We start from the raw sequence: 115,343 nt of genomic DNA on the forward strand, positions 1-115,343 counted from the left end.
AATTGAGAATAATGCGCTGGCCTCCCGAAATCTGGGGGATTGCAGCACGATGTCACCGGAAGCGTGCGGCAAGGCCAAAGAACTGAGCCAGCGCATTCTGGATAAAGGTCTGCCGTCAGTGGAGGACATGCGCGATAAACTGGCCTCATGTCAGGATGACAGCTGCCGTAAAGGGGTCTGGACGGAATATCGGCAGGCCAGTGATGCGACTATCAATACCCTGAAACAGATGGCGCTGAATGGCGAGTTGAGCCGCGAAGAGCTGGCCTTTATCAACCATGAACTGGGTAAAGAACTGGCGGTCTCGGGCTATCGTGCCAATGACAAGCTAGGCCGTTCAGAGCAGAGCAGCTGGTTAAATGGCGGCGGCGGACCACTCTCCGGGTTCTTTAACACGGAACTGCGCCGAAAAGAGCTGGAAAACGCCGGGTTATCCAAAGCCGATGCGGCGCAGTACGTGAAGGAAGAGCAGCGGAACCTGACGTTGCTGGAGACAGCGACGGGAATTATTGGGGCAAAAGCTAATAGAACTTCTATAAATATAGTCGGAAAAGGCGCAACATTACCTACTGGTTATACTCCAAAAGGGAATTCAGTTATCGGGCCAAAAGGTAGTGTTTATGGCAATACAGGAAAAGCAGATGCCTCAGGAAACACGATTTATAGTAACAACGGTGGGTACTATACGTTTGAAAATGGCGTGAAAACAAAAGTTCAATCACCTAACTCTGATTCACAAATATGGCAGAATTATGAGAAAGGTAAGGAATTCGAACAATCTGTTTATGATAAGTTAAAACAAGACCCTAAATTAAAAACCCCGGTTAGGGAAGTTACCATAGAGACAAATAAAGGGACCAAAGTTAGGGTTGATATTATGGCTAAAGATAGAGATGGATCTATCAAGTGCATAGAATGTAAAAGTTCTCAAACTGCACCATTAACAAAGAATCAAAAGACAGGTTTTCCAGAACTGAAAGAGAGCGGAGGTACAGTTGTTGGGAAAGGTAGGCCGGGATTTGAAAGTGGAACTAAGATACCACCGACAGAAGTTGAAATAGTAAGGCCAAAAGCAAAGGATGATTAAGGAGGCTATATGTCTGTAGAAGATATAAATAAAATTGATTTAATTACAATGACCCAAGAGGATATAGTTTCCCAGCAGGTAATCTTGGTTATAACTGATCATTTGCAATGGTCATCTTGTATTAATGAACACCTCTTTAAATTGCAAGAAAAAATTAATAGATATATTGCATTTGTTGAAAGCGGAGAAATATACGAAAAACTCCCAGATGCTCAGGGTAGGAATATAACGTTTAAAGTGTTTTTCCAGTACAAGATTCCTCAGGAATGTATTGATTTTATGGAGAGAGTAAACGAAATATTATCTTCCATTAACATAGAATTAACTTATGAGGAAAGTGAGGTCATTTAGAAAATTAATTATGTGATCTCAATGACCAAATTAGCGCAGAAAGCTTGCTCACTGCGCTAATTTCGATCTTTTTTAACTTTCCAGCTGCAAACTCAATCCTCCGTAACAACTTGAATAATCAATTGTCCCCGTTCAACTCTCACCTGCACCGCCTGTCCGGTGGCAAAGCCTGCTTCTTGCAGCCAGTTGCCCTTGAGGTGCAAACTGGGATGCTGGCTGTAATAGCGAGTCATGCCAGTGTGGCGATCGGCGTGACATCGGCTGATATAGCCGACCTTATAGCGGCGCTGGACTTTCGAACTGTCTGAGTTTGCATTACAATCGCGTTCAGCCATAAATCAACTCCTACATAGTTGGTTGTGTGGTCAGCGGCCATCATGAGGTCCGAACTCATGGTAGCCGCGTCATCTCAGCGCTTGGCGCTCTTCATAACAACTTTTTCCATCATTGACTTGGTAACAAAACTGTCAATCACCATAATCAACGCCTTCTGCTCCTCATCGGATAACGAATCAGCCTGTTGCCAGAGTTCATGCAATATGTGGTTACGTATCTTCACATCTTTGCTGGTCTCGCGGCGGCCAACCAGTTCATCAAGAGAAACCTGTAAAACATCAGCTAGCTTAATCAAGGACTCCAGTTGAGGGACGATGTGTCCCCGCTCCCAGCGGTTATACACTCTGGGCAGTACCTCAATCATCTCGGCAAGCCGTGATTGGGTTAATCCCCGAGCTTCTCTGAGCATCTTAAGCCGTTCAGAAAATACGGACATATCAATACCTGTTTGCAAAACACAAATGTCCGCCATTGTACCCCTTCCTTTTTAGCTGGCTGTTGTAAAATCTCTTTTATGCGATTATTATATATCGCAAACATGTCTATTGACAAGGTTCAAAAGGAAAGACTTATGACCCGCATTCCCGATACCGATTTAGCCCGCTTAAAGCAAACCGTCTCGTTGCTGGGGCTGGCGCGTAAACAAGGCCGTCCGATGAAAAAACGCGGTGAGGATTATGTGCTGCGTTGTCCCTTCCATAACGAGAAAACCCCCTCAATGGTCATCTCACCGGCCAAGAACCTCTATCACTGCTTTGGCTGCGGGGCCGCCGGGTCGGTGCTGGACTGGGTGATACAAACGGAAGGGGTGACGCTGAAAATTGCTATCCGCCGGCTGCGGGAACTGGCCGGGTTACCGGACATGGACAATGCCGTGGTGGCCGCTTCTTCTTTAGCCGCCCAGCCGGAATCACAGGCGGCCCCCCTGCCGCGCCCGAAACTGGCCGATCTGGACGATGACGGGCAGGCGCTGTTGCGCCAGGTGATTGATTTTTATCATCAGAATTTACTGGCGTCACCGGAAGCGAAAGAATGGCTGGAACGACGCGGACTCAATCATCCTGAACTGGTCAGTCACTTTAAGCTGGGGTACGCGGGCCATCACGGGATCGGCGGTTCAGCGGGGTTATTGCCGTCCAAAAGCAGTCAGGAAGGCCAGCAACTGCGTGACAAGCTATCGGGTCTGGGCGTGTTGCGTACGACCACCCGGCAGGATCACTTCCGGGGCTGCGTCGTGGTGCCGGTGATCGGCTGGGCCGAATCGGCCAGTGTAGCCAGCCGCGGGCGGGTGCTGCAACTGTATGGCCGCCGAACCCAGCCGGATTACAAGGTGCTGAAAGACAGCCCGAAGCATCTGTACCTGCCGTCGCCACTGGCCGGGGTCTGGAACGAGGAAGCGATGAAAGCGGCTTCGGAAATCATCCTGTGCGAAGCACTGATCGATGCGATGACCTTCTGGTGCGCCGGGTTCCGCAACGTGATCGCCGCCTACGGCGTGAACGGTTTTAACCGCGATCACCTCGACGCCTTGCAGTATCACGGCGTGAAACGGGTGCTGATTGCCTTTGACCGGGACGAGGCCGGAGACCGTGGCGCGGCCAGTGTGGCGGCTGACTTACTGGAATCCGGCATTGAGGCGTGGCGGGTGCAGTTCCCGCCGGGCATGGATGTCAATGACTATGCCGTCAAAAGTGGCAACGCCGAACATGCGCTGGGGCTGGCCCTGCAACAGGCGGTCTGGTTGGGACAGGGAACGGCACCAGGTGCGGTGTTCAGTCATGAGCGGCCCGTCTCGTCAGATATGACGGAAAAGCCTCACAATGCAGATGTGGCTAAACCGGCTGCCTTAGCCGCCCCACCAGAGCTGACTGTTGCCCCCGTGCCTTGTGAGCGCACGGCCTGCGGTGAACTGCTGATGAAAAGCGGGCCCCGGGTCTGGCGGATACGGGGGATGAAAAAATCGCCGGTGCCCGATGTGATGAAAGTCAATGTGCAGGTGCGGGATGAAACGTCCGGCCTGTTCCATGTGGATACACTGGACATGTATCACGCGCGGCATCGTCAGAACTACATCAGCACGGCGGCGCAAGAGCTGGAATGCGAGCTGTCGGTCATCAAACGCGAAGCCGGGCGGGTCTTGCTGATGCTGGAGCAGCAACAGGACGCGCAACAGCAGGCCGACGCCGAAGCCTCAGGGACAACCGCAGTCACGGTCAGCGCAGAAGATGAAGCCGCCGCGCTGGCGTTGCTGACATCGCCAAACCTGACAGAACAGATTATCAACGACATGGCCGCCTGTGGCGTGGTCGGCGAATCGACCAATCTGCTGACCGGGTATCTGGCGGCAGTCTCGCGCAAACTGGATAAACCGCTGGCCGTGTTAATCCAGAGCAGCAGCGCGGCAGGCAAGAGCAGCCTGATGGAGGCGGTGCTGAACCTGATGCCGGAAGAGGAGCGTATCCAGTACTCGGCGATGACCGGGCAGAGCCTCTACTATCTGGGAGAAACCAGCCTGCAACACAAAATACTGGCGATAGCGGAAGAGGAAGGCGTGCGGCAGGCGGCCTATGCCCTGAAACTGTTACAGTCCGACGGCGAGCTGAAAATCGCCAGCACCGGCAAAAACGAACAGAGCGGCGAACTGGTGACGCGGGAATACAAGGTGCAGGGACCGGTCATGCTGATGTTAACGACGACGGCCATTGATGTGGATGAAGAGCTGCTGAACCGCTGTCTGGTGCTGACGGTCAACGAATCGCGCGAACAGACGCAAGCCATCCACGCGATGCAACGGCACCGTCAGACACTGGCAGGGTTGCTGGCTGACTCAGAGAAAGGTTATCTGACGCAGTTACACCAGAACGCCCAGCGCTTGTTAAGGCCGCTGAAAGTGGTGAATCCCTACGCCCATCAACTGACGTTCCTGTCAGACAAAACCCGGATGCGGCGCGACCATATGAAATACCTGACGCTGATACAGGCCATTGCCTTGCTGCACCAGTATCAACGTGAAGTGAAGAAAACGACCCACCGCGGACAGGTCATCGAATATATCGAAATCACCCAAGACGACATTACCCTCGCCAACCGGCTGGCGCATGAGGTGCTGGGGCGCACGCTGGATGAAATGCCGCCGCAGACGCGTAAGCTGTTACTGCTGATACAAGAGATGGTGAACGCACAAGCGCAAATCCAACACTGCCAGCCAAACGAAGTGCGCTTTACCCGGCGGGATATCCGCGCCTTTACCCACTGGAGCGACAGCCAGCTCAAGAACCACTGTCAACGGCTGACGGAAATGGAATACCTGTTGTTGCATGGCGGCAGCCGGGGACACCTGCTGCATTATGAACTGCTGTGGGACGGGGAAGACAACGGCGCAGCCCACCTGTGCGGCCTGCTGGATGTCGGAGAACCGGACTCAGAAACCGCCGGCAGTGAACGCAAGTCTGACCCGGAAGGTCGCAAGTCTTCCCCAAGTCCGGGGCAAGTTTGGCCTGAGTCTGGGGAAGAAAAACCCGCATCAGCCCGGACAGCACAAGAGTCAGCGGGGGCACAAGTCCGGGCAGATGAAAACGCTATTATTAAGGAAAATAATCACAGAGACGCATTGCCCGTGCCCGACAGGGATAAAACATCGGAAGCCATCCCGACAGGTCATGAGAGCAAGTCTGACTTAAATGAACGCAAGTCTGCCTCAAGTCTGGGTCAAGTTAGGGTCAAGTCTGGGGTGAAAAAATCCCCATCAGGGCAGACAGAACAAGGGTTCAGCGTGCCGCAAGTCGGGGTAACGGAAGACACAGTGATAAAAGGAAAAAAGAAAACGCGCCCCTTGTCTGCGCCCGCCACTCAATCTCAACCGGAGGTCAATCATGGCAAACCGTAAACCGCGCAAAGGAAGTCTCCTGACCGTCGATGACGTCTACCGTCAGCCGGTGGGTCCAGCGCATGACCCAAAAAGCCTGTATGCGCTGCTGCTGCGCTTTGTGGCGTGGCGGCAGGAGCGGAACTGGTCGGAGACGACATTGAAAGTGCAGACCCATCATACTTACCGCTTTATCCTGTGGGCCACCGAACGGGGCCTGTACTCTGCCGCTGATATCACGCGGCCAATACTGGAACGTTACCAGCGCTACCTGTACCAGTACCGCAAGACCAACGGGGAGCCGCTGAGTATCCGCACCCAGCGCACGCAGTTGCAGCCGTTGCAGGTGTGGTTCAAATGGCTGACGAAACAGAACCTGATACTGGCGAACCCGGCAGCGGACATTGAATTGCCGCGGGAAGAAAAACGGCTGCCAAAATATATCCTGAGCATTGATGAAATCGAGCATATCCTGTCGCTGCCTGACCCGCATACGTTGCAGGGCGCACGCGACCGGGCATTGATGGAACTGCTCTGGTCAACGGGGATACGGCGCAGTGAAGCGGCCCGGCTCGATATCTACAGCATTGACGGGGCACGCAAAACGGTGACCATCCGGCAGGGCAAGGGGAATAAAGACCGGGTATTGCCCCTCGGCGAACGGGCCTTAAGCTGGCTCCAGTTCTATCAGCAACAGGTTCGCCCGCAACTGCTGGTCACCCCGGACCTTCAATCGCTGTTCGTGGCGATGGACGGTCTGGACGGGTTGCAGCCGAACGGTATCACGAATGCCGTGAGCGGTTATATCCGGGCCGCCGGCATTGAGAAAAAGGGGAGCTGTCACCTGTTCCGGCACGCGATGGCAACCCAGATGCTGGAGAACGGCGCAGACCTGCGCTGGATACAGGCAATGCTGGGACATGCGAGCGTGGAATCCACCCAGGTGTATACGCAGGTCTCTATCCGGGCCTTGCAGGCGGTACATGCCAGCACCCACCCGGCGGAGCAAATGGCCGACGAAAAAGTCAGCGACGCCGATGAGGTGGGTTTACTGGCCGACCTGTACGCCGAAGCTGACGCCGAAGCTGACACGCCGCCGGACAGCCCGACGCCGACTTGACACCCCGATATCCGCTGACTGTCCGCCCGCCCCCGTTGAGTTGGGCGGGTGCGGAGTGGGGGCAGACCGTGGCCGGACTGCCCGTCAGCCCCGGCGCACGCGGGGGTAAATAGTCGTCAGGCGGCTTAACCGCTGGCGTCCCCGCTGAGGCGATACAGGCCGCCCAACGCCTATTCAACATAATGCAGGGGAATTATACGCACTGCGCCGGTGAGCAAGGGTAACAGCCTGAACATGAATGAGCGGCTTAATGCGTATAATTGGCATTATGTCTGGCGCCCCCGCGGGTTAGCATCGGAGGGTGCGGCGCACAAGGCTGACGCCTTCTGCTGTCAGCGTCTGAGCCGGCCATCGGCAACCCCGAGTTCTTCTTTAGCTGCCGCGTTATCTTCCAGTCACCCCCCCGAAGGCAGGTCGGCCTGGCGGCCTCCGCTAATTTATCGCCCCCCGCCCCAACCCTGCTTCACTGGCTGCGCGCGGCTCACACTGCGCTGCGCTTCGTTGCTCGTACCCGTGCTCGCCATCGCCGCCCCGTGCAGCCCCCCGGGGGGGCTTCCCTGAACAAAACCGCGAGGTCATGCAAGGCCCATGCGCAACCCGAAGCCCCGGTGCCTCAGAGCGTCGCAGGGGCGCCGCTTGCGGGCTCTGTGCCGCCCGCGCCCGCAGAACGTGCGCCCGCCGCCCAAACGAGTTGGGCGACGTTCGCCCGTTGCCGAAAAAGGCGCTCCCCTGACAAGGTCACGGCGGAAAAAACGGGCCTTCGTGGGCGAAAAGCGCGTCAGGGGGTTTTGGGGTCGGCAGTCAACAAGTACTGGGAAAATCTGGTGATAACTGACTGAGTAATTGGGAAAATCGCTGTCTGACTGAGTACATTGGGAGAATCGCTGTTCTCTGGCTCACTTCGCACTGGAATGGGTTGTTGTGGACAATAACCACCTCAGTGTGGAGAAGAATCAATCACGCAGTGAGGAACTGGTCAACTGTCAGGGTGATACCAATTGCCGTTCTGCCGTCAGGGATAAATACCGACAAGAATATGACCAGGTTCAAGAACGGATAACAACGTGTTCAGGCGCTGACCAGTGCGTTGCTGTTGCCAAAGAGCTGCGGGCATTGCAAGGTGATTACAGCACCCGGATGAGTGAAATTCAGGAAAAAGCCAGAATGCAAGGGCTGGATTCCCTCACACCGGCAGAAGTGCGGGAATGGGCTGATTTACGCGGTGCCATGTCGAATATTGACGCATCACGGAATTTAGTGCTCCATCGTGCCCAAATCACCGGAGGTTCAGACGAAACGACCCAAGAAAACGTGAAGATTATGGGGCAGACGGGAATTGCGGCGTCTGCGGGAGTGGCCGGTGGAATTAGTAAGATTGGTGCGAACGGAGTAAAAGGAAAAAGTGGAAATACCGATAAACTTCCTAATGGACAACAAGTCAATCACTTCGAAGAGAGTTTACACAATCTCCCTCCAGGAGAACGTGTAGCTCAAGTCAAGCAAATGGCAGCTCAAGTTATTTCATCAAACGGAATGATTAAAGATAATCGGTTAACTAAACTAAATAATCGGGATGTTTATAAGGGGAAAGATGGTTATCTCTATGCATTAGATACTCAACATGGCCGCTTCGAGCAAGTACATCCCAAGACAGGTAAACATCAAGGTGAAGTTGACATGGGGATGAGGCCCATAGATAACAGTATTGATAAGTCAGGTAGCCATGATTTAAAGGTTAAATAGTAATGAAAAATATAATGAAGTTAATAGATATTCAGGATCATGCTTTAAGACACGGAAACGTTTTTCGCTTACCCGCACAATGGCCTTATGAGGAATTTGTAGATTTTATGGTAGTTGATTTATCAAATACTGAACGCCCTTACGGATTGATTGTCACTTCTGGACATAAGGCTGGGTTGATATTGGTAAAACTACCAGCAGAATGTAGTTTAATTGAAACAAGGGGATTAAGCACTCAATGGATTATAGATAACTGGGCAAAATGGATTTACCCAGAATGTGATGTCAGTGAAGTCTATGTACTCGAACGATATATAGCAACTCCAGTCGCCTGAATATAAGCCTTGGTTTCGTAAACTACATTGTAAATGTTGGACAACCATCTGACCATTTAAGGTGTAGTTGATTACGCCGGAGCAAAATGGCTTATCAGGCTGAAAAGTCGTGTCAGGGCATTGTGGGCCGGGCATCGAATCGCACCGAGGAAAACCGGTTGTAACTAACTGATCGTATTATGAAAATCGGTGTCCGGCGGTCAACTTCGCAATGGAATGGGTTGTTGTGGACAATAATGCCCTTAGCATGGGAAGTTTGTTTGGTCCCGAAGGTGCTAAACATTTTGAAGGTGCGGGTTCGCTGGCTCAAAAAATGGCCCAATCCGGGGCAACACCGGAAGAAATAAACGCAGCCTTAACTCACTATCTAAAAGGACAAGTCCCTGATGGTCAGGACCCGGCAAAAGGCTTGATTATTGCGTGGGGTAACTTCTTTGGCGTTCCGTTGGATGTCGTGTTATCAAATGAGCAGATGACGCCACAGAAAGCGGCGGAAATTGTTGCCGGTGGGATACCAAACAGTGAAGCAAAGCTAATACAGTTTGCAGCAGCAAAGGTGTATCTGTCTTTGAGTAAATATCAGTCGACAGAAGTGGTTAATCGAAACGGAGATTTGCTAGCTGAACATGTCAAAGGGAATGTTATAGCAAGTCAAAAAGCAAACAAGTCTTCTAATTTTGGTAAATTTAGTAAAGCGGAAGGGACAGTTCAGGAATCGCTTGGAATTTGGCCGCCAAATCGAGGAGCTTATGGCCCTGTTGAGAAAGTGACGCTGCCAAACGGGGCAATTATTGATAGGTATGGTTCAACAAAAGGAACATTTACATCTCCAGTGGGGATACCATTTGAGAATAGGGCATTACCATCTTATTCTGCAAATGCACCTTATAATGTGTATAAAGTTCTAAAACCTATAGATGATGTTTCAAAAAGTAAGATATTGCCATGGTTTGGTCAAAAGGGGCAAGGAACTCAATATGAACTACCTAAGCCTGTTCAATGGTATTTAGATAATCATTACTTGGGAGAGAAGAAATGACAAGGCAAGAATTAGTATCCATCCTTGAACATAAAAATGTACCTAACGGTATTTACAGTTTAGATGGGTTGAAAGAAGGAGAGTGCCTATGTATTAACCCTCATGATGGAGTCTGGGATGTTATATACAACAGCAGAGGGAAAATTACATATAAGGAAGTTTTTACCAATGAAGAGTCAGCTTACGATAGATTTTATCAAATAATGAGAGATGACTATGGCTGGTGATTTTTTAGAACTGTTGTGGACAATAATGCCCTAGGTGCAGCAGCTGGTTCAGACCTTGGATTCTGGTTGGCTAAAACACCGGACTGCGACACGACCTGTAAGGCTAATATTGCTAAAGGTATAGCTGATGGCAATCTGATTGTCTCCGCAGGAGGAATCGCGTTAGCCGGTGGCACCCAGATTGTGGCCGCTACGCCTGAAATCGCTGTGATGGCACGAGCAGCTCTGGAAGGGTGTAAAGCCGCACCGACAATCTGTCTGAATAATGCAGGTATTCAGGTCGCTGAAGCATTAACTCCGGGTGGTGTAGGTGCAGCTGGTGTGATTGGTGTGGGTAAAACTGCGGCAGAAGCAGTGGCAGCAAAATCCGAAGCTGTAGCGGCTAATGTGGTGAAGAATGCCTCGAAAAACTTAGAACAAGGAGTATCAAAAACTATAAAATCTTATGGCCCACATGAAATTGGCCCATTAGGAAACCCTAATGATTTGCGTGCTCCTGCTTCAACATTCAGAAGCGGAAGTTATACTGAAAAAGTGGCAGAAACAGATATGTATTTTTTCAGAGATTATGGCGGCTCTGCTAAAGTTGATGGCCGTTTTTGGACTCCACGACCATCAAAAGGACCGCTACAGTCTCAAATGGATAGCGCTGTTTTACCTGAATGGGGTAATACTTTTAAAAACCAAGCCATTATAAAGATCCCCAAAGGTACTAAGTATTATGAAGGACCAGCAGCAGCACAAATTGGAACTAAAGGAACTCAACCAACGTTACATGGTGGTGGTACGCAAATATTTTTACCATCATTAGACAATAACTGGATAATTAAGAAATGAACACAAAAGAAATAGTTGAAAATTGGGTAAAAGAGAAAAAATCACTTTACTTTTTTCTCCCTGATGGTCCTTATGGCAGACCCTTTGATAATCAATATATTATTGAAAAAATTGAGGAAACTAGTGAGGGTTTTAACATAATATTTTCTGATGAAATAGCATTGCGTTTTCTGGGAGAAATTAATATCACAGATGAAGGATATAATTTAACAATAAGCGATTTTACTAAGTGTATATTTGAAATAAGAAGTAGGATTTTTAAAAGTTATACAGAAGGGCAAGTAGTATTAAGTGGCTTTTAAATAACAACCCAGCCTTCACAAAGCTGGGGTTGTCAGCTAAGTCCACTGGGATAATAGTTAATTCAGCTCCGTGTTGGAAGCGGGACTGGCAGGCGGCATTGTCGGTGACTCTACCGGGGCCCAGGCCGGGAAGAATGCGGTGGACAATAATCATTTAAGCGTTGACCAGAATCGTTCAAGGAGTGAGGAACTGGTCAATTGTCAGGGAGATAGCAGTTGTCGTGCGACTGTCAGGGATAAGTATCGCCAAGAATATGATAAGGTTCAGGCACGAATAACAAGCTGTACCGGTGCAGAGCAATGTGTTGCCATTGCCAAAGAGCTGCGGGCATTACAAGGTGATTACAGTGCCCGGATGAGTGAAATTCAGGAAAAAGCCAGAATGCAGGGGCTGGATTCCCTCACACCGGCAGAAGTGCGGGAATGGGCTGATCTACGGGGTGCGATGTCAAATATTGATGCATCCCGCAATTTAGTGCTTCATCGCGCCCAAGTCACTGGAGGCTCAGAAGAGACGACTCAGGAAATCGTGAAGATTATGGGGCAGACGGGGATTGCTGCGTCTGCGGGAGTTGCCGGGGAGATCAGTAAGGCTGGAGCAAAAGGCGGTATAGATGCTGGAAAAGACAAGTAATCGTATCAACCGAATCAGGGGGTTGTTGGGAATATGAAAGAATTTCTTACTCAACCCGGTTTTGGTGCTCAAATAAAAAATAGTACACAAAAAACCAGCCAAATATATCAGGGGCAGAGTGTTTACAAAGCCAATAACAATATTGGACAAGTGATTAAAAAAGGTGATCAGCTATATCTTGATGGTCAACATAAAAACCATCTTGAGGTTTTTGATAACAAAGGGAAATTTAAGGCTGTCTTAAACTTAGATGGTACGGTAAACCAGCCAAAAACTGATGCGGCTAAAGGAAGGAAATTATAAATGTCTACGCGCAGAATAGCGTTGAGCAATAAAAAACTGCGGGGTATACCACGTAGACTACGCTCATTGAAAATATGGTCCGAGTCATATAGAACCTATTTTCCTGTTATCACTGAAAATGATTATTCTTACGGTTACTGGAATGTAAAAATCCCAGTGCACTCAGCATTGGTACAAGGAAAACAGACTAATAAAAATATTCAATCTATCTGTGCACAAGATTTGATAGATGCAGCTTATAACATTTATAAGGCGAAGCCAGACAACGAAAATAATATAAGAATTACTTGTTGCATTGTATTGCCTGATATGTTTTCAAGTGAATTATGTATATTCACATCTGAGGAATATTTCAATGAACATACGCATAATGGATATAGTCGGTTTGGTAAAATAACTTTATTGAGTGAACGAAGTTTATGCAAAGAATGGAACTTACGATTACCTGATGGTTTTTCAGAGCTAGGTGTTCTTAGAATAAGTGAAGATGATGAAGGAAAGCCTTATTATTCTGAATACTGGTATATTGGTGAAGTTGACTAAATCTAAGAATTTATGTTTTAAATATAAATTTTGGCCAACAACGCCGAGATTTTACTTTATATACCAGCTAATTATCCTTCATTAGCCAGCCGGATAATCAACTGTCCGGCTTCCCTGTGGTAAATCCCAGCGTAGCCAGCCAGCGTCCCTTAATAGTGAGCTGCGGGTACTGATTGGGCTTGCCCCGGTTAGGTCGGTAGCCCATGGTGTAATGCCGTGGCTTTACAGCCTGCCCTTTAGTTGTAACTGGCCGACTAAATATACAGAAGTCAAAGGAGATTTTGTTTTTACTCAAGAAGACTTCTTGCTTTGTTTAAAAGTAGGACGATGGGAGTGACTATTGGGGGTATAGAATTTTGGTTTATATACTACCGCCAGTACAACTCACGTAAATGAAATTAATATCCGGCCTTTGGATTACTATTTGGAGAAATTTTATGAAATGTATTCAGTGTGAAAACCCGTCATTACATGAATCAGATTTTTGTGCCACATGTGAAGAGAAAGAGCTGAAAAAGAAAAAACACCTTTACTTTACATTATACTTTTAGTTTTTACTTTGTTATTTGTAATCACTGACTTAATGTTGGGTTATTACATATATGGTATAAATCTGGATTATAATAATCTTTCTCTACTTTTTAGAAATGTGTTTTGTGCATGTATATGGATACCTTACTTTATTGTATCTATTCGGGTTAAAATAATATTTATAAAATAGTTGTTGGGAATAGGTTGTTTTTTAAATAACTTACAACGAATATTTATTAAAAAAAGAAGTTATCTTTGTGGATAATAACGGATTGGCGAATTCAGAGCGAGATCTCATTTTGCGAAAAATGGAATCCTGTCCTGAGTTTTTTACCTGAATAAATCAGCCTCTTATATAAAAGCTTTAATCTCTGTGTATTCACGTTTTTAAATGGTCAGTAAAATAAGTAAAGGAGAGTATTGCCGATAAATGAATTAAACATAGCAGAGAATAGGCCGTTTTTAGCCACTCTGTACCTTTTTTAAATCTGACATTAATGGGGGATATTTTTTTAACCCTTAGCTGACGAATAGCTAAGTTAATCACTGATAAAAAGGCGCTTTCGAACGCTAAAAAAGGGAAATTAAAGTAAAAAGAGAAAGTAAATCATGTTAAAAAGGTGATCGCGAGTAAAACGATTCTCATTTAATAAATGGTTTTCACTGAGAATTTTTTTAAATCTAATGGTTTTTCCCATTTTTTAATCCATAGTTAACTTTACCATTTTAATTAAACTGACACTGAGTTTTTTCGTTTTCCCTTTTTCTGTGCTTAATTTTCTATATTTAAAACCAGAGAAGGTAACAGGTATGCGAATGATATTAAGATTAATACCTGTTTTTTTAATTATTTTTAACGCGACTAAATAAACTTTTTTATTCTCTTTTCGTTGCTAATCTATTTAACCAAAAGGTTTATCGGTTTTCTTTAATGATTGTCTCTGATTTTCCGTAAACTTCTTGTAGTCATACAAAATATTTTATTTGAATAAATTTGTTTAGTACGGTTAATCCTGTTAAATATTTTGATATAACCTCATACCTTATTATTGGATTAATACTGTTGTTCTGTCATTTAAAACCCGTTTTTACTGGTGTTTTCTCTTCCAATGTTAATAATCGCATCGAGTTTTTTACCCGCTTTAAAAGATCCTTAATCACTTATTTTTATCTTTATTGATTAAAGTTTTCACCTGTTTTTTCATGATACGCTTGCCCTTTTTCCCAGATTTTAAAACCATGCGGACAGATAAAAAACGGTTTTTCTTAACGGCTATTTAATCACTTTCAGATAAGGCATATTTAATCTTACGTGAATGAATGAAAGTTTCTATAATCCTTTGTTTTTAAATGGCACGAAAAAGGATAATCCATATGATTTAACCTGAGCGAGTTGAATTCTGTGGAGTCAATAAAAAGCAATAAACCGCAAGGTTAAAGAAAGTTAAAAACAGTGTTAAAATCCATCCGGTAATAATAAAATGCGATGAAAAGGCGTTTAATGCCCATGCAAACTGCCAGTATAAATTTTTTCGTTTTATTATTGATGAAAACCCGGCGCTAAAAACCAGCAATTTAAGGAGCGTTTAAACGCTCCTTAAAGATATGTTGATGTTATTAAACCAGTTTTAAGTTTCCTGTAATCCTAGTTTTTTCTCCAGATAGTGAATATTGGTGCCACCATTCTGGAAGTTTTCATCATTCATAATCGTCTGCTGAAGCTCGATATTCGTCTTGATGCCATCAATGATCAGTTCTGCCAAGGCATTTTTCATGCGGGCAATGGCGTTATCACGATTTTCACCGTAAGTAATCAGCTTACCAATCATGGAATCATAGTAAGGTGGTACGGTATAGCCGGCATAAATATGCGATTCCCAACGTACGCCAAATCCACCCGCTGAGTGGAAACGGGTAATTTTACCTGGGCTTGGCAGGAAAGTGCGTGGATCTTCGGCGTTGATACGACACTCAATGGCGTGACCACGAACAACAACGTCTTTCTGTTTGATTGAAAGTGGCATACCGGCGGCAATCCGCAATTGCTCTTTAATCAGGTCAACACCGGTAATCATTTCTGTCACTGGATGCTCGACCTGAATACGGGTGTTCATCTCAATGAAATAGAATTCGCCGTTTTCATACAGGAATTCGAAAGTACCGGCGCCGCGATAGCCAATTTCAATACATGCGTTGGAGCAGCGTTCACCAATGCTGCGACGCATTTCTGGCGTGATGCCTGGTGCAGGAGCTTCTTCAACCACTTTCTGGTGACGGCGTTGCATAGAGCAATCACGTTCAGCCAAATAAATGGCTTGACCCTGACCATCGGCCAGTACCTGGATTTCAATATGACGCGGGTTTTCAAGGAATTTTTCCATGTAAACCATATCGTTGTTGAAAGCAGCTTTTGCTTCCGCACGGGTCATATTGATTGATTGTTCCAGATCTTTATCACTGCGGACAACGCGCATACCGCGACCGCCACCGCCACCGGATGCTTTAATGATCACTGGATAGCCGATGCGTTTAGCAATGGCTTTGTTTTTATCTGTGTCATCAGATAACGGACCATCAGAGCCAGGTACACAAGGAACGCCGGCTTTTTTCATCGCACTGATAGCGGAAACCTTATCACCCATCAGGCGGATGGTTTCTGCTTTTGGGCCGATAAAAATAAAGCCGGAACGTTCAACTTGTTCAGCAAAATCTGCGTTTTCAGACAGAAAACCGTAACCGGGATGAACGGCTACTGCACCGGTGATTTCTGCCGCAGAAATAATCGCTGGGATATTCAGATAGCTTTTTGCAGAAGCTGCCGGGCCAATACAGATAGTTTCGTCTGCCAACAGCACGTGTTTTAAGTCACGATCCGCAGATGAATGTACCGCAACAGTTTTTATCCCTAGCTCTTTACAAGCTCGCAGGATACGCAGGGCGATTTCACCACGGTTAGCAATTACAATTTTATCAAGCATGGGAACGCCTCGTTATTCGATGACGACCAATGGCTCGTCAAATTCAACGGCTTGACCGTTTTCCATAAGAATTGCTTTAACTACACCCGCTTTGTCAGCTTCAATCTGGTTCATCATTTTCATGGCTTCAACGATGCAGAGGGTATCACCCACATTGACACGGTCGCCGATGTTGATAAATGGTTTCGCATCCGGGCTAGGCGTACGATAGAAGGTACCTACCATTGGGGAACGAACAACGTGACCATCGATTGCAGCCGATCTGTCGCTGATCGTTTCTGGCAGAGAGCGGGAAAGCGCAACAGCGTCGGCTAACGCAGGTTGTTGTGCTTGAACGGGAATATATTGTTGAGCTGCCGGAAAACTCTGGGGGGCTGCGCGGCTGATGCGCACTGACTCTTCCCCTTCAGAAATTTCCAGTTCAGAAATGCCAGATTCTTCAACCAGCTCGATCAGTTTTTTTATCTTACGAATATCCATGAGTGTGATTCCGTACTCTTCTGTTTCATTTAGTTGACTTTTGACAAGCGGTTTACCGCTGCCTGTAATGCAAAGCTATAGCCATCTACCCCTAAACCGCAGATTACACCAACAGCAAGATCTGAAAGATATGAGTGATGACGAAATGGCTCGCGCGCGTGAACATTGGAGAGGTGGATCTCAATAAATGGGATCTTTACCGTCAACAGTGCATCACGCAGTGCCACGCTGGTATGCGTGAATGCAGCAGGGTTAATTAAAATAAAATCAGTATTACCCTGTGCAGAGTGAATTCTATTTATCAGCTCAAACTCTGCGTTGGATTGCAGGTGACTGAATTTAACCCCTGATTGATGGGCTTCTTCAGACAATTTGCTGACGATATCGTCGAGCGTTAAGTTGCCATAGATATCAGGCTCCCTGGTTCCTAACATATTCAGGTTAGGGCCGTTAAGGAGCAAAATGTGAAATTTGTCTGCCATTGTGCTGGTATCTCCGGCAATTTGTCAACAATTGCCCAACATAATCCTATATTAACGATTTGTCATCTTTTTAAAACAGCCACAAGTTCATTTCGGCGATAAAGCCCGACATTATAATGATATCGTAGCATTTAGCAGCTAAATACTGGTCTTATCAGAGAAAATGTCAAGAATAAAGCCACCGTACTTTAGAGGTTAGTCACAATTCTTAACGAACTCTTACCAATGTACGTCCTGTAACCTGGTTAGCTATCAATTTATTTGCGTATTCCACGGCTTGGTCCAGTGTTATCTCAGTCGTTGCCTGTTGATAAAAAGAAGCAGGTAGCAGCTTTTGCAAGCGTTGCCACACATCAGATCGCTTGGTGGATGGAACTGTGACAGATTCTACGCCTTGCAAGCGTATGTTCCGTAAAATAAATGGCATGACTGTTGTTGGCAGATTTGCACTACCGGCGAGCCCACAGGCTGCAACGGTACCGTTATAGTGAGTTTGGGCCAGTATTGTAGCCAGTACATTACCGCCTACAGTATCAATTGCTCCAGCCCAAAGCTGCTTTTCCAATGGGCGGGGCGGTTGGCTAAATTCATTACGTGGCAGAACTTTTTTTGCCCCAAGGGATAACAAATATTCGTGATTTTCCTGTCTGCCGCTAACGGCAACAACAGAATAGCCAAGTTGTGAAAGAAGCGCTATCGCAGTACTTCCTACACCCCCGCTGGCACCGGTTACAATAACATCACCACTTTCTGGCTTAACGCCGCCTTGTTCCAGCGCGATAACACACAGCATCGCGGTAAAGCCGGCAGTACCAAGGATCATTGCCTGCCTGCCATTCAAACCGGTTGGTAAAGGTGTCAGCCATTCTCCTGAAACTCGGGCTTGTTCTGCCAGGCCACCCCAATGATTTTCTCCGACACCCCAGCCGGTTAACAGTACATGCTGACCGATATGAAAACGGGGATCTTCTGTACTGTGTACAATTCCAGAGAAATCAATACCCGGTATCATTGGGAATTGGCGGATAATTTTCCCTTTACCTGTGATGGCTAATGCGTCTTTATAATTTAGGGTTGACCAGTGAATATCGACGGTAACGTCTCCCACGGGAAGGTGAGCAGCATCAACTTCTTCTATGGACGTTGATAGTTGATTCTGTTGTTGCTTAAGTAGCAGAGCTTTCATTAGATGGTTCCGTTCTCTGTAAGTCATTTTGTTATTAAATAAGAATAGATAAAAATTGGCAGTTTACATAAAGAAGATAAGAAAAAATAAAGTGTTGATGGATTATAAAACAAAATCTGTTCGCATTTTTCCTGTGATATCAGTGTTAGGTTTCAGTATATGGCAAGCTATTTTAAAAAGTTCTGTTTTTTTATTATTTTTCAGCAGAATATACTGTATTTTGGTCGCAATTTATTACATCATTAACTTGTTCGCTATACAGACTGATACTTACAGTTAACTATCGGAAATAGTGAGCAGAAGAGTCGATCGTATGTGAACTTACATGGATAGCTACTGGTCAAAATAGAGATAAGTGGATCGGCTGTGACGGTAACGGTGGTGCTATAACGCTGAATTATGCAAAACGGGGTGGTTCCTGCACTTCGTTATGGAGCAATTGGTAAAATTAACCCATTTTTATGCAGTTTTTTTCTGCTCCGTTTGGAAAAAGTAACGTAGAATATTGCGTTGTTGATATGAATAACGTAGCCACTTTTTTATTGAAGCAGGTGCTTATGCGCCTTGTCCCTGCTTCATGTGGTTGGTAGAGTAGACGGGTTTTGTTCCGTCCCCAGCTTGCAGGATTATCCTTTCGCTATGTTTAAAAAATTTCGTGGCATGTTTTCCAACGACTTGTCTATTGACTTGGGTACCGCCAATACCCTTATTTATGTCAAAGGTCAGGGTATTGTATTGAATGAACCTTCTGTAGTCGCAATCCGTCAGGACCGTGCAGGCTCATCGAAAAGTGTTGCTGCCGTTGGGCAGGAAGCAAAGCAAATGCTGGGTCGTACACCGGGTAATATCGCGGCGATTCGTCCGATGAAAGATGGTGTGATTGCCGATTTTTATGTTACAGAGAAAATGCTGCAACACTTTATTAAACAAGTTCATAGCAACAGTTTTATGCGCCCAAGCCCGCGAGTTTTGGTTTGCGTGCCAGTCGGCGCAACTCAGGTTGAACGTCGGGCAATCCGTGAATCCGCGCTCAGTGCCGGAGCCCGCGAAGTGTTTTTGATTGAAGAGCCGATGGCGGCGGCTATCGGTGCTGGTCTGCCTGTTTCTGAAGCAACAGGTTCAATGGTTGTGGATATCGGCGGCGGTACTACAGAAGTCGCGGTTATCTCTCTGAATGGCGTTGTTTATTCATCATCTGTACGCATTGGTGGTGACCGTTTTGATGAGGCTATTATCAACTATGTCCGCCGTAATTATGGTTCGCTAATTGGTGAAGCGACTTCTGAACGAATTAAACATACTATCGGTTCAGCCTATCCTGGCGATGAAATGCTGGAGATTGAAGTTCGTGGTCGTAATTTGGCTGAAGGTGTACCGCGTGGTTTTACCCTTAACTCCAACGAAATTCTTGAAGCTTTGCAAGAGCCGTTAACGGGTATTGTCAGTGCTGTCATGGTCGCTCTTGAGCAGTGCCCGCCAGAATTGGCTTCCGATATTTCAGAACGTGGCATGATCCTGACCGGTGGTGGTGCACTACTGCGTAATCTGGATCGCTTACTGATAGAGGAAACCGGTATTCCGGTCATTGTTGCGGAAGATCCGTTGACATGTGTTGCCCGTGGTGGTGGAAAAGCGCTTGAAATGATCGACATGCATGGTGGTGAGCTCTTCAGCGAGGAGTGAGTATTAACTTGCAAGTGGGGGAGGAATGACGGGTAGATCAGACCTCCTTGCTATTGCTGTCTGGGAATTCCATTGTTTATGAAACAGCACAGTTTGGAATAGCGCAGCTTATGAAGCCAATTTTTAGCAGGGGGCCTTCCCTGCAATTACGACTTTTCTTTGCTGTTATTGTTGCCATTACTCTGGTTGTGGCAGACAGCCGCCTTGATGCTCTCAGTAAAGTCCGTAACTATATGGATACGGTGGTCAGCCCATTTTATTTTCTTGCTAATGGTCCGCGTCAAGTACTTGATGGTGTATCAGAAACGCTCGCCTCCCGTGAACAACTCCAATTGGAAAATCGCGCTTTACGCCAAGAATTATTGATTAAAAACAGTGAGATGTTGTTGTTAGGGCAACTTAAGCAGGAAAATTCCCGCTTGCGTGAACTGTTGGGATCACCTTTGCGTCAGGATGAACACATGATGGTGACACAGGTGATTTCCGGTAAGGCTAATCCTTATAGTGATCAGGTGGTTATTGATAAGGGATCAAGAGAAGGCGTTTATGAAGGGCAACCTGTTATCAGTGATAAAGGTATTGTTGGTCAGGTTGTTGCTGTTAGTCAGTTTACCAGCCGGGTATTACTGATTTGTGATACGACCCATGCTTTGCCAATCCAGGTTTTACGTAATGATATCAGGGCCATTGTTGCGGGTGCAGGCTGTGCTGATGATTTGCAATTTGAGTCATTACCAAGTAATACCGATATTCGGGTTGGGGATGTGCTGGTCACTTCTGGGTTAGGTGGCCGTTTCCCGGAGGGGTATCCGGTAGCTGTGGTATCGTCGGTTAAAGTCGATAATCAGCGGGCCTATACTGTGATTCAGGCTCGGCCAACCGCAGAATTACAGCGTTTGCGTTATTTGCTGTTATTGTGGGGGGCAGATAATAACCCATCCGAACCATTGCCTCCATCAGAAGTTTATCGTGTAGCTAATGAGCGTTTAATGCAGATGATGCCTCAGGTATTGCCACATGCAAATGAAATGGGGCCGCCAGCGCCGTCTTCTGTTTCTGATGAAATAACTCAAACGACAGGAAAAGTGAAAGTTTCTGAACCGGCAGTATCATCTGCTAAATTTATAAATGCGGGAAATCGTTAATGAATCAATACCGGAGTCATGGGCGTTGGATCATTTGGTTATCCTTCTTGATTGCGATGGTGCTGCAAATTATGCCGTGGCCGGAGCAAATTTATATGTACCGGCCTACCTGGTCAGCACTATTACTCATTTACTGGGTGATGGCATTACCTCACAGGGTCAGTGTTGGTACAGGCTTTGTTTTGGGGATGATCATAGACCTGATTCAGGGAGCAACACTGGGTGTTAATGCCTTAGCTTATAGTCTTGTTAGCTATTTGGTGTCATTTAAGTTTCAATTATTCCGTAATATGGCACTTTGGCAGCAGGCTTTGGTCGTCGTTGCTTTATCGGTGCTGATGGATCTCAGTGTTTTTTGGGCAGAGTTTTTGTTATCAAATGTTGCTTTTCATCCAGAAATATTCTGGAACAGTTTGGTCAACGGTATTCTTTGGCCGTGGTTATTCCTGTTAATGCGGAAAATCCGTCGTCAATTTAATGTACATTAGTGGTTGGATCGCGGTTTTTAATGTCCTGTTTATTACAAGAACGGTAAATAAAAAGCCCTAATGAGATAAGTAGTAAGGACAATATCATCATGAAAACCCTCTATCTGGCTTCCGGCTCACCAAGGCGGCGTGAGCTGGTTGAATTATTGGACTTTAAATTTGAAATTCTTTCTCCTCAGGTAAAGGAGCAATGGCAAGAGGGTGAAACTCCGCGTCAGTATGTCAGCCGATTAGCAAAAGATAAATCTCTGGCGGGGGTTGTTATTGCGCCAGAGGATTTTCCCGTGTTGGGAGCGGATACTATTGTTGTATTAAATGATAGGATTTTGGAAAAACCCCGCAGTGAACAACATGCTGTTGAAATGCTCAATGCACTTGCCGGGCAGTGTCATCAGGTACTTACCGCGATTGCTTTATCAGATAGTCAGAGTACTTTAAGTGATATAGTCGTTACAGACGTGACCTTTCGCCAATTATCCACGCAGGAAATTTTGGATTATGTAGCAACCGGTGAGCCAATGGATAAAGCGGGTGCTTATGGTATTCAGGGAAAAGCAGGTTGCTTTGTCAAAACGCTGAATGGGAGTTATCACTCAGTAGTTGGTCTGCCATTAGTGGAAACGTATGAATTAATCACAAAGTTTTTCGCGTTGGTTGATGGAAAGAGGAACACATGACAGCAGAGTTATTAGTCAATATAACACCATCAGAAACGCGCGTTGCCTATATTGATGGTGGGATTTTGCAGGAAATCCATGTCGAAAGGGAAGCCAAAAGGGGCATTGTCGGCAATATTTACAAAGGTCGTGTAAGCCGGGTGTTACCAGGGATGCAGGCGGCCTTTGTTGATATTGGGCTGGAAAAAGCGGCTTTTCTTCACGCCTCAGATATTGTGCCTCACACGGAGTGTATTGCCGGTGAAGAACAAAAGAACTTTCATGTCAGAGATATTGCTGAGTTGGTCCGCCAGGGGCAGGATTTGATGGTTCAGGTAGTGAAAGATCCGCTTGGCACTAAAGGTGCCCGGTTAACTACGGATATTACATTACCTTCCCGCTATCTGGTATTTATGCCCGGTGCTTCTCATGTTGGGGTTTCACAACGTATCGAAAGTGAAGAAGAGCGTAATCGCTTGAAAGATATTGTTGCTGAATATTGTGATGAGCATGGTGGTTTCATTATCAGGACGGCTGCCGAGGGAGTTGGCGACGAAGAGTTAGCTCAGGATGCAGCTTTCTTGAAACGATTGTGGAGTAAGGTGATAGAGCGTAAAAAGCGTAATATCACTAAAAATAAACTTTATGGTGAATTGGCTCTGGCTCATCGTATTTTGCGCGATTTCGCCGGAGCTGCTCTTGATCGTATTCGTGTGGATTCTCGTCTGATGTTTAACCAGTTACAGGAATTTATTAGTGAATATATTCCTAAAATGACAGCCAGATTGGAACTTTATAGTGGCAATCAACCTATTTTCGATCTGTTTGATGTAGAAAATGAGATCCAACGGGCGCTCGATCGTAAAGTCGAATTGAAATCAGGTGGTTATCTGATTATTGACCAAACAGAAGCGATGACCACAATTGATATTAATACTGGCGCATTTGTCGGGCATCGTAATTTGGAAGAGACTATCTTTAATACTAATATCGAAGCGACGCAGGCTATTGCCAGGCAATTAAGGCTGCGTAATTTGGGTGGTATTATCATTATTGATTTTATTGATATGAATAGTGAAGATCACCGCCGACGGGTATTGGCTTCTCTCGAACAGGCCTTGAGTAAAGATCGTGTTAAAACAACGATTAATGGTTTTTCACAACTCGGGCTGGTGGAAATGACGCGTAAGCGGACCCGTGAAAGTATTGAGCATATACTCTGCGACGATTGTCCTACCTGTAATGGAAGGGGAACCGTAAAATCTGTTGAAACGGTCTGTTATGAAATTATGCGTGAAATTGTGCGTGTTCACCGGGCAGTTGATGCAGATCGCTTCCTTATCTATGCCTCACCGGCGGTGGTTGAAGCGCTGAGAGGGGAAGAATCTCATGCGCTGGCAGAAGTGGAAATTTTTGTCGGTAAGCAGGTAAAAGTTCAGACAGAACAGCTCTACAGCCAGGAGCAGTTTGACGTAGTTATGATGTAATTGTCTGGTGTGCTGGTATAACAGCGCTGGCAACCAAGGAGATGCGTGTGAGGCGACTGCCGGGAGTATTATTAGCGACAGCCGCAATAGTCATTATTATTATGGCTTTGCTTGTCAGTGGGTTACGTTTTCTGCTGCCGCATATTAATGGCTATCGCCCGCAATTGCTCGCTACAGTTGAGTCAATTGCCGGTGTACCTGTTGATGTTGGATATATTGCTGGAAAATGGGAATCTTTTGGGCCTGTTCTTGAATTACGTGATATTAATGTGAAAACTGCCAGTGCAGATGTGAAGGCAAAAAAAATCACGGTGGCATTGGATATCTGGTTATCTTTGCTGAGAATGCGCTGGAATTTTCGCGATCTGACTTTTTATCAATTACAGGTGGATTACCATCAACCGTTGTTTGATGATCAACGCGGTAATATGTTTTCCCAATCAGATACGTTTTCTAATCTGTTTCTCGAACAATTTGATCATTTTAATCTACAAGATAGCCGCGTTACTTTTCTTACACCCTCCGGTGAACGGGCTGATCTGTTGTTACCACAATTAACCTGGCTGAATAAAAATAACTATCATCGTGCTCAAGGGGAAGTCAGCCTTTCTTCTATTAATAATCAGCATGGGAATGTACAGGTTAAATTTGATTTGCGTGACACTCATGGTGTATTGGATAACGGCACTATTTATTTGCAGGCAGATAATGTTGATATGCATCCGTGGTTGAGTCATTGGTTGCAGGATAATACTGGGCTGAAAGAGGCTGAATTTAGTTTGTCTAGCTGGATTACGCTCAAAGATGGGCGAATTGATGGTGGTCAACTGCAATTACGTCAGGGAGAAGCTAACTGGAAAGTTGCTGACAAATCCCACCGTCTTTCTGTCAGTGATCTGGTATTACGGATGCGCCGTCAGGATAATGGTTGGTTGTTTGATGCGCCTGAATTGGCAAGCCTGGCCACTGACGGTCAGCAATGGCCGTCAGGAAAGGCGTCTGTGCTCTATCTGCCGGAAGCTAAGAAGTATGATGGTAAAGATCACTGGCGTATCCGGGCGGAGAATATTCAACTTGAACGGTTGAGTAGCATTTTACCCACTTTCTCTTTTTTGACTCCTGATGTTGTCAGAGATTGGGAACGTCGCCAGCCGCAAGGATTAGTAAATCATCTCGCTCTCGATATAACACCAGAAATTGCAGATGATTTCCGAATGAGTATGCAATGGCAGGATGTGAGTTGGCAGCGCTGGCAGGGGTTACCTTCTATTGATAATTTCTCTGGTTCTCTCAACGGTAGCTTGCAGCAAGGCGAACTTAGCTTTGCATTGAAAGATAGCGTAGCTGATTATCGGGATGTGTTCCTGGCACCATTTGAGATATCTCAAAGTCATGGAGAAATATTCTGGCGGCAGGATAAGCGAGGTTTACAACTTTGGAGTCAGGGGTTGGATTTGCAGGCGAAATCATTGTGGGTCAGTGGTGATTTTCGTTATCAACAGCCAAAAGAGCAGCCTCCGGTGCTGAGTGTTCTGGCGGGAGTACGGGTTTATGATGCGGGTGATGCTTGGCGGTATTTTCCTGAGCCTTTGATGGGAACATCTCTGACTGATTATCTGACCGCTTCGATTATTAAAGGGCAAATAGAAAACGCAACTTTTGTTTTTCAAGGCAACCCAAAAGATTTCCCATTTGTAAAGAATGATGGTCAGTTTCAGGTTTTTGCCCCATTACGTCATGCCACTTTCCAGTATCAACCTGATTGGCCGGCGCTGCTGGATCTTAATATTGATCTCAATTTCCATAATAACGGTTTGTGGATGCTGGCTGCGCAAACTGCGCTTGGCAAAGTGAAAGCGAATAAGGTTTCAGCGGTAATTTCTGATTATAGTAGAAAGAAATTGTTAATCGACGCTAATATTCTGGGAGATGGTAAAGATATTCATGAATATTTTACCCGTAGCCCGTTAGCGGATTCTATTGGTGAAACGCTTAATACATTACAGATTGGTGGTCAGGTGGCGGGTAATTTGCATTTGCATATTCCACTCAGTGGCGGCAATGTGGATGCCAGTGGTGAGGTCACTTTAAAAGATAACCATTTGTTGATTAAGCCTCTGGGCAGTGAAATGAAAAATGTCAGTGGCCGGTTCCGCTTTGATAATGGTAATTTACAAAGTGACAAATTATCAGTGCAATGGTTTGGACAGCCTGTTACTGTTGATTTCGCTACCAAGAACTTATCAAAAAACTATCGGGTAGATGTTGGTCTGAATGCTCATTGGGCTGCTGCAAAATTACCTGAACTACCACCAGCAATTGCCAAAGCGCTTTCTGGTTCTGTTGACTGGGAAGGGAAAGTGGGTATTAGTTTACCGTTTCAGGGTAAGGCCCAATATGATGTGAAAATCGACGCTGACTTGTCACAAGTAGATAGCCATTTATCTGTCTTGAGAGCAGATGAACTGCGTAAACTGAAAGCGCTTCATATTCTGGCTGATGGTGATATGGATCAGTTGCGAGTAAAAGGGACGTTAGGTAAGCAGTATGCGTTTAATACTCAATGGCGTTTGGCAGAGAAAAATACTCAACTGTCACGGGGAATTTTACAAAGTAACAGTGATAAAATTCCTGACTTACCTGAAAAATCATTATTGGAATTGAATCTTCCGGCAATTGAGGGTGAAGAGTGGTTAGGGCTAATTGCGCCTCTGACTTCAAGTTCTTCATTTGCAGGAAGCGCAATGCTGTCACAGCATTTGCGTGTGTCACTTCCGTCACTGGATGTGGGGGGACAGCGTTGGAATCAGTTATCGTTAGATATAGAACAACAGCCCTGGGGAACGCAGATTAGTGCTAATAGTCAGGAAATTAACGGTAAGCTTAATATTCGTAATAGTGGTCCGTGGCAGCTGAATTTGAGCTATCTTTACTATAACCCTCTGCAATATAACCCTCAGCAACCTGAGTCAGATTTATCTAAGCAATCTCAAACAGGTACAACTCAGCGTTATTCGCTGAACCAATGGCCTTCATTAGATATTGTCTGTTCTGAGTGCTGGATTATGGGGGTGAAACTTGGGAAAGTGTCTGGTTCCCTGATACCAGAAGGTAATTCGCTGGTATTAAGAGATGGAATGGTGGACAACAGCGTCGGTAAACTCAATTTGGCTGGTCGTTGGCAAGAAAGTGCTGGGGAGAATAATACTCATATTATGGGGCAATTCTCCGGTGAAAAGTTTGATGAGATGGCATCTTACCTTGGTATTGTCGTGCCAATTGTGAAGTCACCGTTTAACTTCCGTTTTGATTTTAACTGGTTGGATACACCGTGGAAACCCGATTTACGGACACTGAATGGCAATTTTAAAAGCGATTTAGGTAGAGGTGCTATCGAGAAACTGGGAGGGGGAAGTGCCGGTCAGTTACTAAAATTGGTCAGTTTTGATGCTTTGTTGCGTAAATTGCAGCTCGATTTCAGTGATACTTTTAGCCAGGATTTTGAATTTGATTCAATCCGTGGTGATGTTTCAATAAAAAATGGGATACTCAAGACTAAAAATTTACGGATCGATGGACTGATTGCTGATGTGATAACGAAAGGAGAGATTGATCTTGTTCGCCAACAGATCAATATAGAAGCTATCGTCACGCCAGAAATTTCTGCTACTGTCGGTGTAGCAACGGCTTTTGTTATCAATCCGGTAGCAGGTGCCGCACTATTCGCGGCAACCAAGGTCTTGGGGCCGTTATGGAATAAAATATCGGTTATTCGTTACCGGATTACCGGTAATCTTGATCAACCAAAAATTGATGAAGTCCTGCGTCAACTTAAGGAGAATAGAGGAACATGAGAAACGTCAATGTTGCACTCTTGCAGTTATGTAGCGGTGAGAATATCAAACATAATTTGGCGCAAATTGAACAACAAATTAAACAGTTGCCGAATACTATCAAGCTTGTGATGACCCCGGAAAATGCCTTGTTGTTTGCTAATGCTGTCAGTTATCGTCATCATGCGGAACCGCAGGGAAAAGGGCCTTTACAGCAAGCCGTCAGTGAGATCGCACGTCGTTATGGTGTCTGGTTATTAATTGGTTCTATGCCGCTTATCAGCCGTGAAAATCCTGAACGGATCACCAGCAGCAGTCTGTTGTTTGATGATCAGGGTGAGATCCGCGCACGTTACGATAAAATCCATATGTTTGACGTCAATATTGATGATGAACATGGATCATATAATGAATCGTCTGTTTTCCAGCGTGGGGAACATATTACTGTCGTGGATACACCTGTTGGTCGTCTTGGTATGACCATATGCTATGATCTGCGTTTCCCTGGGTTGTTTCAGACATTGCGTGAGCAAGGCGCTGAGTTGATATCTGTTCCTGCGGCATTTACCCGTTTAACAGGAAAAGCACATTGGGAGCCATTGTTACGGGCCCGCGCTATTGAAAATCAGTGTATTCTGTTGGCACCCGCTCAGGTTGGTGTACATGGAACCCGTCAAACATGGGGCCACTCAATGGTCGTAGACGGCTGGGGGAAAGTGATTAAGAAAAATCCAGATGCAGTCAGTGCATTACAACTGAATGTCAGGGTGGATAGCCTGAAGATTATGCGTGAGCAGATGAAAGTGGTGAAACATAACCGCTTCCGGCCACAGTTGACTTCCCTGATTGAAAAGAATACAGCAAATTAAAGAGTATCAATTATGAGTTTAACTTCTGTCAGTGAACATTTACTGGCTGCAAATAAATTAAGCCATCAAGATCTGTTTTCAGTACTTGGTCAACTGGCTGAACGTCGGCTGGATTATGCCGATCTCTATTTTCAGTCCAGCTATCATGAATCTTGGGTGCTGGAAGATCGGATTATTAAGGATGGTTCCTATAATATTGATCAGGGCGTTGGTGTTAGGGCTATCAGTGGTGAAAAAACAGGTTTTGCTTATGCAGACCAGATCACATTGAATGCGTTGCAACAAAGCGCACAGGCTGCCCGCAGCATCGTCCATGAAGAAGGAAATGGTAAAATCCATACCTTTGGCGAAGTGGCCTACTCTCAACTTTATGCGGCAATCGATCCGCTGCGCAGTTTCTCCCGTGAAGAGAAGATTGCGTTATTGCATCGAGTGGATCAAGTCGCCCGTGCCGAAGATCCGAGAGTGCAGGAAGTGAATGCCAGTCTGACAGGGGTCTACGAACAGGTATTGGTTGCGGCAACCGATGGGACTTTAGCGGCTGATATTCGTCCCCTGGTTCGCTTATCTGTCACGGTGCTGGTGGAGGATAACGGTAAACGTGAACATGGTACCAGCGGCGGTGGCGGCCGTTATGGTTATGAATATTTTCTGGAAATGGTAAGTGGTCAGATCCGTGCAGAACAATTTGCGCATGAAGCTGTTCGTATGGCACTGGTAAATCTTTCCGCTGTTGCTGCACCGGCGGGTACTATGCCGGTTGTTCTGGGTGCGGGTTGGCCGGGTGTGTTGCTGCATGAAGCTGTTGGTCATGGGTTGGAAGGCGATTTTAACCGCCGTGGTACCTCCGTATTCTCAGGTCAGATTGGTGAGAAAGTCGCTTCGGAGCTTTGTACAGTGGTTGATGATGGCACGATACAAGGCCGTCGAGGATCATTGGCAATTGATGATGAAGGTGTGCCTGGGCAATACAATGTATTGATTGAGAATGGCATTCTCAAAGGTTACATGCAGGACAAAATGAATGCGCGCCTGATGGGGGTTGCGCCGACGGGCAATGGCCGCCGTGAATCGTATGCCCATTTGCCCATGCCTCGTATGACTAACACCTATTTGCTGGCAGGTCATTCCACACCGGAAGAGATCATCGGTAGTGTAGAAAATGGTTTATATGCGCCAAACTTTGGCGGTGGTCAAGTGGATATCACTTCCGGTAAATTCGTGTTCTCGACATCTGAAGCTTATCTGATTGAGAATGGCAAGATTACCAAGCCGGTGAAAGGGGCGACCCTTATCGGTTCTGGTATTGAGGCTATGCAGCAGATCTCTATGGTAGGAAACGATCTTGAACTGGATAACGGTGTTGGGGTTTGTGGCAAAGAGGGCCAGAGCGTACCTGTTGGTGTTGGTCAGCCTACTTTGAAACTGGACAACTTGACCGTTGGAGGAACAGCCTGATTTTTGGCTGGTGAGTCTTCTTGTTTGAAGAAGCGGAAAAGGCGCTGGAAGGGGAACTTGGTTTTAAAATTTTCCCCTAACAGAATTAGCGTCTTGTATGTTTTAGATAGTTAGGTTGATTCGGCCATATCTTTAAGATACTGAAAAATCTGACGATAAGATTTAGGTGGCTTATTAGCCGCCTTTTCTTTTTTCGCATTGCGGATCAGCGTGCGCAATTGCTGGCGATCGGTTTGTGGGAATAATTCCACAACGTTATCAATAACATCATCATTGCCATCAATCAATTTATCACGTAATTCTTCCAACTTATGGAACAAAATGATTTGCTGATTGTGACGATTTTTCAGTTTATCAATTGCTGTGGTAATAGGCTCGACATCCCGGGCACGCAGCATTTTACCAATTAATTGTAATTGGCGACGGCGCCCTTCCCTTTTTATCTTCTGTGCAAGTTCAATGGCTGCCAGCAGATCCTCATCCAACGGAATGCGTTCAAGCGCATTTTTGCTGAGATCAACCAATTCTGCCCCCAGCTTTTTCAATGCCTCGGCATCACGTTTAATTTCGCTTTTACTGACCCAAATTATCTCTTCTTCTTCCTCTTCAGCAGGATAATCATTGAGCCAATCTTCAGACTGCTTTGCCATGGTAGTTTTCCTTTTAAAAAGGCCGGATCTGGCAGGTTGATTTTTGGAGCATGACCTGTAGCCCGGTGGGTGTTAACATCCTAATATTGGGTATTGTAACTGGGAAAAACGCCTGATTACCACTCGGCATTACTTTTGTGGATAAAATGGTTCTATTTTCCTGACAGATTTTCCCTTTATTCATCAAATTACGGGTAATTAATGAAAATCACTGATCAAATTGCGGAACAACGCAAACAACTGGAAAATGCAGTTTCACAGGCATTAGAACTGGCAACCGCGGGTTGTGATGCTGCGGAAGTTGCTGTTAATAAAACAACGGGTATTGGTGTCAGTACCCGCTTTGGTGAAATAGAAAATGTAGAATTTAATAGTGATGGTGCGCTAGGGATCACCGTATACCATCAGCAACGTAAAGGGAGTGCATCATCAACAGATTTAAGTCCGGATGCTATTGCCCGTACTGTCCAGGCTGCTATCGATATTGCCCGTTATACTTCTCAGGATCCCTGTGCTGGTCCGGCGGATAAAGCGTTATTGGCGTTTGATGCGCCGGATCTTGATTTGTTCCACCCAACAGAATTGGATACTGATAAAGTAATTGAACTGGCTGCCCGCGCTGAACAAACGGCATTACAGGCAGATAAACGTATTACCAATACAGAGGGCGGTAGTTTTAACAGCCATTATGGTATCCGGGTGTTTGGCAATAGTCACGGTATGTTGCAAAGCTATTGCTCTAGCCGTCATTTGATGTCGAGCTGTGTGATTGCTGAATTTAATGGCGATATGGAACGGGATTATGCGTATACCATTAGTCGTCGTATTGAAGATTTAAAATCGCCGGAGTGGGTTGGGCATGAGTGTGCTCGCCGTGTGTTATCCCGTTTATCTCCGCGTAAATTACCGACCATGAGGGCGCCTGTGCTGTTTGCTGCGGAAGTTGCAACGGGTCTTTTCGGACATTTGGTGGGTGCTATTAGTGGTAGCAGTATTTACCGTAAATCTTCTTTCCTGCTTGATCATCTGGGTAAACAAATCCTGCCATCATGGCTGACGATTGAAGAGCGTCCACATTTGCTGGCAGGGCTGGCATCTTCTCCATTTGATAGCGAAGGTGTGTGCACCAGTAACAGGGATATCATTAAAGATGGCGTATTACAGACCTGGCTTCTGACAAATTATTCTGCTCGTAAATTGGGAATGGCAAGTACAGGCCATGCTGGTGGGATCCATAACTGGTGCATTGCAGGGCAAGGTGAGGATTTTGCTGGTTTACTACGTCAGATGGGAACAGGATTAGTAGTTACTGAACTGATGGGGCAGGGTGTTAGTGCAATAACCGGTGACTATTCCCGTGGTGCCGCCGGTTTCTGGGTAGAAAATGGTGAGATTCAGTATCCTGTCAGCGAGATTACTATTGCGGGTAATCTGAAAGAGATGTGGGCCAATATGGTCACTATTGGGAATGATATTGAAACTCGCAGTAATATCCAATGTGGTTCGGTATTACTGCCGGAAATGAGTATCGCTGGTCAATAAGGGATACTCAGATTAGGTTACAGTGGCCAGCCCTGTTCAAAGGGGCTGGCTAATTAACGGTGGAGATCACCGGCAGCTTCTGGTTGATAAAGTCATTCTAATCCTGTGAATATTTGCCCGTATTGAGGCACACACCGAAAGCACGGCTAGCGGTGATATTTCCGATCCATTCCGGCCACGCTATGCCGTTGATGTTCAATTGCTAGATAATGATGGTCAGGATGCCGCTGTTCCTGTTTACCACGCTGTCCCGCTGCCTTTACCGATGGCGGGCAGTGAATCCGGTATGTTCCAATATCCGCCAGTCGGTACGGTGGTTGAAATTGCATTTGAGGCAGGCCGGACAAGCCCTTTATCCGGCAGACATTAAGCCAGGGCAATACTTTACCGAATATCAAGCCAGGCGAGCAATTGCAGCAGCAGCGGGCGGAAGTCTTGCAGAGGGTAACTCAGGAAGGGCATTGGATTCGTCAGACTGACCAAACGATTAATGAATCGTCTATGCACCGTGCAGTCAGGGCAGACACGGAAACACGTAACGTAGTCGCACGGGAAACCACTTCAGGCCACGGATAAAACCACGGTTTTGGGCACGTCTACGCTATTGGCGGGTGCTGTTCAGCAAATTGCTGACGGCGATTATTGCATAGCAACGTCATCAAATTTTGTCGCCAGTGTAGGGAAAGAGGCCAATATCGAAATCGGACAAACGCTGATAGAGAAAATCGGCTTGCTTAAGCAGAGTATCGCCGGAGCCAGGCAAGAAATCGTCGCGCCAGTGGTTTGGGTGGGCAGCCAGCAAATCAATATCATGACATTGATGTTAGAAACGCTGGATATGTTAATCAACTGACAGCCGCCATACGCACTACAACACAGGTATGCCGGAGACGCCAGCACGATAAGGAACACGGCCTATAAATCGGATGGGCTGAAACAGAAGTATTCGTCTGCGATTGGTTGACTTTTAGTCTGGCAGTATTGTTTGTTTTATAGTCATGTTATAGGTTGATATTTCCGGTTCTAAGTATTAAAATTCTCACGTTAGTTGAAGTGGATCGCGCTAAGGCCGGGGTTACCAACCTGTTTAAGAGCGCAAACAAAAAAACCAACCTCACCAGTTGGTTTTTTCGTTTTTACCTATTTATTAATCCATTGAATNGTATCCAAATAAACTNNTAATCAACGGCTGTTAGNTGAGGAGCGTTNTGGCNNGTGNATCTCNTACNCNNGTTTTCGTAAGTCCTGGNTGNAGTNCANGTGGATGCTGANAANNNTNNNGGTTAGCCCCGGAAATATCAACCTATAACAAAAAAACCAACCTCACCAGTTGGTTTTTTTGTTTTTACCTATTTATTAATCCAAAGAATCGTATCCAAATAAACTTATAATCAACGGCTGTTAGCTGAGGAGCGTGGCGGCCCGTGACTCTAACGCAAGTTTTCGTAAGTCCTGGCTGAATACAGGTGGTGCTGATTCAGAGCCTCGGCCGGAGCGCGATCCACTTCAACTAACATTGATGAGAATCAGCCAGACAGGCAATGTAAAGGCAACGGCTGGGTAAATCGTGCTCCTCAACTGGAGCAAACGGATGAAAGCATTCAAAGCCTTTATTGATACTGCTATCATCGTTCTCAAAGCGTTAGTCGCGCTTTTAGAATTGATCCGTGCATTTCTGAAATAGATAACGGAAACGTAGCTAAGGCCATTGGGGTAACCTCCCGGTGGCCTTTAACATTTACCGCTTTTGATCAAACCACTGTGTTTTATAATCTTTATCCTTCACAAAAATACTGATTTAAAAGCTTAAATTTGGCAATCCCTACTGGATTTGAACCCGTACTCAGGCGATTATTGTTCCGGTAGTATGGGGTAGTCAACAGATTAGTGTAATAAAAAACTGATAATTCAGAGTGTTATATTAGTTTAGTGGTTTAAAAGTTGTCGTTACTTTTTCGGGTATAGAAATAACTGATGTGATATCAGAATTGTTTGGTAAATCATTTCGGACGGTTCGTTTGATAGGCTGCTTATTTTCGTCAAAATACCGACTGGGCCATATTTCAGCAGGGGTTACACCAATTTCCTGAGCAATCAACAATTCTCCTTTAGGTCAGGGCCGCGTTAAAGCATTTGCTAATGTTGAAGAGCTTAAACCGTGCTCTCTGGATAATGATGCCAGCGTTTTTATTCTTCTTACGTATCGCAGCGATAATATCGGCGGTATGCCAATCTTTTTTCATATTCCTGCTTACCATCTTTGATGGTGGCGGTTCAAACAGGGTTCGCAGTACCGGAGAACATCCAATCCGGCGAGGCATAGCCTCCCCTGTCTGAACCGCCATAGAAAGAGCGATAACAGGCACACTGGTAAGAAAATAACCTTACCAGTGGGATGTTCATTCAAGGCTGCGACCCCCTGACCATCGGATTTTGCCGATGGCGACACTGCTTTAACTGATTGTATTATCTGACTCAAGAATCAAATAAATACCTTAGTGACGGTTTGTCTCGCTGCGCTTATGACGAAAACGGCACTACACCGCACCCGCCCGCACGTTTTGGATCAAAAAATTTTTTCAATTTTAAAATACTACGAATCGAACAGCCAAACCGTGCCAGCACTGGCATTGTGAGAGAAGCAGCAAACTGAAATGATTGAAAAGATTTTCAAGGAATTTCAGTTTTCGGATCAAAAGCGGATCACGGGAAAAATATCAAAACAATGATATTAAGGGAAAAATTCTATTTTACGTGGGAGATAGGATCATGACCAGAAGCCGCGCTGATTTTAAGAATTCAAGTAGGACGCGGCCTTACTGAACACATAGAGCTGAAATTAGTTGTTAAGGAATGAAACCTAATACAACTGAGTGAATAGGATAGTTATCTGGACTTGTACCACTTGTAGCAGAAAGTATTATCCAACCTCCTTGAAGATATAAAATTCCTGTCGCCATTTGGCTATCAAAGACAAAAAACCACTTGTGAGATAGTGGTTTTTTGTATTGATTTAATAGGGTTTTATCTGTGATATTCACCGGCAGCTTCTGGTTGATAAAGTAATTCTAATACTTTGACTCGGGTTTCTTCGCCATTTGGCAATTTCCAACTGATTTCGTCGCCGATACGAAGGCCCAATAATGCAGCTCCCAAAGGAGCCATAACAGAAAGCTGGTCTGAACTGTCTTGCAGTGACGCAGGGTAAACCAGAGTGCGCACTCGCTCTTCACTGCTTGTCAGATCAAGAAAACGAACCCGGCTATTCATAGTCACAACATCGGATGGAATTTCTGCTGGAGGTACAATCTCTGCACGATCTAACTCCTCATTCAAAGCGTCAGCGATACTAGTATCTGCAAACGCTGGCTGTTCCAACAGGGAATCTAAACGTTCTGCGTCTAATTCGTTGATGATAATTGCTGGTTTAGTCATACCACACTCCAAATGGAATCCAACACAAAATAACACCCCGCACCGTGAGGAGGGGGTGTTATTTAAAATGATTAACCTGATAGTAGGCTGTTCTTACTGGAAAAGAAAGAGATCATGATCACGAACTGTTTTGTGTTGCTAATGAAAGCAGTTAAGAACATGATAAGCCGGAGGAGTGGGGGGCGTTATTCTTCGTCAAATCCTGAATCAAATAGATTAATGATAGCGGCAAGAGCCTGTTCTTCATCTGGGCCACTGGCTTCAACTTCAATATAGCTGCCTTTTTCTGAATCCAGCATCAGCATGGCAATCACGCTGCTGGCTTCAGCTTCAACATGGCTATCATTGCGCAAGACAACATGAGATTCAAAGAGCTGTACCAGATCATACAGCTTCATTGCTGGCCGGGCGTGCATTCCCAGCCGGTTTTTGATTTCAAGTTTCTGCTTGACAGTCATTATTTCCGCTTTTCGAGAGTACGGTGGCGCGACTGTACGTTTTTGCCGCGGGAGCGGAAATAGTCAGCCAACTGCTCTGCCACATAAACAGAACGGTGTTTACCGCCGGTGCAGCCAATTGCCACGGTCAGATAACTGCGGTTATTGGTTTCAAGCATGGGTAGCCAAAGTTCAAGATAACTGCGGGTCTGATAGATGAAGTTATGCACTTCCGTATGGCGGTCGAGAAAAGCGGCTACGGGACGATCAAGACCTGTCATTGGTCGCAGTTTTGGGTCCCAGTGTGGGTTTGGCAGGAAACGTACGTCAAAAACATAGTCGGCATCAATTGGAATGCCATGTTTGAAGCCGAAAGATTCAAAGACCATTGTCAGCTCGCGTTCCCGTTTGCCCAGCAGACGGGTCCTTAGCATCTCAGCCAGTTCGTGGACTGACATTTCGGAAGTGTCGATAATCAAATCTGCTCTTGAACGAAGTGGCTCCAGCAGATCGCTTTCTTGATCAATCGCGCTTTCCAGAGAAAGGTTTTTGCTTGATAGTGGATGCAGACGGCGGGTATCGCTGTAACGGCGGATTAGCGTATTACGGTCAGCATCAAGAAACAGTAATTGCGGTGAAAAACTGGCTGGTAGTTTAGTCAGGGCTTCTTCGAAAACTTCGGGGGATTCCGGCATGTTTCTTACATCAATACTGACAGCAGCAGAAATATCGCGGTCAGCCAGCGTATTGGCTAATTCCGGCAGCAACACTACCGGCAAGTTGTCTACACAATAAAAACCCATATCTTCCAGTGCGCGCAAGGCAACGGATTTACCCGAACCGGAACGGCCACTGACTATCATCAGCACCATGAGGCGACTCCCCTTAATTTCTCAGTGGTTATTATTATGAGCCACTGTTATCTGTTGCTCTCCATTCATTGCAACAGCTATTCAGTGATAATTGCGTAAAGTTCTTCATCACTTTGTGCCGATCTTAAACGACGACAGAGATTTTTATCTGCAAGGCGTTTGGCAATCAATGACAATGTGTGTAAGTGTGTTTGGCATTGATCGTTTGGAACCAGTAAAGCAAACAGCAAATCGACTGGTTGATTATCAATGGCATCGAAAGCGATGGGTTGTTCCAGATTGAGGAAAACGCCAACAGCTTGATCTGAGCTTTCTTCATCCAGCTTACCGTGAGGGATAGCAATACCACTGCCAATTCCAGTAGTGCCTACTTTTTCTCTGGTCAATATTGCTTCGAATACGATATTCTCGGGTAATTTAAGCCGCTTAGATGCCAGCTCACTGATAATCTCTAAAGCCCGTTTTTTGCTCGAACAATGTACATTGTTGCGCGTACATTCGAGGGAAAGTACAGAGCTTAGTAGTAAATCTGCTTGGTTATTCATTTTTCTATTCGCTTAGGTGCTTAATTGATACCGGATGCCATAGGTTATCTGTGGCATCCGGTATTTGTGCACTGTTTTACAGCAAGACTCCGCTGTTTTTACTACAGCTATTGTTAAATAACTGTTAATGTTGTCTCAGTTTATCTTTATGTTTGGTTAACTGACGAGCCAGTTTATCGACCAGTCCATCAATTGCTGCATACATATCTTCATGTTCTGAGGATGCGTGCAACTCGCCTCCGTTAATATGTATCGTGGCTTCGGCGATTTGTTGTACCTTTTCCACACGGAGGATTACCTGAATCAGGTTGATCCTGTCGAAATATTGATCCAGCTTGCTGCATTTTGCAGTGATAATGTCGCGTAATGCATCAGTAATTTCAATATGGTGACCAGTTATTTTGAGTTGCATATTGTCTTCCTTCTCTGTTCATTTCAAACCAAACGCTTACGTTGGTTTGATGGCGGAATGGATAACGACTCTCGATATTTTGCGACAGTCCGTCGGGCAACCATAATGCCTTGATCGGCTAGCATGCTCGTCAGTTTGCTGTCACTTAATGGTTTGGCGGAGTTCTCCGCTGCTACCAGTTTTTTCACCAAAGCCCGTATTGCAGTTGAAGAGGCTTCGCCTCCACTTTCTGTATTAACATGGCTGGAGAAAAAATACTTCAATTCGAAAATGCCACGTGGGCTGTGCAGGAATTTCTGGGTAGTCACCCTGGAAATGGTAGATTCATGCATATCAACCTGGAAGGCAATATCTGCCAAAACCATGGGCTTCATATGTTCTTCGCCATGTTCAAAAAATTCCTGTTGCTGTTCTACAATGCAGCGCGTCACTTTCAGCAGAGTATCATTTCGGCTTTCCAGGCTTTTGATAAGCCATTTAGCTTCCTGTAGGTTATTGCGGATAAACTGGCTGTCACTTTCATTGTGTGTATGTTGCCCAAGTTCCGCATATTGCTGATTAATGTGTAAACGGGGAATGCTATCTGTATTCAATTCTACTTGCCAGTGTTCACTTTCTTTTCGAACCAGCACATCAGGGATGACATACTCTGATTCACCTGTGTTTACTGCCAAACCAGGCCTTGGCTCAAGTGACTGAATGAAATCAATCACTTCTTTTAGTGTATCTTCTTTCAAGCGACTTAAACGGATTAAATTGCGGAAATCCCGATGACCCAGTAACTCCAGATGCTCGCAGACGATCAATTTCGCTTCTTTCAGATAAGGTGTTTCTGGTGGAAACATGGATAGCTGGATCAGTAGACAATCTTTCAGATCACGGGCAGCGACACCGATAGGATCAAAATGTTGTACCCGTTTGAGCACGGTTTCCACTTCTGCCAGAGTCAGTTGATCGTCGCCAATGCTGGCAAGGATATCCTCCAGTGGTACAGTAAGGTAGCCTGTATCGTCTACGGCATCAATAATTGATGTAGCAATTGCCGCGTCTGTTTCCGTGAAAGGGGTCAGTCCTGCCTGCCACATCAAATAGTCTTGCAGGGTTTGGACTGTTTCACCTTGGTAAAGTGGCAAGTCGTCATCGCTATAGTCATTACGTGTACCGGAAGGCGTCCCCGCGGTGTAAATTTCATCCCAGCTGGCATCCAGTGGCAACTCATCCGGCATATCTTTTTGTTGCAGGGCATCAAGCGTATCCATAACGTCAGTTTCGTTGTCAGGAGATTCCTGATGACTGATTTCTTGATGATCTTCATCCTGCTCAAGCAAAGGGTTCATTTCTAACGCTTGCTGTATTTCCTGTTGAAGTTCAAGCGTAGAAAGTTGCAACAAACGAATGGCTTGTTGGAGCTGTGGTGTCATAGCCAGTTGCTGACTGAGCCTAAGTTGCAAACTTTGCTTCATAGCGTTAAACCAATTCTCTTGGCTGAATTAGAGCCGGAAACCTTCGCCTAAATAGACGCGCTTCACCTGTTCATTATTAAGGATATCATTCGGTGTGCCGTGAGCAATCAGCTGCCCCTGGCTGACAATATAAGCGCGCTCACATACATCTAATGTTTCACGGACGTTATGATCTGTGATCAGGACGCCTAGCCCGTAATCTCTCAAATGCTGAATAATTTTTTTGATATCGATTACTGAGATTGGATCTACGCCGGCGAAAGGTTCATCCAGCAAAATAAATTTAGGGTTGGCGGCCAGTGCGCGGGCAATCTCTACGCGACGACGCTCACCACCGGAAAGTGATTGACCCAGATTGTCCCGTAGGTGGCTGATATGGAACTCCTCCATCAGCTCTTCGGCACGTTCCTTCCGTTGTTCCTGTGTCAGATCCTGACGGATCTCCAATACGGCCATCAGATTGTCGAATACATTCAGACGGCGGAAAATAGAAGCTTCCTGAGGCAAGTAGCCAATACCACGGCGCGCCCGTTCGTGAAGTGGCAGCAGGCTGATATCTTCGCCATCAATGGTAATTGTCCCGGCATCCCGTGCAACAATACCTACGACCATATAAAAAGTCGTGGTTTTCCCTGCGCCGTTAGGGCCAAGCAGGCCAACAATTTCACCGGAGTTCACATTTAAGCTGACATTTTCAACGACCTTACGGCCTTTGTAAGCTTTTGCCAGGTTTTCTGCGTTTAGTATTGCCATATCTCGTTATTTACTCTTGTTGTTAACCGCAGGGCTTTCTTCTTGTAACTGAGAAGGTAACAGAACAGTTGTCACTCGTTTACCTTTCTCACTGAACGCTTCCATTTGCTGGGTTGGGACCAGGTAAGTGATACGGTCGCCTTTTATATTGCTGTCTAACTGTTCCAGATAGGCGTTGCCAGTCAGTGTAACCAGCTCTTTATCCATTTCGTAACGCATTTTGGCACCGTGGCCCTTGATTGGTTTGCCGTTGTCCTGTAGCTGATAGAAAGTTACCGGATTACCAAATGCCTCAATAACCATTTTTTTAGAATCGCCATCCGGGCGGGTCACAACAACTTTGTCAGCGTGGATATCAATAGAGCCCTGTTTAACGATCACGTTTTCTGTAAATGTGGCAGTGTTCCCAGTCATGTCAAGGGATTGCTTAGCAGAATCAATAGAAATTGGTTTCTGGGTGTCATCTTTCAGTGCCAGAGCCGGAAGACTGACTGTAAAAATGGCACTGGCAATAAGAGCATTACGGATTCTGTTGTTCATGTTGGATTTCATAGTAGGTGTTAACCTTTTCAATCAGTTCAGCGGTTTTGTTCCGCAGATTGCCACGCATTTTCATACCGACGGATTTCAATCCTACGCCAATCAGTGTGACCTGATCGTCGGATGAAACATCCTGAGTGACCAGATTGACGATAGCATTCTCTGTGGTAATACGCTGTAATTGTGCCGTATCAGTCAGGCTGTCAACCTGCACATCTCCGTAAAGATAGAGCATTCTGTCGTTGGTCAGTTTGGCTTTGTTCGCACGAACTGTCCATGTAGCAATGGCGTTTGAGTCATATGTCGTTAATACCGGCTTGGTAAACCAGGTAATTTTTGACTCAGCATAATTCTGGACATCATCTGCGACCAGTTTATACGTCAGCTTACCCGTAGGATCATAAACAAAAGTTATGGTTTCCTGACTTTGATATGTTGGCTGATTGTTATCTGTAGCAGAAGATGAGTTAGTCTCGTCTGAATCAGATAAGCTCCAGCCAATTAACGCCAGGGTGATTAACGCCAGTATTATAGCCAGCCAGGATTTGATTTTATCCATTCTCGTTTCGCTTCAACCTACTATATTGATAATCCTTTGGCCTCTTCCAGCTTATTCTGAGCGAAAAGCACCAAATCACAAAGTTCTCTTACCGCGCCGCGTCCCCCTGCAATCTGGGTGACATAATGCGCTTTTGGTAGTAGCAATGGATGTGCATCTGCCACAGCGACAGATAAGCCCACTTGTTCCATGACCGGCCAGTCAATCAGGTCATCACCGATGTAAGCAACCTGTTCTGGTTTTAGCCCCAGTTTATCTAACAGTTCTCTATACGCCAAAACCTTATCACTTTGTCCTTGGTAAAGATGTGTAATGCCCAGGGTGTTTGCTCGATCTTCCAGCAATTTTGCCTTACGGCCGGTAATAATAGCGACTTCGATTCCTGAAGTAATTAGGCAGCGAATTCCGTAACCATCACGAACGTTAAACGTTTTCAATTCTTCACCGTTATTGCCCATATATATCAGGCCATCAGACATCACACCGTCAACATCGCAAATCAGCAGACGGATTCTACCGGCTTTTTCAATAATGTCTTTATTAACTGGACCATAACAGGTATCCAGATAAACTAATTGGCTCATTAAGACGTTCTCTCAGGTTAAACTACGCCAGCTTGTAGCAGGTCATGCATATGTAATACACCAAGTAATTTATTTTCCTCGGTAACCAGTAAGGAAGTGATATGGTGTGACTGCATTAAGTTCAATGCATCAACGGCAAGGGCATTTGGTTTGATACGGATACCGCCAGCTGTCATAACAGCTGAAATTTTGACATTGTACAAATCAAGTCCCATATCAAACACTCGCCGCAAATCACCATCAGTAAAAATACCATCAATATACATATTTTCGTCGCAAATGACGGTCATACCCAATTTTTGGCGGGTGATTTCGACGAGGGCTTCACGTAAAGAGGCATCACGATTCACTCTTGGGATATCATCGCCTGTATTCATTAAATCACTCACCAGCAGCAGAAGTTTGCGTCCAAGTGTGCCGCCTGGATGTGATAGTGCGAAGTCTTCAGCGGTAAAGCCGCGTGCCTGGAGCAATGCAACCGCTAAAGCATCACCCATAACCAATGTTGCAGTGGTGCTGGTTGTTGGCGCTAAACCTAATGGACAGGCTTCCAGCGGGACTTTGATACACAGGTGGATATCTGCGGCTTTTCCCATGTTGCTGTTGTAATTGTTAGTCATGCAAATAAGTGGAATTTTTTGGCGTTTCAATGCGGGGATCAGTGACAGAATTTCATTGGATTCACCCGAGTTTGAGATAGCTAAAACAATATCTTTAGGCGTAATCATACCGAGATCGCCGTGACTGGCTTCTCCCGGATGAACAAAAAAGGATGGCGTGCCGGTACTGGCGAAAGTTGCGGCAATTTTACACCCGATATGGCCGGATTTGCCCATCCCCATGACAATAACTTTACCTTCGCAGTTGAACATCAGTTCACAGGTGCGGGCAAAATCTTCATTGATATAGTGTTCAAGTTCTGCCAACCCATCACGTTCTATCTGTAATACTTTCTTACCCGCTTGCTGAAAATCAATCTTAGGCATTTCTTTTTCCTACTGATTTGTGTTTATTCAATACTGTAATTGAAAATAAACAGCACGATAAAATAAGCGATAAAGCAGCTTAATAACAGGACACCTTTAAATCGGTTTAACCGATGTTTACGACCCAGACAAAATGCAGCAAATATTGTGCTGGCTACCATCATGACCCAAAAATCACGGTGGAAAGATTGAGGTGAAATGGCTGCTGGTGAGAGTAATGCGGGAAGGCCCAAAACAATTGATATATTGAATATATTCGAACCTATAATATTCCCGAATGCAATATCATCTTCTCCTTTGAACGCGGCTGCAATAGCGGTTGCTAATTCTGGCAGGCTGGTACCGACCGCAAGCACAGTCAGTCCGATAACTAATTCACTAATACCATAAATGCGGGCAATAACCGTCGCATTATCAATAACCATGCGGGTTGCCATAGGTAAAATAATCAGCCCTAATAGTATCCAAAGCAGGGCAATGCGTTTATTGCCTTCCAACGGTAATTCAGAAACCTGCTCTTGTGTGTAAATATCAGCTTCGGCACGGCGTGGCAAAGCCGCCATTTTTATCATCAGTAATATATATACAATGGCAGAAACCAGTAATACTAACCCATCCATCCGGCTAAGATAGTTATCACTCATCAAATAACCACAGAAAGCGGTGATCAGCAGCATTAAAGGCAGTTCTTGCCGCAACATATCTGATTTTACTTCCAGAGGGCGAATAAATGCAGCAGCACCGGTGATCAGCAGCAGATTGGTAATGTTGGAACCAATAACATTACCAACAGCCATATCAGGTTGACTATCTAGCATGGTAGTAACTGAAACCATTAATTCGGGCAAAGAAGTTCCGATGCCGACAATGGTAATGCCAATAATAAAGGGAGGCAGCCCCAGAGTACGGGCAAAAATGGCAGCGCCATATACTAATCTATCGGAACCATATACCAGTAAAATCAACCCAGTAATTAAGAGTAAAAAGGTCAGAAGCATGAAGCATCCCTTGTAAGGTATATTCCGAATTTAATATTAACGTTGGTTGATTTCTTAAACAAAAATTGTTTGTTCAGTTAGATGAGGTATATTCTGACGGCGACGGGTGGAAAAGTAAAATTTGTCACAACTTTAGTGGCGAAAACTCGCCAGTTTTTTTGTAGTATATGTGATTAATATGTGAACCAAATATAAAGCCAATTTATAAACCGTTAAGGGTTATCAATAATGAGTCAACAAACAGCAAATCTCATCGAGATCCGTGGTATGTATTTTACCCGTGGTAACCGTCCGATTTTTGCTGATATTAATCTGGCGGTGCCCAAGGGAAAAGTCACGGCAATTATGGGGCCTTCTGGCATAGGGAAAACAACACTATTACGGTTGATTGGCGGTCAATTGCGTCCTGAACGAGGAGAAATCTGGTTTGATGGCGATAATATTCCTGCTTTATCTCGTTCTCGTTTATATGCTGCCCGTAAGAAGATGAGTATGTTGTTTCAGTCCGGGGCATTATTCACTGATCTGAATGTTTTTGAGAACGTCGCTTTTCCGCTGCGTGAACATACCAATCTGCCTGAAGAAATTATACAGACGACGGTCATGATGAAATTGGAGGCTGTTGGGTTACGTGGTGCCGCGAATTTGATGCCTTCTGAACTTTCCGGTGGTATGGCAAGGCGTGCTGCTTTGGCACGCGCCATTGCACTTGATCCTGATCTGATTATGTTTGATGAGCCTTTTGTTGGTCAGGACCCGATTACGATGGGGGTTTTGGTGAAACTCATTGATGAACTGAATAAGGCGCTTGGTGTGACCTGTGTGGTTGTTTCCCACGATGTGCCGGAAGTTCTGAGCATTGCAGATTATGCTTATATTATGGCTGAACAACAGATTATTGCAGCGGGTACCGCTCAACAGTTGCAGTCTAATTCTGATCGGCGGGTACGGCAATTTCTTGATGGTATTGCTGATGGGCCGGTACCTTTCCGTTTCCCGGCCGGGGATTATAAAACTGAGTTATTAGGATAGTGGAATGTTGATGTTAACACAGGCGCTAGCGGCACTTGGCAGGCGGGCTATTGAGGCGTTCGCCTCTTTTGGCCGTGCCGGTTTTATGCTTTTTAGCGCGATAATTGGCAAGCCAGAACCTGCCAGACAATGGCCATTACTCCGACAACAGCTTTACAGCGTGGGTGTTCGGTCATTGTTGATTATCATGGTTTCAGGGTTGTTTATTGGCATGGTGCTCGGTTTACAGGGGTATCTGATACTGACAACATACAGCGCAGAAGCCAGTCTTGGCATGATGGTGGCGCTGTCTCTGTTACGTGAACTGGGGCCGGTTGTCACTGCACTATTGTTTGCCGGCCGTGCAGGATCAGCGCTAACCGCCGAAATAGGTTTGATGAAAGCCACGGAACAAATTTCCAGTCTGGAGATGATGGCGGTAGATCCATTACGGCGTGTGATAGCACCCCGTTTCTGGGCTGGGTTTATCAGTATGCCGTTATTATCCTTGATTTTTGTGGCGGTAGGTATTTGGGGCGGTGCGGTGGTTGGTGTTGATTGGAAAGGGATCGACAGTGGTTTTTTCTGGTCTGCAATGCAGTCTGCTATAGAGTGGCAGAAAGATTTATTTAACTGTTTTATTAAAAGTGTCGTTTTCGCCATTACCGTGACTTGGATTGCTTTATTTAATGGTTATGATGCGATCCCCACCTCAGAAGGGATCAGCCGGGCAACGACCAGAACGGTAGTTCATGCGTCGTTAGCCGTTTTAGGTTTGGATTTTGTGCTGACAGCACTCATGTTTGGGAATTAAGTCAATGCAAAGCAAGAAAATTGAAGTTTGGGTTGGGTTTTTTGTCTTAATTGCACTGGCTGCAATCGTCTTTTTATGCTTGAAAGTGGCAGATATTAAATCGGTCGGTAACCAACCGACTTATCGTTTGTACGCAACTTTTGACAATATCGGCGGTCTTAAAGTGCGTTCACCGGTAAAAATTGGTGGAGTGGTGATTGGTCGTGTTGCAACTATCTCTCTGGATGAAAAAACTTATACACCGCAGGTGGCACTGGATATCGTGAAGCAATATGACCGCATCCCGGATACCAGCTCTCTTTCCATCCGTACTTCTGGTCTATTGGGTGAACAATATATTTCCCTGAATATGGGGTTTGAAGATCCAGATATGGGAACCAATATCCTGAAAGAGGGGGACCGTGTGCAGGATACTAAATCAGCAATGGTACTTGAGGATCTGATTGGTCAATTCTTGTATAAGGGGGGCGATAACTCCCAGAGTAGAGCAGAACATACTCCAGCACCAACCCGCAATTGAATATCATTGAGAGGAATCAATTATGTTGAAGAGATTATTAATGGTGGCGCTGTTGGTGGTTGCGCCATTAGCTAGCGCAGTTGATCAGACGAACCCTTACAAGTTGATGCAGGATGCGGCAGAAAAGACGTTTACCCGCTTGAAGAATAGTCAGTCACAGATTCGACAAAATCCAGATTATTTGCGCCAGGTGGTGAAAGAAGAATTACTGCCTTATGTACATATCAAATATGCTGGGGCATTAGTTTTGGGGAGCTACTATAAAGATTCGACGCCAGCACAACGCGAGGCTTATTTTACCGCATTTGAATCTTACCTTGAGCAGGTTTATGGGCAGGCTCTGGCAATGTATCACGATCAAACTTATCAGATTGATCCTGAAAAACCATTGGGAGACAACAATATCGTTGCGATTCGTGTCACTATCATTGATTCGAATGGTCGCCCGCCAGTTCGCCTTGATTTTCAGTGGCGTAAAAACAGTAAAACTGGCTACTGGCAGGCATACGATATGATTGCTGAAGGCGTCAGTATGATTACAACTAAGCAGAGTGAATGGGCTTCTATCTTACGTCAACAAGGTATTGATGGTTTGACTAAGCAACTTGAAATCAGCGCTCGTCAGCCAATTACGCTGGAAGAGAAAAAGTGAGATGAGTGAGTGTTTGAGTTGGGAAAAAGTAGAGCAAACATTGATCCTCAAAGGTATTTTGGATCGTGACACTTTGCTGTCTCTCTGGCAGCAAAAAGAAAAATTACTGGCCGGTATCAACGGCGTCAATGTGTCACAGCTTGAGCATGTGGATTCTACCGGGTTGGCTCTTTTAGTCCGTTTTAAACATCATATACAAAAGGAAGGGGTTAAATTGCTCTTTTCCGGCGTCAGTGAACGGCTTAGTACCTTGATTACACTTTACGATCTGCAAGAAATTATCATTGATAGCTAGCCGATAATCTTATAATTATCTGTATAATCAGCGCCCTTGTAAGCAGAAATGTTACAAGGGTGTTTTCATAGTTTAAGAATAAGTCGGATTCTATTAGGATGGACGACGGTCTATTATTTCTAACTACAGAATTGAGCAATTATGGATACTAATGAGATTAAACACGTGCTAATGGATAAATTAGCACTGGATGAAGTCATCGTTAACGGAGATGGCAGCCATTTCCAGGTTATTGTGGTTGGTGAAATGTTTGCCGGCATGAGCCGGGTAAAACAGCAGCAAGCCGTTTATGCGCCTTTGATGGAATACATTGCTGACAATCGTATTCATGCTCTGTCAATTAAAGCCTATACACCGGATGATTGGAAACGGGATCGTAAGCTCAACGGTTTTTAATGCTGTTTGCCTCGCCGCGAACAGCAAATTATATTAAGAGAGTCATCACAGATGGATAAATTTCGTGTGAAGGGACCAACTCGTCTGTCGGGTGAGGTTTCTATTTCCGGGGCAAAAAATGCTGCACTGCCAATCCTGTTCGCCGCGTTGTTGGCTGAAGAGCCTGTTGAATTGCAAAATGTTCCAGAACTGAAAGATATTGATACTACTATCAAATTATTGAATTGCCTTGGGACCAAAATTGAACGTAATGGTTCTGTCTTTGTGGATGCCCGCAGTGTGAATCAATATTGCGCGCCTTACGATCTGGTAAAAACGATGCGTGCCTCCATTTGGGCGTTAGGCCCTTTGGTCGCGCGTTTTGGTCAGGGGCAAGTTTCTTTGCCTGGTGGCTGTGCTATCGGCGCACGTCCGGTTGATCTGCATATCAGTGGCCTGGAACAGCTAGGTGCTGAAATTGTTCTGGAAGAGGGCTACGTTAAAGCTTCCGTTAATGGTCGTCTGAAAGGGGCTTGCATTGTGATGGATAAAATCAGTGTCGGGGCGACAGTCACGATTATGACGGCGGCAACATTGGCTGAAGGGACAACGGTTATTGAGAATGCGGCACGCGAACCTGAAATTGAAGATACCGCCAATTTTCTCAATACCTTGGGGGCAAAAATTACAGGGGCAGGTACTGATCATATCATCATTGAAGGCGTAGAACGTCTTGGTGGTGGTGTATACCGGGTATTACCTGATCGTATTGAGACAGGTACATTTCTAATTGCGGCTGCGATATCCGGTGGTAAGGTTGTTTGCCGTCATGTTCAGCCTGATACGTTGGATGCAGTATTGGCTAAATTGCGTGAGGCGGGTGCTGATATTGAAATTGGTAAAGACTGGATAAGCCTTGATATGCACGGTAAACGACCTAAGGCTGTGACATTACGTACTGCTCCACATCCCGGTTTCCCGACAGATATGCAAGCACAGTTCAGCTTGCTGAATTTGGTTGCGGAAGGGGTTGGTATGATCACCGAAACTATTTTCGAAAACCGGTTCATGCATATCCCTGAATTAATTCGTATGGGGGCTCATGCAGAAATTGAAAGCAATACCGTGCTTTGTCATGGTGTCAAAAAGTTGTCTGGTGCTCAGGTAATGGCGACTGATTTACGGGCATCTGCGAGTCTGGTTCTGGCAGGTTGTGTTGCGGAAGGGGTGACTGTTGTTGACCGTATCTATCATATTGACCGTGGTTATGAACATATCGAAGATAAACTGCGCGGGCTTGGTGCGGATATTGAACGAGTGAAATAAGCGGAAAAGTGATTTTGTTTCTTTATTTGGAAACAGGAAGCGGTGTAGCTTAAAAAACCAGGTTGATGATGGGTAGAGAAGTAAAGTGTATCCGTAGGGTGCATGGCTCAAGCCGATAAAAAACATTTATGTGCTATTACGATCTACCCATCATTAACGACCGTGATTGAAAATTTTACTGAGTAATTAATCTCAGCTCTGCTTAAGAACAGAGATTTCAGAAGCACGTAGATTCAGACTCCATCTTATCGCTTGGAATGTAAATGTGCCGCTTCTATGAGTTTCGTGCATTTACTCACGCATTTTTATGCCGATAACGTATCAACAGTAAGTTTGTCGGACATTTGTTCAAGTTCACTTTGGCTCAGCCCGGTAATTTTCATCACTGTTTCACGGTCGATACTCATACTTCGGTGACTGGTCTGACAGTCACCGTAAGATCCTCTCTTAACAGGCATCGTTGAATACGAATTAAGAACTTTCAGCACAAGTTAGTGGCGTATTTGCTCAAGTTCGTTCTCGCTCAGACCGGTGGGTGTCTCACGTTTCCGGTCGATTCCGCTATTTACAATGCATGAGCAATTTTTAAAGTTGCCTCTTGGCGCCCTTCCTGACGTCCCTCCTGACGTCCTTCCTGCACTCCTTCCTGGCCTGCTTTCTGACGTACCTCCTCATACTACTTGGGACTGTTCTGCCTCATACCGGATAAACTGTTCTGGATCGGCGGTATCTCCCGCCTGTGGAAGTAGTTTATCTCCCTTTGGACTGCTCATCCGTATAGTAATCATACGTCAGCAGGGTAACCAATTCTTGCATCCTACCGCCACAACACCACGCCGCAGAAGATGTTGCACCACCATTTCCAGTAGTGCAACCCGTTTGTGCGTCAGGATCTTATCATCCGGGATTACCGTCACATCTACCAGTGGGAATGCGCCGGAATAGATCTCCTTCGCCAGGGCCGGAGCATCGAAGCAGTCGAGCCAATGGGTGCTCCACGGATACGGCTGTATTTTTCCGTGATAGAACAACACCGGAATAACCAGCGGTAATTTTTTATGTCCCTGCTCCAGATGCCGTTGCATTGCTGAAATACTGTAGCGCATTAACCGGAATGCTATCATTTTGTCCGGGGAACTTTGGTGCTCGATCACGCAATACACGTAACCGTCACCCTGCGCCGTTTTCAATGAATACAAAATGTCGGAATAATGCGCCCGCAGATTGTCTTCAATAAACGACCCTGATTCCAGCCGCAATGTATCCAGATCACAAACTGCCCGTAATGTCGCAGGCAAATGAATCTCCAAAAAGTCTCTGGCGGTATCAATATGACTTAAAAACTGTTTAAAAACAGCGTCATGTGGCGTTGGTGTATTTTTTTTCTTCATCGGCGAATAGTAGCATACTTTCTTTTATATTGAAGGAATATTAAGCAAAAAACCAAGCGGACTGAGATGTCTTGGATTTTCTTTGACAAAAACTTTGATCGTATCTCAGATTCTTTAATTTCCTTCTTAAGCGAAGTTCAGGTTAATTAATATTCATCAAATTCTGCAATCGTCACTTGCAGTGACAGCATCTTCCCATTGCGTAATAAAGTTACAGGAACAACGCTGCCTGGGCGTATTTCAGCCACTTGATCCATTGTTTCAACCGCAGAAATAGCAGGTTTGTTATTTACATTGATAATGATATCACCAACCTTAATACCAGCTGTTTGGGCGGGTCCATTTGGGGTAACCTGGAATACCCGTAGCCCCTGAATCTGATTAATATTGCCGTTATAAGAACGAATATGTGGGAGTTCCTGTGACGTTATGCCGATAAAGCCCCGGATAACCCGTCCGTCACGAATCAGTTTCTGCATAATCTTTGTGGCGAGTTCAGTAGGAATAGCAAAACCCAACCCCTCTGGTGTTTCACCGTTTTCACTTTTATCAAATGATAATGTGTTGATACCCACCAGTTCACCAAGGGTATTAATCAACGCACCGCCGGAGTTACCTTGATTAATGGAAGCATCTGTCTGGAGAAAGTTTTGACGTCGGGTAGGGCTTAATCCAACGCGGCCGGTAGCACTAATAATCCCTTGGGTAATAGTTTGACCTAAATTGTAAGGGTTACCAATAGCCAGAACGATATCCCCCACATGGGCCACTCTATCTGGATTGATAGTAATGACAGGCAGATTCTCGGCATCAATTTTCAGGACTGCAAGATCCGTTAAACTGTCAGAACCTATGACCAGGGCTTCATAAAAATGACCATCTTGTAATGCAACAATAATTTGCCCTGCATTATTAATGACGTGTTTATTAGTGAGAATATAACCTTTATCACTCATGATGACGCCGGAACCGAGGGTATGGTTTTCTCTGCCTTCATGAGAAAAACTGCCCATATTGCTGCTATAAACATTAACTACTGCGGGTGCTGCCTTGCGGACACCTTGATTAAAGCTGAATGGAACTTCATCATTATGATTGCTGAACATTGCGGATACCAGCCCGGTAGGGCGCAGTGATGGAACGGTAATTAGCAAAATGACAGCGACAAGTAATCCCAAAAAAGCAGAACGCAGTAACTTGGCAAACATGGATATTATTCAGTGTGAGTTAATGAATAACTGTAGGATAACATACGAAATTAACAAACACAGCATTACGCTGTATCTCAGGTTGCTGACTTTTAGCACCCCGACTATCACTGCTGAGTTTTCATTAAGGTAAGATTAGATATGCTTTATCTTAAAGTGATAAAACTAGCAGTTGAGAAAAGCCATTATTTTGTCTGTCAGCTTGGTTTTAAAATCTGAAAAAGATGGTAAGCGTATCATGAAAAAATAGGTAAAAACTTTAATCAATAAAGGTAAAAATAATTGATTAAGGATTTTTTAAAGTGGATACAAAATCCGATGCGATACTGGCATTGGAAGAGAAAACATTAGGGAAAGTGGGTTTTAATTTTATTAATAAGGTGATAAAGTTAAACGAGAATATGAGATTAACTGCACAGGGCGGGATTCTATTCATTTTATTGTTTAAAGCACCGTTTTAAATAAAAATTTTTTAGCAATAGATTTACTGTACACTTGGAGGTTTTTTACCATTTTATGGTTTTTGTCTTGTTTTTAATAAAATGGCTATTTTAGAGTAATAAATGGCATGTGCATTTAGTGAATATCATTTTAAAAAGGTTTTTGTTGTCAAAATAAAATCGTTTATTTATTAAAATAGGATCTTCATATGATTTTCACTTAACGCCATCCTCCTATATCTGTTTAAATCGAACGGTAAATTAATTTAATAACGATTTATTACACTTACAATAGTGAAAATTATCGAGGATTAATCAGTCAGAAAGGTTATAATGATTAAATGGGTATTTAAGCGTTAAATCACATTAACGCCGAAAATAATCTAGTTCGTATTCAGTTAAATCATTTATTTGCGGATTATGTTATTCATGTTTTTCACAAGAGATTATTTATCTGTCTGAATGGATGGTATGAAATGTGATCAACGTCTGGTTGTTTAATCCTGATAATGGGGAATGAGATGTATTAAATGCCAGAAAATAGCGATAAGGTTGGAGGTACTTTCTTATTACATCCAACCCCAATTCTTTTAACTTCCGCGTTTAGGGGGAGAATTCCGCAGTTTCGTTAAATGAATTTTTAATTAAGAAAATAGGAAAGCCTTCGGAATGATAATCGTCTTACAGGCTTATCATATTTTTCACATTGTTCACTTTCATTTTTTTGACGATCGCAAACTCCTTTTGCATAAGACACTGCATTATGCAGTGTCTTATGCTGGAGCTAGATAGCGTTTTTCAACCTAAACGTATTAATTTCTCAGTAACAGATAGATACTCTCGTCACCGCGAAGAATATTCAGCGCTATTACCGGAGGTTTAGAATCAATAACTTTGCGCAGTTCGTTAATGTTCTGTACCCGTTCATTATTGATCCCAACAATCAGGTCACTTTTCTGTAAACCAGACATCGCCGCAGGTGAGTTTTGCATGACACTATCGATTTTCACACCGAGAGTCCCTTTCACTTCGCCATTACTGAGAGTTGCGCCTTGCAGGGCAAGTGTTAGGTTTCCAGCTTTGGTGGTTTGACCTTCACTGTTTTCCAGAATAACGGAAACTTCCATTGGTTTGCCTTTACGCAATAAGCCAATTTTAATTTCTTTACCTGGCACAGTTGTACCAATTTTGGCTTTCAGTTCAGCAAAGCTATTGATCTTCTTACCATCAACAGAAACCAGAATATCGCCGGATTTAATCCCTGCTTTCGCTGCCGCGGATTTTGGTAATACTTCACTGACAAATGCACCGCGCTGGGCATCAATATTGAATGCTTTGGCGATATCGGCGTTCATTTCAGTACCTTTGATACCGAGAATACCGCGTTTGACTTCACCATGAGCAATAAGCTGCTCACTCAGGGTTTTTACCATATTACTTGGGATGGCAAAGCCGATACCGATGTTACCGCCGCCTGGAGCCAGAATTGCGGTGTTGATACCAATCAACTCGCCATTCAAATTAACCAGTGCTCCACCGGAGTTACCACGGTTAATCGAGGCGTCGGTTTGGATAAAGTTTTCCAGCCCTTCGAGATTCAGACCGCTGCGTCCTAACGCCGAGATAATTCCTGAAGTCGCAGTTTGACCAAGACCGAACGGATTACCCACCGCCACAGCAAAATCACCAACCCGGAGCTTATCGGAATCGGCTATTGTGATTGCCGTTAAATTTTTGGCATCTTTCAGTTGCAGCAAGGCGATGTCAGTTTGAGCGTCGCGACCTAACAGTTTAGCTTCATATTCACGCCCATCGTTCAATTGCACACGGATTTTATCCGCATTCTCAATAACGTGATTGTTGGTCAATATATAACCTTTGGCAGCGTCAATGATGACACCTGAGCCAAGCCCCTGAAATGGGCGGGTACTTTCACGGCCCATTGGCAGATTCGGGCCAAAGAAGAACCTGAACTCTTCCGGTATACTCTGCTCCTGTTGTACCTGAGTACCGGAAACATGCACGCTGACAACTGCCGGCAATACTTTCTCAAGCATCGGAGCGAGGCTTGGCAGCTCCTGACCGGCAATAGCAGCAGGTAAAGCAGCGCTACTGATGGCAGGAACGGAAGCTACGGATAACCCGATACTGATTGCTAACGCACTAAGGAATAAGTTTTTTCTTTTCATCTAATTTCGTTCTCTTGTATACCTAAGCCAGAAGGCTAATAAGTTAATTCGGGCAAGTTGCCATGATTACTCTATGACTGTTAATTATTAAGTAAAGTTCATCTGGCAAACAGACTTGGCACGATTTTTTACAAGGATTTACATGATTGAAGAATAAAAAAACAAAACTTTTTGCGGATAGAGAAGAGATCTTGCCTTTGGAATTAATGCTGTGGCACAAAACATGCCACAGCAGAAATAGTTACTGGTTTTTTTCATTAACCGGGCGGAACAGGCCGGAAGCGCCATCAGAGTAATCTCTTGGAGGCATTTTAACCGGAGCCTGATCATTATCTGCTTCTGATTCAGTCAGTCGATAATTGAATGGATTTTCTTGTACTGGCATATTCGGCATCAGCTCGTGAGAGCTTTTGGCCATATGCTGATACAACTGGCGATAATCGCGGGCCATATTGTCGAGTAATTCTGCACTGTGGGCAAAATGGCCGACTAATTCTTTACGGTACACTTCCAGTTCTGATTTATTATTCTCCAGTTCAGTTTGTAAGGCTCCCTGCTGGCGCAGCTTAGTGTTACCAAAGCGCATGACTAGCGCTCCGATAACAAAACCCACCACTAATCCAATCAGTGCATACTCCCAAGTCATAGCTACTCCTTCATCAACATCGTTGTTCAGCAGAATGTTTCACTTAATTATCGTCACTATAACCGTTAATCTAGTTAGAGTGGAATATTGATCATGATTTACATATTGTTTGTAGACCTTATTTTGAACCTTATTGTAGACAATTGATCTGGTGATAAGGTCAATCTGAATCATAAAAACGATAAAAAACGGGCAATTATTTTTTAAGGATTGTTTTGTCATGCCATCATTGATTATCCCTTCATCATTCTATCAAAAAGCCCTTTCTAAGGGGGAATACCAGCCAGATGATGTCCAACGTCGTGTCGTTGCTCAATTGGATGTTATTCACTATGCCCTGATTAATACTTCTTCCGGCCATCCAGCGAAGCGAAAAAGCTTGAAAGGGCGACTGAGTAAATTATTAGGCAAACAGACTTCAACGACCTGTACACCTGTTCAAGGGCTTTATATGTGGGGTGGGGTTGGCAGAGGGAAAACGTGGTTAATGGATATGTTTTACCAGAGTTTGCCAGGTAAAAGAAAACTGCGTTTGCATTTTCATCGCTTTATGCTGCGGGTGCATGAAGAATTAAAGGTGTTGCAAGGGCATGAGGATCCGCTGGATATTGTCGCGGATGGTTTTAAAGCAGAAACCGATGTGCTCTGCTTTGATGAATTCTTCGTTTCTGATATTACTGATGCCATGATCCTTGGCACATTGTTGGAGGCTCTGTTTGTCAGGGGGATCACGTTGATTGCAACGTCTAATATTCTTCCCGATGAACTCTATCGTAATGGTTTACAGCGAGCTCGTTTTTTACCTGCGATTGAGCAGATTAAAAAATATTGTGACGTAATGAATGTGGATTCAGGTATTGATTATCGGCTGCGTACTTTGACACAGGCTCATCTCTATTTCACACCGCTGAATGAAGATAATGAACGGGCTATGGATCGAATATTTATCCGTTTGGCGGGTAAAAGCAGTGAGCAAGCCCCGATATTGGAAATTAATCATCGGCAGATGCCGGCAATTCGTAGTGCCGATGGTGTATTGGCAATTGGATTTAAAGTTTTGTGTGAAGATGCCCGTAGTCAGATGGACTACATTGTTTTATCAAAACTTTATCACACCGTTTTGTTATATCAGGTTCCGGTGATAATGTCTGGTAATGAAAATGCTGCTCGTCGTTTTCTGGCGCTGGTTGATGAATTCTACGAGCGTCGGGTAAAACTGATAATTAATGCCGCGGTACCGATGGAACAGATTTACCAAGGGGTTTTGCTGACTTTCGAATACCAGCGTTGCTTGTCCCGCTTGCAGGAAATGCAAAGCGAAGAATATCTGAAATTACCTCATTTGCCTTAATCTTGTGCTTATCCTGTATATTTCGGACTAAAGTTGATTTTAAATAATTCAAATTGGGGTCGATTTTTATTTGTGACTTCTCTATAATCTTGCGACCCCACGTTACAGCAATGTTTTTTTTCCCAAAAAACTTGCATAGTGCCGGCATAGGCTATTCGAAGGGGTAGGTTTGCTGGACAAGAGTCGTGTGAACCTCAGCAGTTTCTGAACCTTGAGTGTTCACCAACGTGTAACTTATTATTGGGTAAGCTTTAATGAAAACTTTTACAGCTAAACCAGAAACCGTAAAACGCGACTGGTATGTTGTTGACGCAGATGGCAAAACTTTAGGCCGTCTTGCAACTGAAGTGGCTCGTCGTCTACGCGGCAAGCATAAAGCGGAATACACTCCGCACGTTGATACCGGTGATTACATCATCATTGTTAACGCAGAAAAAGTTGCTGTAACCGGTAACAAACGTTCTGATAAAATTTACTATCACCACACTGGTCACATCGGTGGTATCAAGCAAGCGACCTTTGAAGAGATGATTGCCCGCCGTCCTGAGCGTGTAATTGAAATCGCGGTTAAAGGCATGCTGCCAAAAGGGCCACTGGGTCGTGCAATGTACCGTAAACTGAAAGTTTACGCAGGTAGCGAGCACAACCACGCGGCACAGCAACCGCAAGTTCTGGACATTTAATCGGGATTATAGGCAATGGCTGAAAATCAATACTACGGCACTGGTCGCCGCAAAAGCTCTTCCGCACGTGTCTTTATTAAGCCAGGTAGCGGTAACATCGTCATCAATCAACGTAGCCTCGAAGTTTACTTTGGCCGCGAAACAGCACGCATGGTTGTTCGTCAGCCACTCGAGCTGGTTGATATGTTGGGTAAACTGGATCTGTACATCACCGTTAAAGGTGGTGGTATTTCTGGTCAGGCAGGCGCAATCCGTCACGGTATCACCCGTGCACTGATGGCATACGACGAAACTCTGCGTTCTAATCTTCGTAAAGCTGGCTTCGTTACCCGCGATGCTCGTGAAGTTGAACGTAAGAAAGTCGGTCTGCGTAAAGCACGTCGCCGTCCACAGTTCTCCAAACGTTAATTTTTTGTCTTTATGGCAATTACTTAATGTTAAAACCCGTCTTTATGGCGGGTTTTTTACTTAATTATCCATACACTTCCCCCAAAATGTACAAAATCTGGTAAACTAGTGCCAATTTTTGCCTCATCCATTTATCTGCTTACTATCTGAACGATAGCCATTGTGTCGAGTAGCGCATTCCGTATTCACCGTTGCGGCGCAGAAACATAAGGGGTGAGAATGAGTGAGTAGGAATAGTCGTTATAGCGTGGGACTATTCATTCCTTTTTTAGATAAACTTGGAGGTTTTCATGGCTGTCGCTGCCAACAAACGTTCGGTAATGACTCTGTTTTCAGGCCCGGCCGACATTTTTAGCCATCAAGTGCGAATTGTACTGGCGGAAAAAGGTGTCAGTGTTGAAGTTGAACAGGTTGAGGCCGGTAATTTGCCACAGGACCTTATCGATCTGAACCCTTATCAGACAGTTCCGACTTTGGTTGACCGTGAGCTGACGCTGTATGACTCCCGCATCATTATGGAATATCTCGATGAGCGTTTTCCTCATCCGCCATTAATGCCAGTGTATCCGGTTGCCCGTGGTTCCAGCCGTTTGATGATGCACCGCATTGAGAAAGACTGGTATTCCCTGATGCACACTATTGAGAAAGGTAATTCTCAGGAAGCCAATGCTGCCCGTAAACGATTAGCAGAAGAATTGCTGGCAGTAGCGCCAATATTTAAAGAGATGCCATTCTTTATGAGTGAAGAATTCAGTTTGGTTGATTGCTATCTTGCCCCTTTACTATGGCGTTTACCTGAACTGGGTATAGAGTTACCGAGTTCTGGCACCAAAGATTTACAAATTTACATGCAGCGTGTCTTTGAACGTGATGCATTCCTGGCTTCATTAACAGAAGCTGAACGTGAAATGCGCTTGCAATCCAGGAACTGATTTATGGAGTTGTCTCAAATGTCTCCTCGTCGTCCTTATTTGTTGCGTGCTCACTACGAGTGGTTACTGGATAATGATATGACTCCATATCTGGTTGTAGACGTGACTTTACGTGGAGTAAATGTACCAATGGAATATGCCCGTGATGGGCAAATTGTGCTGAATATAGCGCCGAGAGCTGTTGGTAATCTTGAGTTAACCAATGATGAAGTACGCTTCAATGCCCGTTTTGGCGGTATGCCCCGTCAGATTAATGTACCAATGGTGGCGGTTCTCTCTATTTATAGCCGTGAAAATGGGGCAGGAATGATGTTTGAGCCTGAAGCAGCTTATAAAGATGAATATCTTTTTGAGTCCACTTCAGGGAATGATAAAGCTGGCGCTTCTGCGACAGATAACCTGGTATTAGTTACGGATACCCTCCGCGATGCTGAAGATAATAGTGGAACTTCACCCGATGATGAGCCACCAAAACCGACAAGAGGGCGTCCTGCTTTACGGGTAGTAAAATGAGCGCTAACAAGGGGGCAACTTGCCTCCTTATTTTTTCAAATTTATTGATTAAAATTCCACATTGTAGGCTTTCTCTAGCTCCCAGAAACATTCTTCTACTCTGTTTTTAACTTCGTAGTCTGTGATAGACCCTAAGCTCTTTCTGACTTTATTGACAAACTCTATTTTATTCTCTCTGGTCTCAAGTTCTGGCGGAATTGTACAGATATCAGACAATGATATGTTATTTTCTTTATCAGCAGTAGCAAGGACATCAACGGGATTATTAATTAATGCCATAGAGAGTGCGTATTGCATCTCTTTGGAAAAATCCAGATGTATAGTTTGAGTTAATTTAAAAGCCAGTTTTATCCAGTCACGGTCACCAGTAGTAATTTTGTGAGTAATTTCTTGTCTGGCTCCCGTCTCCCCTAATTCTGCAACAACAGAGTTGATACCTCTATTGATAATCTCTTTGTTAATATTATCGGGTGTAACGTTTTGTGACAATGCAAGCGTCGGAAGAGTAGTACCAGTAAGCAACGTTAAAGACAAAAAAATTAGAGCTTTTATTATTTTCATTAACATTTCCAGGATTTATAGTTTAGTAAGCATAGTGTTACCTGAGTCGGATAGCTGGTAAAATCCACTCTGATAAGATGAAATGTACCTAAATGTTAATTATGACAGTAATAAGTACGGAATGTTCAATAAGCACATTCACTCTTTATATAAAAATAGTCCAGCTAATATAAATTATCGAGATGATAATAGGAAGGTTTGGGAGCTGGAAAGCTCCCTTTGTTTATTAGATATTGAGGTAATCGAGGATGCCTTGTGCAGCTTTACGTCCTTCGGCAATTGCGGTTACAACCAGATCTGAACCGCGAACGGCATCTCCGCCAGCAAATATCTGAGGATTGCTAGTCTGGAACGGAATGTCTGAGAACTCTGGTGCAACGATACGTCCCTGTTGATCCAGCGCTATTTTATGATCATTTAACCAGCTCATTGTATGTGGTTTAAAACCAAATGCCATAATCACGGTATCAGCTTCGAGCAGATGTTCGGAACCGGCGATAATTTCAGCCTGGCGGCGTCCATTTTCATCGGGTTTACCTAATTGAGTTCGTACCATTTTTATGCCACAGACTTGACCTGAACTGTTGATTTCAATGCTGAGAGGTTGCAGATTAAACAGAAATTCCACACCTTCTTCCCTGGCATTTTTCACTTCGCGGCGGGAGCCTGGCATATTAACTTCGTCACGGCGATAAGCACAGGTAACTGAAGCCGCTTTTTGGCGAATAGACGTTCTGACGCAATCCATCGCCGTATCGCCACCACCGAGAACCACGACCCGTTTACCTTGCATATCAATGAAAGGCTGTGATTGCAGGGGTGAATACCCCATCAAGTGCCGGGTATTGGCAATCAGAAATGGCAGTGCATCATAAACGCTATCAGCATCTTCATTTGCCAGTCCCCCGCGCATTGACTGATAGGTTCCTACACCAAGAAATACGGCATCAAACTGCTCTGTCAGCTCAGATAGGGCGATATCTTTGCCTATCTCAGTATTGAGCCGGAATTTAATTCCCATCTCAGAGAAAATTTCACGTCGGCGTACCATCACCTCTTTTTCCAGTTTAAACGCAGGTATACCAAAAGTGAGTAATCCGCCTATTTCCGGGTGGCGATCAAAAACGACTGCTTGTACACCATTACGGGCTAATACATCAGCACAGGCCAGCCCTGCGGGGCCTGCGCCAATAATCGCAACTTGTTTGCCTGTTGGCTGAACTTGTGACATATCGGGCTTCCAGCCCATAGCAATCGCTTTATCGTTGATGTAGCGTTCGATATTACCAATAGTGACTGCGCCAAACTCATCATTTAGGGTACAGGCACCTTCACAAAGGCGATCCTGTGGACAAACGCGGCCGCAAACTTCCGGCAGGCTGTTTGTCTGATGGGATAAATCAGCGGCTTCCATGATGCGCCCTTCATTGGCAAGTTTAAGCCAATTGGGAATGTAATTATGGACAGGACATTTCCATTCGCAATACGGATTACCACAGGAAAGGCAGCGATCTGCCTGTGTTTGTGCCTGAATTGCTGAAAATGACTCATAGATTTCCACAAATTCTATTTTGCGGATCTTCAGCGGTTTTTTAGGCGGATCGACGCGTTGTAAGTCGATAAACTGATAGACATTCTGGCTCATCTGGACTCCTTACTGCGCTTGAATTCGCAACTCTGCGGAAGAACGACTGCGATGTCCCAGCAGGGCTTTTACATCACTGGATTTTGCTTTCACAAGTGCAAATTTGCTCAACCACTGTTGCCAGTTAGCAAGAATATCTTCACCGCGCTGGGAACCGGTCAGGAGAACGTGTTCAGTGATAAGTCCTCTCAAATGTTCTTCGTGAATAGCTAAGGTCTCTACTGCCAGAACTTCTACCAGCTCTGGGTTAACCCGTTTGCGGAAATCATCATTTTCATCCAGAACATAGGCAAAACCGCCGGTCATTCCTGCACCAAAGTTTATTCCGGTGCGTCCGAGAATGCAGACGATACCGCCTGTCATATATTCACAGCCATTATCTCCGATACCTTCGACAACGGTAATAGCACCTGAATTGCGAACAGCGAAGCGTTCTCCGGCACGTCCAGCAGCGTATAACTTGCCTCCGGTCGCCCCATACAGACATGTGTTGCCAATGATGGTTGCCTGATGGCTTTTGAAGGCAGAACCGACAGGTGGGTGTATGACGATGCGGCCACCGGCCATACCTTTACCAACATAGTCATTGGCATCACCGATAAGTGTCAGCTCCAGACCGCCGGCATTCCAGACACCAAAACTTTGACCGGCAGTACCATTGAAATGAATTTTTATTGGAGCAGCGGCGACGCCCTGATTACCATAGCGGGCAGCGATAAAGCCAGAAAGAGAAGCCCCGACTGAACGATCGGTATTACGGATATCAAAATAGAAAGTTTTACTTTGTTGGTTCTCAATATAACTGGAGGCTTGAGCTAATAAGTTTTTATTCAATGTGCCATTATCAAATGGCGGGTTATTTTCAGTGCAATATAACGTTTTGCCCTGATGGGGTTCAGCTGTTGCCAAGAGCGGCTCAAGATTTAATTTGCTCTGTTTTGCTGAAATGCCTGCCAATACTTCCAGCAGCTCAGTTCGGCCTATTAAGTCAGTCAGATTTCTGACCCCTAATTCCGCCATGATCTCTCTGGTTTCACGAGCGATAAAATGGAAGTAATTTATTACCCGCTCAGGCAATCCGTGGTAATGGTCGCGGCGTAATTTCTCATCTTGCGTTGCAACACCGGTTGCACAGTTATTCAGGTGGCAGATACGCAGATATTTGCACCCAAGGGCAACCATGGGGCCGGTGCCGAAACCGAAACTTTCAGCACCAAGAATGGCTGCTTTGATAATGTCCACGCCGGTTTTCAACCCGCCATCTACCTGTAAACGGATCTTATGGCGCAATCCGTTGGCAACCAGAGCCTGTTGAGTTTCCACTAATCCCAATTCCCAGGGGCATCCGGCATACTTCACTGATGACAATGGACTGGCGCCAGTACCGCCATCGTAACCTGCGATAGTAATTAAATCGGCATAAGCCTTGGCAACACCCGTTGCAACGGTACCAACGCCTGGCTCTGAAACCAGTTTTACTGAGATCAGCGCATTGGGATTGATCTGCTTTAGATCGAAAATCAACTGAGCCAGATCTTCAATAGAATAAATATCGTGATGCGGTGGTGGAGAAATAAGTGTTACGCCTGGTACGGAATAACGTAGTTTTGCAATATACGGTGTGACCTTATCACCCGGTAATTGCCCGCCTTCTCCAGGTTTAGCACCTTGGGCCACTTTAATCTGAATCACATCAGCGTTGACCAGATAGGCAGGTGTTACACCGAACCGGCCGGAAGCAACTTGCTTGATACGGGAAACTTTTTTTGTACCATAACGTGCGGGATCTTCTCCGCCTTCACCGGAGTTGGAAAAGCCACCCAGCGTATTCATTGCTTCAGCCAGAGCTTCGTGTGCTTCAGGGCTTAATGCCCCAATCGACATTGCGGCGGTATCAAAGCGTTTAAACAGCGCTCCGGCGGGCTCCACTTCTTCAATGGGGATAGGTTCATCTTTTGTTTTTATCGCCAGCAAATCACGGATTGTGGTCACTGGACGCTGATTAACCAAGCGGCTATATTTCAAATAATCGCTGTATTCGCCACTGTGAACCGCAGATTGTAGTGTGCTTATGACATCCGGGTTATAAGCGTGGTATTCGCCGTTATGTACATATTTCAGTAACCCTCCCTGATCAACTGGATGGCGGGGAAGCCATGCACGTTTGGATAAGTTTCTCAGGTCCTGTTCAAAATCGCTGAAGTTAGCACCACCAATCCGGCTGACAACACCATTGAAGCAAAGCTCAGTTAATTCAGAATGTAAGCCGACAGCTTCAAACAGTTTAGAGCAACGATAGGAGGCGATAGTCGAGATGCCCATTTTCGACATGATTTTATATAGCCCTTTATTAATGCCATTGCGGTAGTTGAGCATGACATCAGCATAGGGTTTATTAATCGTGCCATTATCGACCATTTTGGCCAGTGATTCGTAAGCCAGATAGGGATAGATAGCGGTTGCACCAAATCCCAGCAGCACAGTGAAATGATGTGGATCACGGGCACTCGCAGTTTCTACTATCAGGTTGGTATCGCAGCGCAGGTTTTTTTCCACCAAACGGTGCTGAATGGCCCCGACAGCCATAGGAGCCGGTATGGGTAACTTCTCCTGCGTAATATTGCGGTCAGATAATACCAGCAATACTGCACCATCTCTGGCGAGCTGTTCAGCCTGGTCACACAATGCAAACAGCGCATTTTGCAGATGAGTTTCCTGCGGATTGAAAGTTAAGTCTACGTGTTCTGCACGATAGTGCGGACTTTGCTGTGTTGTTAATTGATGAAAATCAGAGTAGAGCAGAATAGGGGATTTAAAACTTAACCGATGCGCCTGTCCCTCAGCTTCACAAAATACGTTCATCTCCCGTCCAATGCAGGTGGTGAGAGACATAACATGCGCTTCGCGTAGTGGATCAATTGGCGGGTTAGTGACTTGAGCGAATTGCTGACGGAAATAGTCATAAATAATCCGTGGACGGCTGGAAAGTACAGCAAACGGCGTATCATCACCCATTGATCCCGTCGCTTCCTGACCATTCTCTCCCAAGACCCGGATAATTTGATCCAGTTCTTCATTACTGTAGGCAAATTGTTTTTGATAAACCGCCAGTGATTGATCGTTCAGATCCCGGTGACCAGCCTGATCTTCCAGTAATTCTTCAAATGGGATCAGGCGCTTGACGTTTTTATCCATCCATTCTTTATAGGGATGGCGGCTTTTCAGGTCATTGTCTGTTTCTTCTGCATGAAGGATACGGCCTTGGCGGGTATCAATTACCATGAGTTCACCGGGGCCGACTCGTCCCTTTTCTACGACTTCGTCAGGCTGATAATCCCAGATGCCGACTTCGGAAGCACAAGTGATCAGCTTATCTTTAGTAATGACATAACGTGCCGGGCGTAAGCCATTACGATCCAGATTACAGGCAGCATAGCGGCCATCTGACATGACGATACCGGCAGGACCATCCCAGGGTTCCATGTGCATAGAGTTGAAATCAAAGAAAGCGCGCAGATCCTCATCCATATCAGGATTGTTCTGCCATGCCGGCGGGACCAGCAACCGCATAGCACGGATTAAATCCATTCCGCCATTGAGAAACAGCTCCAGCATGTTATCCAGCGAGCTGGAGTCTGATCCTGTTTCGTTGACAAAAGGAGCCGCAGATTGCAGATCAGGGATAAGCGGGGTTTTGAATTTATAGGCTCTTGCCCGTGCCCACTGGCGGTTGCCGGTAATGGTATTTATTTCACCATTATGAGCGAGATAGCGGAAAGGCTGTGCCAATGGCCAACGTGGTACGGTATTGGTTGAGAAACGCTGATGGAACAGGCAGATTGCTGATTCTAATCGTAAATCAGCCAGATCAGGATAGAAACGGGGTAAATCTGCCGCCATGCACAGCCCTTTATAGATGGTCACCAGATTGGACAAACTACAAACATAAAAATCACTGTCGCTGATGCGTTTTTCTATCCGGCGGCGGGCAACGAATAAACGGCGTTCTAAATCACGGGCACGCCAGCCAGCAGGAGCATTAACAAAAATCTGTTCGATACGGGGGAGGCTGGAAAGGGCGATTTCTCCCAGAATATCACTGTTGGTCGGTACTTCACGCCAGCCAACGACTGACAGCGTTTCATTTTGCAGCTCCTGTTCGACTATTTCCCGGCAGTTTTGGGCAATCTGAGGATCCTGGCTGAGAAATAGCATACCGACTGCATAATTGCGGGCTAAACGCCATTCGTGCTCTTGTGCGACCATCCGAAAAAAACGGTCGGGTTTTTGCAGCAATAAACCGCAACCATCGCCGGTTTTACCATCTGCCAGAATTGCGCCACGATGTTGCATTCGTGCCAGTGCATGGATAGCGGTACGGACTACTTTGTGGCTTGGCTCCCCTTCAATATGGGCTATCAGTCCAAAGCCACAGTTATCCTTTTCTTGAGATTTGTTATACAGCATAGTGTGAACCTCCCCAGGTTCTGTCCGACTCTCACAGAAACTCACAGAAATTTGTGAGATGAATATTTTTACAGGCGTCTGAATTGCGCCCTCAATCAACTGCCACCTGTCTATTGACTATGAACAGGCGGTACTGAAATGGTATTGTGTCACTGCATAATTATGGTGCAGATGAGGATCTGACGGATGATTTCTAGTGACTTCTCAAGTTAACGAGAAATGCAGATCAGGTCAAATATAGCTGGGATAAGATAAATACAGGCAAAAAATAGAGTTAATTATATGATTTATAAATAAAAAAATTAATATGAAAGTTGTGTGATATAGATCATGTTAGAATTTTAATGTGAGTTATATCACTAATATTAGTGTAATATCTGTTTTGTATATACTGTTAAATGTTTATTTTTTGGATTTAAGTTCCGACAAATATAAACTAAATGGAATTAATATATATTTTTATTTTTTTATAAGAATAAAGTTTTATCTTTTTGTGGTTATTAAAAGAGTGAAAAAGAATTTTATGCTCATTTTGTCAATGAATTTGATTATTTATTCATGCTTAGATTGTGCGAAAAGACCGGCAGGGGTAAAAAGCCAGAATAATGTTTGGGAAGTCCTCATCAAAACTATTAAATAATACTATTGTTTTACTCGATCAACAATTTCTGTATTCCTTCAACGAAGTAGCGGACTTTTTACGGTATGATTCGGATTGGTCATATTTAACGGGAGTCTTTATGAAATGAAGCTGCTTAGGGGCCTGGCCCAATATTATGTTGATTTAATGATGAAATTGGGGCTAGTACGCTTCTCATTACTGCTTGCATCTGCGTTAGTTGTTCTTGCTATGAGTGTGCAGATGGTCGTCACTTTTCTGCTTCAGGGAGGAGTGCAAAGTATTGATTTAGTTCGCTCAATTTTCTTTGGTTTGTTAATTACTCCCTGGGCAGTCTATTTCCTTTCGGTTGTTGTTGAACAGCTTGAAGAATCCCGCCAACGATTATCCAAATTAGTTGAAAAATTAGAAGTGATGCGTCAGCGTGATCGGGAACTTAATCAGCAATTAAAAGACAATATTATTAAGCTGAATCAGGAAATCTCAGAAAGAGAAAAAGCTGAACAGGCGCATCTGATATTGCTGGATAAACTAAAAGAAGAGATGAAGCACCGTGAGCAGACCCAGATTGAATTGGAACAGCAATCTATATTACTGAAGTCTTTTCTCGATGCTTCTCCTGATTTGGTCTATTACCGTAATGAAAATAATGAGTTCTCTGGTTGTAACCGGGCGATGGAATTGCTGACGGGTAAAAGCCAGAAACAACTTGTCGGGCTAACACCAAATGATGTTTATGATAAAGAAGTTGCCCGCAAGGTGATGAAAACGGATGAAAAAGTGTTCCGTCATAATGTTGCCCTAACTTATGAACAATGGCTGGTTTATCCCGATGGACGAAAAGCCTGTTTTGAACTGCGGAAAGTCCCTTTTTATGATCGGGTAGGAAAAAGACACGGGCTTATGGGATTTGGGCGCGATATAACGGAGCGTAAGCGTTATCAGGACGCTTTGGAGAATGCAAGTAGGGATAAGACGACTTTTATCTCAACGATTAGCCATGAGCTTCGTACTCCTTTAAATGGCATTGTTGGTTTGAGCCGTATTCTACTTGATACTGAACTGACCTCTGAACAAAATAAATATCTGAAAACGATACATGTCAGTGCTATCACGCTTGGCAATATTTTCAATGACATTATTGAAATGGACAAAATTGAGCGGCGTAAAGTCCAGCTTGATAATCAGCCAATTGACTTTACCGGTTTTATGTCCGATCTGGAAAACCTCTCCGGGCTGCTGGTACAGCCGAAAGGGATTAAATTTGTGATGGAACCCGAGCTGCCATTACCTGCCAGAATCATGACAGATGGTACTCGCTTGCGCCAAATTCTGTGGAACTTGATTGGCAATGCAGTGAAATTTACTCAAAAAGGCGAGATTAATGTTCGAATCTGGTATGAAAAGGGTGAGCGTTTGTTGTTTGAAGTCACGGATACGGGGATTGGTATCCCACTTGATGAGCAAGAGAAGATCTTTGCGATGTATTATCAGGTGAAAGGCAGTCATGGTGGTTGTCCGGCAACGGGAACAGGTATTGGACTGGCTGTATCCAAACGTTTAGCTCAAAGTATGGGAGGCGATATTTTGGTGGAAAGTGAGCCGGGACAAGGTTCTCGATTTACACTCTCTATTATTGCTCCTGCTATGGAAGAGAGTCTGCCATGCAGAGAAGATACAGAAGATTGCCCACTTCCGGCTTTGCATATTTTGCTGGTAGAAGATATTGAGCTGAATGTGATCGTTGCTCGTTCAGTACTGGAAAAATTGGGTAACAGCGTAGAAGTCGTTATGAATGGTAAGGATGCTCTGGAAGTGTTCAAGCCAGGGGAGTTCGATCTGGTATTACTTGATATTCAGTTGCCTGATATGACCGGATTAGACATCGCCCGGGAATTACGTAAGCGATATGCCAAAAAGGATCTGCCCCCACTTATTGCGCTGACGGCAAATGTCTTAAAGGACAAAAAAGAATATCTGGATGCGGGCATGAATGGCGTGCTGAGTAAACCGCTGTCTGTGAATGCCTTAACGGCCATTATTGAACAATTCTGGGGAGAACAGTCTGTGCATTATATGAAGCCAGAAGAAGAGGAGTCAGGATTGATGAAAGATGAAGATTTACTTGATACAGAAATGCTTAATCAATACATCGAGCTGGTTGGACCTCAATTGATTCGCGATAGCCTGAGTGTATTTGAGAAGATGATGCCGGGGTACCTGTCTGTGCTGGAATCGAATATGACAGCTAAAGACCAGAAAGGCATCACGGAGGAAGCACATAAAATAAAAGGTGCGGCGGGGTCGGTTGGATTACTTCATTTACAACAACTGGCTCAACAGATTCAATCACCTGATTTACCTGCATGGTGGGACAATGTTCAGGAATGGGTTGATGAGTTAAAGCAAGAATGGAGAAACGATACGGAAATTTTAGGGGAATGGTTGGCAGGCGCTGAAAAAAAATAATCCCAACCGAGGTTGGGGTGCGCGAATACTGCGCCAACACCAGGGAAAACTTTTTACCCGCCTATCTGATGCATCTTTGTTGCGGCGAGTAAATGGGGAATTCTCCGTACATCATACAAGTACCAACATAGCAAAGATAAGATTTTTTGTTACAAGATTCATTAAAATCTGTGATGAAGATTGGTGTTTAACCCCCTAAAGGGTTAAGCAATAATCTACTACAAATGGAGTGAGCTATGAAATCAGTTGCGGTTGTCTTAAGTGGATGTGGTGTATTCGATGGTAGTGAAATTCATGAATCAGTATTAACTATGCTTTCTTTAGATCGTTTAGGTGTTAAAACGAGCTTTTTGGCACCTGATGCACCACAACTTCATGTTATTAATCATATTAGCGGTGAAGAAATAGACGGAGAACGTAACGTTCTACAGGAGTCAGCCCGTATTTCAAGGGGAAAAATCAAGTCTTTGTCACAAGCAAATGCAGATGAGTTTGATGCCCTGATCATTCCTGGGGGATTTGGTGTTGCAAAGAATTTATGTGACTTTGCTGCTAAGACAGTTGATTGCGAAATAAATAAATATTTATTAAGTTTAGTGAGGGCTATGCATAAACAACATAAACCTATGGGGTTTATGTGTATTGCACCGGTTATGTTGCCAAAACTACTTAATACACCGGTGAAACTAACGATTGGTAATGATCCTGAAACTGCTGCTCAGGTGGAGGAAATGGGAGGGATCCATATAGTTTGCCAGGTAAATGATGTTGTTGTTGATTTGGAAAACAAAATTGTTACAACTCCAGCCTATATGCTTGCTGAATCTATTTCTCAGGTGGAGGAGGGAATTGATAAACTTGTCAGGAAAGTATTGGAAATGACTGAGTAACTGGATGAGAAATCCTTTGCAATTTTTATGGTGCTGGCTTAAAAAAATCGTAATCTCAGTTATTATCTTATGGATAGTTTCTGTTGTTGCGTTTTCATTTTTGCCAGTGCCATTTTCTATGATTATGGTTGAGCGCCAAATTAACGCTTGGTTATCAGTTAATTTTTCTTACGTATCTCGTTCTGCTTGGGTAGGGTACGAACAAATATCCCCAAATATTGCATTGGCTGTTATTGCTGCTGAAGATCAAAAATTTCCACAGCATTGGGGATTTGACCTTGATGCTATTGAAAATGCCCTTGAGCATAATCAAAATAATGCTGGCAGGTTGAGGGGGGCTTCAACGATTTCTCAGCAAACGGCCAAAAATTTATTTTTGTGGGATGGACGTAGTTGGTTGAGAAAAGGATTGGAAGCTGGAATGACCTTTACCATTGAATTGGCATGGTCAAAAAGCCGAATTCTGACGGTTTATCTTAATATTGTGGAATTTGGTGAGGGTATTTTTGGTGTTGAAGAGGCATCCAGATACTATTTTCATAAATCAGCCAGTCAATTGACTGCATCAGAAGCTGCTTTACTCGCTGCTGTATTGCCTAACCCACACCGCTATAAAGTTAACGCACCTTCGGCTTATGTTTTACAGCGTCAACAATGGATTTTGCGACAAATGCGGTTGTTGGGCGGGGTGAATTACCTTAAGAAAAACGAGTTGTTGAAAAATAATTGAGGGAAGAATGGTAAAAAGGGAAAGCGCCCGCGTCAAAGAATGACGCGGCTTAATATATCCAGGATAGATTTATGGTGCTATCCCCCTCAGTAATATGCTTAATTCAGATAAGTAAACGCAGTTGTTACCCGCTTAACACCATCAGTTTCGCTGGCAATTTTTGCTGCGGCGTTACCTTCTTGTTTAGTTAGAATACCCAGTAAAAAGACCTCACCGTTTTCTGTAACGACTTTTATGTTGGAAGACTTAACAGAATCACTGGCCAGAATTTTTGAGCGTACTTTAGTGGTAATCCAGGTATCTTTAGAAGCCGTACTTAATTCAACAGGTTTCCCCTGACGAATTTCATTGTACACAACATGAGCTCCATCAACACGTGACGCTATTTGTTTTGCACGGTCTGAAAGGCTTGAGTCCGGGCTTTGGCCTGTCAGCAAAACTTTCCCTTGATAGGCGGTGGTAATAACACGGATACGCTCTTTGATCTGCTTATCTTTGTTAAGTGCATTACTGACACGTGCTTCCAGCGTACCATCGTCAACCTGTTGACCAATAGTACGGGGGTCGGTTGCGCTTTTAGTCGCTACAGCGGCAGAACCTACCACGGCTGCACCAATACATCCTTGTAACATGACTGCGGCACAAACCGTAGCTAATAGGGGAAAAAATCGCATTATTGGCTCCTTAGTCATCCTGGTGGGGAAAGAGTGTATTATCGATTAAGTCACATAGGCAGTTAACTGTCAGCATATGAACTTCCTGAATTCGGGTGCTGCGATGAGATGGAATACGAATCTCCACATCTTGTGGCCCTAACAAGCCAGCAAGTTCACCGCCATCATAGCCGGTAAGCGCGACAATCGTCATATCGCGGGTTACAGCCGCTTCAACGGCTTTCACAATATCCCGGCTATTTCCATGAGTGGAAATAGCCAATAACACATCGCCTGGCTGACCTAATGCCCGTACCTGTTTAGCGTAAATTTCATCATGTTGTTTACTACTTGAAATCGCTGTTATCACCACATTGTCTGCGTTAAGTGACAATGCAGGCAGACTCGGGCGTTCAGTTTCAAACCGGTTGATCATATTGGCAGCAAACCGCTGGGCAGTTGCAGCAGAGCCGCCATTACCACAGCAAAGGATTTTGTTACCATTCAGCAATGACTGAACCATCATTATTGCGGCCCGGGAGATAGCATCAGGTAATGCTTCTGCGGCTGCAATCTGAGTTTGAATACTTTCTGTAAAACAGACTTTAATTCTATCCAGCACGTTTATAACCTACCCAGTATCATTTTAGCGAGCGAACTCATCTTGATTGAAAGCATTTGGCAACCACACAAATTGTTGACCAGTAATAGCACAAATATCAAAGCGACAAGAAGTGGTTTCAAAACACTCACCTCGTTGAAACAGCCATACTGCGGCAGCGTGCAATAATTTTCTACGCTTGCTGCGGGTCACGGTCGCCAGTGCATCGCCATATTGCCCTTGTTTGCGAAAACGGACTTCAATAAAAACCCAGGTTTGTTTGTCTTTCATTATCAGGTCAATTTCACCACCATGAACTTTCACATTCGCAGCGATAAAAGTTAGCCCCTGTTTTTGCAAAAACAACTTTGCCTGTGTTTCGTAGTTACGTCCCAGCAAATAACTTGTCGGCTTTTTTATTTTCATCCTGAAAAGCGTTATTTGAATTTAATTGCCGCCTGATAACAAGCGGCAATTAATGCTTAATTAAATATACCCGTTATCTTTCAAGTTGCCTCTTTGTTGGCTGCACTCGCTCACCCCGGCCACATAGTTTGCTATGCTCCCGGGGATTCGCTCCCTTGCCGTCGCGATGCATCTTGAAATCTATAGGGTATAGTAGTGATTTGGCCTTGATGATATTGCATCCATTGGAGCTGCCGGAAAATCGCGCAGTTCTCCTGAACAGACAGCATCCCTGAAGCACCATTGAGATGGAAATCACTTTGAAGCTGCACCTGACTGAACTGATTTGCTAATGACCAGGCATCAATACCCATAGCGTAAAGGCGCATCAAAGAGTAATCATTGGCAAATTTACCGGCGGCTTGTTGCATCAGTGGCAGGTTAGCGCCAGCGATTAATGGAATGTCGCTGAATTGCATTCCTTCCATCTCCAGGCGGAAATCAGGGCCAGCGCCAGCCTGATTACTGCGGGAGCTTGCATAAAGGGCCGGTTTATTGCGGGAACTGATTGCCATATCAATCATCGGCTTGATCAGAGTCAGTTCATCTAAAGTGGAAACAATATAAACTGCGTCCACTGAGCCGCCGGCCGAAGTAGGAACGGCATCTGTATTTATCTGGGGAATGTCCAAATCACCAATAGTGGTTGATACCGGTTGATTGTTTGTTGCACTAATGGCTGTGCCAGTCAGGCGAATACCTGTACCTCTATTAATTAACTGTTTCAGTTCGGCGGAAGAACCAAGGGTTTGTTGCAGAACGGTATGCCCACCTTGTTTTTGCCATTCTTGTGCAAATGCCTTGGCGATCCGGTCACCAAAAGTACCTCGGGGAACGAGTATCAGAGGATTTTGTTTCTGTTGCTGCCAAATATGTTCCGCAGCATTTTTCGCTTCATCTTCTGGTGACAAAGAGAAATAACAGATATTGGGCCGAGGTTGCGCATTATCTAACTCGTTCAGCACCAGCATGTTTAATGGCGTATTCATCTGAACCAGTTTAACCACATCTGGCTTAAGTAACGGCCCGACAATTAAATTCACGCCGTCTTGTTCAGCCTGAATCAATAAATTTTCCAATGATTGGCTTGCTGTGTCATAGATTTTGACCTGTTGTGTGTTAACCGGCACATTGGCTATGACGGGCGTTGACTGAACGGCTGGTGGTGTTGATTCAATGGGAACCGCTGCATTTGGCAGGGCATCGGCAGATACCACTGCATCTGACGTATTATCGTTGGTTGCTGTAGATAAATTTGCCGGGTTTTCTGTTGGCAGTAATGGGGTTGGCAAACCAGCCTGAGCATCAAGAAAACCCTGACGAATTGCTTCACCGAATACTTTTGCCTGACCGCTTAATGGCAAAAACAGTGCAATACGGATATCAGTACCTTGCGATTGGATGGCGGCCGGTTGTAACTGGGTTGGGAGTGACTGCGCGGCTGGGTTTTGTGGATAGCGAATTTTCCAGTCACGGACAGCTGCTTGTAGTTTGTCAGAGTCCTGTTTGTTATCCTGATAGGTACTGAGTAAGTCCAGCCAGCCTTGCAGAATATTTTCATCAGCGTTGATGACCAACCCACTACGATTTTGTGGTGAAAGCCGGGTTAGCATTTGCCAGGTATCATCAATATTTTTTTGATGAGCGGCATTGTCTTTCAGAAGAGGTTCCTGAGCGATATAAGCACGGATGACATCCAGAGAAGGCTCGCCATTAGCGGCATCAATGATGGATTGATAACGGGCGATTTCTGTACTGACTTTGTCCTGAGTTTGCAAAGGTTGTTGTCCCTGTTGGTCAGGCACGCTACACCCTGCGATGATCATAACTGCCAGCATAGCTGAACAGACTAAACCAGTTTTGATACGCACAAAAATTGAGGAAAGCATACTGTATCCAGCGATGTTTTTTTCAAAGATGCTCAATTTTAAATCGGTCATTCGGATGAAACAATGAATCAACCTAATCGAGCAGTGGTTACGACATCCACGCTATATGTTGTGCCAACCCCCATTGGAAACCTGGGTGATATCACTCAGCGTGCGCTTGAAGTTCTTGAGCATGTCGATCTGATTGCGGCCGAAGATACGCGACATACCGGCTTGTTGCTTCAACATTTTGCCATTAATGCGCGCATGTTCGCACTTCATGATCATAATGAACAGCAGAAAGCAGATCAATTAATTACAAAACTTCAGCAGGGGCAGAGTATTGCATTAGTCTCTGACGCGGGAACGCCACTGATTAATGATCCTGGTTATCATGTGGTTCGCCGTTGCCGTGAAGCGGGTATTCGTGTTGTCCCTCTACCGGGGCCTTGTGCGGCGATAACCGCATTATCTGCTGCGGGCTTGCCATCAGATCGTTTCTGTTACGAAGGATTTTTACCGGCTAAGAGTAAAAGCCGGAAAGATACCTTACGGGCTTTGGAGCAGGAGCCGCGGACGTTAATTTTTTATGAATCCACTCATCGTCTAATCGATAGTTTAGAAGATATGGTTGACGTGTGGGGAACTGAACGTTACGTCGTTCTGGCACGGGAATTAACAAAAACCTGGGAATCGATTCAGGGTATGCCGGCAGGTGAGCTTCTAGCATGGGTTAAGGAAGATGAAACCCGTCGCCGTGGTGAAATGGTATTGATCGTTGAAGGCTATAAAAAACTGGATAACGAAGCTTTACCTCCAGAGGCATTAAGAACGTTGGCGCTCCTTCAGCAAGAGCTGCCGTTGAAAAAAGCGGCTGCTCTGGCGGCAGAGATCCATGGTGTGAAGAAAAACGCGCTTTATCGTTATGCTCTGGGACAGCATGAAGAGTAACAACAATTGTTGATAAACGAGGCAGATAATGAGTAAACGCCTATACATCGTTTGTTAAACCTCTTATAATCCGCTGCGGAGTTGACTAGACAGTCGCTGCTTTATCATTGTCCTTTTGGTCGATAGGTAGAGGAGAGGAAAGTCCGGGCTCCACAGGGCAGGGTGCCAGATAACGTCTGGGGGGTGAAAGCCCACGACCAGTGCAACAGAGAGCAAACCGCCGATGGCCTACTTACGTAGGATCAGGTAAGGGTGAAAGGGTGCGGTAAGAGCGCACCGCGCGGCTGGTAACAGTCCGTGGCACGGTAAACTCCACCCGGAGCAAGGCCAAATAGGGGTTCATTAGGTACGGCCCGTATCGAACCCGGGTAGGCTGCTTGAGCCAGTGCGTAAGTGCTGGCCTAGATGAATGATTGTCCACGACAGAACCCGGCTTATCGGTCAACTTCACCAATTTAGCCCCATCAGGTTAACCTTGATGGGGCTTTCGCTTTTTCAGGCGGCCAGATCAATTAACAACCCCTGGAACTCAGTATCTGCTTTTAAAACCAGATAATTTTCTTCATGAATAAAAGCGCCATCTCCACATTTAATCAAAGCGTTATCCTTCGAGTTGCCTTTTATTTTTATATTTCCGTTCAAGGATTGCAGATAAGCATTTTTTCCTTTCAATTGCAGATGATGAGCTTGATTCTTATTAAGAGAAATATGATTTACCCATACTTGCTGACGCAATTGCATACTGCCATCTTCTGCGGTTGGAGAGGCAAGCATAGTTAATGGCTGTTCTGGTAACTCCATCCGTTGCAATGGTAAACTTTCCTGCTGAGGAAAGGCATTTAGCCAAAGCTGCAAGCGGGTCAGTGGTTTATTCGCACTGGTATTATGTTCACTGTAGCTGATGCCTTTACGGGTAGAAAACAGTAAACATTCTCCCTTGCAGGCTCTGACATGATTGCCTTCACTGTCACGATATTCTGCTTCACCTCGCAGAATAATGTTCAGTATATCCACATGTGGATAAGATTTAGGCTGGAAAGCGGCTTTTGGTGCGATAACTTCCTGATTCAGTACACGCAGAGCGCCATAACCTAAAAACTTTGGATCAAAATAGTGACCAAATGAAAATGTATAACGGGCCTGTAGCCAACCATAGTCAGCTTTTCCACATTGCTTTACTGTTCTATTTATAATCATGATGGCGGTTACCTTCAAAAAACACACATTAACAATAGTAATTATCTGGACGGCGAAATGTTAGCCAGTTAATCTGGTCACCATATTCAAATTTCCTGATTGAGAAAAATATGAGCAAAGAACGAGCGCTTACACTGGAATCTCTACGGGTCATGGATGCGATTGACCGGCGGGGAAGTTTTGCTGCGGCAGCTGATGAGCTTGGCCGTGTTCCTTCTGCACTTAGCTATACGATGCAAAAACTGGAAGAGGAGCTGGATGTGGTGCTGTTTGACCGTTCGGGTCACAGAACCAAATTCACCAATGTTGGCCGTATGTTGCTTGAGCGTGGACGTCAATTGCTTGAAGCTGCGGATAAATTAACCGCCGACGCAGAGGCATTAGCGCGTGGCTGGGAAACTCACCTGACAATCGTTTGTGAGGCATTGGTCCCTGCTTCTTCATTGTTCCCATTGGTGGGTAAACTTGTTCAGAAATCGAATACTCAGCTCTCTTTATTGACTGAGGTCTTGGCTGGTGCATGGGAGCGGTTGGAAACTGGACGGGCGGATATTGTTATTGCGCCAGATATGCATTTCCGTGCATCGGCAGAAGTGAATTCACGTCAGCTTTACAGCATTACCAATGTTTATGTCGCCAGCCCTGATCATCCTATTCATCAAGAACCGGAGCCTTTGTCTGATGTTACGAGGGTGAAGTACCGTGGTATTGCTGTGGCGGATACAGCAAGGGAGCGCCCGGTATTGACGGTTCAGTTATTAGATAAGCAACAACGTTTAACGGTGAGTTCGCTAGAAGAGAAACGTCGGGCTCTTTTGGCCGGGTTAGGGGTTGCCACTATGCCTTATCCTATGGTGGAGCAAGATATTACGGCGGGTCGTTTACGGGTGATTAGCTCTGAATACAGCCACGAGACAAATGTCATTATGGCATGGCGACGAGACAGTATGGGGGAAGCTAAATCTTGGTGTTTGCGGGAAATCCCTAAATTATTTGCTAACCGCTAAGATAGATGAAAAAGCCGGAAAAATTCGCCAAGATCTTCCGGCTTTATTATCTACTGTGAGAATATTCTTGTCAGGCCAGAATGACATTATTTTATTATTAGTATGATATGGGGTATTTTAAATATAGTAGTTATAAGAACCTGTTATTCTCGGTGTTGATTTTTTAACTTACGGATAAGTTAATAATGTAGTGCGATTGAATGGTAATTTGGCTGGTTTATTTCCATACTCTACATTTAGGAATCTAAAGTAGATTATCCATGGTTTTATAGGTGATGTGGAATTAAATGTAGTAATGAGATGGTATTTATTAAGACAAGTAGATTAAATAGAGAGTTTGATAATTAAAGGTAAAGAGTGATTATAAGGTTTAATAATGAAAAATTTGTATTATTACGGTTAATGATCATTCCATTTTAATGGGGGGTGTGGTTGTTTTTTAAATTAAATCAATTTGTTGTATTGTGGTAATTCGGTTTTTAAACTGCTTATAGACCGTTAATTATAAGGAAAATAAAGTTTTTATCTGGTTATATTAAAGGGTGGGAAATGTATAAGGTTATTGGTGATGAATTTTTATGAAAATATATTTTCTATTATATGAGTTGATTGCGTTTTTTATTGTTGTCATTAATGCTTTGGGAAATATATAATATTTTATCGAAGCTGGCATGTTTTAATATTTAATAAGAATTGGCTCTATTGATTAAATAAAGCAAACCGAAAAATCTATTAGATTTTCCGGCTAGCTATTTATCTTGAAACTTAATATGAGATCGTTATCTGATAATATAGTTGAGAAAAGTGGGAGTTTGATGGTTTTACTCTTTACCTAAAACTGTTATTTCTTAGATTCAGAATAGCAACAGCAATATATTACCAGTTTTTATTCATCAAGCGGTCAATACTGAATTTACCTGGACCGATGATAGCCAGTAACAGGTAGCCACCGCCGATAGTCAGGTTTTTTAGGAATATAGTCTGGTTCATGCCTTCAGCAAAATTGCTGTGGAAAAGCAAGGCAGTCAGAATACAGAAACCAAAAGTAAATAGTGCTGTTGTACGGGTCAAGAAACCGAACAGAACGGCTAGGCCGCCACCCAGTTCAAGTAAGATAGTCAGCGGTAATAAAAAGCCAGGAACCCTCATCGCTTCCATATATTGTTGAGTGTCAACATAGGCATCGCCTAATTTTCCATAACCTGCAACGATAAACAGGATTGACATTAAAATACGGGCTAATAGCAAGGTTCTATCTTCAAATTTTTTCATTAACAACTCCAGGGATACAGGTAAAGTAGTGATGATTAGTCGGTACTAACTTGAGATAGCACAATTTGCTAATCATTATCGAATGGAATGTATACTAAAGAGAGAAGAGCTTAGTTGTAAGCAAGGATTATTAACAATTTTATACAAATTTTTTGAACATAAATAATATGGTTGATAATCAATGAAATGTATTATTAAGAATTATTACTTCTTCCTTTTCAGTACCTTCAATTTACCAATGACTCGGCGGGTCCAACGATAGAATTTCACTGGGTGACGAAGGCCATATGAAGAAATGGTGCTGGCTCCGAGTAGCAGATAAGGTTTTAGTGAAAAAAGCTTTTGCCAGCCTTTGTCATAAGGCTCGGTGATATTTCGCCAGTGTTGAGTATCATTAGAAAGTATCAGTCGTTGTAACTGGATATTTTTGAGCAACTGCTGTTTTTTCAGTTTTCTTTTTTGGCTCTGTTTACTCATTACTGTGATCCTCCAGCATCTCTCTATCAACCTTTAATTGCTCGCGGGTTGCGTTGAGTAATGTTGAATTACGGGATTTCTTGATGGTCCATATCAGGCCAATGAGCGCCAGGGTCAGTAAAGTACCTGTAGTGATAGCTAATGCAGTAAGACGCCAGGCTGGATCAACAGCCCAAAAAACCAGAACAAGCAAACACATCAGACCAAAAGCGGTAAACAGTAATGTCAGACCGACCATTAATATCAGTTGTATCAGGGTTGCTTTCTCCTTTTCCAGTTCTACAACGATCAGTTGTAAGCGGGTTTCTACCATCCCGATAATGATGGTGGCAATGCGTTGAAGAGAATCAAGGACCCCTTTACCGGGGCCTTGAGATTTGGATGGGTGGTTCATATTAGCGTTTAGCCAATAATACACCTAATACGACAGCTGCTACTGCACCGATGCCGATACTTGTCCACGGTTTGTCGTGAACGTAATCATCAACATGACGAGCCATCTCTTTAGTTTGCATAACGACTTTATCACTGACAGTGCCAAGTTTCATGCGAGTTTCTTCGAGCAGGCTTTCTACTTTGCTGCGGATTTTTTCCAGTTCGGTATCGGATTTATCACCGGAATTTTTGATCACTTCCTCTAGTGTTTTCGAGAGGGATTTTAATTCAATGCGCAAGTCTTCAGCAGTTTTGTTATGTACCATGTAAATACTCCTTATGTAGGTGTGTATATTTGACTTAGTCAGTCGATTTTCCAGAGGCTGGAAAAGACTATCCTTAAATATAGCTTATATTTTAGAAGGTGAATGAAAAACATTAGCGTTATTTCACTGTTCTGCCGCAAACGATACTTTTGTTTGCGGCAGAGGAGGATTTAAGAATTTTTCAGAGTAAACTACTTTTTTTGAGGGGATTGGCAAGTTTTTTTACGTAATACAACTAACAAACTGCCGCTAAAACCAATAATTAGTAAAGCAAGTGGCAGCAATATCAGGAAATTCATTACCAGATCTTCATACTGACGGAAAATGGGGGTTTTACCGAGCGCATAGCCCAGAGAGGTCAGGATAACGACCCACAAGAAGCCACTGAGCCAGTTAAAAAACTGGAAACGACTATTTTGCAGACCCGTCAGGCCTGCAAGTGTTGGCAGCAGGGTTCTTATGAATGCGAGGAAGCGGCCGATAAGTAAAGCGGACAGGCCGTGGCGGTGAAAAAGACTGTAAGCTCTTTGGTGATAATGAGCCGGTAAGTGAGAGAGCCAACCTTGTACTATTCTGGTATTTCCTAACCATTTCCCCTGTAGATAACCGACCCAGCAACCTAAGCTTGCTCCGGTGGTTAATATAACAAGCGTTACAGGGAAACTCATTGCACCTTTGGCAATTAATACTCCAACCAATATAAGCAAACTGTCTCCAGGTAAAAATGCCGCAGGAAGCAGGCCATTTTCAAGGAAGAGGATCAAGAATAGCATGATATAAATGGCCCATAGTAGGGATGGATTGGCCAGAGTTTCATAATCCTGGTGCCAAAGTGCATATATAAGTTCTTTTACTATTTCCATCAGGTGTTCCTAAAATGCCTTTGTTTGTTCATCCTGAAAGCATGGGGCTAAACTGATTAAACTGTATCCTGTTGTAGTTATTTGGCCGGTTATAACGCCTTTTCAATCTGTTGAAAGAGGCAAATGGCATGGCCTGCGACACTGTAACAAAATCAAGAGTGACTAAACAGAAAATTTTGGCGATCAATTGAACATTGATTGAAATAGAATAATAAACTTGTCTGATGAGATTAGTTTATTGGATTTTTAATTTAAATTAGTCGCTATTTTTTCACTGTTTTATTTGCGGTTTATTGGCTACTGCCTATGAGTCAATATTTTTGCCGTGGTAGATTGATTCTTGCGTGAATTTGATTTACTTTTCATCGCAGCAAAGGGGAGTAACTTCCTTGCCGGTTTATCGTCATTACGATGCAATAGCATCCGGTAGCCGGGCAACCTTGAACTGATACCTGGTGGTACATTTTCTGTGTTGTAAGTGAGACCTTGCCAGAAGGCGAGGGTTGCTTGCAATACATCCATCTCCATTACGTGGGGAAGAAATATAGCAACGGCTGGCGTCTTCTGAGACTTCAGCCGTTTTTGTTTATATAGAGAAAGAAAATGAACTCAGTGGGTAGTCCTGTCTTATGGGGAAGTTTCGCCATTTTAATGACGATTATGCTGTTGCTGGATCTATTCTTACAAGGGTGTAAGAAAGAGCAGGTAATGTCATTTCGTCAAGCCGCTGTCTGGAGCGTAATTTGGGTAAGTTTGTCGCTCTTATTTGCTTTAGGATTATGGTGGTATTTCAGAGAAACGGTGGGGGAAGCTGTTGCTAATAGTCAGGCAATGGCTTTTCTTACGGGTTATTTGCTTGAAAAAGCACTTGCTGTTGATAACGTGTTTGTCTGGCTGATGTTGTTCAGTTATTTTGCCATTCCGGCAAATTTGCAACGCCGGGTGCTCATTTACGGTGTCTTCGGCGCAATTGTGCTGCGTACAGTGATGATCTTTGCAGGGAGCTGGCTGGTTTCTCAATTCAGTTGGATACTCTATCTGTTTGGACTCTTTCTGCTGGTTACCGGCGTTAAGATGGCGTTGGCAAAAGAGGATAATGCTCCGGTAGGTGATAAACCTTTTGTTCGTTGGTTAAGATCGCATATTCGTATGACGGATAATCTGCACGGAGAACATTTTTTTATTAAAGAAAAGGGTTTGTTATATGCGACGCCATTGATCCTGGTTTTGATTATGGTTGAAATCAGCGACGTTATTTTTGCTGTAGACAGCATTCCTGCTATTTTTGCAGTAACGACAGATCCTTTTATTGTTCTGACTTCTAACCTTTTCGCGATCTTAGGATTACGTGCAATGTATTTCCTGCTGGCAGGTGTAGCAGAGAAATTCACAATGCTGAAATATGGTTTGTCAGTCATTCTGATATTTATCGGTATTAAGATGCTGTTAATGGATGTTTATCATATTCCTATGGGCGTTTCTCTGGGAACTATTGCAAGTATTTTGACAATAACAATGATTATTAATGTTTGGGTAAATAAGTATAAAGCTAAAGAGATCCAGTAATCAGGTAACTATTTTTTAACAGATAACCCTATTTTCCTGAACAGGAATATAGGGTTTTTTCTGGTCTTAACTTACTGAAAAATGGTTAAACATAAAAACAAATAATTGTGCTTTGTAAATGTGTAAATTGCCATTTTGATCACATAAATGTGAATGTATTGTTAATAAGTGCTGACAAGGTTGTATATTTTAACTGTTTCTGCTTTCCACCATTCTTGGTTTCCCTATACTGAGGCAGCAAACACAGAAAATACAGGTTCAGCAGAATTGTTAATAAAATGGGTCAGTTATGGAAAAACAAAAGCGTGGTTTCGTGCATTACATTGCACAAGGGAGCCTGGTTAAACAGATTTTGGTAGGTTTAATTGCAGGGATACTATTAGCGTGGTTGGCACCTTCGGCTGCTAAGTCAGTCAGCTTGCTTGGGACGTTGTTCGTTGGTGCCTTGAAAGCGATAGCCCCGGTATTGGTATGGGTTCTGGTTATGTCTTCTATTGCTAACCATAAAGAAGGCCAGAAAACCAATATACGTCCAATTCTTGTTCTCTATATTCTGGGTACTTTTTCCGCCGCTTTAGTTGCCGTGGTCGGTAGCTCTATGTTTCCGTCACAACTGGTGCTGGTTGTAAATAATGCTCAGATGTCTCCTCCTGAAAACATTATGGAGGTAATGAAAGGGATATTGATTAATGTTGTCGATAATCCGGTGAATGCGTTACTGAATGGTAATTATGTCGGTATTCTTGCCTGGGCGATTGGTTTGGGTATCGTACTGCGTCACGCGAAAGATTCAACTAAATCTCTGATTCATGATATGTCTGAAGCGGTTACTCAGGTTGTTCGGGTAGTCATCCGTTGTGCACCTGTTGGTATCTTCGGCCTGGTGTCTTCAACTATCGCAGAAACCGGTTTTAATACTTTGCTGGGATATGCCCAACTGCTGGTTGTGTTATTGGGTTGTATGCTGGTTATCGCATTCGTTGTAAACCCGCTGATCGTTTACTGGAAAATTCGTCGTAACCCTTATCCACTGGTATTTGCTTGCTTGCGTGAAAGTGGCGTGACGGCATTTTTCACCCGCAGTTCGGCTGCGAATATTCCGGTGAATATGGCTATGTGCCGCCGTATGAATCTGCATGAAGATACTTATTCGGTTTCCATCCCGTTGGGGGCAACGATCAATATGGAGGGGGCTGCGGTGACTGTCCCGGTATTGACTCTGGCTGCGGTAAATACGCTTGGGATACCTGTTGACCTGCCTACGGCATTATTGTTAAGCGTGGTTTCTGCCATTTGTGCCTGTGGTTCTTCTGGTATCGCGGGCGGTTCCTTACTGTTGATCCCTTTGGCCTGTAGTATGTTCGGTATTTCCAATGAAATTGCTATGCAGGTTGTGGCAGTCGGTTTGGTTATCGGTGTATTGCAGGATTCGGCAGAAACCAGCTTGAATTCTTCTACCGATGTATTGTTCACCGCCGCTGTTTGTCAGGCTGAGGATGACCGTCTGGCATCGGATCAGCTAACTCGGCGTAATTGATTGACTGAAGTTTTACAGTTGAAGTTAAAAAGGTAGTAATAGGTAAGAAGAATAAAACATCCGCGCCAGGAATGGCGCGGTTTAAGTGTTTATGCATCTTTACGGTTTGCTTGTGACTGCCATTATTTATTATCAGATCTTAAGCCCTAACCGGGTGCCTTGATTGATAGCGCGTCTGGCATCCAATTCAGCCGCAATATCGGCTCCACCAATAAGATGTACAGTTTTTCCTGCTTGTTGTAACGGCTGATACAATTCTCTCAGTGGTTCTTGTCCGGCACAAATAACGACGTTATCTACGGCAAGACAGCTCTGTTCTTCATTACAGCTGATATGTAATCCCTGATCATCTATTTTCAGATATTGCATATTGTTAAGCATTTTCACGCCACGCATATGCAGACTGGTTCTGTGTACCCAACCTGTTGTTTTGCCTAATCCTTCACCCACTTTGGTCGGTTTACGTTGTAACAGATAAATTTTTCGGGAGGAGGGTTCCGGTTTTGGGCCTTCCGGAGATAAGCCACCACGATGTATCAGATTCTGGTCAATGCCCCATTCTTCACTGAAAGCGGTACAATCAAGGCTGGTGCTTTTTTCTGGCTGACTCAGATATTCTGCGGCATCGAAGCCAATTCCACCCGCGCCAATGATAGCCACACGTTGACCGACATTCTTCTTATCCCTGAGTACATCTAAGTAGCTCAGTACTTTTTCGTGATGAATACCATCAATAGTGAGTTGGCGGGGCACAATGCCACTGGCGATGATCACTTCATCGAAATCGGAGAGTATTTCTATCGTTGCGGTCTGGTTCAACCGTACATCAACATGATGGATTTCTAACTGGCGCTGAAAATAACGTAATGTCTCATGGAATTCTTCTTTGCCGGGGATCTGTTTGGCAATATTGAATTGTCCACCAATCTGCCCATGACGTTCAAACAGAGTGACGTGATGACCACGGCTGGCGGCAGTCACTGCAAATGACAATCCAGCAGGCCCTGCACCGACAACTGCCAGTTTTTTAGGCAGGGTAATAGGTTCGGCTGCCATTTCTGTTTCGTGACAGGCGCGGGGATTAACCAAGCAGGAGGCTATTTCACCGACAAAAATCTGATCCAGGCATGCCTGATTACAGCCAATACAGGTGTTAATCTCATCAGCCCGTCCTTGTTGGGCTTTTATAACAAATGCCTCGTCCGCCAGAAAAGGCCGCGCCATGGAAACCATATCCGCACAACCTTGTGCCAGCGTTTGCTCTGCAATTTCTGGATCATTAATCCTGTTTGTTGTGATCAATGGGATTGAAACTTTCCCCATCAGCTTTTGCGTTACCCAACTAAATCCGGCGCGGGGAACCATAGTCGCAATAGTTGGAATTCGTGCCTCATGCCAGCCGATACCCGTATTGATAATAGATGCTCCTGCTTGTTCAATGGCGACGGCTAATTGTTCGATTTCCTGCCAATTAGAACCCTCTTCGACTAAATCCAGCATTGAAAGCCGGTAAATCAGAATAAATTCCTGTCCGGTTGCCTGGCGGACCGCTTTGACAATCTCCACGGCAAAGCGAGTTCGATTTTCAAAACTTCCACCCCATTGATCCTGGCGGTGGTTGGTACGGGTAGTCAGAAATTGGTTAATCAGATAACCCTCAGAACCCATGATTTCCACACCGTCATAACCTGCTTGTTGTGCCAGTTGTGCACAGTGAGCGAAGTCAGCAATGGTTTGTTGAATGTCTTCTTCTGTCATTTCACGGGGTACAAATGGGTTAATCGGTGCCTGAATGGCAGTAGGGGCGACAAGATTCGGCTGATAGCTGTAGCGGCCGGTATGCAGGATTTGCATTGCAATTTTTCCACCAGCCTGATGAACCGCAGCTGTAATAACTTTATGATGGATAAGGTCTTTTTCATCTACCAGAAATGCTGTGCCTTTTCCTATAACACCTTGTTTATTTGGGGAAATACCACCTGTGACAATCAATGCTACGCCTCCGGCTGCCCGTTCAGCATAAAAGCGGGCAAGTCTCTGGGCGCGATCGGGATGTTCCTCTAATCCGGTGTGCATTGATCCCATCAGAATGCGGTTTTTCAGTGTGGTGAACCCCAGGTTTAACGGGGTGAATAGGTGAGGATAGTGGCTCATTGCAATCTCCGTCGGGTGTTTGTCAATCATAACCAGATTATTGTTATTGTGTCCGAAACCATGAGGTAAAAACATCAGGTGGTCGGATGAGATGGTGGTTCAAATCTAGACGGAATAAGGTTAATTGGGAAAAAAATGTTAAACGAATGTGATGTGTATCATAAAATCTCTCTCAGTCATAAAGTTGATAAGCAAAGGGGGTGGGAGGATAGGATAGTGTCTTCTATTCTTAACTTATTTATTAACGCCAACGAGTATTATGAAAAAACAGATGACTGAATGGGTAACTCTGGAAGGGAAAGGGGTTATTCTTGAACCTTTGACGCACCAGCGGCATGATGAATTTGTACGGGCAATTGAAGAGGGTGAGCTACATAGATTGTGGTACACCAACATTCCTTCACCGGCTGATCTGAGTAAAGAGATTGATCGCCGTTTATTTTTGTATGAGAGAGGCACCATGCTGCCTTTTGCTGTTGTTGACCACCGGACAGGCAAAGCAGTTGGAATGACTACTTATATGAATATTGATTCTCATGCCCGCCGGATGGAAATCGGTTCTACCTGGTATGCGCGTTATGTCCAGCGGACACATATCAATACAGAAGCGAAGTATCTGCTATTAAAATATGCTTTTGAGGAATTGGGTTGCATCGCCGTAGAATTTCGTACTCATTTTCTTAATCATCAGAGCCGCAAAGCGATAGAACGGCTGGGTGCGAAACTTGATGGAGTTTTGCGGAGTCATACTTTATCTAAAGATGGTAGTGTCAGGGATACTTGTGTTTATAGCATTATCAATTGTGAATGGTCTGCGGTTAAAAGCCATCTTGAATGGCAAATGATTAAACCAAGATAGAAGCCATTTTAAGATCAGGCTATACCACACTGAGTGGTGGCCTGATTCTGAATCCTGATTTAATTTGAAGGCAGAGAATCCCGTATTCCATTATCCAGTTCATCCAGTAATTGATAACGGCGACGATATTCAGCTCGCTTCTTACTGGCGATATCTTCAAGAGATTTTCTTGCAATGGCTAATGGCAGATGGAAATCTTTATTTTTTCCCCTTGCTCCACCTAATGATTCCCAGAAAGAATCGTAATCAGCAACTAATTTGTCTTTCTTTTTATGCCAATAGCGCAGGCTTTTATAGATGTGTGTATCATTGCTGGCAGCCAGAATTTGCTGACAACCAAAATGGGCAGCAAAACGGCAAACAGATTCAAGCAGTAAACGTTTTGGAAATAATCCATAACAATCTTTCGTGGCATTACGGATAATTTCAAGGGTCGTATCTTCTTTAGAACCTTGTAGCCCACCAATAAATAGTGTTTTTTTGCCGGCAATCGTCAGCAGTGTAAAGGCACATCTTGCCAGAGTTTTATTATCTTCTGTCCCAATAAATAAGGTAAGCTCACCCTCTTTGTTAAAACAGTCCATGGAATCTACAAAAATAGTATAAGTTTCACTCTTACCATTGATAACCGCTAATGGATATGCATTGGAACAAAATATTTTATTAATAATAGACTTATTTAGCCCGGTAAATAACAACTGATAATGTTCATTTATTGCGCGCAACGTTTGCCCTTTGTTGAAGTTAATACTCAGATAAGGGCGATGTAGTTTAGAAGGCAAACAAGGTTGTTTCTTCAAGATATCCAGATAAAACGGTGTATTAACTATCTGGTTTAATAGTTTTAGCGTCGATATTGGCATCAGAGCGCTACGCAAAGCAAACTTAGTGCGATTCTGTGCAGAATACCAGTGGGGACTGGGGCTGATTTTTTTTCCGACTAAATCTGTGAACAGTCGAATGCCTGAGCTAGCGGGTTGATACATATATTTCATTTCTTTAATCTAGTTCTAAAAAACACAGGAGGGAAGATGGTTTAAACTCCCTGAGTATACTCCTTTGGTATTAAACGGTACTTCAACAGATGTCTCTTTGTGTTTTTTTAAGATAAAAAAACAATGATTTTTTAATAAATTTTTAGCAATTAATAATATTTTTCTTGTTTGGTATTTGTTTAGTCTTCTGCGACGCTTTTTAGTTGTGAAAGTATGTTAAAGAATATGGAAGGAGTGGTTATGATCTGATACGTGCTCTGTAACAAATTTAGCAGGTTAGTATTGGTTGTAAATAAATCATATTGGATATGTTCGTTTTGGAATTAGTTTAATTATTAGAAAAATTAATGTTAATTATTTGGTGTTTGTTATTAACATCATAATGAGATGGCTGGATGATTTCATGTTTTATTATTTATATCATTTTAATATGAAATTAATTTGACACTTACAGGGTATGTATTTCGATTTTATGATTGATTAATATTTATGTTTTATCTTACTTCACAGAAAGGTCATTAATAATGGATGAGATGCTTATTCTTGTTGATAAATATGACAATTCCATTGGTTCAGCGGGAAAAATGGATGTTCACCAAAAAGGTATGTTACACCGGGCCTTTTCTATATTTATTTTTAATAAAAAAGGAAATGTACTACTGCAAAAGCGGGCAGAAACAAAATATCATTCGTCCGGGCTTTGGACCAATAGCTGTTGTGGCCATCCTCGGGTTGGCGAAGTATTGGATACCGCAGCACATCGGCGTCTTGGTGAGGAGATGGGCTTTGATTGTCCATTGAAAAAAATGTTGTCATTTATTTATCATGCCACACTTCCTAATACTTTAATTGAATACGAATACGATCATGTTTTTATCGGGCAATTTGATAAAGAACCAATAATTAATATTGGCGAGGTATCCGATTACAAATGGGTTAATCCACTGAAATTGAGGAAATTTATTAATAAGGCCCCTGGGGAATATACAGTTTGGTTTAAAGAAATCATTAATAGCCTTTCGAATCAAGATATTAAAGATTGGCAAAGGCAGCTCTGATGGTAATGTAATTTATCGATAATCACAGAATTGAATTATTAGATATGAATGCCTCATTGAAATTTACCAATATGCTGCAAATCCTGAAAAATAAGGTTGCGGCACCTTTTAAAACCATTTAACAAGGAAAACCTCATGAGTAGTTTTAATAGTGTGTTTTACACTGGTGTTGAGTCTGCTCCTCCTTATCACATCATTCGGGGGGAAAATACCAACGACTACGAAAACAAAGTGGTACAGGCTTATTGCGAAGATCCTGAACGCTGGCGTAAAGCGATTGGCGATACGCTGTTATTCCAGTCTGGTATTTATGATGATCCTGCCTCAAAGCCACCCATTTCGTTGGGTGAATCAGGTATTCGTTATTTTGATCGTCAACTGCTGTTGGCTGGTTTGGAGACAAGAATCGAGCGGCCAGCGGTTCGGCGAATACTGGATATCGGTTGTGGCTGGGGCTATATCTTGAAATATCTGGCTGAATATTTTCCTGAGTGCGCGTGCTTGGACGGAGTGAATATCAGCGATCAACAGTTGAGGTATTGTGCCAAGTTTCACGCAGAACATGGGTTGGCCGAGCGTATTAATCTGTACCTGTGTAATGCGCAGGATATTGATCTGTTGCCTGACCCACAGGAACTTTATGACTTGGTGATTATCCGTGGTGTTATTTCACATTTTCCTAACTCATTGTATGAAAAAGCCATGAACGCGCTGTTCAAACGTGTACGGGTTGGTGGCCGGGTGATTATTTCTGACAACCTCTATAATGTGGAACTGGATAGCTATAAATCGGATATTCCCGACATCATCGATCGCCTTGCCTGTAGTAATCGCAAAACACCTGCTTATTTCAGACAAGTGCTGGAGAGAAGTGGTTTCACTATCAAGGATATGAGGGTGTTGCCGTCCAATATTGATACAGTGCATTGGTTTCTGGATATCAAGGCTAATATCGAGCGGAACTTTCCGGAAGGTGTGAGTGGTACTTTGGAGGAGCTGCGTGTGATGGCTGAAAATTTTTCGATCGCGTTGGTGAAAAACTATGTGTCGGTCTATAGCGTTATCGCACAGAAACTTTAACAAGCAGCTTGTTTGCTTTTTGGATTGAATAGTAAATCTGTTAAGAAAATTTCTGCCGCCATTTTGTCGCCACTGACTACTAGAAACAAAAAAGCCACTCGTCATAGATTGGCCTAATGCATTGATTTCACAGCAAAAATCTGGTGGCCCCTACTGGACTTGAACCAGTGACCAAGCGATTATGAGTCATGAAATTGGCATGTTTTGGATTGTTCGGTATTGGCTCTGTTTGTGTTTTTAATTGTCTATAATCAATAAGTTATGATGTTAATTTTGTTTCTGTTTGGTTGCCTGATATCCTCATTGTATCATCCTTACCTGACCCGTTACCTGACCCGAAATAGGCGTCGGGTCAGGTAACGCTCATCCTTATAAAGGTAGATTTATGGCCGCTAATCTTACCGAGACTGCTATACGTGGATTGAAGACAAAAAGCACGGTGTACTACGTGTGGAGCAATAGTGCTCAACGCGGTACCGGCAGGCTTGGCGTTAAGGTTCAGCCTTCAGGCAGCAAGGTTTTTTATTTCCGTTACTACGTTGAGAAAGGAAAGAAAGAGAAATTCATTCAGTTGGGTATCTGGCCTGAGATGAAACTGGTTACGGCCAACGAGCTGGCGAAAAAGTACGGTGCCTGGCTTGTTGAAGGAAAAGATCCTCAGCAAGAGCTTGAGCAGCAGCGCCTGGCTGAGCAGCACATTATGCAGCTCCATCGTTCTCAGGGATCGTTTGAAGAACTGGTGCATGGCTACGTTAACAAAATGAAGCTCGACAACAAGCGGACCTGGGCTGATGTATTGAAGCGCATGGAGAGAGAGTGCTACACCGTTATTCCTCGCGAAACCAAAGCGAAGGATGTGACGCCTCTGCAGATCAAAACCATCCTCTCAGGCATTATCCAGCGTGATGCGGTGGTCCATGCGAATCGGATTCGTTCCTACCTGATGGCGGCATTTAACTACGGTCTGAAAGCCGATAACGATCCGATGAATACCAGCGTGGGTATTACGTTCGGTCTTGAAGTTAACCCGGTATCGGCCATCCCGAAGCAATCAGCGGCGGAAAAAGTCGGCGATACTTGGTTAACACTGGAGGAGCTGCGTTTTGTCATGGAGCATTTCTCTGAGGCAACTGGAGTGGGTCCTTTGATGCAGCACTTAATCCGTTTTTGCACTTACGTTGGTGGACAGCGTCCGTTTGCAATGATCGCCAGCCAGTGGAGTGTGATTGACTGGCAGCAAAAGACGCTGCTGGTCATTGCCGATGTATCGAAAAATAAGCACGAGCATTTGATTCCGCTAACTGAATCGGCATTACGGGAATTAGCCTCAGTGAAAGAGCTGACCAAGGAAAGTGGTAGTTCCTATATCTTCCCACTCTCGACCAACGGCGAGCGACCGGTACGCACCGATAGTCTGGCGCGTTCCATCATGTATTTCCGGGCCTTTAATCCTGAGTTTAAAGTTTTCACGGCACGAGATTTACGTCGCACCTGTAAAACGCTGATGGGGGAGGCAGGGATCAGTAAAGAGATCCGCGACCGTATTCAGAATCACGCTTTGAACGACGTCAGCTCGAAACATTATGATCGTTATGATTACCTGACTGAAAAGCGCAAAGCGCTTGAGGTCTGGGAGGATCGGGTTAATAGCTATCAAAGAGAGCAAGAAAACAACGTAGTGAACTTGTTTGGGCGGAGTAAGTGCTTGTCAAAATATGAGCTTAATTCAGCAGGAGAGCGGTATCAGCCTGTCTCTGGTGACCTAGTTCTTGTCAATAAGCTGGTGAGTATTGACGAGGAGCGAGTAGAAGTAGAGGTCGCTGGAGCCTGGCCTGCTACAGATGCTGTATGCACAGCTATTTAGTGGAGGTTAGTAACCTTAAGAGCAGACTGGGTTTTTTTTCATTCAGTAATCTACGAATGAAAAGGGGCGTATATCCCACCCCTTCGGTTTCGCTGATGTACATAAAATCCACCAGTCTGATTAGGCATCGAAAAGCTAATAATGATGTTATTAATCAACCAGTTAATAATTTCGATCGTACTGTATTTAATACTCACTGTTATGAAGCCATGCGTGTTTTAATGCAGTGCTGAATTCTTTATTGCCAGTAGCTTGAATTTCCGCGTTACGCATTTCACGCCATAGTTCATCCCCAAGATCTTCATAAGACTCGTGAAGTAGCATTACTTCTTCCATAATGCAGTTTAACGCTTTTTTTCTGCTGCCGAGTAGAGAAGGATCTCCGTTGAGGTTAAAGACTCGGATAGTTTCTTGTGCTTTTAATAGTTTTGGTCCGGAGAGCACTTTAGCTGGAACCACCTGTCCAGTTGTCAGGAATAAAAGATAATCGTCAGGATTGTCGTCATCTGGTTTGATGAGGTGATCCGGATTGTAATTCCCTGCACCATTATCTTTAAATATCCCGCAACGCTGCCAGCCCCCTGTTTTTGAACTGTCGCCACAAGATCCAAATAGATTGCCCCATTCAAAGGTTAATGCGGGGAATTTTCCCCTGGGCCTGAAGTGTTCAATGTGCTTCCGATTGAGGCTGCACTCGCAATAGGCACAAAACTCACCTTGCATTTCCAACAGTTGTGGCCAGATATTGTTTTGATCAACAGACATCCACGGGTCGCGTCCTGCCCTGAACTGATGTAAATGTGTCGGGCCTACGCTGCGATTGAGTGACTTCATCCCTAATTATCCTTCTCGCGTTTGGCTTTGCTAATTTTGTTTTTCATGCGGTGAAGGCGTATTAGGCTGTCTGCTTTTTTCAGTTCAGAACTGTGCTGGCCAAAATGTGAAACGATTTTATTGTAAAGGCTGAGTGATTCGGCACTCAGAGCGTCCTTCTCACCAATAAGTGATTTCTCAAAGTTACTGACAAGGTAAGATTCTGCAATATTCGGTGGAGTCGAAAAAACCCCCATAACTTGCTCAAGAATTTCAGAATTTTCACTACCCTTGGTCTGTATTGGAGGGGAGTCCAGAAACAGTTCTCCACTTTCACTGTTTTCCCTAAACTCTCGAATGCAACGGGTCTCAGTAGTTGATAACACTATTGGGCTATGAGTGGTGATGACAAACTGAATATTAGGGAATACGGTGCGCAAAATGGTGATAACTTCTTGCTGCCATTTTGGATGAAGGTGCAGCTCAATCTCATCAATTAGAACGATACCCCTGCCTTCAAGTGGGTTTTTTAACAATGGATTAAGCATAATCATGCGTCGCGCGAGATCCGCTACCAGCGCCAGAAACACTCTCTGTCCATCGGATAGCTGTTCAATGGTGACATCCTGAAGATCGTTGGTAACTTTGATAATATCCGTACCCGATGCGGTCTCAACCCAGATGCGGCTTATACTGGGGACAACCGTGGTAATGGCTCGGGACACAATATCCATTTGGGCCGTCTCAGTCAGCATGTTAACTGATTGGAGGGTTACTTTTCTCATCTGAGCCGTAAGCAGTTTTTTTTGTGTCTCTTCCAGGAGTGGCACCATGGAAGTCAGCCCATTTTCCACTGACTGCTTCAGGTTATTAACTTGCTCTTCAAGCAGTTCGATTGCTGATGTTCCTTGAGCCTCGGTTCTTTTGTGAAGATAGATGAACCATTCAACAAAATGATCGAAGCGTCCAGCGCCGGTCAAGGCGTGATTGTATGCATCGAAACGATCTTCTCGTTTTTCAATACTATCTTTTGCTGGCTTGCTGAAAGGGTGCGATCGTTCAACAGAGTAGAGTGCAAAAATAGGGAGGTTAACCATTCTGCTCTCATTGATAACCCGCCAGATATCAGCAACCTCCTTAGCAGGTTTGATGATGCTCTCTCTACGCTCAGCTGCGCCCAGAGTTGAGCGCGAAAGTCTAATGGAAATGTTCTTAAGCCCTTTTCCAAAAAAGAAATTAGAACTGATATCCGAGAAATTGTTATCTGAATCGTTCCTAATATCCGAGTGCTCGTTAAGCCTTTGCCCGCTGCTGTCTTCTTTGAGGATATTCGCTGTGAACCAGCTTAGCGTCTTGGCAATCGCATAAAGAATACTAGTTTTACCCTGTCCGTTATTGCCGATGATAATGGTCAGGTCTTCTTCAAAGTTGATATCAAGCTGTGGAAACCGGCGGAAATCCGTAAATGACATTGAACGTAGGCAAAACGGATTTTCAGGATGATATATACCGAGACTGTTGTGTGCTGGTTTTTGCAGATAATTCCAGCAAAACTCGAACCATTCTTCGGCTTTATCATTTAGACCATGAGGATCTTCATTTTTCTCTCGCTGATAAAGCTCGAAGGCGGAGAGTAAACTCCCACCTTTGGCTTTACGTTCCAGTTGCTTTGTCACTGTTGTCTCCTTAAACGATCCATCAGTTCGGTCGAGTATTTATTGTTCATTCTGATGATAAACTCAGGCTCAATATGGCTCGCAAAAGCCAGTAGACCAACAAGATAGGCCTTGTCAGATTCATCTATCAACCCGTATCGATACTGGTTAATGAGATGCTTGATGAACCTCTTGCGTTCACGGCCTAAGGAAAGTTTGCCTTCGTTATTCAGAGTGACGCCCGTAACATGGCGGTTATGTGCCATAGAGGAGAAAATGGTTTTTCCACGATTAAGCCTTAACTTTTTCTTGAAAAGCTTATTTAACAACGTTTCGATCATGGAAGGAAGAGAGCCAAGCACATCCCGGACGTTACATGAAAATGTCAGATCATCTGCATAACGTGTGTAGACAATGTCCAAATTCCGGCAGATTTCGTGTATGAGCTGGTCGAATTCATGAAGGCAAAAATTCGAGATAATTGGGGAAGAAGGCGCGCCAACGCTTAGTATCAGCCGTGTACTGCGTTTTGTAGGTTTCCAGAAGAGAATTTGATCCACATAGCGCCTGTCCTCCGGTAGAAACAGTGACACATTAACAGAAGTCTGCTCAACGCATTGCCAGAAGATATCTGGCGTGATTGAATTAAAAAAGTCTTCCAGATCTGTTTTAAGTAGGTAAGGATTGTGTGCATGCATCAACGCGTTGTCACGGATGCTTTTGCCTTTCTGATAGGCCATTGCGCAATCATGAATTGGAAAACGGTAGAGTTGGAGAAAGGCGCGTTGATACTCTTTTAGCATCTTGGCAGGTTGCGCAATGATCCGGAATCCCGTGGTGCGTTTGGGAATCCTGTAGACTTTATACTTACCCGACGCATTTTCCAGATACGCTCTTACTTCCAGTTCGTTCTGGTGTAACGAGGTAGCTAACCTATTGATTACCGACATAATGTTACCTGTAAAAAAGCCCGGTAGAATGTATTCTGCCGGGCTCAACTCTTTACTAGAGGAAGCGAAAGTGTCGCAACCCGAAGGAGGAACGAGTGAGGGTTGCGACACTTTCGCAACCCTAAATACGTTCAATAAGTTAGAGTCTGGCTAATCACCCGACTAGACGTAATACGTCCAACGCTAAAGAGTGGATTAAGCTTATCTCACCCAGCCCCACTTAACAACATTGTTTAAATCAACACATTCAGTAAGTTAGCGAAAGAAAGTCGATAAGTAACACAAGACGTGCGACCGCGACGGCAAAGTCACCCCCATTTTTCTTCCACTACCCACAGCATTGCCTCGACCGCTTCTTTTGGACGGTGTGTGATAGGCGAGCTATGAACGCCTTATGGTGAGTTTGCCGGAAGCGTGGAATAGCTTGGGAATATGTACGATTGGGCAGGGAGGCTGCGTAACGCTAACCTGACAAAGGACGGCTTCCAGTTTGCTGCTGCAGACAGGATTCCACTTCTAATTGATTGTTTCGACAAGCAATTTCTCTCCCGTTCCGGTGGGCTGAAATCCCTGGCTCGTCTGGAGTTGGTTATTTATCTGGCTGAATGCCATGTGGAATTTATTTTGATCCATCCATTCAGATAAGATAACGGGCGTCTGTCGCGGCTATTTTGCGATGTACTGTCGGTTCAGGCGGGAAAGGGCTTACTCGATTACTGCTTATGGGATGAGCACAAAGCGTTTTACTTTAAGGCAATTCAGGCGGGTGTATCGGGGAACTACAGCCCCATGATACAACTGGTGAGTGACATTTTGCCAGATTAACGGGAGAGGCCAACGGCTTTCGCCTGTGTCTGATTTTGTTTGAGTTGCTGCTCAATTTTTTGCACAGAAACACCCGTTTCGATCGCGGTTGAGCTGGCGACGGCACGGTAGATTTGAGTTTTAGTAATCTGACTATATGCTGTTTTTTTTGTCATTTGGAAAGTCTCGTTGTTTCAACCTTGATTCTAGTGCGGATAGGGATGGCTGGCAAGGCTGTTATCTGTTGGTAGTTCACCAAGGGGAACTTGGTTTTCTCAGGGATTAATCAGCTGCACTGCGATTTCCAGCCTTTGCTAAAAGTACTAATGAATTATTACGTTACGTGTAAAATATGCGCACTCACTACTCTATAGATTTAGGGGAAAGATATGGCGCAAGATTTTTACTCTCTGCAGGAAATGGCCCCTCGCTTTGGTGTGGATGCTGATGTGTTCATTAAGGCGTGGCTTGACGAAAAACTGCCCCTTTACATTCACTTCGGTAGTGATAGCCCACCATGTACGATCAGGCGTTGCATCCCGAGGCAACTACATGAATATGCCAGAGATGACATCCTCTACGGTCGTGATCTCTATCAGAGCAAAGATAGCCCAGACCACGATACCTTGATTTTTATCCCGGAACACCCTTTAAGTGCTCATCTGGAAGTTAAGGCTCAATATGAGCTTGAGGAAGGGGCTGGACCGGGGCTGGGAGCGTATTATGAATATAGGTATCGGGGGAGTGCTCGAGGCTATTGGCTTGCTAAGCCAACATCTGTTACCCATTTAAGCCAAGGGAGGTACTTATTGACGGATAAAGATTCTGTTGGTGATGTGACGGTTCATGCTCTTGATATATTTGATTATCTTATTTTTTCTAAGCCTGCTTATATTTTGCAGTTATCATTATTCGCTAGGGTGAATGAAGTAAGAGAACTTTTTCCTGACGTAAGTGATTCAGTTACAGAAGAAAAAATAAATTTAATGGGAAATATTGGTGATACCTCCGCTTTAACTAAAAAACGCCCCGCGAAAATGTTCTTCGCCCTCTATTTAATTATACATGAGTGGTGTGCTAAAAATAAAAAAGGTGAGCCAACTCTTAGTAATGTTGTGGATTATTTGAAAACAGTATGTGATAAATCGCCAGAGCTTGGGACTATTACGCGCTGGGCTGAAAGACCCGAGCTGGAAAGCAACATTGAAAAAAGATGGATGCCGAGACAAGAAATTGCTCTATATTTTCTTCTTCGGGTGTATTGCGAAGAAAAAAAATCAGAAAATCATCATTGGCAATAGCCAAATTACTCAACGAGTTAGCGCTATCAAAGGGATATAGTTCAAAACTTTCATTCAATCAAGATGAGGTTTCTGCATGGCTGAAAAGGCCTCGTTTAAAACAGAAGGTGCCACTAACCTCTTAATAACGGCTTACCGTAACCCAAGTCTCTTTCCTGCTAAAACGCTTTGATACATGATTGTCTCCACCAAAACAACAGGAGGCAATCATGAATACACCTTTTACTCAACCAACAGCTGAACAGCGTCTACAGGCTCTGAAGAACTATGGAGAGACTTCCGATCGCTTGGTACGAGAACAAGAGCGTCAGTATATTACATCCATTGCTCGCTCCACTGCGTGGAAGCTTGAGCGAGCAGGTAAATTTCCTTTGCGTAAAGCTATTGGGGCAAAGTCTTGCGGCTGGCTTCTGAGCGACTTACTTTTTTGGATCACCATTCGATGATGTTATCTGAAACTTTAGTAAGTTACTGGCCTCGCCGTCAATACACAGAGAGCAATATGAATATGGTTGAATAACTTGAGTTGAAGCATTGTTTAATATTACAGAGAGGGCCTTATGTCACAAAAAATCACGTTCTCTACTAACTACGACTCAACCATTGAAGCTTATAAGGAGTATAGTAAAAATGCAGGATGTTCACTCTCCGCGACTATTTCGCAAGTGTTGCACACTGCTGCACCATCGTTTTTGAAAAAACAAATCCCATTAATTTCGGGTGAATCGAAAAAAACAGATGCGGAGTTTCTTCTGGATATTTGAAAGTCTCATATTTTGATGTCAGGAGATATTCTGGATGTGAAAGATATAAAAAACAGTCTGCCAGATCAGAGGATGAGTAATCTTGAAATAGAGGAAATTAAAAAGACGTTAAGAAACTGCATTGAGGAAACTGAGGCGAAAAATGTTATTTATATTTACACGGATCGAAAGGTGAATTATGCAAAACGATTGGCAACTGGCCTTGCTACTATCCAGTTGATCAAAGATACAATGTATGAAGGTAATTTTTTTGATCTTAGCAGAGTTGTATTGCTTCCTGCTATTGAGCTAATTGAGTACGGAATAGATAGTGTTCTCAAAAGGCACTCTATAAATATATCATTCCCACATATTTGTTGGATTCCGATATTTTATATAAACGATAAGGTGGTGATGATTCCAGTGATTCGAGAACGTGACGTTCCATCTTCCGTGAGGTCAGGAAGCAATATTACCATCATTAATCCTTTTGCTAATTAGGCGGTAATTAATTTATGACACCAATAGTAAGCGTGATGACACTATATTCTTTGTTGGCTCTATCTTTGTCTAACTACCCAATTAGTGAATAAATTGATATTTGATTAGACAACAACAAAGCGTTAAATCGAATTGTTACTTGAGTGTTTATAGACATGCTCAGGTAGTAATAATTAATAATTAATACCGGAGTTATGCAGTATGACTTCTTATTTATATTTTTACTGTGCTAATTCGCAAGAAGCTGAGGAACTCCCCCAGCAGTCAGAGTATCGTGACATGCGCAAGGCATTATCAATTAAAGCTCATCACATAATGGTTGAAGTCGCTGATGCTCAACAACCACTATCCGAGAGGCCGTTATTAAAAGATCTAATTAATCGATATATGAATAGAGGAGACACGCTTGTATTGCCAGGGCTTAACAGCTTGGGAAATAGTGCGGAAGATATACAAAAAAACATGCTGAGATGTGCTAGGAAGTCGATCCACATCCACTGTTGTTATCCCCATAAGAAGCTTATATCAACGGCTGATGGGTACATTTTTACTGTAATTTTGACTCAAATACAGCATGAATGCAGGAAGATGAACTTAGCGGCATTGAAGACAAGGAATATCACTAAACCATTAGGGAGAAGAGAGGGAAGCAAGCACTACAATGACATTCAGACAGTTAAGTTTAGAGGATTAACGTAATCACAAGCGGCTAAATATTTGGATATTAGTATATCGACAGTTAAACGTCACTGGAATAAAGGAATTATCGGTTAATTCAGCAAGCTAATTGCAGAGTAACTTTTAAACAGTCATCACAGGCTGGGGCTGACTTTATCTTAAATTTAGATGTTGGAAAGGTATTATAATGGCTATCTATCCTTAGTACTGCCTAATAACCATCTAAGGATAGTATTAGTAATCAAGTGATTATCAGATCACTACGGTATGGGGATACTAAGATCTGATGCCAGTATATATCTTAATCATCGGTAAGGTATAGCCCTGCCTGTGTGGCAATAACCAATACGGTCCTTGATAGACAGTAGGACCAACTACATAGGTATATTGATATGAATTATGTACAGCTTTATCGGATGAAGATTAATGCATTACTTAATGCCCTGACGAATAAATATCCACGAGTTACAGCGGTAAGGGTGGATATCCATTATCCGGGTATCGTCGATAACGGTGATAACATTTGCTGTTTCCCTAATCTGGAGCCAGGAGTGATGTCCCGGATGCGTAGCTCCCTAAAGGCTAAGCTGGAAGCGGAAAAAGTTCGCAAACAGCGAGAAGGAAAACGTATTTATCGCTGTCCTATGTTTATTCTATGGGCTAGGGAGTTTTCGGAATCAGGTAAATGTCATTATCACATCTGCCTGTTATTCAACAAAGACGCCTACTACAACCTCGGTGATTACAAGCGGGAAAATACCCTGAGAGGAATGATTATTGGAGCATGGTACAGCGCCTTGGGGCTGGAACTGGACGATCATCAAGGGCTGGTGCATTTTCCAGATGAGTGCCGTTACGTGCTGGACACTAACAGACCTGATTTCAAAGAACATTACCAAGACCTGCTTGATCGTCTGGATTATTTGAGCAAAGTCGAAACCAAAGTTTTTGGGGAAGGGGATCGTAACTTCGGTTGCAGCCAAATCGATCTGTAACTCGACTGGGGCCTTCTTTGCGTGGGAAGGCCTGAAACCGTACTCCTTTTCTGGTATCTCACAATTGCCTCCTGCTACTGAATATATCCCGTCAGTCGTGGCTGTCCGTAATTTAGTCGAGAAACGTTTAAGGTGCGCTCAAATCATTTACGTCATCTTTTTTGATATGAATCCCAATATCTAGGAAGATGTGATGGACTCGTTCAGCAAAGCAGAGTAAACCCAGCGGTTTCTTTGGGCAGCCATCAATCACTACCCACAACTGGTCGGCTTTCGTGCTACGCTTCCATTCCGCAGGTCACCGGAGCCTGAAGAAACTATTAAACAGTTTCAACGGAGGTTACAGCAAGAAATCGTCCTACCTACTGATAACCGGCAGGCACAGGGCAAGCCTGCACCATCGACTCAGATCAGAATACGGTGGGTTATTGATGGTAATGAGGATGTTGATGTGCTGTTTCTCCTTAACCAGAGCACTTTTTTTGCAGCGGATGTGATCCTTCGCGGGAGCATAGACAAAACGAGATCACCGACCCGATCTGTCAGGCATGGGTTACAGCGATCGAGTCCGGGTTATTACGTAATCTGCACAGTGATGGTTTTTTCGTCACGAGCAGTTTGCTGATACACCGCTTTTGCCGATGTATTTACAGAGCAATTCGATGCGTTACTACAAACAGCAATACTTTCCTCTTTGTCCATCTTGTATGACTTTGCGTAACTGAGCGAATATCGATCCGTATAGCTTCCGCTCAGGTCCCAAGCCATCATTCGCCCAGTAACAGCGCATGGCAACAAATTAGCAAACAGAAGGGCTATCTATCTCTCGCCTGCATGGCGATACTTGTGAATAGGCTCACCTGTTTGGGTGTGCACAGCAAGAACTGGATAGACAAAGGGGCCTTGACCACTGGGATCAGTAGCCTGTGCATATTCATCGTCGGTTTTAGGCAGATTGTTCTCGGGGCACAAATAAAAAATCATCGGTGCGCGAATACTGAACTCACGTGGTTCGAGTATGTAGTCCCGTTTAATCACTTCCTGCTGCGCCTTGCTTAGAGCTGGGTTGACAATAAAACGTACAGGGATCGCGATCTCCCACGCAGTGTCTTCACGCGGTGGGGCTGCCGATGGGACAATCAGTTCCGGTAAGTCCAGAAATCGCGCCAAAACAAAGTCCTTAAACGTCGAGCTGCCCCAGTCATAGGCACGCACATGCTGGCGCCCGTTAACGGTGATAATAACCGTAGGGGTTAGTGTACGGGACGTGCCTTCCGGGTTTTCCATTGACGCATATGTCACTTCCACCTGGCCCTTCTGCTCGATCGCTGACAAAAAAATTGCCAGTGTACGGCTATGCACTGCGCGATGGATGAGCGGAATTTCCTGCGCGTGAGCCGCTTGCGGCGGTTGAAACTCGGCCGTCGCACGCCATACAAGGTCGTTGTCTCCCAGTAAAACAGGCACAAACGTCGCACTGGGGAAATATCCTTTTCGGCCACCTCCCTGCTCGAAAGCATTACCTGGTGCTACCTCCAGGTAGGTTCGTACATCCGTACGAGCTTGCTGCGCCGAGACACCAAACTCTTCAGCAATCATGCGCGAAGTGACTTTTCGCTCCCACAGTAGCTGGCGCTCGATATAGCGCAAGCGCAACCATTGTGCGTGGCTGAGGGATGTTTTGTGTTTCTCAAGAAACGTTGAGTAATACATACCAGTTTTGTTCTGTCTTTGCGGGTTAATTATTTGCGATCCGAGATATGAATTCAGTATAGGAGGTGAACCGCTTCAAAACAAATAATATTGCCATTTGTGAAATTTAAGCAAAGTTTCTTTGCTTAAATTACCTTGCCGTACTATAGTGGCCCTGTTACATGGGGAGAATGTTATGTCGCTAGAGTTTTTGGAGCAGGCTCGTAATGAATCTATGGCACGCCGCGAGCTGACTATTCAGTCCCACGCATTGCTGGTCGTGCGGACGCTGGATTCAATATATAGCGCCCTACAACGCAATCCGTTCAACGGCGTCGAGCTTGATGCGCTGGCGGCTATCATGCATCTCTTTGACGCCATGCTTTATTATGCTGACCGTGAGCGCCAACCCGGTATGACACGTAAAGAAGCGGAGTTATGCCTTGTTGAGCACCTCAATGAAGCATATCCGGGACAAGAAGCCTCAGACTACGCGCAGGTTGCCAGCAAGATTTTTGCAGCGATCAAAGACCCTTTTCGTCTCCGTTATTACGACTTCACGCAACGAACGCATTCCGAAGAACAAATAGTTCGTCTGGTACGCTACGACCAGCTATCCGGCTCAGATGATATTCTCTGGTCGCTGACCGATGAGGGAATGCTGTTTTATACCCTCCGTTTGGATGAAACGCCGATAGAACGCGCGGCTATTCTGGCCTGGCGAACGCTCAAAACCATCCGTCGCGGTGAGATCGACAAGGCAGTACACCAGATCCAGTCAACGCAGCGGCAATTGGAGCAATATCTGATTGGGATGCGTATGAAAGTACGTGCCGCCCAGTCGGGTGATTTGAGTGCATCCTATGCGCAGGATATCCGCCCCGTACTCAATGACTCCTTTGATAAGACTCGGGAAGTGCTGGAGCATATTCGCAACACGATGTCGGCCATTACGGAAATGCTGGTTGATAGACGCTCAGATTTACACCCCGATAAATTAAATAAGCTGCGCAAGGCGCAAGAGATTTTTGCCGAGGTCTGCACCTTTACGCAGCGCTATCAAGACTGCTTACTCGATGTGAACAAAGATTTTGAGCGAGCTCGCCTGAAACTCATTATTCCCAGAGATAACACCCTTTTTCGGGAAACGCTGGAAAAAGGTGCACTCAAACCCTTGCTGTCACATTCCCCCGACATTGTTGAAAAGGAAATAGATGATCTCATCGCACACCTGCTGGCTCCCCGAAGTCAGAATGATGATCGGCACATCTTGTTTGACCTTGATGCGCTGCTGAACCTCTATCTCGATAGATTTGAACAAGCGCTTCCAAATGAAATACAGGACCCCGCCGACCAGCCCGTAGCGATTGAAACCAACCTGCGCGGTATCCCTGAGTCTGTCATTAAGAAATGCAGCGATTGGGTTAGTGACCGGTTGAAGAATCGGGGGCATGTGAGCTTTAGAGATGTTTTCGACGCCTATGAGTGCGACGAATTATCCGAACAAGAACAACAGGTTTGTTTACTTCATATTGGCAGTTTGGCGGCTAACAGCGATCCCACAATAGAAGTGGAGATAGGCGGCGACGCTGTCGAAACAGCGCTCTGGCGGGCTAACAATATAAAACTGTTAACTGCCGCTCCCGTACACCCCTTTGAGGAGTAGTTATGTACGACAACACGCATCAACAAGCGAAACGCTACGCCGAGATTGCCACGCAGGCAATTATGAATTCGCTGGGATATAAAATGGGGGATGAGCCGATTCAACGTGCGCTTGACCTGCAAGGTGATGCCCTGTTCGCTGAGATTATCCGTGGCGTCGCGGCAGGCATGAAATTGCGGTACCTCGGCATCCATGAGACGTACGGGGTATTACTGGCTGCTGATGGCCGAGGTCCGTTTGCCCCGTCTTTGGGCTGGCTGAATAAGCGCTTGTTACCCGAAACAATGGTTGAGCAGTTGGGCAAGGAACGCAAAGAACAGCGTCTGTTTGCAGGCTTAACCTTGATTGCGTTGCTGGCTGACCTATTTCCAACCCCTGACACGGTTCGTGTCGAGTTCGGTCAGAGCCGCGCCATTAATGCTGCCTCAGTGGTGGCCAGGCTCAATGATGTTGCCGACCAGGTGATCGCACAGCGCAAGGCCGAAGGCGACGATACCGTAGACGGTCTACTGATGGCGGCCAGGTTTGTGCAGGAAGAACGCATTCCCCGTATTCACGACGAAAAGGTGGGGCGCGTCTCGAGTATTCGCTCGCAAACAGAAATGGCGACGCGCTGGATACAACTGCTGCAGGAGGAAGGTTTTCTTGCCGAAGACAGCAGTCTGTCGGGTGAGTCCGACTGGTATCCGACCCAAAAACTCAAACATTATCTGCGCCATACCGGCATCGAAGAGACGGTGCGTTTTGTGATGAGCATCAGTCCAGGCACAGAAGATCGGTCGTCCGATTTAGCTGAAATCGATATTGCAGCATTAGCAGGTAACCCGGAGTTCCCTTCGGTCAATGAACGTCCAGTCCCCACTGGAGCCCCAGAAACGCAACGCTTGACGGAGATTTAAGCATGTGGCTGATTAAACGGGTTTATATGGATGGCGCAGGCCATGAAGAAGCCTTCTACAAAGACCTCACATTGGACTATATTGGCCTGTCTCAAGCGGTCGATAGTCCTGCTATTGAAGGGCAGAGCTCGCCCGTCAGGAATGCGAAGGTGGTGACCAGTACCTATCAGCAGCTTGTGAATGGGGGCGGTAAGTCAACCTACATCGCACTGCTGTTATCGATCTTTGAGCCATCCGTTAGTGACTTCACCCAATACCTGGCTAATCGTCGCCAGAGTGAATACCACTACCGCAATTACTTCTATAAAGAACTCTCAGTTATTCTGGTTGAGATGGTCAATGAATCAGGCCAAACGTTATTACTGGGACACGCTCATCAGCGCAATGGGGATGATGTTGACTGCACACTGTTTATTTGTGATGCGCCTGACTCCCTGCTGGGCGCGCCGTTTGACGAGGTGCCCTCCTACTCTCGTGCTGAACGCAATTCCGCGCTACGTTCCTACGCCAATAGCCTGCACAGCTTTGAAAGCTGGCTTAATCTCAAGGCGGGCAGTGAAGGGGGCATGCACTGGCGAAAAACCACCCGGCAGAACGAATGGCGCGCATTTTTGCTGGAACAACAAATCAACGTTGATCTCATCAAAACAATGGTTACCTTCAACTCTGAAGAAGGTGGTCTGACCCGGTTCATCGAATACAAAACCGAGCATGATTTCCTCGGCGCGTTCTTCGCCTGCACCATGTCTAAGGATACTGCGGAGCGGCTGCGTGAACTGGTGGCGCATGAAGTTGAACGTCAGGGGGAGTTAGAGGATATCCGTCGTAACGAGTCCTTCCTGAAGGATGTGCTGGCTAACTGGCAGGCGTTTCTTGAACCCGCTAAACAGCTGGAAAGCACTCAGGCTCAGCAGCAACTGCTGGATGATGGTTTCCGCGAAGCAATGCGCGATCTCACAGCCTTTATCGGGGAAGCACAGATTGAACAGATGCAGCTAGAAGATGACACGGGAAGCTTGCAAAAACACATTGACCAGGCGGTGTCTCTGCGTGAACTGTTGGGCAAGCGCAGAGCGCTACTTGAATATGATCTCGTGCTGCATCAGCTCAACAAACAAAAAGCTATGGTCGACGCGCTTAAGGGCGAAGCCGACGTAAATCAGCGTCAGATTGAAATTACTCGCACCGCTATAGACTACAAATCCTATGCGAAGGCTCTGGATGAGTACCGTCAGGCAGACGAAGATCTGAAGGTATTCCAAAGTGAAACGGAAAAGCCGCTGCAGGTGATTTTCGAGCGTACTGCTGGCGAGGCTCTGGGCGTATTAGAGTGGGCAATCGACAGGCATCGCCAGCAGGAGGCGAAGCTCGAAGAAGAACTGGGACAGATAGGCAAGGATAGTAATGTCCTTAGACAATCATACGACCAAGTACAAAAGACGCTGGGCGGCCTGGAGGCGGATCGTCGCATATATCAAGGAGACAAACGCCAAGGAGAATCGCAACGGGACGAATTATGTGAAGTTGGGTTGATCCAGAAGGGAGAAACGCCTGCAGCCGCCTTATATCGACTGGAATTAACCTTACGCGATGCACAGCAGTCTGAAGAGCAGGCTAATACTGCCCATCACCAGAAAGAGCAGGAGCTGGAAGCGCAGCAGCATGTGGTGCGCGAAATGTCGGTTGAGCAAAGTAAGGCCCATCAGACGCTCATCCTGGCTGAACAAAAGCACCAGGCGGCGGTGGATAGCACGCTGGCCCTAGTAAAAACCTATCGAACACTCCCAGCGTCAACGCAACATGATGTTGACGTTGAGGACACGAATTGGCACAGCGAGCGGTGCGGATTGCAGCTCGACAAGGTATTGCATGCGGACACTCAAACGCTGAATGGAATGAAAGAGCGCTTGCTGCAAGCCAGGCACGAGCTGGACGAGTTAAAACTGACGGGGCATGAACTGGTCACTAAGCAGATCAATCAGGCGCTTGAAGCGTTCTATACGACTGGTATTGCACGGGATAAACTCTGGGCATTTCCACACTATCTGGCCTCTGCTTTCAACGACGATGCCCAGCGTATTGCAGAGGTGATCGATCAAAATCCTGGCCGCTACCTGAGCCTGGTCGCACTTGACAATGCAACGCTTGATCAGGTCCACAAAATCAGTGAGAAACTGGCCTGGAAGAAAGCGCCCATTGCCATTTATTTGTTGGATGAAGCACAGGATCTCCGGGGCGTCACGCCTGAATTGATGCAGGTCGTACTCTCAAATCCCGACAAGTGCGGTTATGGTCAGGCCGCTTACGAAGCCCGGCTGCAAGAGTTGGAGAACACCGTAGCTTTACAGGAAGCCAGTGTGGAGGCTGCGGAAAGCGTCTTTAAGGTACTGCAATCTTTCAGGGGTGACTGGCGTTTGCATTACGATCAATACGGTAAGCATTGGTCGAGCCTGATTGAACACCGGGAGCAGGCCCGCTTAACGCTGGAAAATGCTGATGCAGCACTTAAGCAGGCGGAGCATTATGAACAAACACTGCGCGACGAGAAAACGGATGCTCTGGCGCGGTTAAACAGTGCCCAACAGCAGAAAATTCAGGCAGAAAAAGCACATGATAAACTGAGCCGTTTTGTTGAAATGGAATGGGCGAAACGTGAAACGGCGATAATGAAACTGGTGCAGCTAGCCGAGCAGATTCAGCGAAGCGAGGAGACTCTTGTAAGCCTGAGGGAGGAGCTGGAACGGCAGAGAGAACTCGCGGAGAACAAGCGCGCCGAGCAAACCTATATAAGCATCCAGATTAGCGAATGGAATAACCTATGCAACGAGCCGTTCTATTCAGAGATTACGGCGACCGAAGGTATCGAAGGACGAAGCCCCAAAGATGCCCATGAGAAAGCTGCTCAGTCGCACAAACAATTGCTAGAAGCAACTAAGGGTGATCAGGTAATGGCTCTCAAGCAACAGCGAAAAGATGCTGAGCAGGCACAACGTGACGCCTCTAAGCGTTTAACGGCTCAACCTGCCTACAAGGTGTATCCGGATGCGGTAAAATCGGTGGCCCTCAATGAGCTGGCGTTGATTAATAACCGCATTGCACACCTAAATGAACAGCAGAAGCAATTCACGCAGCGCCTGATTGCGGCGCAGGGAACTATGCAATATATGTCCAAAAAATGCGAGGAGGCTAGCAAAGCACTTGACGAGGACTTTGTGTGGGAAGAGAAGCCCATCGAGATAGAAACGATCCAAACGTCTCTGGCTGAAATCGTCAACAGCCTACATGAAACTGAATACCAGCTCAAACGCCAACTGGAGCAAAAGACGCTGCAGTTGAAAAAGATTGAAAATGTGAAAGAACGGCTACAGAACGCCAAAACAGCTCAGGCGATGATCCAGCCCATCACGGTGACCTCTGCAGCAGGTCTGCCTGTCAGGATCCTGAGCATCACTGAGTATGCTGACGCGCTGGCCACGCAATGCCGAATGTACGCAAGCTTAAAAGAAACGCTGAAACAGCAAAATATATGTGTCGCTACGGTCTGGGGACGCTTTCGCAAACGGATCGAAGAAGAGTCGGCCAGGGATCTAGACGCTCGAGCCAGTCAGGAATACTTACGGCAACTGGACTTAATCACAACTTATCACGAAGTGCTGGGCGATTTGGACAGGGTCGGTACAGGGATCACGCAGGTATTCGAAGCTGTGCAAGATAGCCTGGAACAATTCCAGCGTTCGATTGACCTGGCAGTCAGCCATCTGACTGCTCATCTGGAGGGGGCGATTAAACTCCTCAAGCGTGTTATGTCGGTTAAAATTCCTGAGGATTGCCCCGTACTGCCTGGTCGCCCTATCATCAAAATGACTGACCGGCTTAATGATGTTGCCGCAGATCTCAGGGGTTTTGCCAGTAGCCGCTTACAGCAGTGGATAGCCAGGGGGCAGGTACCCCGCGTGCCCAACCGGGACGCCTTGACAGCAGATTTGGTTCAGTCGGTATTTGGCGAAGGGGAGCTGGAGGTTCGTCTGCTGAAGACGAATGTCAGTCGTCCACAATGGACTCCTGTCACCCGGCTCGAAGGTTCAGGTGGGCAGCGCCTCACATCTGCCTTTTTGCTGTTTGTGACGGTCGGCAAAGTGCGTGAATACGATACGGGTATTTCAAGTGCAGGATTCTTACTGGCCGACAACCCGTTGGGTAAATCGAATGCCGATGATTTGATGCGTATTCAAACCCAAATGGCCAGGGCCTATAAAATCCAGCTCATCTACTTGACTGGCATCTCGGATGAAAACGCCCAATCGATGTTTGATAACCATCTCTTCCTGAACAAAGTTCAGAAACTGAGGCGGCGCGATCTGGTAACCGTTGATAAAGAACGCCACGCCCTGTGGTCGGCCTCCCTGGTTGCTAAGCCAAAGTCCGAGCCAGTCTTTTAAGGTAGGTATGGTATGAGTAGCGTAATGATCTGGCTATCCCGACTGGAGTCGACAGCCAATAAGCATCGTCTTGCCGCCGGTAAGGCTGTCCGAACAGTGAAAGCCAATGCGGTTCTGGATGAGGTGTTAGGCGTACACAGCCAGGAGGCTTTGCGCCAGGATGTTCCAGGTTTGCTGAGTCAGGCCGTTACGCAACTGCTTGAAGGGGACTGGCGGGCTCAGCCTAAGCATAAAGCTAGCTGGTATCGCTACTGGCGGGGTATGAGCCTACCAAATACTTTTGTTTACGAAGGTGCCATCGTCCCTACGAAGACGGCATCAGAAATAGCCTGGCATCCCTGGTTGGCGCATCGTATTACAGGACAACTGACACTTCCAATCAAGGCACGCTTACAGCAGTTGAATACATATCTCTTTCGCCAAACCAAGGGCGACAAGCCACTCTTTCCGGGCTTGCTCGGGCACCGTGAGCGGTCTCTGCTTATATTTGGTGATGAAAAAGCACTGGATTCCATGCCGCCTGACGGCTGGAAGCATGTCACACTGACTTTGGCTGATATGGGCGCGTTTCGACGTGCTCCGCCTTTACCGTATGAGTCATCAGGCTGCCGCGATCTTCCGGCTATCATTGTTGAAAACTCCGATGTGTATTATCGACTATGCCAACTTAATCGAGTTCAGACTCACTGGTCACTGGTTGTTTATGGCGCGGGTAACAAAGTGTCAGGCCAGGCAGAGTGCGTATCACAACTTCTCAAGGTCGAACAGGTAAAACAACTGCTCTATTTTGGCGATTTGGATGTGGCGGGCTTAAAAATCGCCCATCAGCTGCACTGTAAGCTACTTAGCGATTACGATATCAGCCTGCAATTGGATGAGTGGCTCTATGATGAACTGATCTTAAATTGCTGGGTGACGCCTGAAGGAAATGCCAACAGCGAACGGTTTGATTTTGAGTCGCTGTGTGGCTGGATGCCGCGCTTTGTTTTACGAGAAATGAAGATGCTGCTCGCGACCCATCAGCGTCTGCCTCAAGAGGGGGTGGCATCTTTAGGTTTGGTCATATAGCCTGGTGCTTTTTATATGCCCGTCTCATGGGGGGCGCCCACCAAACAGGAAGACCCTCATGCTAATTAAAACTGTATTGTTGCTCCCAAGTTGCAAACCCTCGTATATTCGCTTCACGCGAGCCGCCACGATTTAATCGATGCCTGACCGTTTTTCCAGAAGATACTGGCAACGGATTGATACCACAAAGTGCTGCCAGTGCGGCTTCGCTTTTCAGGCGGACAGGATTATCACCTGCAACTACCAGCAATGTTGCTGCAGTCTGAGGGCCTACGCCAAATTGTCTGCACAGGTTGCTAATGTATTCCTGGGTTAATTAGTCCAAAGATTCGTCCAGCTCAGTCAGTTCTTCAGTGAGTGCTACTTATCGTTTGGCAAGGTTTCGAAGTGAACAGCTCGGGTCAAGGCCTCTATCTCACTAGTGATGGAGCTAAGATTCTATTCGTCAACATCATCGAAAATACTCCGCCCTGATGGCAAATTTGTACTCTGGGCTTCTTCTGTTTCTAATTCGTCGTAATCCACTGCCTCGGATTGCTTCTGCTTCAGCCTATCTTTCTTAGTTTCGATTTCACGAATGAACTGTTCAGATTTTTGCCATTCATCTTCATCATAAAAATCCTCACAGTAAAGTTCATTGTTCTCGTCACGAAATCGCTCCAAAAGGCGTGTGACATCGTAGAATGCTTCGTCTACATCATCGTCTGTACCCCAGGAGTCCTCTATATCTTGGATTATTTCATTCATGTTAGAGTAAAACCCGACTTTTTGGACTGAAAGCCTGGCGGCATTCTCTTCTTGCGAGAGTAAAACTCCGACAAAATCGGCGTCGATGAAACAATCAGAATGGTTTATTGCGGCAAGGAAGCTCAGTCTGTCCAGTACTTTTTTCCTGAGCTCATCACCGAGTAGACCATTTACATTCAGCCTACCCAGTATTGTCAGGCTATTATCGTATCTTCTCGCAGAGTTGATTAAATCAAGCAAATTAGCCTTTGTTTTGTCGTTATTGAAAAAAAGTCCCAAGAATTCAGGTGAACACCTGCTTGCCAAAAATGAGAGTATTGGCCTACTGATGGGGACTCTGTTGCCACTATGATCGATGATGTCCAGAACTCTGTTGAACATACTGCGTGGCACAACCAGTTTTATCCCCTCAATTCCCATATCTCCACAACTGATTTCCTCGATTAATCTTTCCTTTGTGACTCCAGAAAGGTAGATTTCGATGAGTTCTGGATTACCCGAAACATCGGTCGCGAAAGCATCACGAATGGTTGGGTGGCGGAATTTCCAGTAATGTTCGTCTTGTGTTTTGCTAATCCTGATAAGTGAATCATCTAATGCTGACAATGCAGCTTTTACGTCGCCAAAATTTGATTGCATAGACGTGATGATATTGCTTGTCTGAGGGTTATCTAGCTGAAGCGGAATTGGTAGTTCTCCTCCATTTGCAAACACAACGGCTAAGGCAGCTCTTTCGGCTGGTGCGAGTCCACCTATAATGTCTGCCATGATCCCGGTGGGATTGGAGAAAAAATCAACGACCGCTGCTTCGCTAAGCACGGGCTTTTTCGTGAACTGCGGGTTGGCGAATCTCCGGGCAATTTCCGGAAGAAATTTTGGCACTGAAACTACTGTCGGTAGGAAATTTTTTATCGACCTCCGAAATGCCTTAGTCTGTTTACCAAGCTTTAAGTGGTTGTACAGGATCATGGCTTTTTCAGGTTCGGAGAGTTTTTCAACTTCAATTGTGACTCGGCTATCTTTGAATAACTCGAACTTATTTGTATTTAACCGATTCTGGGCGGCACGGAAGATATAGCTGCGCGAAGTGAAAATCACTCTCGCACCCTTATGTATAGCGGCTTTCAACTTAGGGAGTCTTTGATTCCACTCCTGGACTCGGTTAAAGTCGCAATGATTAGATCCAAAAGCATCATCAACCCAAAAGAATTGTCCTGGATCATCTGGATTCCATTGCCTATCCAAATCTTCCGGCGAACTTAAAATCAGCGTTTGTAATCCCCATTCATCAGCCGCCGAGAGCGCCAGCAAATTAGCGATCATAGTTTTACCACTTGCAGGTTCACCTATAAGCATCACGAATCCGTGATCCCTGATAGCGTGTGCACAACGGCGGTATGCATCTGTGGGAACGAAGCATGCAAGATCGGGAGCAATCGAATCGAGCACACTTTTCGCCTGCCGGAATGCCTGATTTGTAATTATTTGGGAAAGATCACCAAGACCATATATTCGGGGCACCATACGCCTAAGACTTGGGTGTAAGGATATGCTGTGGTTTATCCATTCTGCACCGTAAATCTTTGCAAACTTTGCACCAGCCTTCCGCATGTCTTCTTCCATCACGGCGGCAGTTTCGGCGGAAACTGAACAATTAGTGAATAGGAGGTATACATCGGCAAGCCCTTTCCTCACAAGCCGATCAATCTTTGGAAGTTCGTCACTAATAACTCCCTTTGAAAGCTTCATATCTTGTTTACTGGTATGTTTACATTGAGTAGTAAAACTACCGCTTATGTCACCGTCGAAACCAGTTTCCGACAAAGTGCCATAGAAAGCCCCGTCGCGGCCACCATCAACGCCGTCAGAGAATACTTGGAATGTCTGCCCAAGGGTCTCTTTCAAGATACATGAAACTAGATCCTCGAAAGCCTTCCATCCAAGCTTGTGGAGGTCGAACTGGATTGATTGCATTGATTTTCCTAGGATTCATGATTTATAGGGACCTATTTTAAGATGCATGTTGGGGATGTCTAGAGATTGCTTACAAGGAACGAATAAGCTAAGTATTTTCTCTAGCAAGGACTACTATGTCAGTAGCCGATAAAAATTGTCATTTCTGACGTAATCCATCCCCGTTACATTTCTACTGCCGCAGAATAATCATACACATGCTGCTTCCCTCAGCTTTAGACCTTAAAGCGCACATCCTCCGCATATCCGTTCACTACAGCCCACTCAGAAACAACTTCCAGTAACTTTTCCATGTAATGATCGTGATCGATTTCATTCCCAAATGAGCAATGCTCATCAGAGTGCAGAAGGGAATCCATTAGCCTCTGAACCCGTTCCGCTAATCCATCATCCAACTTGATCTGTAGGTAAGCATTTAATGGCTTATCCTTGTATGCTTCCCTGTGACCAAGGAAACGTTCAAAGTCAGGCACACTGACTCGATGGCGGACTGTTAGTCCAGAGTTTCTGGCTTGACACAAGGCTTCATGGATTTTTCGGTTTTCAGTCCACATTCCATTTTTAACGCCATCGGAGCGGTTAGGTGAATCCGAATCATGGACAAGACTGAAGTGGATTTTGAAGTGAGTCAGTACCTTGATTAGCGGGACTAGGATGGCCTTTCCCCTGGCTCGTATGACTGCAATCTGATCCATCAATGCATTATTACGCTCAATGATCGAGGCCATAAATGCAGCATGTTCGGTATCCCCTTCAACGAGAATTGGATGGGAACCGAAGAATACCTCTGAAAAGCTGGGGTCGATGTGTTGCAATGCCTGCAAGCGCTGTTTTTCATCACCCTCAAAAGCTATATGGTCCGAGCGGTAGGTTCTTGGTGTAACTGCTGAATTTTCTTCGGAATTATCGCGTTCGAGCCTCACAATGGTTGTGTGATCTTCAAATGGATTGATAAAACACGGAGAGTGGGTAGTCATAATCACCTGCCAGTCAGGGTTCTTAGCCAACTGATACAGATGTCTCTGTGCTGCACGAGCAGCCATGGGATGAAGGGCATTCTCGGGTTCATCAATTAACAGCAAATACCCAGGAAAGGCTGGATCGTCAGGACTATCAGGGATCGGAGCACCACTATCATGGGCATCCAGTTGGGCTCTAACCTGAGTAAGTTCATCATTAAGGGCATCCAAATCAGCGTTTTTAGGTGGCTTTTTTAGCTTCTTCTCAAGTTCAGTTACTTCTTTCTCAAGCCGCTTGCGGAATTCAGCACGTACTTCTTTGTCGCGATTAAGTTCATTGTGAACTTGCAACATTGACCAGAATAGTGCGCGGCGAGCACCCGTGCCCTGCTGGCTAAGAGAGGTATTGGCCCTCCCGTCAGTGATTTTTAAGCTAGAGCCATTTTTGATGAGATCAGCAACTTTAGGTGCCAGAGGGGCGGCACCGATACTCAGACTCACATCCAGTCCCGGAAAAATACCTTTAAATCCTTCGGAAACTCGACCCGCAATACCATTGAAATGTTCCTGGTGCTGTTCACTAAGCAAGTTGATACTTCCGGAAACACTTTCAATCGCTTTTGCCAGTGGCGATTCGGGATTAAGCCGCGCATTCTCAAGCTCTTTCTGTAAAGGGGCGAGAGCAAAACTCAGAAGCACATCTTCTGTTTTGCCTGCATCATCCAGTGACCCTATACGCAAAGGTCTTGGCAGACGTGAGTTGAAAACTGAATCAGCGCCGCCTGCTTTAGTGTCCTCTGCCCAGTCCCCTTCACCATGTTCCCCCGCGGTAGGATCCCAAGTTGTACGGACTTTCAAAAAATCAGGTGCTTTCCACTGCCAACGGCTTTTAACGACTAGAAAACCATCTCTTTCTTGTTTCCATTTTGCATCTACATTACCAATACCGTCAGGAATGTGAACTTCGAGCAAAATTTCTGAATGTTCATCCTCTGAAGCATGTTGGTGTCGATCACTGCCGGCATCAAATGCCGTCGGCCCTTTAGCTAACTCATATGCTCGTAGGACAGTTGATTTACCAGCGTTGTTTTTACCTACAAGACAAACAATGTTATCGAGTGCTATATCGATGCCTTCATTCCCTATACATCCAATGTTCCGGATGGTCATGCGAAGCAATTTTGAACGATTCTCTGTTGCCATATATCCCTCTTAATTACAAACAGATAGCAGTCTTACTCTACACAAACGAACCATCCCAAAAGGTGATGCCGACTATAAATACGTATTTTTACGAATAACATTGCTGATTTTGCAGGTATCTTTTCCGGCACAATACGGATAGAGGGATGTGATGGATGAGCTTTGTTGCAAAGCTCCTGAGCAGGAGGTAAGCCAACAATGGCTTGTTGGTTAAGATGGGAACAGCCCGTAGAAGATGAAGAGGGTGGCTGCAAAAGCAGCCACAAATCAATCTGTTGTAATAATTACCCGTTTTTTTGTTTAAACAATGGTGCTAGATACTGAACTTCTCGTAAAGCCTCGGCATTCAGTACATCAAAGTATAACCACTTATTATTTTCATCATTGGTCAGGTCAATTTTCCAATTGGTTTTCACATAACAGGCCAGCGCTGCGCGGCAGGTGACGGAATGGACGTTACCATTGATAGAGAACTCGCGCGATATCTCATTAATTGTTTCTTTTGGCAAATTCTTTTTAAATTCAATAATAAAAGTGATTTCTTCATCCCACTCCCTATCCATCTTCTCAGCAAGAGTCGGTGAAATTGATGCTTCCAAATGAGCATCAAAAAGCCTGGATAGTTTGAAGTTCTTAAAGCCACTGCGATGTGGTTCTTCTTCATTTCGGTCATAGGCTCTGAAATACCAGTTCTTGCGGTCAACAAACAATGCTGATGAAAACAGTATCCTTTCCCTATGATCACCACTTTTTGAACCATATGAGCATCTAATGGCGCATTGTCCCTTTATTGCCCTTGTTACCGCAACTACCTGGTCTTCTTTGAGACGTTCCGGCTGATAGAGTGGGTCCACCTCATCAATGGGTAACATAGGCCGCTTTTGCATTAATTCGGAGCGCGTAAACCCATACTGAATAAGGTTAAGGGCGGTGTGAACACCAATCCTGATCAGAGGGGTATAGCTGTCTGCAAGGATAACAGTTCTCTTGGTTGTAGTATCAATGCTGCAGTTATCTGGTTTTAGCTCCCGATAGAGAGCAAGATCCTTAGATGCTGCAGCCTGAGCAACCTTGAACTCAGCCATAATTTCAGCTCTGGAGATGCTGCCAAGGTAGCGAATACAGAGATCTATGTACGCAAGTCGTTCTGCCTGGGGAAGTGAATAGGCGTCGACCAGC

At 44.8% G+C, this 115,343-nt stretch carries 103 protein-coding genes, 1 other RNA gene and 6 pseudogenes (1 of these 110 running past the window's edge); 60 read left to right on the forward strand and 50 right to left on the reverse strand.

Annotated features, from left to right (window positions below; genetic code table 11):
- A partial coding sequence (locus PTE_RS25505; protein WP_036842082.1) for a hypothetical protein occupies window positions 1-1,087 on the forward strand: 1,087 nt, incomplete at its 5' end.
- A 9-nt stretch (window positions 1,088-1,096) separates the two neighbouring features.
- Window positions 1,097-1,438, forward strand: a complete 342-nt coding sequence (locus tag PTE_RS00020) for a DUF6572 domain-containing protein (RefSeq protein ID WP_036842083.1) — start codon at window positions 1,097-1,099, stop codon at window positions 1,436-1,438.
- Between the two features lie 92 nt (window positions 1,439-1,530).
- Here PTE_RS00020 and PTE_RS00025 read toward each other — a convergent pair whose 3' ends face one another.
- Window positions 1,531-1,773, reverse strand: coding sequence for a SymE family type I addiction module toxin (locus PTE_RS00025; RefSeq protein WP_036842084.1), 243 nt, complete (start codon window positions 1,771-1,773; stop codon window positions 1,531-1,533).
- 74 nt (window positions 1,774-1,847) lie between these two features.
- Entirely contained in the window at window positions 1,848-2,246 is a 399-nt protein-coding gene (locus PTE_RS00030) for a helix-turn-helix domain-containing protein (protein WP_036838980.1), read from the reverse strand.
- A 99-nt stretch (window positions 2,247-2,345) separates the two neighbouring features.
- Between PTE_RS00030 and PTE_RS00035 the strand changes: the two genes are divergently transcribed.
- The 11 genes from PTE_RS00035 to PTE_RS00090 all read left to right on the forward strand — a co-directional run bounded on the left by PTE_RS00035 (window position 2,346) and on the right by PTE_RS00090 (window position 12,722).
- Complete coding sequence (locus PTE_RS00035) at window positions 2,346-5,660, forward strand: CHC2 zinc finger domain-containing protein (RefSeq protein WP_036842085.1); 3,315 nt, start codon at window positions 2,346-2,348, stop codon at window positions 5,658-5,660.
- Complete coding sequence (gene xerC / locus PTE_RS00040) at window positions 5,647-6,759, forward strand: site-specific tyrosine recombinase XerC (protein ID WP_036842086.1); 1,113 nt, start codon at window positions 5,647-5,649, stop codon at window positions 6,757-6,759. The genes PTE_RS00035 and xerC overlap by 14 nt, the downstream gene beginning before the upstream one ends.
- A 921-nt stretch (window positions 6,760-7,680) precedes the next feature.
- On the forward strand, window positions 7,681-8,502 hold the full coding sequence (locus PTE_RS26070; protein ID WP_036842087.1) for a colicin E3/pyocin S6 family cytotoxin: 822 nt from the start codon (window positions 7,681-7,683) through the stop codon (window positions 8,500-8,502).
- A gap of 2 nt (window positions 8,503-8,504) precedes the next feature.
- Window positions 8,505-8,837, forward strand: a complete 333-nt coding sequence (imm45, locus tag PTE_RS00050) for an Imm45 family immunity protein (RefSeq protein WP_241826081.1) — start codon at window positions 8,505-8,507, stop codon at window positions 8,835-8,837.
- A gap of 211 nt (window positions 8,838-9,048) precedes the next feature.
- Complete coding sequence (locus tag PTE_RS22545; RefSeq protein WP_051477034.1) at window positions 9,049-9,876, forward strand: TNT domain-containing protein; 828 nt, start codon at window positions 9,049-9,051, stop codon at window positions 9,874-9,876.
- Window positions 9,873-10,103, forward strand: coding sequence for a hypothetical protein (locus tag PTE_RS00060; RefSeq protein WP_051477035.1), 231 nt, complete (start codon window positions 9,873-9,875; stop codon window positions 10,101-10,103). Before PTE_RS22545 ends, PTE_RS00060 begins: the two co-directional genes overlap by 4 nt.
- A 15-nt stretch (window positions 10,104-10,118) precedes the next feature.
- Complete coding sequence (locus PTE_RS25915; protein WP_051477037.1) at window positions 10,119-10,940, forward strand: hypothetical protein; 822 nt, start codon at window positions 10,119-10,121, stop codon at window positions 10,938-10,940.
- Entirely contained in the window at window positions 10,937-11,242 is a 306-nt protein-coding gene (locus PTE_RS00075) for a hypothetical protein (RefSeq protein ID WP_036842088.1), read from the forward strand. Before PTE_RS25915 ends, PTE_RS00075 begins: the two co-directional genes overlap by 4 nt.
- 70 nt (window positions 11,243-11,312) lie before the next feature.
- Window positions 11,313-11,876 (forward strand): VENN motif pre-toxin domain-containing protein, encoded by a 564-nt coding sequence (locus PTE_RS26075; protein ID WP_036842090.1) that lies wholly within the window; start codon window positions 11,313-11,315, stop codon window positions 11,874-11,876.
- 33 nt (window positions 11,877-11,909) lie between these two features.
- Window positions 11,910-12,179: a hypothetical protein gene (locus tag PTE_RS26080; RefSeq protein ID WP_036842091.1), complete on the forward strand. Its 270-nt coding sequence runs from the start codon at window positions 11,910-11,912 to the stop codon at window positions 12,177-12,179.
- Complete coding sequence (locus tag PTE_RS00090) at window positions 12,180-12,722, forward strand: DUF3916 domain-containing protein (RefSeq protein WP_036842092.1); 543 nt, start codon at window positions 12,180-12,182, stop codon at window positions 12,720-12,722. It abuts the gene before it with no gap.
- Between the two features lie 97 nt (window positions 12,723-12,819).
- Here the strand turns inward: PTE_RS00090 and PTE_RS24235 are convergent, their stop codons facing one another.
- Window positions 12,820-12,927, reverse strand: coding sequence for a SymE family type I addiction module toxin (locus PTE_RS24235; RefSeq protein ID WP_241826082.1), 108 nt, complete (start codon window positions 12,925-12,927; stop codon window positions 12,820-12,822).
- A 354-nt stretch (window positions 12,928-13,281) separates the two neighbouring features.
- Here PTE_RS24235 and PTE_RS26085 point away from each other — a divergent pair, with 354 nt between their 5' ends.
- Entirely contained in the window at window positions 13,282-13,443 is a 162-nt protein-coding gene (locus PTE_RS26085) for a DUF2569 family protein (protein ID WP_239002382.1), read from the forward strand.
- A gap of 1,438 nt (window positions 13,444-14,881) precedes the next feature.
- Here the strand turns inward: PTE_RS26085 and accC are convergent.
- The 4 genes from accC to acuI all read right to left on the reverse strand — a co-directional run bounded on the left by accC (window position 14,882) and on the right by acuI (window position 18,379).
- Window positions 14,882-16,231: an acetyl-CoA carboxylase biotin carboxylase subunit gene (gene accC, locus PTE_RS00095; protein ID WP_036842093.1), complete on the reverse strand. Its 1,350-nt coding sequence runs from the start codon at window positions 16,229-16,231 to the stop codon at window positions 14,882-14,884.
- 12 nt (window positions 16,232-16,243) lie between these two features.
- The gene (gene accB, locus PTE_RS00100; protein WP_036842094.1) at window positions 16,244-16,711 is read right to left on the reverse strand and encodes an acetyl-CoA carboxylase biotin carboxyl carrier protein; all 468 of its coding nucleotides are present in this window, start codon (window positions 16,709-16,711) and stop codon (window positions 16,244-16,246) included.
- Window positions 16,712-16,740: 29 nt separating this feature from the next.
- Window positions 16,741-17,193 carry a type II 3-dehydroquinate dehydratase gene (gene aroQ, locus PTE_RS00105; protein ID WP_036842095.1) on the reverse strand — a complete coding sequence of 151 codons (453 nt, stop codon included), beginning with the start codon at window positions 17,191-17,193 and terminating at the stop codon, window positions 16,741-16,743.
- A gap of 208 nt (window positions 17,194-17,401) precedes the next feature.
- Complete coding sequence (acuI, locus tag PTE_RS00110) at window positions 17,402-18,379, reverse strand: acrylyl-CoA reductase (NADPH) (RefSeq protein WP_036842096.1); 978 nt, start codon at window positions 18,377-18,379, stop codon at window positions 17,402-17,404.
- Window positions 18,380-19,018: 639 nt separating this feature from the next.
- Between acuI and mreB the strand changes: the two genes are divergently transcribed.
- From mreB to tldD, 8 genes are all read left to right on the forward strand, one after another.
- Window positions 19,019-20,062 (forward strand): rod shape-determining protein MreB, encoded by a 1,044-nt coding sequence (gene mreB / locus PTE_RS00115; RefSeq protein ID WP_036842097.1) that lies wholly within the window; start codon window positions 19,019-19,021, stop codon window positions 20,060-20,062.
- Window positions 20,063-20,172: 110 nt separating this feature from the next.
- Window positions 20,173-21,207 carry a rod shape-determining protein MreC gene (gene mreC, locus PTE_RS00120; RefSeq protein WP_036843409.1) on the forward strand — a complete coding sequence of 345 codons (1,035 nt, stop codon included), beginning with the start codon at window positions 20,173-20,175 and terminating at the stop codon, window positions 21,205-21,207.
- A complete protein-coding gene (gene mreD, locus PTE_RS00125) occupies window positions 21,207-21,695 on the forward strand; it encodes a rod shape-determining protein MreD (RefSeq protein ID WP_036842098.1) in 489 nt (162 codons plus the stop codon). The genes mreC and mreD overlap by 1 nt, the downstream gene beginning before the upstream one ends.
- Window positions 21,696-21,784: 89 nt before the next feature.
- Complete coding sequence (locus PTE_RS00130; protein ID WP_036842100.1) at window positions 21,785-22,372, forward strand: Maf family protein; 588 nt, start codon at window positions 21,785-21,787, stop codon at window positions 22,370-22,372.
- Window positions 22,369-23,838 carry a ribonuclease G gene (gene rng / locus PTE_RS00135; RefSeq protein ID WP_036842101.1) on the forward strand — a complete coding sequence of 490 codons (1,470 nt, stop codon included), beginning with the start codon at window positions 22,369-22,371 and terminating at the stop codon, window positions 23,836-23,838. Before PTE_RS00130 ends, rng begins: the two co-directional genes overlap by 4 nt.
- 47 nt (window positions 23,839-23,885) lie before the next feature.
- Window positions 23,886-27,692, forward strand: coding sequence for an AsmA2 domain-containing protein YhdP (gene yhdP / locus PTE_RS00140; protein ID WP_036842102.1), 3,807 nt, complete (start codon window positions 23,886-23,888; stop codon window positions 27,690-27,692).
- Window positions 27,689-28,540 carry a deaminated glutathione amidase gene (nit1, locus tag PTE_RS00145; protein ID WP_036842103.1) on the forward strand — a complete coding sequence of 284 codons (852 nt, stop codon included), beginning with the start codon at window positions 27,689-27,691 and terminating at the stop codon, window positions 28,538-28,540. The genes yhdP and nit1 overlap by 4 nt, the downstream gene beginning before the upstream one ends.
- Before the next feature lie 12 nt (window positions 28,541-28,552).
- Window positions 28,553-29,998 (forward strand): metalloprotease TldD, encoded by a 1,446-nt coding sequence (gene tldD / locus PTE_RS00150; protein ID WP_036842105.1) that lies wholly within the window; start codon window positions 28,553-28,555, stop codon window positions 29,996-29,998.
- A gap of 110 nt (window positions 29,999-30,108) precedes the next feature.
- Here tldD and yjgA read toward each other — a convergent pair whose 3' ends face one another.
- Window positions 30,109-30,648, reverse strand: a complete 540-nt coding sequence (yjgA, locus tag PTE_RS00155; RefSeq protein WP_036842107.1) for a ribosome biogenesis factor YjgA — start codon at window positions 30,646-30,648, stop codon at window positions 30,109-30,111.
- 201 nt (window positions 30,649-30,849) lie between these two features.
- Between yjgA and pmbA the strand changes: the two genes are divergently transcribed.
- From pmbA to dinQ, 3 genes and pseudogenes are all read left to right on the forward strand, one after another.
- Window positions 30,850-32,190, forward strand: coding sequence for a metalloprotease PmbA (pmbA, locus tag PTE_RS00160; protein ID WP_036842108.1), 1,341 nt, complete (start codon window positions 30,850-30,852; stop codon window positions 32,188-32,190).
- Window positions 32,191-32,305: 115 nt separating this feature from the next.
- Window positions 32,306-33,154: pseudogene (locus PTE_RS00165) on the forward strand (hypothetical protein); the annotation flags it as partial.
- 627 nt (window positions 33,155-33,781) lie between these two features.
- On the forward strand, window positions 33,782-33,874 hold the full coding sequence (gene dinQ, locus PTE_RS27090) for a damage-inducible type I toxin DinQ (protein WP_272482622.1): 93 nt from the start codon (window positions 33,782-33,784) through the stop codon (window positions 33,872-33,874).
- Window positions 33,875-34,111: 237 nt separating this feature from the next.
- On the opposite strand, the pseudogene PTE_RS00170 reads toward dinQ, so the two are convergent.
- The 13 genes and pseudogenes from PTE_RS00170 to PTE_RS00230 all read right to left on the reverse strand — a co-directional run bounded on the left by PTE_RS00170 (window position 34,112) and on the right by PTE_RS00230 (window position 43,774).
- Window positions 34,112-34,433: pseudogene (locus PTE_RS00170) on the reverse strand (helix-turn-helix domain-containing protein).
- A gap of 781 nt (window positions 34,434-35,214) precedes the next feature.
- Window positions 35,215-35,625, reverse strand: a complete 411-nt coding sequence (rnk, locus tag PTE_RS00175; protein ID WP_036842109.1) for a nucleoside diphosphate kinase regulator — start codon at window positions 35,623-35,625, stop codon at window positions 35,215-35,217.
- Window positions 35,626-35,810: 185 nt separating this feature from the next.
- Window positions 35,811-36,083 (reverse strand): PTS phosphocarrier protein NPr, encoded by a 273-nt coding sequence (gene npr / locus PTE_RS00180; protein ID WP_021323559.1) that lies wholly within the window; start codon window positions 36,081-36,083, stop codon window positions 35,811-35,813.
- On the reverse strand, window positions 36,083-36,934 hold the full coding sequence (rapZ, locus tag PTE_RS00185; protein ID WP_021323560.1) for an RNase adapter RapZ: 852 nt from the start codon (window positions 36,932-36,934) through the stop codon (window positions 36,083-36,085). Before rapZ ends, npr begins: the two co-directional genes overlap by 1 nt.
- A 77-nt stretch (window positions 36,935-37,011) precedes the next feature.
- Window positions 37,012-37,479, reverse strand: coding sequence for a PTS IIA-like nitrogen regulatory protein PtsN (gene ptsN, locus PTE_RS00190; protein ID WP_036837490.1), 468 nt, complete (start codon window positions 37,477-37,479; stop codon window positions 37,012-37,014).
- A gap of 124 nt (window positions 37,480-37,603) precedes the next feature.
- Complete coding sequence (gene hpf, locus PTE_RS00195; protein WP_036842110.1) at window positions 37,604-37,891, reverse strand: ribosome hibernation promoting factor; 288 nt, start codon at window positions 37,889-37,891, stop codon at window positions 37,604-37,606.
- 23 nt (window positions 37,892-37,914) lie between these two features.
- Window positions 37,915-39,354 carry an RNA polymerase factor sigma-54 gene (gene rpoN, locus PTE_RS00200; RefSeq protein WP_036842111.1) on the reverse strand — a complete coding sequence of 480 codons (1,440 nt, stop codon included), beginning with the start codon at window positions 39,352-39,354 and terminating at the stop codon, window positions 37,915-37,917.
- Window positions 39,355-39,381: 27 nt separating this feature from the next.
- Window positions 39,382-40,107, reverse strand: a complete 726-nt coding sequence (gene lptB / locus PTE_RS00205) for an LPS export ABC transporter ATP-binding protein (protein ID WP_036842112.1) — start codon at window positions 40,105-40,107, stop codon at window positions 39,382-39,384.
- Between the two features lie 6 nt (window positions 40,108-40,113).
- Complete coding sequence (gene lptA, locus PTE_RS00210) at window positions 40,114-40,647, reverse strand: lipopolysaccharide ABC transporter substrate-binding protein LptA (RefSeq protein WP_036842113.1); 534 nt, start codon at window positions 40,645-40,647, stop codon at window positions 40,114-40,116.
- Window positions 40,628-41,206, reverse strand: a complete 579-nt coding sequence (gene lptC / locus PTE_RS00215) for an LPS export ABC transporter periplasmic protein LptC (RefSeq protein WP_036842114.1) — start codon at window positions 41,204-41,206, stop codon at window positions 40,628-40,630. The genes lptA and lptC overlap by 20 nt, the downstream gene beginning before the upstream one ends.
- 20 nt (window positions 41,207-41,226) lie before the next feature.
- Complete coding sequence (kdsC, locus tag PTE_RS00220) at window positions 41,227-41,790, reverse strand: 3-deoxy-manno-octulosonate-8-phosphatase KdsC (protein ID WP_036842118.1); 564 nt, start codon at window positions 41,788-41,790, stop codon at window positions 41,227-41,229.
- Window positions 41,791-41,807: 17 nt separating this feature from the next.
- A complete protein-coding gene (kdsD, locus tag PTE_RS00225; RefSeq protein WP_036842120.1) occupies window positions 41,808-42,776 on the reverse strand; it encodes an arabinose-5-phosphate isomerase KdsD in 969 nt (322 codons plus the stop codon).
- Window positions 42,777-42,799: 23 nt separating this feature from the next.
- Window positions 42,800-43,774, reverse strand: coding sequence for a calcium/sodium antiporter (locus PTE_RS00230; RefSeq protein ID WP_036842122.1), 975 nt, complete (start codon window positions 43,772-43,774; stop codon window positions 42,800-42,802).
- 228 nt (window positions 43,775-44,002) lie between these two features.
- Here PTE_RS00230 and mlaF point away from each other — a divergent pair, with 228 nt between their 5' ends.
- The 7 genes from mlaF to murA all read left to right on the forward strand — a co-directional run bounded on the left by mlaF (window position 44,003) and on the right by murA (window position 48,767).
- Window positions 44,003-44,806 carry a phospholipid ABC transporter ATP-binding protein MlaF gene (mlaF, locus tag PTE_RS00235; protein ID WP_036842123.1) on the forward strand — a complete coding sequence of 268 codons (804 nt, stop codon included), beginning with the start codon at window positions 44,003-44,005 and terminating at the stop codon, window positions 44,804-44,806.
- Between the two features lie 10 nt (window positions 44,807-44,816).
- Entirely contained in the window at window positions 44,817-45,599 is a 783-nt protein-coding gene (gene mlaE, locus PTE_RS00240) for a lipid asymmetry maintenance ABC transporter permease subunit MlaE (RefSeq protein WP_036843411.1), read from the forward strand.
- Between the two features lie 4 nt (window positions 45,600-45,603).
- Complete coding sequence (gene mlaD / locus PTE_RS00245) at window positions 45,604-46,119, forward strand: outer membrane lipid asymmetry maintenance protein MlaD (protein ID WP_036842124.1); 516 nt, start codon at window positions 45,604-45,606, stop codon at window positions 46,117-46,119.
- Between the two features lie 22 nt (window positions 46,120-46,141).
- Complete coding sequence (mlaC, locus tag PTE_RS00250; protein WP_036842125.1) at window positions 46,142-46,771, forward strand: phospholipid-binding protein MlaC; 630 nt, start codon at window positions 46,142-46,144, stop codon at window positions 46,769-46,771.
- A 1-nt stretch (window position 46,772) separates the two neighbouring features.
- The gene (gene mlaB / locus PTE_RS00255; RefSeq protein WP_036842126.1) at window positions 46,773-47,066 is read left to right on the forward strand and encodes a lipid asymmetry maintenance protein MlaB; all 294 of its coding nucleotides are present in this window, start codon (window positions 46,773-46,775) and stop codon (window positions 47,064-47,066) included.
- A gap of 141 nt (window positions 47,067-47,207) precedes the next feature.
- Entirely contained in the window at window positions 47,208-47,462 is a 255-nt protein-coding gene (ibaG, locus tag PTE_RS00260; RefSeq protein ID WP_036842129.1) for a BolA family iron metabolism protein IbaG, read from the forward strand.
- A 51-nt stretch (window positions 47,463-47,513) separates the two neighbouring features.
- Window positions 47,514-48,767: a UDP-N-acetylglucosamine 1-carboxyvinyltransferase gene (gene murA / locus PTE_RS00265; RefSeq protein ID WP_036842130.1), complete on the forward strand. Its 1,254-nt coding sequence runs from the start codon at window positions 47,514-47,516 to the stop codon at window positions 48,765-48,767.
- Window positions 48,768-49,258: 491 nt separating this feature from the next.
- Here murA and PTE_RS00270 read toward each other — a convergent pair.
- The 4 genes and pseudogenes from PTE_RS00270 to zapG all read right to left on the reverse strand — a co-directional run bounded on the left by PTE_RS00270 (window position 49,259) and on the right by zapG (window position 54,641).
- Window positions 49,259-50,158, reverse strand: a pseudogene (locus PTE_RS00270) (Rpn family recombination-promoting nuclease/putative transposase).
- 146 nt (window positions 50,159-50,304) lie between these two features.
- A complete protein-coding gene (gene degS / locus PTE_RS00275) occupies window positions 50,305-51,366 on the reverse strand; it encodes an outer membrane-stress sensor serine endopeptidase DegS (RefSeq protein WP_036842132.1) in 1,062 nt (353 codons plus the stop codon).
- Between the two features lie 1,252 nt (window positions 51,367-52,618).
- Window positions 52,619-53,995: a serine endoprotease DegQ gene (gene degQ / locus PTE_RS00280; RefSeq protein WP_036842134.1), complete on the reverse strand. Its 1,377-nt coding sequence runs from the start codon at window positions 53,993-53,995 to the stop codon at window positions 52,619-52,621.
- Between the two features lie 241 nt (window positions 53,996-54,236).
- Window positions 54,237-54,641 (reverse strand): Z-ring associated protein ZapG, encoded by a 405-nt coding sequence (gene zapG, locus PTE_RS00285; protein ID WP_036842135.1) that lies wholly within the window; start codon window positions 54,639-54,641, stop codon window positions 54,237-54,239.
- Between the two features lie 220 nt (window positions 54,642-54,861).
- Here zapG and zapE point away from each other — a divergent pair, with 220 nt between their 5' ends.
- The 5 genes from zapE to sspB all read left to right on the forward strand — a co-directional run bounded on the left by zapE (window position 54,862) and on the right by sspB (window position 58,528).
- Window positions 54,862-55,992, forward strand: coding sequence for a cell division protein ZapE (gene zapE / locus PTE_RS00295; RefSeq protein WP_036842138.1), 1,131 nt, complete (start codon window positions 54,862-54,864; stop codon window positions 55,990-55,992).
- Window positions 55,993-56,246: 254 nt separating this feature from the next.
- Complete coding sequence (gene rplM / locus PTE_RS00300) at window positions 56,247-56,675, forward strand: 50S ribosomal protein L13 (protein WP_011148147.1); 429 nt, start codon at window positions 56,247-56,249, stop codon at window positions 56,673-56,675.
- 15 nt (window positions 56,676-56,690) lie between these two features.
- Entirely contained in the window at window positions 56,691-57,083 is a 393-nt protein-coding gene (gene rpsI, locus PTE_RS00305; protein ID WP_036842140.1) for a 30S ribosomal protein S9, read from the forward strand.
- Window positions 57,084-57,373: 290 nt separating this feature from the next.
- Window positions 57,374-58,015 carry a stringent starvation protein SspA gene (sspA, locus tag PTE_RS00310; RefSeq protein WP_021323579.1) on the forward strand — a complete coding sequence of 214 codons (642 nt, stop codon included), beginning with the start codon at window positions 57,374-57,376 and terminating at the stop codon, window positions 58,013-58,015.
- A gap of 3 nt (window positions 58,016-58,018) precedes the next feature.
- Window positions 58,019-58,528, forward strand: coding sequence for a ClpXP protease specificity-enhancing factor (sspB, locus tag PTE_RS00315; protein ID WP_036842141.1), 510 nt, complete (start codon window positions 58,019-58,021; stop codon window positions 58,526-58,528).
- A 48-nt stretch (window positions 58,529-58,576) separates the two neighbouring features.
- Here the strand turns inward: sspB and PTE_RS00320 are convergent, their stop codons facing one another.
- The 3 genes from PTE_RS00320 to gltB all read right to left on the reverse strand — a co-directional run bounded on the left by PTE_RS00320 (window position 58,577) and on the right by gltB (window position 65,201).
- Window positions 58,577-59,089: a hypothetical protein gene (locus PTE_RS00320; RefSeq protein ID WP_036842142.1), complete on the reverse strand. Its 513-nt coding sequence runs from the start codon at window positions 59,087-59,089 to the stop codon at window positions 58,577-58,579.
- A 226-nt stretch (window positions 59,090-59,315) separates the two neighbouring features.
- The gene (locus tag PTE_RS00325; RefSeq protein WP_036842143.1) at window positions 59,316-60,734 is read right to left on the reverse strand and encodes a glutamate synthase small subunit; all 1,419 of its coding nucleotides are present in this window, start codon (window positions 60,732-60,734) and stop codon (window positions 59,316-59,318) included.
- A gap of 9 nt (window positions 60,735-60,743) precedes the next feature.
- Window positions 60,744-65,201, reverse strand: coding sequence for a glutamate synthase large subunit (gene gltB, locus PTE_RS00330; protein WP_036842144.1), 4,458 nt, complete (start codon window positions 65,199-65,201; stop codon window positions 60,744-60,746).
- A 745-nt stretch (window positions 65,202-65,946) separates the two neighbouring features.
- Here gltB and arcB point away from each other — a divergent pair.
- The 3 genes from arcB to mtgA all read left to right on the forward strand — a co-directional run bounded on the left by arcB (window position 65,947) and on the right by mtgA (window position 69,909).
- Complete coding sequence (arcB, locus tag PTE_RS00335) at window positions 65,947-68,289, forward strand: aerobic respiration two-component sensor histidine kinase ArcB (protein ID WP_036842145.1); 2,343 nt, start codon at window positions 65,947-65,949, stop codon at window positions 68,287-68,289.
- 236 nt (window positions 68,290-68,525) lie between these two features.
- Window positions 68,526-69,179: an isoprenoid biosynthesis glyoxalase ElbB gene (gene elbB, locus PTE_RS00340; protein WP_036842146.1), complete on the forward strand. Its 654-nt coding sequence runs from the start codon at window positions 68,526-68,528 to the stop codon at window positions 69,177-69,179.
- 4 nt (window positions 69,180-69,183) lie between these two features.
- Window positions 69,184-69,909: a monofunctional biosynthetic peptidoglycan transglycosylase gene (mtgA, locus tag PTE_RS00345; protein WP_036842147.1), complete on the forward strand. Its 726-nt coding sequence runs from the start codon at window positions 69,184-69,186 to the stop codon at window positions 69,907-69,909.
- A gap of 98 nt (window positions 69,910-70,007) precedes the next feature.
- On the opposite strand, the gene dolP is transcribed toward mtgA, so the two are convergent.
- The 4 genes from dolP to PTE_RS00365 form a co-directional block, all read right to left on the reverse strand.
- The gene (gene dolP, locus PTE_RS00350; RefSeq protein WP_036842148.1) at window positions 70,008-70,583 is read right to left on the reverse strand and encodes a division/outer membrane stress-associated lipid-binding lipoprotein; all 576 of its coding nucleotides are present in this window, start codon (window positions 70,581-70,583) and stop codon (window positions 70,008-70,010) included.
- Window positions 70,584-70,593: 10 nt separating this feature from the next.
- Window positions 70,594-71,184 (reverse strand): DnaA initiator-associating protein DiaA, encoded by a 591-nt coding sequence (gene diaA, locus PTE_RS00355; RefSeq protein ID WP_036842149.1) that lies wholly within the window; start codon window positions 71,182-71,184, stop codon window positions 70,594-70,596.
- 24 nt (window positions 71,185-71,208) lie between these two features.
- The gene (locus PTE_RS00360) at window positions 71,209-71,589 is read right to left on the reverse strand and encodes a YraN family protein (protein WP_036842150.1); all 381 of its coding nucleotides are present in this window, start codon (window positions 71,587-71,589) and stop codon (window positions 71,209-71,211) included.
- 131 nt (window positions 71,590-71,720) lie between these two features.
- Window positions 71,721-73,517 (reverse strand): penicillin-binding protein activator, encoded by a 1,797-nt coding sequence (locus tag PTE_RS00365; protein WP_081738145.1) that lies wholly within the window; start codon window positions 73,515-73,517, stop codon window positions 71,721-71,723.
- Between the two features lie 63 nt (window positions 73,518-73,580).
- On the opposite strand from PTE_RS00365, the gene rsmI reads away from it, so the two are divergent.
- Window positions 73,581-74,447, forward strand: coding sequence for a 16S rRNA (cytidine(1402)-2'-O)-methyltransferase (gene rsmI / locus PTE_RS00370; RefSeq protein ID WP_036842151.1), 867 nt, complete (start codon window positions 73,581-73,583; stop codon window positions 74,445-74,447).
- Between the two features lie 77 nt (window positions 74,448-74,524).
- An RNA gene (gene rnpB, locus PTE_RS22680) (RNase P RNA component class A) lies at window positions 74,525-74,900 on the forward strand.
- Window positions 74,901-74,942: 42 nt separating this feature from the next.
- Here the strand turns inward: rnpB and PTE_RS00375 are convergent.
- Complete coding sequence (locus PTE_RS00375) at window positions 74,943-75,644, reverse strand: pirin family protein (protein WP_036842153.1); 702 nt, start codon at window positions 75,642-75,644, stop codon at window positions 74,943-74,945.
- Window positions 75,645-75,754: 110 nt separating this feature from the next.
- Between PTE_RS00375 and PTE_RS00380 the strand changes: the two genes are divergently transcribed.
- Window positions 75,755-76,651 carry a LysR family transcriptional regulator gene (locus PTE_RS00380; protein ID WP_036842154.1) on the forward strand — a complete coding sequence of 299 codons (897 nt, stop codon included), beginning with the start codon at window positions 75,755-75,757 and terminating at the stop codon, window positions 76,649-76,651.
- A gap of 876 nt (window positions 76,652-77,527) precedes the next feature.
- Here PTE_RS00380 and PTE_RS00385 read toward each other — a convergent pair.
- The 6 genes from PTE_RS00385 to PTE_RS25385 form a co-directional block, all read right to left on the reverse strand.
- The gene (locus tag PTE_RS00385; protein ID WP_036842156.1) at window positions 77,528-77,923 is read right to left on the reverse strand and encodes a DoxX family protein; all 396 of its coding nucleotides are present in this window, start codon (window positions 77,921-77,923) and stop codon (window positions 77,528-77,530) included.
- Between the two features lie 204 nt (window positions 77,924-78,127).
- Window positions 78,128-78,400, reverse strand: coding sequence for a YqjK-like family protein (locus PTE_RS00390; protein WP_036842158.1), 273 nt, complete (start codon window positions 78,398-78,400; stop codon window positions 78,128-78,130).
- Window positions 78,393-78,794: a phage holin family protein gene (locus tag PTE_RS00395; protein ID WP_036842160.1), complete on the reverse strand. Its 402-nt coding sequence runs from the start codon at window positions 78,792-78,794 to the stop codon at window positions 78,393-78,395. Before PTE_RS00395 ends, PTE_RS00390 begins: the two co-directional genes overlap by 8 nt.
- A gap of 1 nt (window position 78,795) precedes the next feature.
- Window positions 78,796-79,101, reverse strand: a complete 306-nt coding sequence (locus PTE_RS00400) for an ElaB/YgaM/YqjD family protein (protein ID WP_036842161.1) — start codon at window positions 79,099-79,101, stop codon at window positions 78,796-78,798.
- Between the two features lie 191 nt (window positions 79,102-79,292).
- Window positions 79,293-79,964 carry a DedA family protein gene (locus PTE_RS00405; RefSeq protein ID WP_036842162.1) on the reverse strand — a complete coding sequence of 224 codons (672 nt, stop codon included), beginning with the start codon at window positions 79,962-79,964 and terminating at the stop codon, window positions 79,293-79,295.
- 297 nt (window positions 79,965-80,261) lie between these two features.
- Window positions 80,262-80,477, reverse strand: a complete 216-nt coding sequence (locus PTE_RS25385; protein WP_131601370.1) for a hypothetical protein — start codon at window positions 80,475-80,477, stop codon at window positions 80,262-80,264.
- Window positions 80,478-80,567: 90 nt separating this feature from the next.
- On the opposite strand from PTE_RS25385, the gene PTE_RS00410 reads away from it, so the two are divergent.
- Window positions 80,568-81,530 (forward strand): TerC family protein, encoded by a 963-nt coding sequence (locus PTE_RS00410; RefSeq protein WP_036842163.1) that lies wholly within the window; start codon window positions 80,568-80,570, stop codon window positions 81,528-81,530.
- Window positions 81,531-81,819: 289 nt separating this feature from the next.
- Window positions 81,820-83,067 carry a serine/threonine transporter SstT gene (sstT, locus tag PTE_RS00415; protein WP_036842165.1) on the forward strand — a complete coding sequence of 416 codons (1,248 nt, stop codon included), beginning with the start codon at window positions 81,820-81,822 and terminating at the stop codon, window positions 83,065-83,067.
- Between the two features lie 132 nt (window positions 83,068-83,199).
- On the opposite strand, the gene PTE_RS00420 is transcribed toward sstT, so the two are convergent.
- The gene (locus PTE_RS00420) at window positions 83,200-85,221 is read right to left on the reverse strand and encodes an NADPH-dependent 2,4-dienoyl-CoA reductase (protein ID WP_036842167.1); all 2,022 of its coding nucleotides are present in this window, start codon (window positions 85,219-85,221) and stop codon (window positions 83,200-83,202) included.
- A gap of 259 nt (window positions 85,222-85,480) precedes the next feature.
- Between PTE_RS00420 and PTE_RS00425 the strand changes: the two genes are divergently transcribed.
- Window positions 85,481-86,080, forward strand: a complete 600-nt coding sequence (locus PTE_RS00425; RefSeq protein ID WP_036842168.1) for a GNAT family N-acetyltransferase — start codon at window positions 85,481-85,483, stop codon at window positions 86,078-86,080.
- Window positions 86,081-86,139: 59 nt separating this feature from the next.
- Here PTE_RS00425 and PTE_RS00430 read toward each other — a convergent pair whose 3' ends face one another.
- Complete coding sequence (locus PTE_RS00430; RefSeq protein ID WP_241826083.1) at window positions 86,140-87,066, reverse strand: VirK/YbjX family protein; 927 nt, start codon at window positions 87,064-87,066, stop codon at window positions 86,140-86,142.
- Between the two features lie 533 nt (window positions 87,067-87,599).
- Here PTE_RS00430 and idi point away from each other — a divergent pair.
- From idi to PTE_RS00445, 3 genes and pseudogenes are all read left to right on the forward strand, one after another.
- Window positions 87,600-88,133: an isopentenyl-diphosphate Delta-isomerase gene (gene idi / locus PTE_RS00435; protein ID WP_036842170.1), complete on the forward strand. Its 534-nt coding sequence runs from the start codon at window positions 87,600-87,602 to the stop codon at window positions 88,131-88,133.
- Between the two features lie 135 nt (window positions 88,134-88,268).
- Window positions 88,269-89,213, forward strand: a complete 945-nt coding sequence (locus tag PTE_RS00440; RefSeq protein ID WP_036842177.1) for an SAM-dependent methyltransferase — start codon at window positions 88,269-88,271, stop codon at window positions 89,211-89,213.
- Between the two features lie 385 nt (window positions 89,214-89,598).
- A pseudogene (locus PTE_RS00445) lies at window positions 89,599-90,909 on the forward strand (tyrosine-type recombinase/integrase); the annotation flags it as partial.
- A 354-nt stretch (window positions 90,910-91,263) separates the two neighbouring features.
- Here PTE_RS00445 and ptuB read toward each other — a convergent pair.
- Genes ptuB through PTE_RS00460 form a run of 3 tightly spaced genes read right to left on the reverse strand, consistent with a single transcriptional unit; the run spans window position 91,264 to window position 94,495 of the window.
- A complete protein-coding gene (gene ptuB / locus PTE_RS00450) occupies window positions 91,264-91,911 on the reverse strand; it encodes a retron Ec78 anti-phage system effector HNH endonuclease PtuB (RefSeq protein WP_036842178.1) in 648 nt (215 codons plus the stop codon).
- 2 nt (window positions 91,912-91,913) lie between these two features.
- Window positions 91,914-93,566 (reverse strand): retron Ec78 anti-phage system effector ATPase PtuA, encoded by a 1,653-nt coding sequence (ptuA, locus tag PTE_RS00455; protein ID WP_036842179.1) that lies wholly within the window; start codon window positions 93,564-93,566, stop codon window positions 91,914-91,916.
- The gene (locus PTE_RS00460) at window positions 93,563-94,495 is read right to left on the reverse strand and encodes a retron St85 family RNA-directed DNA polymerase (protein WP_036842180.1); all 933 of its coding nucleotides are present in this window, start codon (window positions 94,493-94,495) and stop codon (window positions 93,563-93,565) included. Before PTE_RS00460 ends, ptuA begins: the two co-directional genes overlap by 4 nt.
- 423 nt (window positions 94,496-94,918) lie before the next feature.
- On the opposite strand from PTE_RS00460, the pseudogene PTE_RS00465 reads away from it, so the two are divergent.
- Window positions 94,919-95,320 (forward strand): annotated as a pseudogene (locus PTE_RS00465) (Fic/DOC family protein); the annotation flags it as partial.
- On the opposite strand, the gene PTE_RS24740 reads toward PTE_RS00465, so the two are convergent.
- Window positions 95,317-95,475, reverse strand: coding sequence for a hypothetical protein (locus tag PTE_RS24740; protein WP_110742731.1), 159 nt, complete (start codon window positions 95,473-95,475; stop codon window positions 95,317-95,319). The pseudogene PTE_RS00465 and the gene PTE_RS24740 overlap by 4 nt on opposite strands.
- Before the next feature lie 213 nt (window positions 95,476-95,688).
- Here PTE_RS24740 and PTE_RS25515 point away from each other — a divergent pair, with 213 nt between their 5' ends.
- From PTE_RS25515 to PTE_RS00490, 6 genes are all read left to right on the forward strand, one after another.
- Window positions 95,689-96,600, forward strand: coding sequence for a hypothetical protein (locus PTE_RS25515; RefSeq protein WP_036842181.1), 912 nt, complete (start codon window positions 95,689-95,691; stop codon window positions 96,598-96,600).
- Between the two features lie 209 nt (window positions 96,601-96,809).
- On the forward strand, window positions 96,810-97,046 hold the full coding sequence (locus PTE_RS00475; RefSeq protein WP_036842182.1) for a helix-turn-helix transcriptional regulator: 237 nt from the start codon (window positions 96,810-96,812) through the stop codon (window positions 97,044-97,046).
- A 114-nt stretch (window positions 97,047-97,160) separates the two neighbouring features.
- Window positions 97,161-97,364: a hypothetical protein gene (locus tag PTE_RS25390; RefSeq protein WP_131601375.1), complete on the forward strand. Its 204-nt coding sequence runs from the start codon at window positions 97,161-97,163 to the stop codon at window positions 97,362-97,364.
- Between the two features lie 36 nt (window positions 97,365-97,400).
- A complete protein-coding gene (locus PTE_RS00480) occupies window positions 97,401-97,844 on the forward strand; it encodes a hypothetical protein (RefSeq protein ID WP_131601378.1) in 444 nt (147 codons plus the stop codon).
- 201 nt (window positions 97,845-98,045) lie between these two features.
- Window positions 98,046-98,543, forward strand: coding sequence for a hypothetical protein (locus PTE_RS26090; RefSeq protein WP_036842189.1), 498 nt, complete (start codon window positions 98,046-98,048; stop codon window positions 98,541-98,543).
- Between the two features lie 371 nt (window positions 98,544-98,914).
- A complete protein-coding gene (locus PTE_RS00490; RefSeq protein ID WP_036842192.1) occupies window positions 98,915-99,517 on the forward strand; it encodes an inovirus Gp2 family protein in 603 nt (200 codons plus the stop codon).
- An 819-nt stretch (window positions 99,518-100,336) separates the two neighbouring features.
- Here the strand turns inward: PTE_RS00490 and PTE_RS00495 are convergent.
- Window positions 100,337-101,230: a BrxR family helix-turn-helix transcriptional regulator gene (locus PTE_RS00495; protein ID WP_036842195.1), complete on the reverse strand. Its 894-nt coding sequence runs from the start codon at window positions 101,228-101,230 to the stop codon at window positions 100,337-100,339.
- 175 nt (window positions 101,231-101,405) lie between these two features.
- Here PTE_RS00495 and PTE_RS00500 point away from each other — a divergent pair, with 175 nt between their 5' ends.
- The 4 genes from PTE_RS00500 to PTE_RS00515 are packed head-to-tail and all read left to right on the forward strand — an operon-like array spanning window position 101,406 to window position 109,281.
- Window positions 101,406-102,875 carry a hypothetical protein gene (locus PTE_RS00500; RefSeq protein ID WP_036842200.1) on the forward strand — a complete coding sequence of 490 codons (1,470 nt, stop codon included), beginning with the start codon at window positions 101,406-101,408 and terminating at the stop codon, window positions 102,873-102,875.
- Window positions 102,876-102,877: 2 nt separating this feature from the next.
- Window positions 102,878-103,774, forward strand: a complete 897-nt coding sequence (locus tag PTE_RS00505) for a hypothetical protein (protein ID WP_036842203.1) — start codon at window positions 102,878-102,880, stop codon at window positions 103,772-103,774.
- A gap of 2 nt (window positions 103,775-103,776) precedes the next feature.
- Window positions 103,777-108,213 (forward strand): coiled-coil domain-containing protein, encoded by a 4,437-nt coding sequence (locus PTE_RS00510; RefSeq protein WP_036842205.1) that lies wholly within the window; start codon window positions 103,777-103,779, stop codon window positions 108,211-108,213.
- 24 nt (window positions 108,214-108,237) lie between these two features.
- Window positions 108,238-109,281, forward strand: coding sequence for a Wadjet anti-phage system protein JetD domain-containing protein (locus PTE_RS00515; protein WP_036843419.1), 1,044 nt, complete (start codon window positions 108,238-108,240; stop codon window positions 109,279-109,281).
- Between the two features lie 106 nt (window positions 109,282-109,387).
- Here the strand turns inward: PTE_RS00515 and PTE_RS26095 are convergent.
- The 4 genes and pseudogenes from PTE_RS26095 to PTE_RS00535 form a co-directional block, all read right to left on the reverse strand.
- Window positions 109,388-109,561: pseudogene (locus tag PTE_RS26095) on the reverse strand (transposase); the annotation flags it as partial.
- A gap of 158 nt (window positions 109,562-109,719) precedes the next feature.
- A complete protein-coding gene (locus PTE_RS00525; RefSeq protein WP_036842206.1) occupies window positions 109,720-112,002 on the reverse strand; it encodes an nSTAND3 domain-containing NTPase in 2,283 nt (760 codons plus the stop codon).
- 215 nt (window positions 112,003-112,217) lie between these two features.
- Complete coding sequence (locus tag PTE_RS00530) at window positions 112,218-114,131, reverse strand: ATP-dependent nuclease (RefSeq protein ID WP_241826085.1); 1,914 nt, start codon at window positions 114,129-114,131, stop codon at window positions 112,218-112,220.
- A gap of 317 nt (window positions 114,132-114,448) precedes the next feature.
- A protein-coding gene (locus PTE_RS00535) for a BrxR family helix-turn-helix transcriptional regulator (protein WP_036842209.1) crosses the window boundary here: on the reverse strand, window positions 114,449-115,343 show its 3' portion. 32 nt of this gene lie beyond the right edge of the window; the window shows 895 of its 927 coding nt (coding positions 33-927); the start codon falls outside the window, past its right edge; its stop codon occupies window positions 114,449-114,451.

The organism is Photorhabdus khanii NC19 (assembly GCF_000517265.1).
In the GTDB taxonomy this organism is placed as follows: Bacteria; Pseudomonadota; Gammaproteobacteria; order Enterobacterales; family Enterobacteriaceae; genus Photorhabdus; species Photorhabdus khanii.

Bases quoted from the DNA above. Each gene is read 5' to 3' on its own strand.
- PTE_RS00020 (WP_036842083.1), top strand. From the start codon at position 1,097: ATGTCTGTAGAAGATATAAATAAAATTGATTTAATTACAATGACCCAA.
- PTE_RS00025 (WP_036842084.1), bottom strand. From the start codon at position 1,773: ATGGCTGAACGCGATTGTAATGCAAACTCAGACAGTTCGAAAGTCCAG.
- PTE_RS00030 (WP_036838980.1), bottom strand. From the start codon at position 2,246: ATGGCGGACATTTGTGTTTTGCAAACAGGTATTGATATGTCCGTATTT.
- PTE_RS00035 (WP_036842085.1), top strand. From the start codon at position 2,346: ATGACCCGCATTCCCGATACCGATTTAGCCCGCTTAAAGCAAACCGTC.
- xerC (WP_036842086.1), top strand. From the start codon at position 5,647: ATGGCAAACCGTAAACCGCGCAAAGGAAGTCTCCTGACCGTCGATGAC.
- imm45 (WP_241826081.1), top strand. From the start codon at position 8,505: ATGAAAAATATAATGAAGTTAATAGATATTCAGGATCATGCTTTAAGA.
- PTE_RS22545 (WP_051477034.1), top strand. From the start codon at position 9,049: ATGGAATGGGTTGTTGTGGACAATAATGCCCTTAGCATGGGAAGTTTG.
- PTE_RS00060 (WP_051477035.1), top strand. From the start codon at position 9,873: ATGACAAGGCAAGAATTAGTATCCATCCTTGAACATAAAAATGTACCT.
- PTE_RS00075 (WP_036842088.1), top strand. From the start codon at position 10,937: ATGAACACAAAAGAAATAGTTGAAAATTGGGTAAAAGAGAAAAAATCA.
- PTE_RS26080 (WP_036842091.1), top strand. From the start codon at position 11,910: ATGAAAGAATTTCTTACTCAACCCGGTTTTGGTGCTCAAATAAAAAAT.
- PTE_RS00090 (WP_036842092.1), top strand. From the start codon at position 12,180: ATGTCTACGCGCAGAATAGCGTTGAGCAATAAAAAACTGCGGGGTATA.
- PTE_RS24235 (WP_241826082.1), bottom strand. From the start codon at position 12,927: ATGGGCTACCGACCTAACCGGGGCAAGCCCAATCAGTACCCGCAGCTC.
- accC (WP_036842093.1), bottom strand. From the start codon at position 16,231: ATGCTTGATAAAATTGTAATTGCTAACCGTGGTGAAATCGCCCTGCGT.
- accB (WP_036842094.1), bottom strand. From the start codon at position 16,711: ATGGATATTCGTAAGATAAAAAAACTGATCGAGCTGGTTGAAGAATCT.
- aroQ (WP_036842095.1), bottom strand. From the start codon at position 17,193: ATGGCAGACAAATTTCACATTTTGCTCCTTAACGGCCCTAACCTGAAT.
- acuI (WP_036842096.1), bottom strand. From the start codon at position 18,379: ATGAAAGCTCTGCTACTTAAGCAACAACAGAATCAACTATCAACGTCC.
- mreB (WP_036842097.1), top strand. From the start codon at position 19,019: ATGTTTAAAAAATTTCGTGGCATGTTTTCCAACGACTTGTCTATTGAC.
- mreC (WP_036843409.1), top strand. From the start codon at position 20,173: ATGAAGCCAATTTTTAGCAGGGGGCCTTCCCTGCAATTACGACTTTTC.
- mreD (WP_036842098.1), top strand. From the start codon at position 21,207: ATGAATCAATACCGGAGTCATGGGCGTTGGATCATTTGGTTATCCTTC.
- PTE_RS00130 (WP_036842100.1), top strand. From the start codon at position 21,785: ATGAAAACCCTCTATCTGGCTTCCGGCTCACCAAGGCGGCGTGAGCTG.
- rng (WP_036842101.1), top strand. From the start codon at position 22,369: ATGACAGCAGAGTTATTAGTCAATATAACACCATCAGAAACGCGCGTT.
- nit1 (WP_036842103.1), top strand. From the start codon at position 27,689: ATGAGAAACGTCAATGTTGCACTCTTGCAGTTATGTAGCGGTGAGAAT.
- tldD (WP_036842105.1), top strand. From the start codon at position 28,553: ATGAGTTTAACTTCTGTCAGTGAACATTTACTGGCTGCAAATAAATTA.
- yjgA (WP_036842107.1), bottom strand. From the start codon at position 30,648: ATGGCAAAGCAGTCTGAAGATTGGCTCAATGATTATCCTGCTGAAGAG.
- pmbA (WP_036842108.1), top strand. From the start codon at position 30,850: ATGAAAATCACTGATCAAATTGCGGAACAACGCAAACAACTGGAAAAT.
- dinQ (WP_272482622.1), top strand. From the start codon at position 33,782: ATGAAAGCATTCAAAGCCTTTATTGATACTGCTATCATCGTTCTCAAA.
- rnk (WP_036842109.1), bottom strand. From the start codon at position 35,625: ATGACTAAACCAGCAATTATCATCAACGAATTAGACGCAGAACGTTTA.
- npr (WP_021323559.1), bottom strand. From the start codon at position 36,083: ATGACTGTCAAGCAGAAACTTGAAATCAAAAACCGGCTGGGAATGCAC.
- rapZ (WP_021323560.1), bottom strand. From the start codon at position 36,934: ATGGTGCTGATGATAGTCAGTGGCCGTTCCGGTTCGGGTAAATCCGTT.
- ptsN (WP_036837490.1), bottom strand. From the start codon at position 37,479: ATGAATAACCAAGCAGATTTACTACTAAGCTCTGTACTTTCCCTCGAA.
- hpf (WP_036842110.1), bottom strand. From the start codon at position 37,891: ATGCAACTCAAAATAACTGGTCACCATATTGAAATTACTGATGCATTA.
- rpoN (WP_036842111.1), bottom strand. From the start codon at position 39,354: ATGAAGCAAAGTTTGCAACTTAGGCTCAGTCAGCAACTGGCTATGACA.
- lptB (WP_036842112.1), bottom strand. From the start codon at position 40,107: ATGGCAATACTAAACGCAGAAAACCTGGCAAAAGCTTACAAAGGCCGT.
- lptA (WP_036842113.1), bottom strand. From the start codon at position 40,647: ATGAACAACAGAATCCGTAATGCTCTTATTGCCAGTGCCATTTTTACA.
- lptC (WP_036842114.1), bottom strand. From the start codon at position 41,206: ATGGATAAAATCAAATCCTGGCTGGCTATAATACTGGCGTTAATCACC.
- kdsC (WP_036842118.1), bottom strand. From the start codon at position 41,790: ATGAGCCAATTAGTTTATCTGGATACCTGTTATGGTCCAGTTAATAAA.
- kdsD (WP_036842120.1), bottom strand. From the start codon at position 42,776: ATGCCTAAGATTGATTTTCAGCAAGCGGGTAAGAAAGTATTACAGATA.
- PTE_RS00230 (WP_036842122.1), bottom strand. From the start codon at position 43,774: ATGCTTCTGACCTTTTTACTCTTAATTACTGGGTTGATTTTACTGGTA.
- mlaF (WP_036842123.1), top strand. From the start codon at position 44,003: ATGAGTCAACAAACAGCAAATCTCATCGAGATCCGTGGTATGTATTTT.
- mlaE (WP_036843411.1), top strand. From the start codon at position 44,817: ATGTTAACACAGGCGCTAGCGGCACTTGGCAGGCGGGCTATTGAGGCG.
- mlaD (WP_036842124.1), top strand. From the start codon at position 45,604: ATGCAAAGCAAGAAAATTGAAGTTTGGGTTGGGTTTTTTGTCTTAATT.
- mlaC (WP_036842125.1), top strand. From the start codon at position 46,142: ATGTTGAAGAGATTATTAATGGTGGCGCTGTTGGTGGTTGCGCCATTA.
- mlaB (WP_036842126.1), top strand. From the start codon at position 46,773: ATGAGTGAGTGTTTGAGTTGGGAAAAAGTAGAGCAAACATTGATCCTC.
- ibaG (WP_036842129.1), top strand. From the start codon at position 47,208: ATGGATACTAATGAGATTAAACACGTGCTAATGGATAAATTAGCACTG.
- murA (WP_036842130.1), top strand. From the start codon at position 47,514: ATGGATAAATTTCGTGTGAAGGGACCAACTCGTCTGTCGGGTGAGGTT.
- degS (WP_036842132.1), bottom strand. From the start codon at position 51,366: ATGTTTGCCAAGTTACTGCGTTCTGCTTTTTTGGGATTACTTGTCGCT.
- degQ (WP_036842134.1), bottom strand. From the start codon at position 53,995: ATGAAAAGAAAAAACTTATTCCTTAGTGCGTTAGCAATCAGTATCGGG.
- zapG (WP_036842135.1), bottom strand. From the start codon at position 54,641: ATGACTTGGGAGTATGCACTGATTGGATTAGTGGTGGGTTTTGTTATC.
- zapE (WP_036842138.1), top strand. From the start codon at position 54,862: ATGCCATCATTGATTATCCCTTCATCATTCTATCAAAAAGCCCTTTCT.
- rplM (WP_011148147.1), top strand. From the start codon at position 56,247: ATGAAAACTTTTACAGCTAAACCAGAAACCGTAAAACGCGACTGGTAT.
- rpsI (WP_036842140.1), top strand. From the start codon at position 56,691: ATGGCTGAAAATCAATACTACGGCACTGGTCGCCGCAAAAGCTCTTCC.
- sspA (WP_021323579.1), top strand. From the start codon at position 57,374: ATGGCTGTCGCTGCCAACAAACGTTCGGTAATGACTCTGTTTTCAGGC.
- sspB (WP_036842141.1), top strand. From the start codon at position 58,019: ATGGAGTTGTCTCAAATGTCTCCTCGTCGTCCTTATTTGTTGCGTGCT.
- PTE_RS00320 (WP_036842142.1), bottom strand. From the start codon at position 59,089: ATGAAAATAATAAAAGCTCTAATTTTTTTGTCTTTAACGTTGCTTACT.
- PTE_RS00325 (WP_036842143.1), bottom strand. From the start codon at position 60,734: ATGAGCCAGAATGTCTATCAGTTTATCGACTTACAACGCGTCGATCCG.
- gltB (WP_036842144.1), bottom strand. From the start codon at position 65,201: ATGCTGTATAACAAATCTCAAGAAAAGGATAACTGTGGCTTTGGACTG.
- arcB (WP_036842145.1), top strand. From the start codon at position 65,947: ATGAAGCTGCTTAGGGGCCTGGCCCAATATTATGTTGATTTAATGATG.
- elbB (WP_036842146.1), top strand. From the start codon at position 68,526: ATGAAATCAGTTGCGGTTGTCTTAAGTGGATGTGGTGTATTCGATGGT.
- mtgA (WP_036842147.1), top strand. From the start codon at position 69,184: ATGAGAAATCCTTTGCAATTTTTATGGTGCTGGCTTAAAAAAATCGTA.
- dolP (WP_036842148.1), bottom strand. From the start codon at position 70,583: ATGCGATTTTTTCCCCTATTAGCTACGGTTTGTGCCGCAGTCATGTTA.
- PTE_RS00360 (WP_036842150.1), bottom strand. From the start codon at position 71,589: ATGAAAATAAAAAAGCCGACAAGTTATTTGCTGGGACGTAACTACGAA.
- PTE_RS00365 (WP_081738145.1), bottom strand. From the start codon at position 73,517: ATGCTTTCCTCAATTTTTGTGCGTATCAAAACTGGTTTAGTCTGTTCA.
- rsmI (WP_036842151.1), top strand. From the start codon at position 73,581: ATGAATCAACCTAATCGAGCAGTGGTTACGACATCCACGCTATATGTT.
- PTE_RS00375 (WP_036842153.1), bottom strand. From the start codon at position 75,644: ATGATTATAAATAGAACAGTAAAGCAATGTGGAAAAGCTGACTATGGT.
- PTE_RS00380 (WP_036842154.1), top strand. From the start codon at position 75,755: ATGAGCAAAGAACGAGCGCTTACACTGGAATCTCTACGGGTCATGGAT.
- PTE_RS00385 (WP_036842156.1), bottom strand. From the start codon at position 77,923: ATGAAAAAATTTGAAGATAGAACCTTGCTATTAGCCCGTATTTTAATG.
- PTE_RS00390 (WP_036842158.1), bottom strand. From the start codon at position 78,400: ATGAGTAAACAGAGCCAAAAAAGAAAACTGAAAAAACAGCAGTTGCTC.
- PTE_RS00395 (WP_036842160.1), bottom strand. From the start codon at position 78,794: ATGAACCACCCATCCAAATCTCAAGGCCCCGGTAAAGGGGTCCTTGAT.
- PTE_RS00400 (WP_036842161.1), bottom strand. From the start codon at position 79,101: ATGGTACATAACAAAACTGCTGAAGACTTGCGCATTGAATTAAAATCC.
- PTE_RS00405 (WP_036842162.1), bottom strand. From the start codon at position 79,964: ATGGAAATAGTAAAAGAACTTATATATGCACTTTGGCACCAGGATTAT.
- PTE_RS00410 (WP_036842163.1), top strand. From the start codon at position 80,568: ATGAACTCAGTGGGTAGTCCTGTCTTATGGGGAAGTTTCGCCATTTTA.
- sstT (WP_036842165.1), top strand. From the start codon at position 81,820: ATGGAAAAACAAAAGCGTGGTTTCGTGCATTACATTGCACAAGGGAGC.
- PTE_RS00420 (WP_036842167.1), bottom strand. From the start codon at position 85,221: ATGAGCCACTATCCTCACCTATTCACCCCGTTAAACCTGGGGTTCACC.
- PTE_RS00425 (WP_036842168.1), top strand. From the start codon at position 85,481: ATGAAAAAACAGATGACTGAATGGGTAACTCTGGAAGGGAAAGGGGTT.
- PTE_RS00430 (WP_241826083.1), bottom strand. From the start codon at position 87,066: ATGTATCAACCCGCTAGCTCAGGCATTCGACTGTTCACAGATTTAGTC.
- idi (WP_036842170.1), top strand. From the start codon at position 87,600: ATGGATGAGATGCTTATTCTTGTTGATAAATATGACAATTCCATTGGT.
- PTE_RS00440 (WP_036842177.1), top strand. From the start codon at position 88,269: ATGAGTAGTTTTAATAGTGTGTTTTACACTGGTGTTGAGTCTGCTCCT.
- ptuB (WP_036842178.1), bottom strand. From the start codon at position 91,911: ATGAAGTCACTCAATCGCAGCGTAGGCCCGACACATTTACATCAGTTC.
- PTE_RS00460 (WP_036842180.1), bottom strand. From the start codon at position 94,495: ATGTCGGTAATCAATAGGTTAGCTACCTCGTTACACCAGAACGAACTG.
- PTE_RS24740 (WP_110742731.1), bottom strand. From the start codon at position 95,475: ATGACAAAAAAAACAGCATATAGTCAGATTACTAAAACTCAAATCTAC.
- PTE_RS25515 (WP_036842181.1), top strand. From the start codon at position 95,689: ATGGCGCAAGATTTTTACTCTCTGCAGGAAATGGCCCCTCGCTTTGGT.
- PTE_RS00475 (WP_036842182.1), top strand. From the start codon at position 96,810: ATGAATACACCTTTTACTCAACCAACAGCTGAACAGCGTCTACAGGCT.
- PTE_RS25390 (WP_131601375.1), top strand. From the start codon at position 97,161: ATGTCACAAAAAATCACGTTCTCTACTAACTACGACTCAACCATTGAA.
- PTE_RS26090 (WP_036842189.1), top strand. From the start codon at position 98,046: ATGACTTCTTATTTATATTTTTACTGTGCTAATTCGCAAGAAGCTGAG.
- PTE_RS00490 (WP_036842192.1), top strand. From the start codon at position 98,915: ATGAATTATGTACAGCTTTATCGGATGAAGATTAATGCATTACTTAAT.
- PTE_RS00495 (WP_036842195.1), bottom strand. From the start codon at position 101,230: ATGTATTACTCAACGTTTCTTGAGAAACACAAAACATCCCTCAGCCAC.
- PTE_RS00500 (WP_036842200.1), top strand. From the start codon at position 101,406: ATGTCGCTAGAGTTTTTGGAGCAGGCTCGTAATGAATCTATGGCACGC.
- PTE_RS00505 (WP_036842203.1), top strand. From the start codon at position 102,878: ATGTACGACAACACGCATCAACAAGCGAAACGCTACGCCGAGATTGCC.
- PTE_RS00510 (WP_036842205.1), top strand. From the start codon at position 103,777: ATGTGGCTGATTAAACGGGTTTATATGGATGGCGCAGGCCATGAAGAA.
- PTE_RS00515 (WP_036843419.1), top strand. From the start codon at position 108,238: ATGATCTGGCTATCCCGACTGGAGTCGACAGCCAATAAGCATCGTCTT.
- PTE_RS00525 (WP_036842206.1), bottom strand. From the start codon at position 112,002: ATGCAATCAATCCAGTTCGACCTCCACAAGCTTGGATGGAAGGCTTTC.
- PTE_RS00530 (WP_241826085.1), bottom strand. From the start codon at position 114,131: ATGACCATCCGGAACATTGGATGTATAGGGAATGAAGGCATCGATATA.